We start from the raw sequence: 111,009 nt of genomic DNA on the forward strand, positions 1-111,009 counted from the left end.
GAGATATTTCAGCAGGGCTTGTGAGGTTTGGCGTAAATCCTCACTTGGCGGGCCGAATTTCAGGAACCAGATCAACGCCAGCACCAGCCCGATCACGGGGCCAGGCACGGGCAGCCCGGTGCCTTGTTGCAGGATGGTGCCAATCAACTGATACAGAATCAGGATGGTGAGCGCTCTGACCAAACCAAATCTCCCGGAAGTCTTGCGCAACGCGGCGGCGGTGCCATGTTGCAATGCAGTACAGACGCTTCCGTAGACCTTACAGGAGCTTGATAGCTATGCCGAGCTGGCAGTCCTACATTGTGCACCCGCTTTTATGTGTCTTCGTGAAGCGCAAATTGGCCAGATCCTTCACGCCGCGGGAGGCGCGCGCGGCGCTGGGGACGCATCCGCCGCAAAAGATGCGAGGAGTGGATGTCTCCAGCGCGGAGCTGGGAGGGGTGAGGGGGGAATGGACGCGCGCGGCGGAAAAAGAGGCCGGCGCGATGCTGTATCTGCATGGCGGGGGGTATTTTGCCTGCTCGCCGCAAACACACCGACCGATCACGGGTGGGTTCGCCAGGCAGGGGTTGGGCGTTTTCGCGCCCGATTACCGGCTGGCGCCCGAGCATCCATTTCCCGCCGCCGTGGAGGATGCGCTGGCGGTTTATCGCGCATTGACTGCCATGCATGGGCCGTCGCGCGTCGTGGTGGCGGGTGATTCCGCCGGGGGCGGGCTGGCGCTAAGCACCATGCTGGCGGCGCGTGAGGCTGGGCTGGCCATGCCCGCCGGGCTGGTGCTGTTTTCCCCCTGGACGGATCTGGCGGGCACGGGGGCTTCCATCCAGGCCAATGCGCGGCGTGACAGCATGCTGATCGGCCATCGTATCCAGGAGGTGGCGGCTTTGTATCTGAACGGCGCGCCGCCAGAGACCCCCTTGGCCTCGCCGCTTTATGGAGATCTGGCCGGTTTGCCGCCGGTCTTGATCCAGGTGTCCGAGCGGGAGATCCTGCTGGATGATTCGGTGCGTCTAGCGGAAAAGATCCAATCCTGCGGCGGGAGGGTGGAGCTTTCCATCTGGAGGAACCTGCCGCATGTCTGGCAGATCAGCCAATCCTTTCTGCCGGAGGCGCGTCAGGCGCTGGCCCAGGCGGCGGATTTCGCCAAGTCCGCCCTTGCATCCGCGGGCGCGGCATCGTAAAGCCGAGGCTTCCTCGCTGCCGGTCGGGATCGGCGGCTTTTTCTGCATGGAGTTTACACGGTGAAAGCCAACATTCATCCGGACTATCACGAGATCAACATCATCATGACGGATGGGACGGAGTTCAAGACCAAGTCCTGCATGGGCAGCGCGGGCGAGACGCTCCGCCTGGACATCGATCCGAAGTCCCATCCCGCCTGGACCGGTCAGCAGCGCATCGTGGATACTGGCGGTCAGGTCGCCAAGTTCAACAAGAAATTCGCCGGCATCGGCCTGCGCAAGAAGTAAGCTGCGGCTCCGCGAGGAGAGGCTACGGCAAAGGCCGCCCCTGGGGCGGCCTTTTTCATGCCTGGCTTGCGGAAACTTGTTCCAGGATCCGATGTTTTTTACGGTCTGATGGCAGAGGCGGTTTCAGGGTCAGGCTTCGGCGATGAGCCGCCCAGCCTCCTGCACGCCGAGCGCTTGCAGGCTGCGCAACGCCGCGTTGAGCCCGCGATTGAGCTGCTGAGCCCGGCGGCTGGCATTGACCGAGCGTTTGGCAAAGCGGGTGAGGGCACCGCGCAAGGCCTCCGCCAAGCGGGCGGCGTCTTCCTGTTCGATATGGCGCAGCTGTGCCGCCGCCGCGGCGAGGTTGGAGACGCCGAGTTGCCCCACGGCTTCCGCGATTTCGGCGAAGGAGGGGGCGGCATCGTTCAAGGCAGCCTCGACATTGGCGGCGGCTTCGGAAATCTCGGTCGGCCGGCCCGTGAGCATCAAGGCGTCCAGCTTTTGCAGCTTCAGGCTTAGCCCTTCCACCAGTTCCAGCCCCTGGCGCAGAAGCGGGCCGACGGGCGGTGTTTCGCCGGGCGGGGGCGGTGTGTCCACGGGCCGGAATTGACCATGGATATTCATGGCTGGGCCTCGTTCAGCACGGTGGAGATGGCCTGCGCCAGATCTTCCGGCGACACGTTATAGGTGCCGTTCGCCAGGGCGGCCTTGATGCTGGCGACGCTGGATTGGTCCACGCCATTCGAGGCGGTGGCGGCGGCTAGCAAGGCCGTGCTGGTTTGCGCCGCGCTGCTCAGCGTCACGGAATCGGTTTGGGTGGTGCCGGTTTGCGCGGTTTCGGCGCGCGCGGCGAAGCCGGGCTTCGCGGTGGTGGCGCCGCTGGCGGTGTCCGCCGTCTGAATCGGCGTGAAGGGTTGGATTATATTGGTCATGCGGCCACCGCGCTTTCAGAGGTTTTTCTCAGATCGGTATCGAGGAGGGACAAGGCGGCGTCGAAATCCCGCAATGCCTCCAGGCTGTTTTCAATATTGGCGCGCAGCAGCGTGAAGCGCAAAGCGGCGTAGATGGTCATCAGGGCCGGGCCGAGTGTCGTGTCTCGCGAAGTGTCGAGCACGCCGGACATGAGGTTCAGAAGTTCATCGGCCCGGGCGATCATTTGTGCCTTGGTGGCTTGGTCGTCCTGCTCGATGGCCAGGCGGGCGCGTTTGCCGTATTGGCGCAGCCCGCGCCAGCCTTGTTGCAGCCAGCGCAGGCTGGGCTCGCCATCGAACATGGTGGCGCGATAGGTGCTGCTGATGGCGTCCATGGTGATTTCGTTCATCGTTTAGCTCGAACTGGAGGAGGAACCGAGGAAGATGCTGAGATAGGCTCTGGTGATGCTGGCGGAACTGGCCTTGCTTTCGGCAACGGTATAGGCGCTGGCCAGGGCTTTCAGCGTGGCGGAGCTTTGCTTGGTGAGCAGGGTGATCTGCTGCTGGATCGCATTGATGGAATTATTCAGCGAATCTGTCTGCGCGGAGATGAAACCGGTCACGGACCCGCTGGTGGTCAGGGTGTTGCTGGAAGAGCCGATCGCGTTGGCGGAGATTTGGTTCAAGCTGGTATAGAGTTTTGAAACCAGGGCCTGCACGGCGGTCGGATTTTTGGTGAAGGCCGAGGCGAAGGCGGTGCTGTTGAACTTGATGGCGCCGGAGCTGGTGATGGACAGGCCCGCGGCATTCGCGCTGATGCCGCTGGCCTGCAAGGAGCTGACGGCGCTCATCAACTGGTTTTTGAGGTTGGAAGCCGAGAAATTGCCGAGCAGCGGTCCCGATTGGGCCGACGCGGAAGAAGAGGATGCGCTTGAGGAAGAGCTTGAGCCCACGAATTTTGTTTCGGTGGCGATGGCGGCGATGGCGGCGTTCAGGCTGGTCGCCACGGCGGAGACGTTGTTGGACAAAGCGGTGGGGGACGAGCTGACCGAAACGGTGGCGGTGCCCGAACCGGCGAGCGAGATGGTGACGCCCGCGATGGCGCTGTCCAAGGTGTTGTTGGTGCTGGTGAGGGGAATGCCGTTGAGGGTGAGCGTGGCGTCGGTGGCTTTCTGGGCCAGAACCTCGCTGCCGGCGGAGGCGCTGCTATAGGAAAACTGCGCCAGCGCGCCGGTGCCGGAGACGGAGAAGGAATTGCCGCTGCCGGTGCCGCTGCTGGTCAGAACCAAGCGCGCGCCGGTGGTTGTGCTGACGATGGAGGCCTTGACGCCGCCCGCTTGCTGGTTGATCGCGGCGGCGACGTTGTTCAGGGTCAGGCTGCCGGAGCCTAATGAGATCGTCTCGCTCTGGCCGTTGCCCATCGTGATCGCCATGGTCCCGGCACCGCCGGAGAGGGTGGAGGAGGCGGACCCGAGCAGGCTGGAATAGATTTCCTGGCTTTTGGCGAGGCTGATGTTGGTGAGGTTGTAGGTGCCTGTGGAGGCCTGGTTGCTGGCCACGATATTGGCGGCGCTGGTATTGCTGCTGGTGGCCGCGCGGCTGTTGATCGTGGAGATATTCTTGATGTTCGTCAGGCTGTCCGACAGGGTCGAGATGGCGCCGCTGATGCTGCCCCAGGCGGAGATCAGGGCTTTATCCGTCGTGATTTGGGTTTGCAGGTTGGTGATGGGGGCCTCGAGCCGTTTTTCGACAGTCGCGATCTGGGTGTTGATCGCGGAGGAGCTGAGCGAGGAGACGGTCGACATGGCACACCTGCTGCGCGTTGGGGGAAGAGAGAGAGGCCGGGGCTAGATTGCCCCGGCCAGGTTAACCAATCGATTACGGCAGCAGGGACAGATAGCTCTGCTGTAGCTGGGTGGAAGCCTTCAGCGCCGCCACGCCGGACTGCGCCTGGATCTGAGCTTCCGTCAATTGGTTGGAGACGGAGGGAATGTTGGCGTCCTGCACCACGCCCAGGGCGGTGGTGAGATTTTGGGTGGTGGTGTTCATGTTGTTGATGTTCGCGGTTAGCGCCTGCTGCACGGCGCCGAGCTGCCCACCCTGATTGTTCAGCCCCGCCAAGGCATATTTGATGACATTGATGGCGGTCGCCGCACCGGAGGTGGTGGAGACGTCGATGGAGGAGAGAGAGCTGAGGGTGGATTTGCTGCTCTGGCCGATATTGGCGGCGTTGCCGATCGTGAAGGCGCCGGAGGATTGCATCTGCACCTGGCCCTGGATGACGCCGGATGCCGTGCCGGAGCCGGCCTTGATGGTTGTCGCCGTTGCGCCGGTGGTTGTCAGGGAGCCGGAGCTGGTGCCGGTGATGTTGATATTGTAGCCGGAGGTCTGGGTGAGAACCAGATTGCCGCTCTTGTCGAGAGAGGCGATGATGCCGCTGTTGGAGGACTGGCCGTTGATCTGGCTGACCACCTGCGCGGCGGAGGAGGCGTTGATCGTCTGCACCTTGCCGATGCCCGAGCCGGAGCTGCCCGCACCCGTCGCGGATTGGATGTTGAAGGAGAAGCCGCCCGCGGAACCGGCGGTGAGCTTGAGCGTGACGGTGTTGGTGGCCTGCGCCTGCACGCCGGTGGAGCCGGAGACGTTGTTGATGGCGTCGGCGAGGGAGGCGGCGGATTCCTGCGCCTTGCTCACGGCCACCTTGGCGGTGCCGCCATTCGAGCCGGTGATGTTCAGATCCGTGGCCGAGGAGGTGGAGGCGGTGAAGGCGCCGGCGGTGCCGCTGCCGATGGTGGCGGCGGTGCCCAGGGTCACCACGGCCGAAGTGGCGTTGGCGCCGGTCTTGTACAGGGTGTTGGAGGCTTTCGTCGCGTTCATGCCCAACGCGGAGGCGGTGAGATTGCCGATGGAGAGTGTCATGGTCTGGCCGTTATTGGCGCCGACCTGGAACTGAACGCCGGAGAAGCTGCCATCAAGCAGGTTGATGTTGTTGAACTGGGTCTGCTTGGCGATCGTGGTGACCTGGCTGGTGAGCTGGCTGACCAGGTTTTGCAGGGATTGCGATTCCGCCGAGGTCTGCGTGCCGTTGGCGGCCTGCACGGCGATGGAATTGAGCTGCTGGGTGATGCCGATCTGCTGGGTGATCGCGCCCGTGGCGGTTTGCAGCAGGGACACGGCCTGATTGGCGTTGGAGGTCGCCTGGGCGAGGCCGTTCAACTGCGAGGTGAAGCCCTGCGCGGTGATGTAGCCAGCCGGGTTGTCAGCGGGGGAGTTGATCGACAAACCGCTGGAGAGCTGCGCTTCCAGATTGTTGTTGGTGCTGGTTGTGGTCGCCAGGGAGTTGAGCGCCTGCAGCGCCCCGGTATTGGTGAGAATGGAACCTACGGCTGACATGAAAGTGAGCTCCTTACGTTGGGGTTGCCGTACCCATTCATTCGCTCTGGCGTTGGAAAGTTTTCTTTCGGGACAAGGAAAAAACGCCGCGTGGCCAAATTTCAGTTCAGCCGCAATTCCACCCCGTGCGCGGTGACCTGCGCGGAAAAGCGGCGGCCGCTGCCGGGGTTGGTCAGCAGGATCGTGTCGCCGAGGCGCCCGGGCTGGTCCGCCGTGGCATCCACCGACAGCATGACCCCGCCGCTATAGACATGCACGGTGACCAATTGCCCGGCCTTGACCAGCAATGGCGCCTGCACGGTGTTTTGCGTGATGACCATGCCCGCTGCCATGGACATCACGACATTGGCGCCCTCGATCTGCGCGGGTTGGGTGAAGATCTGGCGGCCCGCGAAATTCTGCACGGGCAGGCGTTTGAGCATCAGATCCTGGCGGGTGATGGTCTGCCCCGCCGTCAAGGGCCGCGCGGCGACCACCACCTCCTCGCTCTGTGTGACCGTGACATTGACATAGAGGGTCCAACCGGGGGCGGAGCAGTGCACGGCGGCCTGCTCGTAAGGCGCCGTGCCGCTGAGTGTCACCGCGAGCGGCGCCGTGCAGGCCGGCATGGCGTGCGCGCCATTGACCGGGCCGAGGGTGACGCTGGCATCCGGTGGTGCCAGATTTTGCGCGGCTTGCCGCACGGCGCTGGCGACCGCCGCCTCGTTCTGTGCCGTGGCCGCATGGCCGGAGGCGGGCCAGATGGCGGCAAGCAGCAGGGCGGTGCGGGGCGGCAGCCAGGGTCTCATGTCATTCCGCCGCGCTGGCCAGGCAGGCCGGCGCTGTCATTTGCGCCCAGGCGGGAGGAGCCGCCTCCAATGTTGGCAGGGCGAGGGCGGCCGCGCGTGTCCGCGCCCCCTGGCGCAGGGTGGCGGGCAGGTCGCTGACGGTGTTTTGCAGGGCGGTTGCCCAGTCCTGCTTGCGGTTGGGCAGGCAGAGCGCCTCCAGGCTGGCGGGCAGGTCCAGCCGGTTATCGACCAGCAGCCGACACCCCGCCGCCGCCGCCAGCAAGGCCGGGTAATGATCGGCATGGGTTTGCGAGGCGGCTGGCCGGACCATGATCTGCGGCCCAAGCTGCGCCAGGGCCTGGGCCCAGGCCTGTTCGGAATCCTGCGGGGCGATGCGCGCCACCGCGCCGGCATATTGGCCACCCTGCCTTTCCACGGCGATCCAGGACACAGTTTCCAGCGTTTCGTTCACAAGTTCCAGGAACCAGGACGGCGCGATGCCCTCATCCATCCACAGGACCCGTGGCTTGGTGTTCAACCCCTTGCCGGCCTCGAAATCCCGCCAGTAGCGGTTGGATAGAGCTGGCCGCCACAGCGCCGTGGGCACATGCTCCGGAGCCAGTTTGCGCAGGCTGGCGAGCAGGTCTGGCGAGGTGGCGAAGATCCGCGCCGCCGCGGCCAAGGCGGGTTGGATGTCGGGTTCGGGCATGGTGGTAAACAAGGCGGTGTAAGGCGGGCTGACGGCGCTGGGTGCGTGCAGCGGGTTGACCCTGACCCAGCGATCCGGCGCGCGTCGTCCCAGATCTCCCGCGCCGGGCAGATCCTGTACCCAGTCGGCCTCGATGAAACCGGAGCGCCGTAAGGCCCGCGCGGCGTTCAGCGCAACGCCTGCCTGGGCCGCCTCGCCGCTCATCAACAGGCTCATCGGATCGGCGGGCGCGGCGCGCACCAGCCCGGTCCGTGTTTCCGCCGCTAGAAGGTCGCCATGCAGGGACAAGGCGGGGTGATGATAGGGATCGGCCCAGGGCAAAGCGCGCGCCGCCGGGGAGCCGGCGCGGAAGAGATTGGCGCCGTCCGTTGGGGAGGCGGCGCCGGGCGGTATCACGAAGCTGACATCGGGTGTCCAGACCAGCCGCGCGCCCTGGGCGCGTATCTGTGCGCAAAGATCGATCCAGAGCGCATCGCCGTTCAGATGCGCGGGCATCTCGCAGGCGGCCAGGGCGGTCCGGCGCGCCAGCAGCCCCGGCGGGGTGATGGCGCTGGCCTCCTGATCCACCAGCAGCCAGCCGCCCGGTCCCGGGTCCATTGGCCCATGTCCGGTGCCCAGCCTGGTGTCCGCGCCGATGACCACGGGGCCCAGAACCTGCCCCTGCCGCCCATCCATGCCCGCCGGGGTGAGGGTGCGCGCGGCCACGGCGGCGACGCCCTGGTCCGCCAGCCGGGCGCGCAGCCCCTCCAGCCAGTGCGGCGTGACCTCCTGCATGCGCGCGTCCAGAATGGCCACCAATGGGGTGTCGGTCAGGGCCAGGGCCTGTGCCAGGGCCGCGCCTTGGCTCGGGGCGATCAAGGCGCGCACCAGCCCCTGCAATGCCTCGCTCTGCTGCGCCACGGCGGTGAGGTAGTTCGTCATTTGCGGGGAAAGATCCGTGGCGCCGGCCAGGATCACCGGTCCGGTCAGGGGCCGGCCGGACAGCAGGGCCGTCAGCCATTTATCGAGCACGCCCAGATCGGCTCCGTCGCACAGCATGAGAATGGCGGTGCCGGGGTCCTCCATTGTGCGGACATGGTGGAAAAGACCGGGGTGCTGACGGTTCTGCACCTCCGCCTTCATGCCGCTGGATTCCAGATGCCGCGTGAGGGCGGCGGCGGCGCGCGCGCAGAATTGCTGCGGGGCGATGTCGTCGCGCCGGCTTTGCGGACTGCGGGTGAACAGGGCCTCGGGCAGACGTTCCACTTTCGCATCGCGCGCGGCGAGGCGCAATTGCATGTCATATTCCTCGGCCCCGGCATAATCGGGATTGAACCCACCCGCCGCGCGCACGGCCTGGGCGCCATACCAGACCCAGTCGCCGATATAGGCGGCCTGGCGTAGGCGGGTGACGTCCCAGCCTGGTTTGCGCCGGATCCAGGCGCCGCCTTGATGGGGCACGATTTCGTCGGAATAGAGCAGGTCCGGCTGGGTCCGCGCGGCCAGTAGCGCGAAACGCAGGCAGCCATCCGGGGCGATGCTGTCGCCGGCGTTCAGGATGGCGACGTAATCGGCCTCGCCGGCGCAGAGATTCAGTTCGGCACAGAGGCGGCGCGTCATCGCCTCCGGTTCGGCCGTCACCGCAAGGGTGGCGATTCCCTCGATATGCAGGGAATCCACCGACAGGACCTTGATGATGTCCGGCGGTGCCCATTGGCCGCGCAGGCTTTCCAGCGTTTCGTTCACCGCGTGGGCGCGCCCGGCCGGGGCCGCGACCAGCACCGCCAGACGGGGCAGGGGCCCGGCTTCGGCGCGCAACGCCGCCAGCCGCGCCTGAGCGCCGTCATCCGTGCGCTCGGGCGGGCGCAGCGCCGTGGGAAGGGCTGCGAATGTGAGTGTTTGCGCCGCGGCGCTGCCAAAGGCGGGCAGTGCTCGGCCACGGCTATTGCCGATTTCGTTCAGGAACCCGACGAGATCCGCGGTGTCGGCGGTCAGTTCGTCCCACAGGGCCGGCGTGAAGTTTCGGTCCTGGACGGCTTCCCAGGTGCGGGTGACGAGTTGGCGCAGCGTTTGGCTGAGCCCCTCGGACGGCAAGGGTTCGGAACGGTTGAGTTGGGCGGTGAGATATGCGCCGGCCTGCGCCAGCGCGTTGTTGCCGCGTCCGGACAAGGACAGGCCAAGCTCCGTTTCGATCCGGCGCAGTTGCGCGACGGGCTGGGCGAGCAGGTCGTGATAGGTCAGCCAGCTCCGCGGCAGATGCCGGGCCTGGCGTTCCGCGTCGGTGGCGTAGCTCATCCAGAGCAGAAGCGCATGGGCGCGGCTTAGGCCGTTCTTGCGGCATTGGCTGGCGGCGGTGGTCCAGGGATCGCGGAAAATATGGACGATATGCGGCCGGTGCCCGGCCTGCCGCGCGGCGCGTTCATAAAGCGGCAGGGTCCGGCACAGATGCGGGTGTTTGAGGCCCCAGAGCCGGTCGCGCGGGGTGAAACGGCGCCGCAATATTTCCTCAAGCCGTGACAGCAGGGGGGCGATGTCCGCGCGTTCCTGCCAGCCCTGGGGCAAGCCGCGCACATCCGTCCAATCCACGGCGAGGCGGTTGAAAATATCCACGTCAAGTTCGATCAGCTCGGGAATTTCGTAGAAGCCGAGCGGGTTATGCTCGTTAGGATCGGCATCGTTATAGAATTTCACACCCGCCCGCTGCAACGCGCCCGAGAGGGCCGAGGTGCCGCTGCGGTAATAGCCGACAATAAAGATCGCATCCGGCATGGCGCTATTCCTTAAAGGTAGTTGAACAGGCTGAGGCTTTGCGCCGTGCTGAAGGTTTTCATCGCCGCTTGCAGGGCGGTCGTGGTCTGGTCCAGCGCGGTGATGGCGGCGGGCATGTCAACGGCGGTGGCGTTGTTGACGGTGGTTTGCGCCGCCGTCGCCTGGGACGTGTTGCCGGCGGAGGCGGTGGAAAGGGCTTGCAGGGTCACGCCGTTGCGCGCTTGCGCGGTGGTGACGGCTTGCTGATATTGCGCCAGCCCCGCCAAGCCCTGGTTGAGGACCTGGTTGGTCTGCGCCATTTGCGCGGGCGTGGACCCAGCATTGGCCAGCGCATTGGAAATCTGGCTGAGCAGAGCGAAGGCCGATTGCGGACGCGAGGGGGAAATGGTGAAGCTGTCGCCATTGGCCGGGCTGCCGGTGATTTCATAATCGACGCCGGCCAGTTGCAGGCTTGTCTGGCTGGTGCCGTCGCTGTTCAACGTGCCGGTGGCGATGGTGGCGCCGTTCTGGGTCGCGGTATAGCCCATGGCGCCGCTGGAACCGCTGAAGCTGACGGTGATTGGCGTATTGCCGCGCTGAAAGGCCGTGGCCGTGCCGGCGTTCACCAGCCCTTGCTGGAGAATCTGTCCCGAGCCCGTATTGCTGGTGGCGGCGGCGACGGTGGAAATACCGTCCCCCGCCAGCGCGGAGGTGAAGACATCGCCGGTCACCAGCGTGTTGGCCGTCTGACCTTGGGCGATGGTGGCCTGCCCCTGCCCGGAATCGCCGAAATAGGAGATGTTGCCGCTGGCATCCTGCTGGAATGGCGCCAGCGTGCCGTGAGACCCGCTGAACAGATAGCTGCCATTGGGCGAAATGGCGTTGCCGATGGAAAGCAATTGTTGCGAGGCGCTTTGCACCTGCGTGGCCAGCGCGTTGAGGTTTTGCGAGTTGGATGTGCCGTTGAGGGCCTGCAGGACGATGGATTGCACATTGTCCAGCAGCGAGGCCATGGAATTATAAGAGTTGTTGGCGGCGCCAAGCTGGGTTTGAATCGCCGCCTGGGTCGTGTTGTCGTTGTTGAGCTGGCTGATCTGGTCGTTGGCCAGCGCCGCCGTTTCGTAGGCGGCGGGGTTCTGGTCTGGCGTTTGCACCGTGACGCCGGAGGAAACCTGCTGCTGTAGCCGGTTGATCTGCGCTTCCTGCGCGGCGAGGGTGTTGGTGAAATTGCTGTAGAATGAAAGGTCCATTTTGTTTCCCTTTGCCTTCAGGCCGGTATTTCGCGTTCGGTGGGGGGCTGGCGCCTTGGCGCCGGACGGTTTTGCGCGGCGCGTTCCAAGGCCGTGTTTTCAGCAAGGCGCAAGGCCGTGGCCAGCTTGTCTTGCAGCGCGCGCCGGCGGATGCGCAGCTTCGCCAGGGCCATGGCGCTGTCTTGCAGCAAGGCCTGTTCGGCCTGGATCGCCTGGTCGAGCTGCGCCATGGCGGTTTCCGCCTGGGTGCTGAACAGGCCGGCCAGTTGCGCCTGCCCGGCCTGGACCACCGTGCCGCCGCGCCAGCCCGCGGCCAGGCGGGTATGGTAGGCGGCCATGACCTCACGCTGCGCCGTGTAGCGCCGCAGCGTGAATTGATGCCGGTTGACGGCGGCCAGCAGGGAGGTTTCCTCGGCGGTGGCCAGTAAATCCAGCTTCGCCAGGGCTTGCGGGGTCATGGCTCGTCTCCCACCACGCCGCGCAGCTTGGCCAGGGCCTCTTCCAGCCCCACGCGCTCATGGGTGTCCTGACGCAGGAAGGCCTCCATGGCGGGGGCGTGGCGCAAGGCCTCGTCCAGCAGCGCGTCGCGTCCGGGCGCGTAGGCGCCGAGATCGATGATATCCTGCTTGTCGCGTTTTCGGGACCAGAGCGCGCGGAACCGTCCCGCGAGCCGCGCATGCTCGGCGGAAACCAGGCTCGGCATGGGCCGCGAGAGTGAGGCGGCAATATCGATGGGTGGGTAGATCGCGGCTTCCACCATGGCGCGCGAGAGCACGATATGCCCGTCCAGTATGGCGCGGGCGGTGTCGGCCACGGGGTCGCCCACATGGTCGTCCCCTTCCACCAGCACGGTATGGATGGCGGTGATGGAGCCTTGCCCAGGCCCGCCATTGCCCGCCCGCTCCGCATAGGCTGACAGCGCGCCGAACACGGAGGGCGGGTAGCCCTTGGTGGCGGGCGGCTCCCCCGCCGCCAGCCCGATCTCGCGCAGCGCCATGGCCAGGCGGGTCAGGCTGTCCACCAGCAGCAGCACATGCCGCCCCTGAGCACGGAAAGATTCCGCGATGGCGGCGGCGCGGTAGGCCCCATGGATCCGGGCCAGGGCGGTGTCGTCCGCCGGGGAGGCGACGACCACCGAACGCGCCCGTGCCGGGCCCAGATGATCCTCGATGAATTCACGGATTTCGCGTCCACGCTCGCCGATCATCGCCAGCACCACCACATCCGCCTGGGCGTGGCGGGCCACCATGCCCAGCAGCGTGGTTTTGCCGACGCCGGACCCCGCGAACAGTCCCACCCTCATGCCGCGCCCCAGCGTGGCGAGCGCATTGATCGCGGTTATGCCGGTATCGAAGGGGGTTTCGATCCTGGCGCGCCGCATCGGGTTGATGGGCACGCCCCGCATCGGCCAGGGTGTGTCGGCATCCGGTGGGGGGGCGCCATCCAGCATGGTGCCGCGCCCATCCATGATCCGCCCGCGCAGGGCCGGGCCGGTCATCACCGCCATCTGCGTCGTTTCCACCCGCACCCGCGCGCCGCGCATGATGCCGTGCGGGCCCTGTTCGGGCATCATCAGCAGCGCGCCTTCCTCGAAACCGATGATCTCGGCGGAGGTTTCACCATGCTCCTGCTCGATCGCGCAGCGCGCGCCGATGGGGGCGCGCAGGCCGCTGACGCGTAGCACCTCCCCATTTGCCCGCAGCACATGGCCGTAGCGGCGCACCATGTCCGCCGTCATCGCGGTATGCAGCCTTTGATCGGCGTGGCGCCGGATACCTTCCAGCGAGATCATGCCGCCTCCTTGCCGGGCAGGGCGAGGGCGGCGCGCAACGCCGCGAGCCGGTTGGACAGCGTGGCATCCCATAAGGTTCTGTCCAGCGGGTCGCCATTTTGGGTCAGGAGCTCGATCATGGCCCCGCCGGGGGCGATGGTGTCATCGGCCGTCAGCAGGATATTTTCCAGATTCAGCCGGCTTTCCAGCGCGGGCACGTCGGAGGGGTGCAAGCGCAGCTTGATGCTTTGGCGCGCTCCCCGTTCGGTGGCGGCTTCCTGGAGCAGGGGGGTGATCAGCGCCGCCAGCTCCTGCCGGGCATCGCCGCTTTCCCCGCCGGCGATATGCCGCGCGAGCAGAAACGCCATTTCCAGCACCAGCCCGGCCAGGTCCTGTTCCTTCTGGGCCAGTGGCGCGGCCAATTGCGCACTGGCCTGCTCCAGCGCGGCCACTGTCTGCGCCAGCCTGGTTTCCTTCGGGAGCATGGCCGCCAGCGCGACGGCTTCGCCGGCTTTCTGGGCTTCGGCCATGGTGGTCTCGCGCAGTTTTGAGATCTCCTGCTTCACGCGGCGCTGGATTTCGGCTTCCCGCTCGGCGATTTCCGCGGTGTCTGGCGTCAGCACCGTTTGCACGAAGCTCTTCTGGCGTGAAACCGTGACGAAGCTCATGGGTCGGTGCTTTCTTGATTCGGGGCGCTGCTATTCATGAGAAGGAGGCGCACACTCTCCACGCAGAGCCCCACCAGAGGCATCAGCAGCGCCAGGGTCGCACGGACGATTAGCCCCGCCGCCAGCGCCGCCAGCAGCCATGCGCCCGTCACCGCCGGATTGGTGAAGGTCGCGGGTTCATGAAGGGACGCCCAGCCGGCCGAAGCCGCCGAGCTGACCAGGAACGGGCTGAATAATTTGCGGGGTTTGCCGGGTTTTACCTTGGCCATGCTGAGATTATCCTTTGGGGTGCTCTAAGGCGGCATTGTCGCCAGGATGGGGCGGTGAAACATGTCCGGGCTGTTCTGGCGGGGCGGTGGGTTCCGGAGCGCTTGGGGGGGAAGCGCCTTCCTGATGTCCCAGTGTGGCGGCACCTTGCTGGAGGGTCGGGGAGGGGCTGCTGGGGGGAGCTGGAGGGGCGTTGTCGTCCGATTCCGGGTCGGGCGCGTGCACCACCACCACCACGCGGCGGTTTTGGGCGCGCCCGGCCGGTGTGCTGTTATCAGCGACCGGCGAGAATTCGCCGAACCCTTCCGCCGCCAATTCGTGACCATCGACCCCATTGGCGATGAAAAGCTGCACCACCGCCACCGCACGCTCCGCCGACAGGGACCAGTTGGATGGGAAGCGCGCCGTCGAGATGGGTTGATTATCCGTGAAGCCCTGCACGGTGACCCGGTATTGCGGCGGCAGCTGTGTCAGCCCCGCCCCGACTTGCGCGAGCAGGCTGGCGGCATCCGGTTTCAGGGTGGCTTCGCCGGAATCGAACAGCACCGAGGCGTCGAGCTGAATGGTCAATGTCATCGGCGCGTTGGTGATCGTGACCTCATGCTTGTCGATCATCGGCTGGAACAATGAGTTCAGTTTCATGTTCAATTGCCGAAGGGTTTCCATGTCCTTCGATAATTGCCGGGCCATGCTCTGGGAGAGTTTGGTCTTGGCGGTTGGAGGTTGCTTGGGCGGTGTCGGAACCGGTGAAAGCTGATGCTTGAGCACCCCGCGCGAGCCCGATGGCTGCGGCGCCATGACGGATGGCGGCGTGCCGTGAAACGCCTCGATGAAGGCGCGTGTGAGTTCGTCTTCTTTCTGTTTGTTGCGTGTCGAGGAGGCATACAGGACCACGAAGGTGGCCAGAAGCAGGGTGAGAAGATCGGCGTAGGAAATCACCCAGCGCTCGTGATTGGGGGGTTTTTCCTCTTTTTTGCGCGGGGAGGAAGGAGTCTGGCTCATGGCTTACGCCGCCTGGGAGGCGCTTTGCGGCGCTTCCTGTTCGGCCGCCGGCTCGGCCTTGGCGGCGGGCGAGTCGGCCAGATAGCTTTTCAATGTCTGGCGGATCATGATGCCAGGCTTGCCTTCCGCCAGCAGCACGAAGCCATGGATGACCACATGGCGCTCACGTTCCAGGTCCGCGGCGATGGATTTGAGCCGCGCGCCCAGGGGCAAGGCGATGAGATTGGCAAACCCCACGCCGTAAATGGTGGCGATGAAGGCGGTCGCGATGCCCTCGCCAAGTTCTTCGGGATGGTCGAGCCGCATCATCACATGCACGAGCCCCAGCACCGCGCCCAGCACGCCGATGGTGGGGGAGTAGCCGCCGATGGCTTCCCAGACATGGCCGGGCTGTTCCTGCTTGCGGGTCGTATTGTCGGCGGCGCTGCCGAGCATGGCGGCGAAATCCTCCGGCGGTGTATTGTCCACGATCATTTGCAGGCCCTGGCGTTCGAAATCGTCTTCCACGCCGGGAATTTCCTGCTCCAGCACCAATGTGCCGAGGCCGCGCGCCTTGGCGGACCAGTCCGCGATGCGGTCGATAAAGCTGTGCATGTCCGTTCTGGGGGGCTTGGCCAGCCACATCACGGCCTTGAGGCCGGTCATGAACGGGCCGAAGCCGAATTGCAGCAGGCAGGCCGAAACGGAACCGCAGATGACGATGATGAAGGCCGTCAAATTCAACAGGGAGGTGAGCGGCACGTGGTCCGCCATCGCGCCGCCGATGATGACGAGAATCCCGAGCAATAGCGTGGCCAGATTTATCAAGACACGAATTCTCCTCGTTGCGCGGCATTGATCTGCAAGGCGAGCGTCTCCAGCGCCCGCTTGCGCAGCCGTGAGGCATAGCCTTCGCTGATATCCAACACGCTCGCGATTTCCCGATTGTTAAGTTCGTCATAAAAATGTAGCGCCAGCACCCGGTATTCGAGCTGGGGCAGGGCACGCAGCGCTTCCACCAGCAAGGCGCGGTTATCCGTGCGGGTGAGCGAGGCCAAGGGGTCTTCTGGTCCGTCGCCACCCTGCTGCGCGGCGTTTTCCACCGTCTCGGTGTCGAAAACAATTTCCCCGCGCCGGCGCGTGCCTTCGCGCCGTAATCCGTCGATCATCGCCCCCTTGATGCGGCGCGCCGCGAAAACCTGGAAGCTGACGCCGTGGCCGGGGTCAAAGCGCTGGGAGGCCTCCATCATGCCGATGGCGCCCCATTGCAGCATCTCCTCCAGATCCGCCCAGGGCATGCGCGCTTTCAGCAACAGCGCCATGCGCTTGATCCAATCGCCGTAAAGCGCCGTCAGCGCCTTGCCATCCGGGGCGGGCTGCTCAGCCATTGGCGGGCTCCGCCGTGTGGATGACCTGCAATGCCGCGGTTTCGGGAATTTCTTCCAGGGCGATTACCGGGATCGTCCCATGTACGCATTTGGCCACCGCGCGGCGCATCGCGGCTTGGACCACCAGCACGGGCTTGGCGCCGCGCGCGCGCATGGCCTTGGCCGCCTGCCCAGCGGCCTGACGCAGATGCGCCGCGGTTTCGGCCTCTATCTCGCCGTTGGCGCCATCGCGCGCGGCGCGCAGGGATTTGGTGATCAGCTCTTCGAGCTTCGGTTGCAGCACGGCCACGCGCAAGACCGGATCCGTGCCGGTGAACTGGCTGACGATGAAGCGCCCCAGCCGCAACCGCACGGCGGCCAGTAATTTTTCAGGGTCCTTGGCCCCGCCATCGGCGGCTTCCACCAATGCCTCGGCGATGCGCTCAAAATCCCGTACCGGCACTTCCTCGGCCAGGAGGCCCTGCAGAACCTGCCGCACGATTCCGACGGAGACCATGGCACGCAGATCCTCGGCCAGGCGGGGCGTGGTTTCCGCCAGCCGCGTCATCAGCCCTTCCACCTGCGGGCGGCCCAGCAACTCGGCGCCGTAGCGTTTCAGAACCTCGGCGAAATGGGTGGCGATGGCGGAGGCCGCGTCCACCACCGTATAGCCAAGCTCTTCCGCCGCTGGAATGGCGCCTTGCGGAATCCAGGCCGCGTCCTGGCCAAAGGCGGGGTCTTTCACCGGGCGGCCAATGCTGAGCTTTTCCACGACCATCGGTCCCTCGATGGCGAGCCATTGGCCTGGCCAGGCCTCACCGCCGCCGATCGGCGCGCCGCGCAGGGTGAAGCGGTAGCCATGGGCGGGCAATTCCGAGGAATCGCGTATATGCACGGCGGGCACCAGAAACCCCATGGCGCGGCCGTAACGTTGGCGCACGGCGGTCATGCGCCCGAGCAGCCGGCCTTCCCCCTGCCCCACCATCGGCGCCAGGGCGAAGCCGATATTCATGCCCAGCGGATCCACGCCGGAGACATCCGTCAGGCTGTCCGGCTTGACCTCCGGCTTCGCGTCGGCTGCCTCGCCCGGTTTTTGGGCTGCTCCTTGCCGCGTGGCCTCGGGACTCACGCGCGACAGCCGCCAGGCGCTCACGCCCAGTGCGCCGCCCAGAAGCAGGAAGGGGATATGCGCCATTTCCGGCACCAGCCCGATGGCGATGGTGATGGCCGCGGCGATGGCCAGCGCCTGCGGGTATTTGGAAAGCTGGGATTTGATCTGCGCGCCAATATCCTCTCCGGTGGCGACGCGGGTGACGACCAGCCCCGCCGCGACGGAAATGGTGAGGGAGGGGATTTGCGCGGCCAGCCCGTCCCCCACGGTCAGCAGCGTGTAGGTGCGCGCCGCGTCTGCCAGGGGCAGGCCGTATTGCAGCGTGCCGATGACCAGCCCGCCCACCATGTTGACGACGAGAATGACCATCGCCGCGACCACGTCGCCGCGCACGAATTTGCTGGCACCGTCCATGGCGCCGAAAAAATCCGCCTCGCGCCGCAAGGCCTCGCGCCGCCGCTCCGCCGCTTGGGGAGAGAGGATGCCCGCGTTGATTTCGGCATCGATCGCCATCTGCCGGCCGGGGAGGCTGTCCAGCATGAAGCGCGCGGAAACTTCCGCCACGCGCGAGGCGCCCTTGGTGACGACGACGAAATTGATGATGATGAGAATGATGAAGATGATGCCGCCGACAACATAATTGCCGCCAACCGCGAACTGGCCGAAGGATTCGATCACATGCCCGGCCGCGCCCGGCCCGGTATAGCCGTTGAGCAGAATGGCCCGCGCGGTGGCCACGTTCAACGCCAGGCGCATCAGCGTGGTGGCCAGCAGCACCGAGGGGAAGGATGAGAATTCCGCCGGAGACGGAATGTAGAGAGACGCCCCAAGAATCACCAGACCCGCTGAAATATTCAAGGCGAACAGAAAAGAGATGGCTGGCGGCGGTAGCGGCACCGCCAGCATCACCAGCACCAGCAGAATGACCAGCGGGCCGGAAAGCTGGGTCAGGCTGAAGGCGCGCGGGCGCGTGAGGGAGAGGGCGTCAGCCATGCAGCAAGCCCGGAATCGCGTTGAACAAGCGGGTGGCGTAATGCTCCACCCCGCCGATCATGAAAGGCCCGGCGATGGTGGTGAGGGCCGCCACGCCCCCCAGCTTGAGCACGAAGGGAATGGAGGCTTCGCGCACTTGCGTCGCGGTTTGCAGGATGCCCGTGGCAAGACCGATCAGCAGCATCGTCAGCAGGACCGGCCCGGCGAGTTCGGCAAAGGCGATCCAGGCGCCCATGTTCACGCCATTATCGCTCATGGCGTGGCGTCTTCCTCATTATTGACGGCATCTTCGGTCAGGGCGGTGACGCGCACGCCGTAACGGTCGTTGGTGACGGCCACGACCTCGCCATAGGCCAGCTTCTGGCCATTGGCGAAAATGGCCAGGGGTTCGCCGATCGTCTGGTCGAGTTGCAGGATTTGTCCGTGGCGCAGGCTGCGAAGATCCTTCACGCTGATTTGAGTCCGGCCCAGCTCCACCGTCACGGCGACCTGAACCCGGTCCAGTACGTTCTTGGCGGTGACGGCGGCGGCGCCGCGCGGTTGCGCCTGCAGGCGCTCCAACTCCACGCGCTCAGGTTCGACGAGCCTTTCCGCGCCGGTGAGACGTTCTTTTTGTTCGGTCATTCCGCTGTCTCCTTCCTGTTCGACAACATTCACCCGGCAGCACACATGGCCGTCTTGCTGGCCATAATCGGCGATGAACAAATCCACCCCGCCGCCCATGCCCACCGCGTGCGGCCATAGCGTGACGGGCAGCAAATCCCCCGGCCGCAAGGCTTGAAACATGGCCAGGGGAATCTCCGCCCGGGCCAGTTCGAAGCGCAGCTCCACCGGTGTCATGTCGGTCAGCATGTCGACGCCCGCGGCCCAGCCCGTATCGGTGCCGCGCCCGCCCAGCAGGCCGGATTGGTGGGCGATCTTTGTTTCCAGCGTTTCGAAGGCGGCATAGGGTACGATGACCCGGATGGTGCCCGAGCCAAGCTCCGTCTCGAAAATGCCGGTGACGGCAATCATCCAGTCCTGGCCTTCGGCGATGGCGAGCATGCCGGTGGCGTTCTCGTAGGCGATGGCTTCGAGATTCAGAGGCACGATGGGCGTGAAGGTCTCGGCGATGGTGGTGAAGGCGAGATCGACGATCTGCCGCCCGACCCGTGTTTCCAGGGCTGAAAGCTCGTAACGTTCGAACGGGTGCGCGGCGGTGGCGCCGCACATCGCATCCACCATCGCGCCGATCAGGTCGCCGTCGATCGCCAGCAGCATGCGCCCGCGCAAGGGGGTGAGTTCCGAGATGCCGGCCAGCATCACTTCCGGTAATGCCGACATGGCGGATTCATGGCTGATGACATTCTGGATGCAGGAGAGAAGCTGCACGGAATGGCGCATGCGCTGAAACAGCACGAAGGCGACCTGTCGCATGAACCGGTCCGCCAGCGTCTCCATGAGGATGGAGCGCAGCAACGGCGCGCGCATCGGGTCGAGAAGGTCGAGGGTCTCGGCATTTGGGTCTTCGTCAAGCATAGGCGCTTAACCCCGCCGGGGTGGCCTGGGACTCGGCGATGGTCAGGCTGGCGGCGGGTTGGCGGGACGGTGTGTAGCCGCCCTGGCCGTTTTGGCCGCTTTGCTGGGAGAACTGGCCGCCCACCTGCGCTTGGCCCAGGCTCAGGCCGGATTGCGCCAGGGCGCCTCCCAGGTTGGACAGGGAGGATTGCAGGAGTTGCGCGGCATCCGCCGTGCTGGGCACGAACAGCACGTTCACCTGCCCTTGGCCATTGAGCCCGACCTGCACGGAGAGATGCCCCAGCCCAGGCGGGTCGAGCCGCAGCACGGTGCCTGTTTGTCCGGATTGGTGCAGAGCCGAGACCGTGGCCGCGAGCGCCGCGGGGCCGATATTCGTGCTGTCCATGCTGACGGTGCTGTTTGCCGTGATGGGGCCCGCCGTGGCGGTGGCGGTGCTCGTCAGGGCGGGGGCGGCCAGAGCGGCCTGGCTGGCGGTGGCGCCGGACAGGGACGGGTCGGCTGGATTGCCGGTTTTGGATTTTGTTTCCGCGCTGCCTGCTGCCGGCATGGTGGACGCGCTGAGCTGCCGCAGGGCGGCGCGCGTGGCCAGCGCGTCGGCGGTGCTGAGGGAGGATGAGGTGCTGGTGGGCTGAGTTGTGGCGGAAAGGGACGTGACCGATCGGCTCGCCGCCATGCGCGGTGTGGTTTGCGTATCCGCCGCCGTGCCGCCGGACGGGCTGACGGTGGTGGGGGTGAGCATGTTCGCGCTATTGGCGGTGGCGCTGCCGGCCGTGGAGGGTGCGATGGATTGGCTGGCGCCCGCAACCGTGTTGGCGGGGGTTTGAGAGGTGCTTGCGGGGTGTGTGCTGGATCCATCGCCGGATGCGGGCGCGGATTTTTTCGCCTCGTTGCCGGGGCTGGCGGTGGAGCCGGGTGCATCCATGGTGTGCGCGGTTTGCGTGATGTTCACGGCTTTGGCGCTGGTTTCGGCGCTGTCCACGCCTGCCGGGGGGGTGGTCGTGTCCGCTGTCTGTTTCCGTTGCGCGGCGGGCGGCTCCATGGTGCCGGCTGGCGCGCTTGCCGGCATGGCGGCGGGGTTGATCTGGTCGGTCTTGCTTTTTTTGTCGTCTTTCTTGTCCTTCTTGTCCGTGCCGTTTGGGCCGTTCAGCTCGTTTGCGGCGGTGGACAGGTTGGTGGTGGTTTGCGTTGATTGAGCCTGTGTTGTCGCGGTCTGTTTGGCGTTGGCGGGCTTGGCGGTGCCGTCCGTGTTTTTGGCAGCCTGTGCGGCGGCGATATTATGAGTCGCACCCTGATCTGATTGCGCCTGGTCTGCTTGCCCTTGGTCTGCTTGGTCTGCGCTGGCCGTGCTGTTCCGCGCCGCGCTGCTTTGCGCGCCGTCGAGGGAGGCTTGCCAAGCGGAATGATCCACTGGCGTGGCGGTTTTGGCCGTTGGCGCGCTGCTTTGCGTGACGGAGAGGGTTTGCGGGATGGGCATCAGACCATCTCCTCTGTGGTATTGATGGTGATGCGTCCTTCCGCCCCCAGCTTGAGCGCGATGTCGACGATCTCGCTTTGCGCCGCGAGCGCGTCCGAACGCCTGATCGGCGGGCCGCTGGTCAGTTCCTCCTTCAGGACTTCCACCTGCCGGGAGGACAGATTTTCGAAGAAGCGCTCGCGCAGCGCTTCGTCCACGAGCCGCAATGCCGGGGCCAGCTTGTCCTGCGGGACTTCCCGCAGAAGAAGTTGCATGGAACGGTCTGGAAGCTTGCCAAGATCGATGAAGGTGAACAGATTCTCCCGGATTTTTTCCGCCGTCTTGGCGTCGCGCTGGTCGATCGCGCCGAGAACATTGTCCGACATGGCGGATGGAAAATGATTGAGAATATCCGCCGTTTGTTTTGCACCGCCCAGATTGGCCACGCGCCGCCCGCCGGCGCCGGTTTGCATCGCCAGCTCGTCGAGCATGTCGCGCAACTCCTTTACCACGCTTGGCGAAACGACATCGAGATTTGAAAACCGGTACAAAGCGTCCGCCGCCAGTGATTCCGGCAGAAAGGTCAACAGATTGGCGCCCATCTCGTGCGGAATATGGGCCAGCAGCAGCGCGATGGTTTGCGGGCGTTCATGGGCCATCTGCATCGCCAGGGTGCGCGCATCGGTATTGGGGGGAAGATAGAAGGTCGAGCGGCGCTCATGGCGGCGCAGCCGGTCGAGAATCTCCTTTGCCTGGTGCTCGCCCAGCGCGTTTGTCAGCACCCGGCCGAGAAACTTCATGCCGTCTCCGCCGATCGCGGTAATGCCGAGATCCGCCGCAAAGGACAGCATGATGTCTTCGCGCAGTTGGGGCGTGACGCCCTTGAGGGTCGACATCGCCATTGAGATGCGGCTGACCGCCATCTCGTCCATTTCCCGCAGCACGGCGGCGGCGGTTTCCTCGCCAAGTTCACGCAGAACCATGGCGGCGCGCTCGGGGCCGGTAAGGGCGCCGGCGGGAGCAGGGAGTTGCTTTGGTTCCTCAGTCATTTTCCTCGGTCCAGCTTTGCAGAAGCCGTGCGACGCCCGGCACGTTCTCGGAGGCTTGTTCACGCAGTCCGGAGAAATCCCTGGGCGGCGGTATGGTTGGCAAAGGTCGCTGCGCGGGCGGCGGCGGGGGCACCAGATTCTTGAGGTCTATGTTGGCAAGCCGCCGCCCGGCGGGCAAAGCGAGGCCAAACAGCAAGGCCAGTGCGGCCAGAAGTTCGAGCGCGGCATGGGTCAACGGGCTGGCCGCCGCGATCATTGGGCTGCTGCCCAACGCCTCCGCCGGTTTTTGGAATGGGGTGGCGAGTACGTTCACCTTGACGTCGGGATAGGCGAAGGCGGCGGTGATCGCGGCCTTGATCTGGTCCACTGTCAGGTCTTTTGGCAGGGCGCTCTGGTTCAGCACCACGGAAACAGCGATGGATTTCACCGCCCAGTCCGGTTTGGTGATGTCGCTGTCGGTTTGGTCGGTGACGAATGTCTGGTCGAGATCCTTCGAGGTCCGGCTGGGCAACGGCGTGCTGTTGTTCTTCTGTTCCTGGCCAGGGGGTTGGCCCTGTGTCTGGCCCTGTGTCTGGCCTTGAGGCTGGCCCTGGGTTTGGGTGGCGGCGGGTTGCGCCGCCGGCGCGGTGCCGGCCGTCGTTTTGCCGGGTGGCTCGTTGGACAGGGCGCCGGGAATGCCGATGGCGCTGTTGCTGGGGCCTGTTTGCGTCGATTGATTGTCGCGCGAGCGCGCCACCATCTGTGATGGCCCATAAGTGACCTGATGAATGCGGGCCTGGGTGAAATCCATGTCGGCGGAAATATCCGTGCGGAAATTCCCCGCCCCCAGGAGCGGGATCAGTAGCCCGGCGACCCGCGCGGCGGACATCGCCTCGATCTGGGCCTGGGTCGCGAATTGCGAGCCGGTGTTCATCGTACCGCTGGCCGGATAGACCGTGCTGCCGGAGGTCGTTACCACCGTCACATCCTTTGCGGCCAGTCCCGGCACCGCGCCCGCCACCAGCTTGGCGATGGTTTCGCCTTGAGCGGCGGCCTGCGTCTGGTCGGCGTCCACCACCACGGAGGCGGCGGGTTTGGGCTGGCTTGCCAGAAAGGGTGTTTCCGGCGGCAGGGCCAGAAAGACCTGCGCGCTGCGGATGCCGTTCATCGCCTCGATGGATTGCTGCAAGGTGAGTTGCAGCGCTTGCGTCGCCATGGTCGATTGCGCGAGGTCCGATGCCGTCATGGGCGCGTTCTCAAGCTGATTCCAGGCGTTTTGCGTGCTGGAACCAGGGATGTCCGCGGCGCCGAGCTGCAAGCGCGCCTGAGCCAGCTGCGGTGCTGGAACCATGATGACATTCCCCGCCGCCTGCAACTGATAAGGAATGCCGAGTTTTTGCAGATGCGCGATGACCTTGCCGCCGTCGGCGGGAGACAAGCCCTCGCTCAGAACCGCGTAAGGCGGGCCGGATAATTCAAGCCATAGCGCCACGCCCAGCGAGGCCAGGACCGCGCCGCCCGCCACCCAGAACAGTTTTGGCATTTTGCCGGCCCGATCTCGTATCCATGCCGGAATGTCCCGCCAGTTGCGCATGGATCAGAACTGCATGTTCATGACCGCCTGATAGGCGGAGACCACCTCGTTCCGGACGGCCACGGTCGCGTTCCAGGAGACTTCCGCCCGGTCGCTGGCGACCAGGGCCTTGCCGAGCGTGGCCCCCGGGACGCCAGCGGCGTAGCCCGCCTCAGCGCTGGTGGCGCTGGCCTGCTGGGCGCTCACGCCCTGCAGCGCATCGTTCACCAGACTCAGGAAATCGCCTGGCTGGGCGACGTTTTTGGTCTCGCTGGCGCCACCGATGGTGGGCAGGGCGCCAATGGCCGCTATGCTTGAAATCATTCACGGTTCCTTTTGGTGTGAATGCGGGCGGATGATCCGCGCGGCATGTACCGGCCTTGAATTCCGCCGTGCTCCGAGACCGGAACGGATCCGGAAATTTTTTTGCACGGAAGAGGAAAACTTGGCCCATGCCGCACGATTAAACGTGCAATCCTAAGCAATTCTTAAAAACACAAATTGCCACGGAGAGATGCGCCGCTGCTCCGTTCTTAACCCGGTTTCAATACTTCCGGTGCAAGCTTTGGAGGTCTTGCGTAAATTGGGTTGAGTAAATTTAGTTGAATGGAGCGCCGTTCCCATGCCGACCATCCTCGTCCTCGACGATTCCGCCACAATGGTGATGAGTTTGTCTCATATTCTCAAAGGCGCCGGTTACGACGTCGAGACAGGCATGAACGGTCGGGAGGGTATCACCAAGCTGGCGGACGGCGTGAAGCCTTCTGTCATTCTGACCGACTTGAACATGCCCGAGCTGGATGGAATCGGTTTCATCAAGGAAGCCCGCAAGATCGCCTCGGCGCGTTATACGCCGATCATTGTTCTCACAACGGAGTCGGGCGGGCGTAAGCGCGACGAGGCGCGGGCCGCCGGGGCTTCCGGCTGGCTGACGAAGCCGGCGGAACCCAATCAGCTCCTCTCCGTCGTCAAACAGCTTTGCCCACTGAAATAACAGGTATATCCGATGAGCGGCGCCACGGACGAGACGGAAGCGAATGAGAAGCTGGTTTGCGCCATTCTGGCCGAGCAGGTGGCCCATCTACGGGACAGGATGGACGCGAGCGAGGCGTTCGACCTGCTTTGGCGGACATCGGCTTTATTATCCTGGCTGTCGGGGCTTTTAGGGCATGCCGATCTTCATACCGGGCATGTCAACCCGATTTTGGAACGGGAACGGACGGAGGCCGTTGCCGAAATCGCCGAAATCCGCCGTCAGCTCGATAATCTCGCCTTCGTGCAGGCTCAGCGCCAGGATTTCGCGCGGCAGATCGCCAATTGCGTGATCGTCGCGTTGGAGCGGCTGTCCGAGGCGCGTATGCCGGAAGGCACGCATTTCGCTTCGTCGGATCTCGCCGCGCTTTATGTCAGTGACGATCAACGCAAGTTGCACGAGGATGTGTTGCGGCGCCTGCGCGGATGATTGTCAGGTTGTTTTCTGGTTGATGCCCGCATCCTCAGGATGCGGGTTTTTTGTGAATTGGTCCTGTCCGGGAAAGAAACCTGATTTATTTTCGAATATAGAAAACCGGGCATGTGGCATGGCCAAGGGATGCCATGCGTTTTTTACCAGTTCTTAAGTTTGTCTCTGTAGATCTTGCTTAGGCGCTTTTGACCGGCGCGAAGACGGGCCTCGCCCGAAGCGGAAAAGGCAGCGGACATGCAGGTTGGGTTTTTGGATTTTTATGGCGGTGTATTGAACGTCCGGCAGGACCGCGCGGATCTCATCGCCAATAATATCGCCAATGCCGACACGCCGAATTACAAGGCCGTGGACGTATCCTTCAACAGCGCGCTGGCCAATGAGATGGGTGTGGATACGGGGGGGGATGCCGGGCCGCAATATCGTCAGGATGATGTTGTCGGCTTGAACGGAAACGATGTGTCCCTGGATGGCGAGCGCGTGGAAGCCGCGCAGAACGGGCAGCAGATGCAGGCCGCCGCGGTGTTTCTGCGGCAATCGACGACGGATCTCATCACCGCGCTACGCCCCAATCCGAGCGGGAGCTGACAGGAGGTTTCACGAAATGAGCGGTATTTTTTCAATCATCGGCAGTGCCCTCAACGCGCAGGATCTACGATTGGGCGCGATTTCATCCAACCTCGCCAATGCCTCGTCCGTGGCGGCGCCTGGAGAACAGCCTTATCGCGCCCATGAGCTGGTTTTTCAGGCCCAGCCCGTGGCCGATGGCGAAGGGGGTAATGGCGGGACGGACGATCTGTCCGGCGATTCTCAGCTCGGTGTGCAGGTTGTCGCCACCGTGCAGAGCAATGCGCCGCCTACCCGAAAATATGACCCTGGCAGCCCTTATGCGGACCAAGCCGGTTATGTCACCTCGTCCAATGTCTCGCCGGTGGATGAGATGGTGAACATGATCGACAGCTCCAACTCCTATTCGGCTTCGGTGGCCATGTTGCAGCAGGCGAGTCGGATTGATCAGCAAATGATTAGCAGCTTTCAGGTGACATGATGACAAGCCTCGCAACCAGCACGGCCAGCAGCGCCAATGCCACTTCCGTCGCGGCGTCCACCACGGCCAGCACCGCCTCGTCCAGCAGCGCGGCCAGCCTGACCCAGGATGATTTTCTTCAGCTTTTGACCGCACAATTGAAATATCAGTCGCCGACATCTCCCGCCGATCCAACTCAGATGACAGAGGAGTTCGCCTCAATCTCCACGGTGGATGGCATCAACCAGCTCAATACGCAGCTTAGCTCCATCGCCACCTCGAACGGTGCCTCGCAGATTGCACAGGCATCGTCCCTGGTTGGACGTCAGGTCGCCGTGAGCGGAAACAGCCTCATCGCGGATTCAAGCGGCAAGGCCGAAGGGGCGTTCAGCCTGCCCGATGCCACTTCCAGCACCAATGTCACCATTCTCAACCCCAATGGCAGCATCGCCACCACGCTCAAACTTGGCGCCCTGGGCGCGGGCCAGCAGAGTTTTAGCTGGAGCGGCGGCACCCCCGGAACGGATTACAGTTACGAGATCTCCGCCGCGGATGAAACGGGCAATGCTGTCTCCGCCACGCCCTACACGGTTTACAATGTGCAGGGCGTGAATCTGTCGAGCGGATCTCCGACCCTCAATGTCGCTGGGTCGGCAACCGCGCTACCTGTTTCTTCCGTCCAAACCGTTCTTGGAGCATCCTCATGACATTGCAAACGGCCCTTTCCGGCTTGCTGGGCGCGCAAACCGGCCTCAACACGGTTTCCAACGATCTGGCCAACGCCAATACCACGGCCTTCAAAAGCCAGACGGCCTTGTTTCAGGATGTATTTCCGGCGAATGCCACCGATACGCCAGGTATTGGCACGGCCCTGGAAGGAATTTCCACGGACATGACCCAGGGCAATCTGACCTCCACCGGCAATTCGCTGGATGCGGCGATTCAAGGCAATGGTTATTTCATCGTTTCCAATAACGGGTCGCAGCAATATACGCGCGACGGTGCCTTTCAGCTCAGCTCCACCGGGCAAATGGAAACCCTCAATGGCCAGTCTCTGCTTGGTTATACCAGCACCAATGGTGTGCTGGGTTCCACTCTGGGGCCCATAACCATCAATACAGGCGCCGTGGCCGCCAATGCCACCACGCAGATCGGCGCGACGCTGGATCTCAATTCCGGCGACACGACCATTCCATCGACCACGACTTTCGACCCGACGGATTCTTCCACTTACAGTGAAAGCACCTCGGTGGTGACGTATGATTCCCTGGGCAACGCCAATCGCGTGCAGCTTTATCTGGTCCAGAACCAGCCCGCGACTTCCGGTGCCACACCGAGCTGGACGGTTTATGCCCAGCCGCAATTGGCGGACGGTAGCGCTGTCGGTTCGCCGCAGAATTTGACGACCTTGGATTTTTCCTCCTCTGGCGCGCTGACTTCCGGCAGCCCGGCCACTCTGAACGTGAATTGGGGCAATGGCGCGGCGGCTTCCAGCGTGGCGTTCAATTTTTCCGGCACAACCTTGTCCGCGCAGGATTTCGCCGTGGCGGGCATTACCAATGACGGGTTCGCGCCGGGCAGCTATACGGGAAGTTCGATCAGCGCGGATGGATCCATCGACGCCACCTATTCCAATGGCCAAACCGTCAGCGCGGGTAAAATCGCGCTGGCGAATTTCATCAACCCTCAAGGTTTGACATCGATTACCGGAAATCTTTACTCGGCCAGCAGCAGTTCTGGAGAGGCGCTGGTGAACACACCAGGCAGCGGTCTCGCGGGCAGCTTGTCCGGTGGAGAGCTGGAATCGTCCAACGCGTCCACCTCCTCGCTGCTGGTGTCGTTAATTCAATATCAGCAAGCCTATCAGGCCAATACATCGGTCATCCAGACCGAGCAGCAAGATAGCCAGCGTTTGGTGCAGATCTAACCGATGTACGCGGACTCCCTCTATACAGGCATGGCGGGATTACAGGCCATCACCGCGCGAATGCAAGCGGTGGCCAGCAATCTCGCCAATTCGCAAACTCCTGGATACGAAGCTGTCCAGGCTGTTACCGAGGCGCAGCTTTACCAGGGCACCAACGCCCCCACTGGCGGCGATGCGACCGTGGTGACGCTGGGGCCGGATACCAAGCCTGGCCCGTTGCGGCAGACGGGCGATCCTATGAATGTCGGGATCGGTGGCGATGCCTGGCTGCAAGTACAAACCGCCAATGGCACGGCGTTGACGCGCGACGGCTCGCTCAGCATTTCCGCTGCCGGCATTCTGACCGATTCCGCCGGCGACCCCGTGCTGGGCACCAATGGCACGCCGATTAGCTTGCCGTCGCTCGCCAAGCTGCAAATCGGAACGGATGGCACCCTTTCCGGCGTTCCATCGTCCGACACGAGCGGCAACGCCAGAAAGTTCGGCCAGATCGCGCTGGTGGAAACACCTTCCGGGACGCTCTCATCGCTGGGTGGGTCATTATATCAGGCGCCCGACGGAACAAGTTTCACCCCGGCGCGGGATGCCTCCTTGCATCAGGGTTATCTGAATGACAGCAATGTCGATCAGACCACCGCGATGATGCAGATGCTGGATAGCAGCCGGTCCTATCAGATGCAGACGGACCTCATGAAATCTCAAAGCAGTGCCTCGCAGGATCTCAACAATCTGCTCGCGCAAGGATGATGGCCTCATGTTGAACAGAGGAGCGGCAAGATGAACCACGCCTTGGACACCATCGCCACGGGTCTGGCGGCGAGCCAGACGATGATGGATACGATCGCGGATAATCTTTCGAACGTGAACACGACCGGTTTCAAATCGGAAACACCAGAATTTCAAACCCTGTTATATCAGGACGGCATTCAACCCGGAGCCAACTCCACGGGGCAGACGGTCTATCCTTCCGGGCTGGAGCTTGGCACGGGCGTCAAAGTGGCTTCCATCAAGGACACGCTCACCCAAGGCACGTTGACCAGCACCGGCAATCCGCTCGATCTCGCCATCAACGGTTCGGGTTATTTTCAGGTTCTGATGCCCAACGGGCAAACCGCCTATACGCGCGACGGTGCGTTTCAGCTCAACTCCACGGGGCAACTCGTCACCTCCTCAGGCTATCAGGTCTTGCCCAACATCACCATTCCCAGCAACGCCACCTCTGTTACCATCGGCACGGATGGCACGGTCTCCGTCACCTTGCCGGGCTCTTCCACGGCTTCGCAAGTGGGACAGATCCAGCTTGCGAGTTTCGTCAATCCCCAAGGGCTTCAGCCCTTGGGCGGTAATCTTTATGCGTCCACCACCTCTTCCGGCACCGCCGTCAATGGTGCGCCGCAGAGCAATGGGCTTGGTTCGGTGAATCAATCCTATCTCGAAGCCTCGAATGTCGATGTCGTGCAATCGATGGTCAATATGATCTCGGCGGAGAGGGCCTATCAGCTCGGCACGCAGGTCGCGAGCGCGATCGACAACCAGCTTAATTACCTGGCCCAGGCCGCCGCCGGCGCATGAGGCGGGCGGCACCCTTCATGTTGCCGGCCGGCTTGCTGGTGGCCGGGTGCCAGACGGTGGCGGCCCCACCGCCAACCCTCGTGAAGCCAGCCGCTTTTCCGGTGGCGGTCGAGGCGCCAGCCACCGCGCAGGACGGGTCCATTTTTCCATCTTCCACCTCGGGTTCCCTGTATGCGCCGCGGCGGGATTGGCGGATCGGCGATCTTGTCACCATCGACATCGTCACCAGTAGCACCGCCAGCAACACAGACGATGCCGCGCTCAAGCGCACCGGGACGATCAACGACGCCATGACCAGTTTCATGGGTGTGCCGATGAGCTTCGGCCATATCAATGGCGGCAGCCTGGCACCGGAAATCGGCGCCAGCTCGGATCAGGAATATACCGGCACCGGCTCGGCCACGGCGGCCAATAATATCACCGGCCAGGTCGAGGCGGTCGTCACCAATGTCGATGCCAATGGCATCCTGGCGCTGGAAGGGCGCACCAATGTGAATGTCAACGGCAATGTCACGTCCATCGTCGTCACTGGCTACGCGAGTCCGGACGACATCGCCGCCAACACAACCATCAGTTCCAATCAGGTGGCAGACATGAATGTCCAATATGTCGGTGTCGGGCCGATCAATGGCGCGCACCAATTGCCCTGGCTGCAACGCGTGCTCAACAAGGTGGCGCCTTTCTGATGCGCCGGCGTGGCTTCATGACTGTTTGCGCGTTTTTCACGCTGGGCATATCCGGCACCGCGCGGGCGGATCGCACCACTATCGGGCAACTGGTCTCCGTCGCCGGCGCGCCGACCAACCAGCTTTACGGTTACGGGCTTGTTGTTGGGTTGCCCGGCACGGGGGACCAGACGACCCAGGTGCCTTACACGCAGCAATCCATTCTGAACATGCTGCGAAACATGGGGATCTCTTTGCCCAACGTCTCCACGATGCAGCCCAACGATGTCGCATCCGTCATGGTCACGGCGGAGGTTCCCGCCTTTGCTCATGCGGGGCAGCATGTGGATGTCACGGTTTCCGCCGTTGGCAACGCCACGGCGCTGACGGGCGGTGTCCTGCTGCCAACACCATTGCGTGGCGGTAATGGAATTGTTTATGCGCAGGCGCAGGGGCCGTTGCTGGTCAGTGGCTTTGCCGCCAGCGCGGGCGGGACATCCTCCACGGTGAACGTGCCGACGGTGGGTTCGCTGCCGGGAGGCGCGATTCTCGCCAACACCATACCGGCTAGCTATACTGTCAATGGCAGCTCGGCCTTGCTGCTCAATCAACCAAGCTACGAGACCGCGCAGCAAATCTGCGATGTCATCAACGAGGCTTATGGTGGCGGTGTCGCCAATGCCGTGTCGCCTGGCGAGGTCGATGTCAATGCGCAAGGGCGCGACCCGATGCGCTTCATGTCCAATATTCTCGCCTTGGCGATTACCCCGAAGGGGCAAGCGCCCACCATCATCGTGGATGCGCAGAGTGGCACCATCGTGATGAACGCGGGCGTGACGCTTGGCCCCGCCGTGGTCAGCCACGGGGATTTGACCGTGAACATCCAGACACAAAATGCCGTGAGCCAGCCAGGACCATTTTCAAACGGTACGACGGTGGGCGTACAGAACACGCTGGTCAGCGCCAAGCAGGGCAAGGCGCAGGTCATTGATTTGCCGCGTGCCGCCACCTTGCAGGATGTCGCGGCGGCGCTCAACGCGGTGGGTGCCACGCCGCAGGATCTCATCGCCATCATCGAGGCGCTGAAGCAGGCCGGTGCCATCAATGGCACGATCAAGGTGATCTGATGACCGCCAGCATGCCCGTTTCCCAAACAACCGCGCAAGGCGCGGCCGCGCGTTCCGGTGTCCGGCAGGAGATGCAGCATCTCACCGGTGTCTTGTGGTATGAGATGTTGTCCGGCCTGAGTGGCACGGGGATGGATGACAGCGCGCTGGGCGTGGGTGGCGGCAATTTCCAGAGCATGTTTCTATGGAATTTGTCGCAGAACGATTTCGGCAAATACGATTCCGGCTTGATCGAGGCGGCCTTGCATCAGGTCGGCGGGCAGGCCGCCGCCGCGCCATCGGTCAAGCCTGTCGCCACCATGGCGGCGCTGGCCGCCAAAGGCGTTGATGCTAGCACGCTGGATGCCGCCACGGCACCGGAGGCTCCGGGCGCGCTCGCGCGGGACAGCGCCTCGGCATCCGGCCTGTTGGCTCAGGCCACTAATTTCACCAAGGCCATCTGGCCGCAGATCACGGCCGCCGCCCAGGCTCTGGGTGTGCCGCCGGTGGCGGTGCTGGCGCAAACCGCCCTGGAAACAGGGTGGGGCGCTTCCACCCCAGGCCATAATCTGTTCGGTATCAAGGCGGGAGATGGCGAGGCGGGCTCCGTGCGCGCCACGCATGAAATGGTGGATGGCGTGCTGACGCCGCAACAGGCCAGCTTTCGTGATTATACCAGCCTGTCGGGAAGTGTGTCTGATTATGTCGGGTTGATCCAGTCGGCCTATCAGGATGCCACGGGCCAGGGCACGGTCGCGGGGTTCGCCCAGGCCCTGCAGGCGGGTGGTTACGCGACGGATGAAAATTATGCCGTGAAAATCGAACAAATCGCGCGCTCGCCCATCATGGCCAAGGTGCTTCAGGCCGTTGGCGGCACGATGTCTTCCTCAAGCGACGGAGCAACGCCATGAGCGGAATTACCAACGCGATCAGTACCGCCCTCTCCGGGCTTGAATTGTTCGAGGCCGGAATCTCCACTGTTTCCAACAACCTCGCCAATACCAGCACGGATGGGTATGCGGTGGAAAGCGTGAACTCCCAAACCCAGGCGGGCTCGCCAGGTCAGCCGGGCGCTGGCGTGCAGCCCGCGCAGGTCACCCGTGCCGCCTCGGGCTTCGCCGCAAGCCAGCTGCGCAATGCCAACACGGCCAGTGCGGCGGCCTCCGCGCAATCCACCTCGCTCACCGCCATTTCCAATGCCCTCACCAATAATGGCGATGTGCAGAGCACCATCAATCAGTTTTTCCAGGATGTCAGCACTCTGGCCTCCAACCCGACCAGTACGGCCCAGCGTCAGACCGTGCTGTCCGACGCACAGACCGTCACCGGCTCGTTTCAAAGTGCTTCGTCCAGCATTACCAACACCATCGCTGGCGCGCAGGAAAGTCTCAGCACCGGCCTCACCTCGGTCAATAATATTCTGGGCCAGCTCAACACCATCAATAAAGGACTGATGCAGTCGCCCAACCAGCCGAGCCTGCTTGACCAGCAGCAATCGGCGCTGAATTCGCTTTCGCAATATCTGCCGGTCAATGTCATCACCCAGAGCAGCGGCGGCGTCATCGTCACCACGGGGGGCACCGTGCTGCTGGATCAGAGCGGCGCGCAGGCTCTGGCCGTGGCCACGGCCGCCGATGGCACGCAACGCGTCACCGCCGGCAGCAACGCCACCCCCGTTACCCTCACGGAGGCGGACGGGTCGCTTGGCGGGGCGCTGGCCACCGTCGCGGCGGGCAATCAGGCCTTGCAATCGCTGGGCGCGCTGGCGGCGATTCTCTCGGGCCAGGTCAACACCGCTCAGGCCGAGGGGCTGGACACGACCGGCAATAGCGGCAAGGCGCTGTTTTCCGTGCCCGCGCCGAGTGTTTCCGCCAATGCCGCCAATAGCGGCAGCGCCGTCATAACCGCCAGCCTTGTCACACCATCCGCCTTGCCGACCGATGGCGGGCCCTTCACCCTCAGCTATAGCAGCACCAATGGCTGGAGCGCGGTGGATCAGGCCAGTGGCCAGAGCTACAGCGTGACGGGCACACCGCCCAGTTTCGCGGGGCTGGCACTTTCCATTTCCGGCACGGTCAATAACGGAGACAGCTTCACGGTCAATCCGGCTCCGAAGGGGGCTTCGGGCATCAGCGTCACGACCATTTCCACCAGCGACATCGCCGCCGCCGACCCTTATGTCGCCACGGCCGGCACGTTGCAAAGCGACGGGTCGGTGTTGAACGGCAATGCCGGCACGATCAATACGGGAACGGATAGCGTCACGGATTCGCCCGCCAGCGGCGCCGCCATTATTCCGGCCAGCTATTATGGGCAGGATCTGCAAATCAATTTCACCTCTGCCTCGGACTATACGGTGAGCACGACGGCAGATCCCGGCACGGCCATCGCCAGTGGCACGCTGAGCGGCAATGGTGGTGACATCGCCATTGCCTATCCTTCCGGTTTGGCGTCCGGCCAATATTGGCAATTACCGATTTCCGGCTCACCCACGGCGGGAGACACGCTGACCCTCACACCGGGCGGCAGTTCCAGCGGCAGCAACGCGCAACGCATGGCCACCTTATGGACCACGCCGGGCACCACCAGCGCCGGAACGCTCGAACAAGGCTTTGTCGGTCTGACCACGGGGCTTGGCGCCAACGCCTCGGCGGCGCAGCAATTGGCCACTTCCACGGCCGCGCAGGTCACCACCGCCACCAGCAACTTGTCGGATGTAGCGGGGGTGGATAGCGATCAGCAGGCTGTCATTCTCACCAATTACGAGCAGGCCTATCAGGCGGCCGCCCAGGCGATCAGCGCGGCGCACACCATGTTCGAATCCCTGTTGAACTCGATTTGAGGTTTTGAATGAAGAAGATTATTCTCGCGGCGGTCGGGGCGGTCGTCATTCTTGGGGGAGGCGCTGGTGGCACCTTTGCCTATTTCAAGCTGACCCATCATGAGGGGCCGCCCAAACCGCCGCCGCCCAAGCCGATTTATTTCGCCCAGCTCGATAATCTCGTCGTCACCGTGCCGGTGGACTCCACGGAAGGCGCCAATCAGTCCTATGTGCAATTTTCCGTGCAATTTGCAAGCACGGATGAAAAAGCCGTGGAAACCTTCGCCGCCTTGCAGCCGATTGTCAGAGCCGAGACCATCAATCTCTTGATGACCCAGACGGCGAAGCAATTGATGGATCCGGCCGCCCATGCCGCCCTGGCGAAAAACTGCCTGGGCATCGCCAACCATGTGCTTGAGAAAAACGCCGAGTATCACGAGGGTGGTCCCTTCACCGCCGCTTACATCACCAATATCGTCGAACAGGATTAAGCGTTTTGGACACGGAAACAATTTCCGCCGCTGCTTCCACCATCGCCTCACTACTCATGATTCTCGGTTTGCTGGCCGGTCTCGCCTTTGTGGCGCGGCGTTGGCGGGCAAGGATGCCGGGCAGCCAAGCGGGCGGCAATATGCCGGTCTCCATTCTTTCCTCGCGTCCGCTTGGCGGGCAACACAGCCTCGTCGTCGCGGAAGCTGGCGGGCGCCGCTTCCTGCTGGGCGTCAGCCGTGGCGGCGTGTCGTTGATCGACCGGCTCGACGCGCATGAATAGGCTCTTGCGCCTGGCGTTGTTCGCCCTGCCCGTGCTGGCTCCGGCCATGGCCTGGGGAGCCGATTCCGCGGGGCTTACCATTGTCAAGACGCTCGCGGATAATGGCGGGGAAGCCTATTCGCTGAATGTGCAGAGCCTGCTGGTCATCACGGCGCTCGCCTTTCTGCCCGGGCTGATCCTGTTGATGACCTCCTTCACCCGCATCATCATCGTGCTGTCCATCATGCGGCAGGCGATGGGGTTGCAGACCACGCCGCCCAACATGGTGCTGGCGGCGCTGGCGCTGGCGCTTTCGGTGTTCGTCATGCGCGGTGTCATCCAGCAGGAGCAGAGTCAGGCCATTCAGCCTTATCTATCCGGCCAGTTGAGTTTCTCTCAAGCCATCGCGGCGGCCGAACCGCCGGAGCGCGACTTCATGCTGTCGCAAACCCGCAAGGACGCTCTGCATCTTTTCGTCGATCTCTCCGGCAAGAGCTATGCCGACCCGAAGCATATCCCCTTTCCGGTGCTGGTGCCCGCCTTCGCCACGTCGGAGCTGGAAACCGCCTTTCAGATCGGATTTCTCATCTATATCCCGTTTGTGTTGATCGATCTCGCGGTAGCATCCATTCTCATGTCGCTCGGTATGATCATGGTCTCGCCCACGCTCATTTCCCTACCGCTGAAATTGCTGATGTTCGTATCCATCCATGGCTGGGTGCTGGTGCTGGGTACGCTGGCGAATAGTTTCAGATAATGCCGCTCTACCTGGAATTGTTCCAGCATGCTTTCGGTGTGGCGTTGGCCGCCATTTGGCCCTGCGTGGCCGTGCTGCTCGCGGTGGGGCTGGTGACCTCCATCCTGCAGGCGGTTCTGCAGATCGAGGATGCAACCTTCGCCCTGCTGCCTAAAACCATGGCGATGATCCTGCTGGCGTTGGGCGGTGGTTTTGGCGCGCTGAGCATGTTCGAAGCCTTGGCCAGGGATTTTATCATGCGGGCGCCGATGCTGGTGCATCAGACATGGTATTAGACGAGCATACCGTGATGCTCTGGTTCGGCCGTTTTCTGTGGCCTTTCCTGCGTATCACCGGCTTGTTTCTGACCGCGCCCTTTTACGGTTCCGCGCTGATTCCGGGCATGGTGAAGGCGCTGCTCGCGGCGGCCCTGGCCTTGTCGCTGGCCATGTGGTTGCCGGGTTTGCCGCCTTACCCGGCCGACCCGTTCAGGGCTATCCTCACGGGGTTCGTGCAGATCTCCTATGGCGCGTTGCTCGGCATGGCGATGCAGATCGTTCTGGCGGCGTTTTCCAGCGCCGGAGAGATCATGGGTCAGGCCATGGGGCTTGCCTTCGCCGAACTGCAATTTCGCGACGCGGCTGGGGCGAGCCCGGTCCTGTCGGATTTGATGTTCTGGGCCGGGTTGCTCGGTTTCATGGCGGCGGGCGGGCCGGCCTGGCTGTTCGCGGCGCTGGCGCATTCCTTCGCGCATGGGGCGGGGGTGGCGCCCATCGCCTCTTGGGCCAGCCTGGCTGGGCTGGGTGCTACGTTGTTCAGCGCCGCTGTCGGGCTCGCTTTGCCCGTGCTCGCGGTCACGCTCTGCGTGAATCTCACGGTTGGCCTCACCACGGTGTTCGCGCCCAGCATGAACCTCCTGTCCATCGGTTTTCCATTGTTGATCCTGGCGGGGCTTTGGGCCTTGGCCGCCTCGATTCCAGCCTTTGGCGCGGCGGCGCATCACCTGGTCTTGGCCTGCATGCTGGCGCTGGGCGATATGCTGCCCCATGGCTGAGGAAAATGCGGGTGAAAAGAAACACGCCCCGACAGAGCGGAGGCTGCGCCAGGCGGCTGAACGCGGGGATATACGCCGCTCGCAGGAACTGCCCAAGGCGGCCGCCATCGCCATCTTTACCTTGCTGGCCCTGGGCATGGCGGCGGGGGTGGGTAGCCGGTTGCTTGGCTTGTTCGCCGCCTGTCTGGATCAGGCGGGCACGGCGCCGGTCGCCGCCGCCTCGAACTGGGCCGGCGCGGTTTTCTGGGCCTTGTTTCCCTTGCTTGCCTTCATCGCTTGTGTCGCCATCCTGGGCAGTGTTGTCTCCGGCGGGTGGGTTTTCGCGTTGCGGTCATTGCAGCCGGATTTTTCCAAGCTCATGCCGCAATCCGGGCTTGGTCAGATCTTTTCCGGCAGCGGTTTTGCCGAGCATGGGAAATCCATTCTGAAATTTCTGACCATTGGCGGGGCGGGAGGGCTGACCATATTGGCGCGGCGGGAGGGGTTCGCCGCGCTGGCGGCGCTGCCCTCGCCCTGGCCAGGGGCGGTGCTGGGCTTCGCGCTGCAAGTGCTCATCGTCATCTGCCTGGTTCTGGCCGTGTTGGCGGGGGGCGATTTCATGCTGCAAATCTGGTTGCACCGGCGTAAGCACCGCATGTCGGACGCTGAAATGCGGGAAGAGATGAAGGAGGCGGCGGGCAATCCGCATGTCAAATCACGCCAGCGCGCCCTGGCGCGCAAGCTGGCCCGCGCCCGGCAGATGCAGCGCATCCCCGAAGCATCTGTCATCGTCACCAACCCTACCCATTACGCGTGTGCCATACGTTACCGGCGTGGAGCGGACAGGGCGCCCGTGCTGCTGGCCAAGGGGGTTGGGATGCTGGCGGAAGAGATCATCTCCCGTGGCCGGGGGCACGGCATTCCAGTGGTGGAGTCTCCTCCCCTGGCCCGCGCCATCTACCGCCATGTGGAGCCAGAGGAGCATGTGCCAGCGGCGCTGTACCGGGCCTGCGCCGAGGTTCTCGCGTATGTATGGCGCCTGCAGCGCTGGCGCGCGCAAGGCGGGGCGCGGCCCCGCCCGCCCACACCTCAGGAGGGTGAGATCGAGGTGCGGCGCTGGCTGCCCGGCGGTATCTGAGCCCTCGGCCAGCCCGTGCCCCGCGGGTGCATGTTTTGATAGGGTGTCTATTATTTAAATCGTTCTGCGTAATTTGGTTGACGCATTTCTGGTTTTGTCACAATGAAACTTGGCCAGTCACTGGCGGAAGAACACAGAAACCTATCAGGGATCATAAAATAATGAGCACAATCTCGCGCGGCGGGGAACGCCTCCAGCGTGATAGTCTGGGGCTTTCGCAGATTATCGCCTCCACCCTGGCCAATATTGCCCCGGCGATGAGCTTCTTCTTCGGTTTCGGTCTCATTGCGTCCGGTGCCGGTGTCGGGGCGCCGCTGACCATTCTCACCGCCATGGTGGTGATTCTGTTTTTGACCAACACGTTGGCTCAATTCTCCAAATATCGTCCGAGCGCGGGTTCTTTCGTCACCTTCATCGGGATGTCCTTCGGCCCGTGGGCTGGGGCCGCGGCCTCCATCTTCGTGGTGGTGGGTTATTGCATTGCCGCTTCCTCGGTGGTGGTGATCTCCGGTGGCTGGGCGGCGCAGACCCTGCATACATTCCTGGGCATCGATGTCCCCTGGCAGGCGCTTAGCGTGATCGCCACCGCCATTGTCGGGCTGCTGGTTTCACGCGGCATTTCGCTGTCCACCACCTGGGCGGCGATCTTTTTTTATTTCGAGCTGGTATTGCTGCTCATTGGCGCGGTGATCATGCTGGTGGTGAACCGGCATTTTATTTCCACAGCTCCCTTCAGCCTCTCTTCCGTGACCGGTGGCTGGAAAGGCATCGGGCTCGGCTTTCCGCTGGCCATCTATCTGTTCATCGGCTGGGAAAATTCCGCCATGCTGGCCGAGGAAACCACCAATCCCCGCCGCAACGTGCCGCGCGCGCTGATTATCGGCACGCTCTCCATAGGCATTCTGTACATGTTCCTGTCCTTCGCGACGGAAACCGCCTTCCATAACAATCTCAAGGCCATCACCGGCTCGGACCTGCCCTTTGTGGATGCTTTCAAGGCGTCCGCCGCCGGGTTGCTGATCGTCGCTTATCTGGCGGGTGTGACCTCCATCTTCTCCTCGTTGATCGGCCTTACCAACGCCCAGGCGCGCATTCTCTTCTCTTCGGCGCGCGAGGGGCTGCTGCCGCAATTTTTCGGCAAGATCCATCCGCAGCACCGCACCCCTCATGCCGCGATGTGGACCTATATCGTCGTGGCGCTGGCCATCGTTCTGGGGTTTGGCACGGTCTATGATATCGACCCGGTGACCCTGTTCGGCGACACCGGCACGCTCGGCACGATCCCGGTGATCGTGACCTATCTGCTCACCAATCTGGCGCTGCCGGTCTATATGCTGCGTTATCACCGGGAGGATTTCAACATCCTCACCCATCTGATCATCCCGCTGCTGGGCACGGCCTTCATGTTGATGCCGCTTTGGGGGCTGGTGGAGCCGGGGCAGCCTTACCCATTCAGCCTCTACCCGAAACTGGCCCTGGGCCTGTTCGTTCTGGCGGGGGTCTATGGCGTGTTGCTGGCCAAATCGAAGCCCGATCTGGTGCAGCGCATCGGGTCCTATGTCGCGGACGAGGACTATTGAAAAATCAAAAAGGCGGTCCTTCGGGGCCGCCTTTTTCGTTCAGGGCAGCATCAGCTCCTCGGCGCGGCCATGGCGTTGGAGATGCTGTTCGATCACCTTGTCCACCGCCTCGAAACTATCCAGCCGGTACCAGATGCCCTCCGGGTAGAACACGGCACAGGGGCCCAGCTCGCAACGGTCCAGACAGCCGGCCTGATTGACGCGGATATTCTGGAGCCCCAGCTCCTTCACGCGCACTTTCATGTAATCGCGGATTTTCTCGCTGCCCTTGCTGGCGCAATCCCCGCGCGGATGCCCTTCCGGTCTGCGATTGCCGCAGAAAAAAATATGCGTTTCGAAATACAAAGCCGGATCGCCGGCCAGACGTTCGCCCAAAGCTGTTACTCCTGATCGTTCACCCCTATCTAGGGTCTATGAAGAACCGTTTGAAGGACGCGTCCTCGCCATATCTGCTGCAACATCAGGACAATCCGGTGCATTGGCATATGTGGGGAGAGGAAGCCTTTGCCGAGGCGCGGGCGCGCAACGTGCCGGTGCTGCTCTCGATTGGCTACGCGGCCTGCCATTGGTGCCATGTGATGGCGCATGAAAGTTTCGAGAACCCGGATGTGGCGGCGCTGATGAATGAGCGTTTCGTCTCCATCAAGGTGGATCGCGAGGAGCGGCCGGACATCGACCAGACCTATATGAGCGCCTTGCATGCCATGGGCGAGCAGGGCGGTTGGCCGTTGACCATGGCGCTGACGCCGGATGGCGCGCCCTTTTGGGGCGGCACCTATTTTCCGCCCGCGCCGCGCTTTGGGCGCCCCGGTTTTCCACAGGTGCTGGTGGCTCTCTCGGAAGCCTGGAAGACCGATCGGGCGCGGATCGGCCGCGCGGTGGATGGCCTCAAGACCGCGCTGGCCCAGGCGGCGGCGGCCAGACCCGGAGATCCGCCAGGGCCGGACCTGCTGGAGGCCGTGCGCGCCGTCTTTCTGCGGAGCATGGATTGGGATCTGGGCGGGCTCTCCGGCGCGCCGAAATTCCCGAACATCCCCGTTTTCCAGTTTCTCTGGCATGAATATTTCCGTGGCGGGGATCAGGCCTGCGCCAAGGCGGCGCACCTCTTGCTGGAGCGGATGAGCCAGGGTGGGATCTACGACCATCTGGGCGGTGGCTATGCGCGCTATGCCACGGACGAGGCCTGGCTGGTGCCGCATTTCGAGAAGATGCTCTACGACAATGCGCTGCTCCTGGAGATGCTGGCCTTTGCCCAGGCGGACAGGCCTTCCCCCCTATACGAGGCGCGGGCGCGGGAAACCGTGGAGTGGCTGGTGCGGGACATGAGCGCGGAAGGTGCCTTCGCCGCCTCGGAGGATGCGGATTCCGAAGGTGAGGAGGGCCGGTTCTATGTCTGGTCCCGTTCGGAAATCCTGGACGTTCTGGGGCTGCGGGCAGAGTTTTTCGAGCATTTTTATCCGTTGCCGGCACAGGGCAACTGGGAAGGCAAGATCATTCTGGAACGTCATGCGCCGTTCGGGGTGGATGAAACGCGGCTGGGAGCGTGCCGGGATAAATTACTGGCGGCGCGAAGCCAGCGCGTGCGCCCGGGGAGGGATGACAAGATCCTGGCGGATTGGAATGCATTGACCATCGCCGCGCTGGTGAAGGCGGGGTGCGTGTTCGGCGAGCCGGGCTGGGTCGCGCGGGCGGCGGACATCTTCAAGGCCCTGCTGGCACATATGGGCGGTGAGGATGGGCGTGTCGCTCATGCGATGCGCGGCGGCAAAATCTCCGCCGCCGGGCTGCTGGAGGATCAGGCCGGGATGATCCACGCCGCGTTGGCATTGTACCAGGCCACCGGCGATCGGGATTATCTGGACCGGGCGGAGATTATTCTGGCCGCCACGCAAGCGCGGTTTGGCGATGGCGGCGGTGCTTTTTTCATGTCCGCCGACGATGCCGGGGATGTGTATGCCCCCCGCGCGCGCGGCGTGCAGGATGGGCCGGCCCCGTCAGGTATCGGCATGATGGCGCGGAATTATGCGGTCTTGTTCCATCTCACGGGCCAGGATGCGTATCGCGCCAAGGCTGAGGCGGTGCTGGCGGCGTTTGGCGGGCGCGCGCGGGCGCTGACAAGCTCGCCGGTTTTGCTGGCCGCGGCCGATCTGCTGGCGAATGCCGCCTGCGTGGTTGTCACCGGCGGGGCGGAGGATCTGGCGCGCGTGGCGCTGGCGGCGGCGGACCCGGCGGTGCTGGTGTTGCGCGGTGGCGCCGGGGGGGATCCGGCTCACCCCGCCCATGGCAAGCCGGACGATGCGCGCGCGGCCTATATATGCCGTGGGAATGTTTGCGGCTTGCCGGTTGGCGATGCGGAGAGCCTGCGGCGGGCCCTGAAACGTTAGGCGTGGACCAATGCCGAACGCGCGGGCGCGCTGGTTTCTGACTCGCGCCCCAGGGCTTGCCCGGGTGCCATGGCGGGCGCCGTGATTTATTGCTTCTCCAGATGGTATTTGAAGGAGGCGTTGATCATGTCCAGTAGGTGCTGGCCCGCCGTGGTGGGCTGATATTTGGGTGTTTCACCCGGTTTCAGGCAGGTGGGCAGGCATTCCACCGGGGCGTGGAAATCCGGGTCGAAGAAAAAGGGCAAGGAATAACGCTCATGCCCGGATATATTGATCACGCGGTGCGGGGTGGAGCGGAATACCCCGTTGGTCCAGCGTTCCATCATGTCTCCGATATTCACCACGAAAGTGCCGGGGATGGGTGGCGCGTCGATCCAGCGCCCATCCAGCCCCTGGACTTGCAGCCCGCCGGAACTGTCCTGGTGCAGTAGCGTCAGGCAGCCATAATCCGTGTGTTTGCCCGCTCCTAGCTGGGCTTCGGTGATGCGCCCGGTCTGGGGCGGGTAGTGCAGGGGCCCCAATGTGGTCATGGTGATACCGAGCCAGGGGGAGAAATAATCCCGGGGTAGATCCAGTGAGACGGCAAAGGCGCCGAGCATGGTTTTGCCCAGCTCCACCAGCCGGTCGTAATAATCCTGCATCACCTCGCGCCAGCCCGGCAGGTCCGGCCATATATCCGGCCCGTGCAGGGGCAGCCCGGCGCGCACACGCTCATGGTCCGGCGGCAGGTCGCGGCCGATCTTGAAGCCCTCCTTCAAATCGCCGGCCGTCTTTTGCTTCTCGGGGTCGAGATTTTCGCCGCCCATCCGGAACCAGCCGCGATGGCAGGCGGACTGCTCGATCGCGTATTTTTCCTTCTCCTCCGGCGCAAGGGCGAAGAAGCGCTTGGCCTGCGCGTAGACGCGGTCGATGAGATCCTGGGGAATGCCGTGATTCTCGATATAGAAGAAGCCGATCTCCCGGCAGGCGCGGCCGATGGCCTTGGCGGGGGCCATGTCGCCAGCCAGGAGCGGGCCAATATCGATGAGGGGGATGGCGTCCAGGTGGGCGGGGGCAAGGCCGGGAGCAAGCTCTATGGTGTCGGGCATGGGCCGGATGCTAGACCCGACACGTCCTCGATTCCAGGAGGTTTTGCTTTGCCGGAAACATATTTGCTCGGTATCGACCTGGGGGCCGGAAGCCTGAAGGCCACGCTGATTACCCCCGAGGGAGAGGTAAAGGCGCAAGCGAGCGCGCCGGTCTCCACCAATATGCGCCATTTCGGCTGGGCGGAGCAGGATCCGGCGGAATGGTTCGCGGCGCTTTGCAAGGCGGTGCAAGCGGTGTTGGCGGCGGGAGCGTTGGAGCCGGGGCGGATCGCCGGCATCGGCGTGTCCGCCGGGGCGCATATCCCCGTGCTGACGGATGGGCGGAACACGGTTCTGCGCCCCGCCATCATGTGGAGCGACCAGCGTGCCGCCGCCGAGGCCGCCGCCCTGCACGCGAAAGCGGGGGAACGGATCATTTCCGCCTCGCTGAACAAGGTCAACCCGACCTGGACCTTGGCCATGCTGGCTTGGCTGAAAGCCGCCGAGCCCGAGGTGATGGCCAAGACGAAGCGGCTCTACCTGGCCAAGGATTTTCTGCGCCACTGCCTCACGGGCACTTGGGAGACGGATTATTCCGACGCGGTGGGCGCGCTGATGGCCGACGACGCCACCAAGGGCTGGTCCGCCGAGCTGGCCGGTTTGATCGGGCTGGATATGTCCATATTGCCGCCGATCGTGGCCCCTCATCATGTGGTGGGTGGCGTGACGGCGCAGGCCGCCGCCCTTACGGGGCTGAAGGAGGGCACGCCCGTGGTGTGTGGTTCCAACGACACCACGGTGGAGTTTTTCGGTGTGGGCGGCAATGCGCCCGGCATTGGCGGGGTGAAGCTGGCCACGGCGGGGGTGCTGTTTCTGGCCACTCAGGGGCCGGAGGTGCATCCGCCCATCTCTTGTTACCCGCATATCATTCCGGGCATGTATTACACCGCCACGGGCACCAATAGCTGTGCCTCGGCGCATCGCTGGGTGCGGGATCTGATGTTCAGCGAGGGCGGGTTCGATGCCATGGACGCGCTGGCCAGCGCCGCCCCGCGTGGGGCGGGAGGCTTGCTGTTCCACCCTTATCTGCAAGGTGAGCGCGCCCCTTACTGGGACCCGCTGCTGCGCGCGGATTTCATCGGCATGACCATGGCCCACGGCAAGATGCATTTTGCCCGCGCGGTCTATGAGGGCATCGCCTTCTCCATCCGCGACCTGTTGGGCGCGGCGCGGGAATTGGGGCTGGAATTCAGCACCATCAGGCTGATGGGCGGCGGCGCGAAGAGCGCCACGTGGCGGCAGATCATCGCGGATGTGACGGGGCTGGTGATCGAGCGCACCGAGTCCGGCGATGCCTCCTTCGGTGCCGCCCTGGTGGCGGGCATGGGGGTGGGGTTGTTCAACGGGCCGGACGACGCGGTTTCGCGCTGTGTGCGGTTGCGCGATGTCACGCGGCCGCAAGCGGATTCAGCGGCCTTTTACGACGATCTGTTCAGGATTTACAAAGAGGCGCAGGAAGCGCTGGCGGGGTTGAACCACAGGCTGCATGCGCTGATGGGGGGAGGATAGGGCGCCTTGGCGAGGGCGTTCCAGCCATTCGCGGCGAGCGGTCTTTACCCAAACGCATAGGCATCCATCCGCATGAAGCCATATTCCACCGAGCTGTGCAGCTTTTCCGGCCGCATGCCCGGCCCCGCCGCGCCCATGGCCACATGCAGGGGCAGCAGATGCTCTTCCGTCGGGTGTTCCTCAACCGCATAAGGGGCGAGGCGGCGGTACTCGGCCAGGGTATTCACGTCCCCCGCCATGATCGCCTCGTCCATCCATGTGGAAAACGCGGTCACGTCCGGTGTTTCCGGCGCGTCGATCGCCGCGCGGCCGAAGCGGAAGCGGCGTAGATCGTGGGTGAAGGTGCCCGAACCGAAGACCAGCACATCCTCCTCGCGCAGTTTTTTCAGGGCGGCTCCCAGATTCACATGGTGGCGCGCCCCGAGCTGGGACTGGACGGACAACTGGATCACCGGAATATCCGCGTCCGGATAGGCGAGTTTCAGCGGCACCCAGGTGCCATGGTCCAGCCCGCGCGCCTTGTCCGTGCCGCAAGGCAGGTCGGCGGCGGCCAGCAGGCCGCGCACCCGTTCGGCCAAGCCGTGCGCCACCGGCGCTGGGTAGGTGAGATGGTACATTTCCTGTGGAAACCCGTAAAAATCGTAAATCGTCTCGTTCGCGGGCGGGTCGTTGACCGCTGGCGCCTCCGTCTCCCAATGGGCGGAGATGGACAAAATCGCCCGTGGACGGGGGAACAAACCGCCCAGGCTTTCCAGAAAACGCCGGGCCGGTGTGTCTTCGAGAATGGTCATGGGCGAGCCATGGCTGATGAACAATGTGGGTAGCATGGCGCGAATGTGGGCGGAGACGAACATCTGGGCAAGTGGTTTTGCATGGCGGTTGCGCCGGCCTGGCCTTGCCAGAACGCGCAAAAAGGACAATCTACGAAATCAGTATCAGGACAAAACCGGTCCGCTTTGCGGATGGAGGATTGAGACATGTTCATCGAGACCGAAGGCACGCCCAACCCGGCGACGCTGAAATTTCTGCCCGGCCAAGCCATTCTGGGCGATAAGACGGCGGATTTCCCGGATGCGGACGCGGCATTGGTCTCGCCGTTGGCGGAGGCCTTGTTCGGGCTTGAGGGGGTGTCCCGCGTGTTTCTGGGCGGGGATTTCGTGGCCGTCACCAAGACCGGCGCAATCGAATGGCAGGCCTTGAAGCCGCGGGTGCTGGGGCTGTTGATGGAGCATCTGGTGGCGGGCAAGCCGATCCTGCGTGAGGGGATCGCCCTTGAGGAAGAGGACGTCGATCCGGCGGACCAAGAGATCGTCGACCAGATCAAGGATCTTCTGGAAACGCGCATCCGCCCCGCCGTGGCGGGCGATGGCGGGGATATCATCTTCCGCGGCTACCGAGACGGCGTGGTGAGCCTGAAGATGCAAGGCGCCTGCGCGGGCTGCCCCTCTTCCACCGCCACGCTGAAGCATGGCATCGAGACCATGCTGAAGCACTATATTCCGGAGGTCACCTCGGTTACACAAGCGGCGTAACCTGCAGGAGGCACGATGGCTCTGGATGATACGGCGCTGGATGCGCTGTTCCGCAACGCGCGCACCCATTCCGCGTTCAGCGACGCGCCAGTTTCCGACGATGAGCTGACGGCGCTCTACGAGCTGGTCAAATGGGGCCCGACCTCGGCCAATTGCTCGCCCGCGCGCTTTTTGTTCATCCGCGCGCCGGAGGGCAAGGAGATGCTGCGTCCCTGCCTCTCGGGCGGGAATATCGAGCCGGTGATGGCGGCGCCCGTCACCGTGGTGGTGGCCTTCGATCCACATTTCTATCTCAAGCTGCCGGAGCTTTATCCTGGGCAGGATGTGAAACCCTGGTTTTCCGGCAATCCCGACCTTGCCGAGGAGACGGCGATGCGCAACTCCTCCCTGCAGGGCGCGTATTTTCTGCTGGCGGCGCGGGCCATGGGCTATGCCACCGGGGCGATGTCGGGCTTCGACCGGACCAAGCTGGACCGGGCTTTTTTCAACCAGAAGGGTTGGAAATCCAATTTTCTCATCAATCTCGGCCATCCGAAACCGGATGAAGACCTGCCGCCGCGTCTGCCGCGCCTGCCGGTTGAAGAGGCGGTTGAGTTCGCGTGAGCCTGATCGCGCTCGATGCCTCCGGTTCACGGGCCGGTCTGGCGTTGCTGGATGGGGATGGCGCGGTACGGGGCCGCTGGAGCGCGCCGCTCAAGCCGGGGTTGATCGAAACTCTGCCGCTCTTGCTGCAAGAGGCCACGCGGGGCCGGACAATCGCCATGGTCGCGGTCTGCACCGGGCCTGGCAGTTTCACGGGCCTGCGTACATCCATCGCGCTGGCGCAGGGATTTGCCGCCGGGCTGGGGGCCATGCTGTGGGGAGTTCCGGCGGCGGCGGCCTACGAACGGGGATTGCCGGGGTTGTCCCGCCCGCTTTGGGTGGGAATCCGCGCCCGGCGCGGGCGGTTGTTTCTCCTGCGGGAAGGCCGGGCCGAGGCTTTCGCCGACATGGAGGTGCCGCCGCCGCGCGGCCCCGTGGCCATTGCCGGGGAGGAAGCGCCGTTTCTGGCGGCCATGCTGGCGGCCAAGGGGGCCGATGTGATGCTGACCGCCGCCAGGTCGATCGATGCGGGCTGGGTGGGGCGTGCCGCCTTGGCGCAACAACAGGCCGGGCAGGCCCCCGGCGCGGCCTTGCCGCTTTATGTGGATCCACCCGAGGCCAAGCTGCCCGCCGCCGGGCTGCGCCCCGCGCCGTTATGAGTGCGCCGCGCGAGGCGGGGCTTGCCCATGCCGCTGTTCTGGCGGCCATGCATGGCGCGGTGTTTCCGCATGACCCTTGGGACGAGGCGGCCTTTCGCGCCTTGCTTGGCCAACCTGGCGCGCTGGCGCTGATCCATGAGGCGGGCGGGTTTTTGCTGTTGCGTTCGGTGTTGGACGAGGCGGAGATTCTCACCCTCGGCGCCGTGGAAAAACGCCGGGGCATCGCCGGCGCGCTGCTGGAGGAGGCCTTGCGCAGGCTGCGCCGGATAGGGGTGCGCACGCTATATCTGGAGGTGGCGGCGGATAACGTCCCCGCCCGGGCATTGTACGAAAAATACGGTTTCACGGCGGCGGGGCTGCGAAAAGCCTATTATCAGGATGGCGGCGATGCGCTGAATATGCGTCTTGACCTCGCCGCGGCGCTTGCGCATCGGCCATGAAATTTTATCTTGGGTCCGCCACGGCTTCGGGAGAGAGTGACTTATGGATCAGATGACCCTTTCCGGCCAGCAATCCCCCCCTGTTTTCCGGCGCGCGGTGGTTGATCTCGGGTCCAATTCCGTGCGGCTCGTGATTTATGAGGGCGAGCTGCGCAACCCGATGCAGATTTTTAACGAGAAGGCGGTGCTCAGACTGGCCAAGGGCATGACCAGCACGGGCCGGTTGGACGATGAGACACTGACCCGCGCCGGAACGGTGCTGCATCGCTATGCCGCCATCGCCCGCGCCATGGGAGCCAGCCCGTTCGAGGTGCTGGCCACCTCCGCCGTGCGGGATGCCGAAAATGGCAGTGCTTTTGTCGAGGCGATGATGCGCCGCCTGCCCGATATGCGGATCTCCGTGCTCTCGGGTGAGCAGGAGGCCAGCCTCTCCGCGGAAGGGGTGCTGTGCGGCATTCCCGGCGCGGATGGGCTGCTCGCGGATCTTGGCGGTGGGTCGCTGGAGCTGGTGCGGTTGAATGCGGGCCAGATCGGCCCGGCGGCCACGCTGCCGGTGGGGGTGATCCGCCTGGCCGAGCGCGCGGGACACGATATCGCCAAGGCGCGGGCGGTGATGATCGAGGCGCTGGCGGGTGTGCCGTTCGCGGCGGAGGCGGCGGGGAAGGATCTTTACCTCTCCGGTGGCGCCTTCCGGGCGCTGGCGCGCATCCATATCGCGCAAACCGGCTATCCGTTGAACATCGTGCATCATTACACGATCAACCGCGATGAAGCGCGCGATCTCGCGGGGGTGGTGAGCGAGGGGGGGCGCAAGCTGATCGAACGCATGCCCGGTGTGCCCCGCCGCCGCATCGAGGATCTGCCCTATGCGGCGGTGATCTTGCGGCGTCTGCTGCGTGCGACCGGGGCCGCGCGGGTGGTGTTTTCCGCCAACGGGCTGCGTGAGGGCTGGTTTTCCCGGCTGCTGCCGCCGGAGATCCGGGCGGAGGATCCGCTTTTGGCCGCCTCGCGCGATCTGGTGCGCGGCATGGTGCGCGACGTCAATCTGCCCCGCGCCCTGGTGGCCTGGACCGCGCCCTTGTTCCCGGGTGAGACACCGGCCCAGAAACGCCTGCGCGAGGCCGCGTGCTGGCTGTCGGATATTGGCGCGCATGAGCATCCGGAATATCGCCCGGAACAGGCATTCATGCGCGTGCTGCGTCAGGCGGGTATGAGCCTGGACCATCACGCCCGTGCCTTTCTGGCGCTGACCATGGCGGTGCGTTACGAGGCGCCGCCGGAAGCGGGGTTTCTCGCGCCCGCTCGCACGCTGCTGGACATACAGGCCGCACGGCGCGCCGAAACATTGGGCACGGCGCTGCGTCTGGCCTACACGCTTTCCGCCGGTACGCCGCATTTGCTGGCGGGCACGGCGCTGACGCTGGCATCCGGCAAGCTGGTGTTGAGCTTGGCGGCGGCTAACGGTGTGTTCGCGGGCGATACCGTGCTGCGCCGGCTGGAGCGCCTGGCCTTGATGCTGGGGTGCGAGGCGGAAACCGTCATTCAATGAATGGCTGTTTCAGGGTGGTTTGGACATCGTCTCCAGGGCCCGCATGAAAAACCGGAATCGCAGGAGCGATTCCGGTTGTCTGGGACGGTTTGTCTGGGACGGTCCAGGCTGGGCTCAGGCTTCCGGCAGCGGCGCCGGGGCATGGCCGGCATCGTTCAGCATCTCGATCCGGCCGGTGATCTGCCCGCCATCCTCGACTTGCAGGCGCCGGCAACGGGCGGTGCCCAGCACGCGGCCGGTATTGCGCACGATCAGCGTGGCGCGGGCCACCAGCGTGCCGTCGATGGTGCCGGCCACCTCGGCGTCGTCCACCTCGACCTCGCCCTTGAACACGCCGCCAGGGGCGATGGAAAGCTCGGTCAGGCCGTTGATCATCGTGGCTTCCACGGTGCCTTCCACCACCAGCCGTTCAGCATCCTGCACGGTGCCCTGCACGGAAATGCCGCGCCCCACCACCAGGGTGCGGCGTTCGGCGGCGTCCCGCGCGGGGGTGCTGGGCATCAGCGGGCGCGGCGCGGCGGGCGTGGGCGGCGTGGCGGGAATCGGCGGTGGCGCGAAGGGGGAGCGGGCCATGGAGGTCTCCTTGAAGCTGGGGGAAATGAATGTGGTGGCCGGGGACTGATCCTCCGGCGATGAGGGCGGGGCGGGCTTGGCCTCGTCCGCGGGGAGCGCGGTGGGGAGCGGTTTCGGTTCTTCCGTCTTGCGCTTGCTAAACACAAATCCTCCGTGGTGGCTCGGTCGCGAGTGATTTCGCGGCCTAGCATGTGGGGTGGGGGTAAACAACCTGTTGAGGCATTTGCCCCGATTGGTATGCGATGCTAACCCAACGCCGCTGTAATCCGTGGAGAATTGCCGAATATGGCCGTGTCACAATTCGATATTACCGGCATCGGGAATGCCATTGTCGATTTTTTACTGCAAACGGATGACGAATTTTTAAGCCGCCACGACATGCCGAAAGGGACGATGTCGTTGATCGACGCGGACAGCGCCACGCGCCTGACCGCCGCGATGCAGGGTGGGCTCACCGCTTCCGGCGGTTCGGTCGCCAATAGCTGCGCGGTGGCGGCGGCGCTGGGGGCCAAGGTGGCGTTCCTGGGCAAGGTGGCCAAGGATGAGATGGGGGAGGTCTTCCGCCGTGAGATCGCCGCCGTCGGCGTGCATTACGCCACCGCGCCGCTGGCGGCGCCGATTCCCACCGCGCGCTGCCTGATTCTGGTGACGCCGGACGGTCAGCGCACGATGAACACCTATCTGGGGGCGGGGGGCGAGTTCGCGCTGCACGACCTGGATGAAACCGTCATCGCCGCTTCCAAGGTGACATATCTGGAAGGGTATCTGTTCGACCCGCCCCCCGCCCAGGCCGCCTTTATCGAGGCGGCGCGCATGGCGCGCGCGGCGGGACGGCAGACCGCGCTCTCGCTTTCCGATGCGTTCTGCGTGGACCGGCACCGGGAAGGGTTCCGCCGCTTGATCGCCGAGGGTACCGATATTCTCTTTGCCAACGAGGCCGAGATTTGCAGCCTGTACGAGGTGAACAGCTTCGAGGAGGCGGCGGCCCAGGCCGCGCAGGACGTGAAGCTGGCCGTGCTGACGCGCAGCGAGGCGGGCAGCCTCATCCTGCATGCGGGCCAAAGGTTGAGCATTCCCGCCGAACCGGTGCGGGTGCTGGACACGACCGGCGCCGGTGACGCCTATGCCGCTGGATTCCTGACCGCCTATACGCGCGGCGAAGGGCTGGAAGCCGCCGGGCGCCTTGGCGCCAAGGCCGCGTCCCTGGCCATCGCGCGGATCGGCGCGCGTCCGCCCATGGCCGAGCTGGCGGCCCTGACCGCATGATCTTTTCCTGCGTTGTGCTGGCCTTGGCCGGGTTTGCCGCCGGGGCGCAGAACGCAGTGGCGGGAGGGGGCTCCTTCCTGACGTTTCCGGCGTTGCTCTTCGTGGGGCTGGACCCGCGCGCGGCCAATATCACCTCCACCATCGCGCTGTTTCCCGGTCAGGCCACCACGGGCTGGACGGGGCGGCGCATGGCGGGTGGCGCGGCGGGGCTCTCGCTGCGCACGCTGTTCGTCGTCTCCGTCATTGGCGGGGCCATTGGCGCGGTGCTGCTGCTGGCAACGCCGGTTTCCATCTTCACCCATCTGGTGCCCTGGCTGATTCTGTTCGCCACGCTGGTGTTCGTCTGGGGCAGCTTTTTCCGCAAGCAGCGCCAGGAGGAGAATGAACCGGCTCCCCTGCCGCCGCGCGTGGCGGTGGGGTTGCAATTCCTCATCGCCGTTTATGGCGGCTATTTCGGCGGCGGCATCGGGATTCTGATGATGGCGGCCCTCACTGCCGTGGGGCTTTCCGTGCGTCATGCCGGGGCCACCAAGAATGTGCTGGCCGGCGTGGTGAATGTCGCCGCCGTGGCGATTTTCCTGGCGCGCAGCCCGCAGAACTGGACTCTGGTGCTGGTGCTGGGCATCGCCGCCATTATTGGCGGGCAGGTGGGGGTGTTGATCCTGCGCTATGTGCCGGAGACAGTTTTGCGCGTGGTGGTGAGCCTCATCGGCGCGGTTTTGACCGTCGGCATGTTCCTGAAGGCCTGACCCATGACCTATTCCATCCGTCCCTTCCAGCCCGCCGACACGCAAGGCGTGGTCGATCTCATCATCCCCATTCAGCAGGACGAGTTCGGTGTGCCGGTGACGCTGCAAGACCAGCCGGACCTGCTGAAGATACCGGCTTTTTATCAAACCGGCCGCGGTGGATTCTGGGTGGCGCAGGCGCAGGGGCGGGTGATCGGCAGCATCGCGTTGAAGGCTTTCGGCACCTCCAGCGCGGGGTTGCGTAAGATGTTCGTGGCCGCGCCCTGGCGGGGCAAGGAGAGCGGGGTGGCGCAGGCGCTGCTCGATCATGCGCTGGCCCATGCCCGCGCCACCGGGACGGACGACATCATTCTGGGCACGGTGGCGTATCTCCGCGCCGCCCGCCGGTTTTATGAGAAGAACGGGTTCCTGCCGGTGGCGCCCGAGGCGCTGCCGGCGGATTATCCGCGCATGGCGGTGGATACGCTGTTCTACCGGCTCAGGCTGGGTGGTTGAGCCGGGGCTCCAGCGCGAAGGGGGCCAGTAATTCCGCCGCCACCGGCGCGCCGGTGAAGCGCGCGGCGCGTTCCGCCGGGGTCAGATGCAGCGGCGCGATGATTTTCAGCGTCTGGCGTGCCACGGGCAAGGCGGGGTCGTGCCAGGAGATGTCCGGCCGCAGGGTCAGGAATTCCGGCAGCAGGAAGGTGTAATGGGTACAGCCGAGGGCGATGGAGTCGATGCGCCTCCCGCCTTCCTGCCTGAAAAGCGGTGCCACCGCCGCTGACACGTCCACATCCGCGCCCCGGAATTTTTGCTCCGCCAGTTCCGCCAGCGCGGGCGTTCCCAGCGAGAGCACCTGGCAATCCGGCGCGAAACGTTCGATCAGCCCGTTCAGATAAGGCCGGCGCACGGTGGCCTTGGTGGCCAACACGCCGATGGTGCGGCTCGCGCTTGAGGCGGCGGCGGGCTTGATGGGAGGCACGCAGCCGATGAAGGGCAAGGCGAAGGTGGCGCGTAGGGCGGTGAGCGCGATGGTGCTGGCGGTGTTGCAGGCGATCACCACCGCCTCTGGCCGTTCCCGCGCGATGGCCGCGCCGATCACCTCGGTGATATGCCTCAGCAGCAATTCGTCCGGCTTCTCACCATAGGGAAAAAACCCGTTATCCGCGAGATAGGTAAGCGGAAGGCCTGGGGCGAGGCGGTTCAGCGCGGCGACGACGCCCAGCCCCCCAATGCCGGAATCGAACACCAGAATGGCCATGCCGGCTCAGAGATCTCCGGTTTCGGGAAATTCCACATCCCGGTGGACATGGATCGACATCAGCACGCCAAACCCCAGCATCACGGCGGTGAGCGCCGAACCGCCATAGGAAATCAGCGGCAGGGGGACACCGCCCACGGGAATGAGGCCCATCACCATCGAGAGATTGACGAAGCAATACAGGAAGAAATTGGTGGCGATACCCAGCGCCACCAGCCGCCCGTAAACATGCGAGCAGGACAAGGCGGTGTAATAAGCCAGCGCCACGATGCCCATCAACAGTCCCAGCACCGCGATGGACCCGAAGAACCCGAACTCCTCGGCGATGATGGTGAAGACGAAATCCGTCTGTTTCTCGGGTAGGAAATTGAGCTGATTCTGGGTGCCGTGCAGGTAGCCCTGGCCGAAAAATCCGCCTGAGCCCAAGGCGATCTTGCTCTGGATGATGTTGTAACCCGCTCCCAGCGGATCCGAGCCGGGATTGAGGAAGATGTCGATGCGCGCTTTCTGGTAGGCGTGCAGATGTTCATAAATCACCGGTGCGCAGACGGCGACGATGACGGCGAGGATGGCGAACCACCACCAGCGCACCCCCGCCCCCAGCATCACCGTGGCGCCGACGGCGCCAGTGATGACGGCGGTGCCGAGATTGGGCTCCTTCAGGATCAGCACCATCGGGATCAGAATGGCGATGACGGCGGGAAACACGAAAACCGGGCTGCCGGTCTGTTCCGGCGTGGCGCGCTTGAAGTAGCTGCCCATGGCCATGGCCAGGAACAGTTTCATCAACTCCGAGGGTTGGACCTCCACGCCGGCGATGGTCATCCAGCGTTTGGCGCCCAGCCCGACATGGCCGAACTTCATCACCGCGAGCAGCAGCAGCACCCCCAGCAGCCAGGCCGGCCAGGAGAGTTTTTCGATGAAGCGTATATCCACCATGGCGATGCAGAGCATCAGCACCAGCGCGCCGCAGAAACGGATGAGCTGGCTTTGCGCATAAGGCTGGGGGGACCCTCCGGCGGCGGAATAGAGCGCGGCATAGCCCACCCCCGCCAGTAGGCAGACGCAGAGCACAAACAGCCAGTTCACGCGCATCAGCTTGCGCGCGAGGCCGAAGGAGCGTTCCCGGAATGGCCGGTGCAGGCTCAGTCCGCCGGCGCCGATCATGCGCTCTTGTCTCCCGGTGCCGTGGGGGGCGGCTCCGGCGGTGGGTTGGCCAGTGGCTTGTCTCGTCCAGCGGGGTCGTGCAGCAGGGCGTAGGTCATCATGTCATGCGCGATCGGCGCGGCGGATTGCGCGCCGTAATTGCCGTGTTCCACCACCACGGCGATGGCGTAGCGCGGATTGTCGATCGGCGCATAGGCCACGAACAGCGCGTTGGGGCGCTTTTCCCAGGCCATGGTCATGTCGTTGAATCCCGCGACTTTTTCAGCGGCGGTGTTGTCATGGACCTGCGCGGTGCCGGTCTTGCCCGCCATCTGCACGTTGGGAATGGTCAGGCGCGAGGCGTAGGCGGTGCCCTTGGGGGTGTTCACCACCTCGAACAACCCTTGGCGGACGACGGCGAGATGCCTGTCATCCACGTCCAGTTCCGGGGCCGTGCCGGGGACGGAATCGGGTTGCAGCACCCCGCCGACGCGGCGCGTGATATGCGGGGTCACGGACAGGCCCGTGCCGACTCGCGCGATCATGGTGGCCAGGGCCATCGGGGTGAGCTGGGTGTAGCCCTGGCCGATGCCCTGTACCACCGTGTTGCCCGGCATCCAGTGGATGCCGTGTTTCCGGGCCCAGTCATGGGTCGGCACCAGCCCGTCCTGGGTGTGCGGCATGTCGGAGTTGAGATCGACGCCCAGGCCCATCTTGGTGGCCATTTCGGCGATCTTGTCGATGCCGGTATCCAGGGCCGTCTTGTAGAAGAACACGTCGCAGCTGACCTGCAACGCCGTGGTGACGGTGATCCTGCCATGGGCGATATGGTCGTCGCACCAGAAGATATGGTCGCCGAGCTTGAGATAGCCGGGGCAGTCATGGATGGTGTCGGGCGTCAGCGCGCCGCATTTCAACGCCGCCAGCGCCACGGTGGGCTTGAAGGTGGAGCCGGGCGCGAACAGCCCGGCGGTGGCCTTGTTGAGCAGCGGATGCCGGGGATCCTTCATCCAGCCATTCCAGATATTGGTGGGCACGCCCTTGTCGAACAGGGTCGGATCGAAGGAGGGGGTGCTGGCCATGGCGAGAATTTCGCCATTCGTCGCATCGAGCATCACCACGGCGCCGGTATCGCTGCCGAGCCCCTGCACGGCGAGCTGCTGCAACCCGGCATCCAGCCCCAGCGCCACGGTCTGCCCGGGTGTGCCCGCATCGTGCGCCACCAGCCGCACAACCTCGCCATGCACGTTGGTTTCAGTCTGCACGAAGCCGGGCTCGCCCCGCAGGGCCAGATCGTCAGCGTCCTCGGCGCCGGTGCGGCCAATGCGCATGCCCGGCAGCGCCAGCACGGCATCCTGTTTCGCTTCTTTCTGGTTGGGGCGTCCGACATAACCGACCGGATGCGCCGCCAGCGGCCCTAGCGGGTAGGTGCGGCTGGCGCCTTCCTCCACGATCACGCCGGGCAGATTGGGCATGTTTACTTCGATGGCCGCCATTTCCGGCCAGTTCAGCCAATCCTTCAGCAGCACGGGAATATAGCCGGGGCGGTCGGAAAGATCCTGCTGGATGCGGGCTTTCTCATCGTCGGAGAGCGGCAGGAGGCGGTAGAAATTATCCAGCACCAGATCCGGCTCGGGCGCCATCGATTTCAGGAACAAGGCGCGCCAATGCTGCTGGTTGCCGGCCAGAACGGTGGAAAACCGGTCGGTGATCACGCCGCGTTCGGGGGCGACCAGCCGCTCGGAGATCGAGTTTTGCTTGGCCATCAGCTCGTATTTGCCGTGCTCGGAAACCTGCAAATGATAGAGCCGCGCGGTGATGGCCGCGAAAATCGCCGCCTGACCGGTGCCGATGAGCAAGGCGCGGCGGGAGAAGGAGGTACGGTTTTTCGCCTGCCGTCTCATGCCTGCTCCACCGCCGCCGGGCCGCGGTGAGCGCGAATGAGCAACGCCGCCAAGGCCGGATACAGCCCGGCCGCCAGCAGGATTTCGATTCCCACCGGCGTGGCCGGCAGCCAGGTGACCGTGAGGCTGGATTCAGCCGCCCAGGCCAGCCCGGCGCAGCCAGCCGCCAGCAGGACAAAGCAGCCCCAGACCAGCAGGAAGCGGGCGGGCACCAGCGTGCGGCGCAGCAGCAGCGTTACCCATTGCAGCAGCAGCAGCAGCACGGCCCAGATGCCGAAGGGAGAAAAGCCCAATAGGTCGAGCAGCAGCCCGCTGAAGGCGACGAGCGGCGCGGGCATGGAGGCGGGGCGGTAGAGCGACCAGAAATAGACGCACCCCATGCTGAATACCGGGCGCAGGGCCGCCTGGCAGGGGATGCCGAAGGGCATGCCGATGACGAACAGGCCGAAGACCAGCGTGGCGCAGGGAAAAATCCAGCGCGACGCGGCATCGAGCTGGCGCCAGGGCCGGGTCGGCCTGCGCAGGGCGGGGCCACGCGCCACGGCTCAGCGTTTCCGGTGGTGTTTGGAGGCGCGCGAAGCGTCTGGTTTGGCGTGAGGAATGGGGGTGAGCGCCGGGAGATTGTCGGGGTAGCTGAACAGGCGCAGCACCCGCAACGCGCCAAGACTGGCCAGCGGCAGCACCACCGGTTCGTTCTGGGCGTTATAATGCACCACGCCCACGGGCAGGCCGGGCGGAAAGGCGCCGCCCTCGGCGCTGGTGAGCACCATCGCGCCTTCCGCGGGCGGTTGATCCGGCGCCCAATAAAGCAGGGACGGGTCGGGACCGTTATTGCCAGCCATCAGCGCGGGCGCGCCACTGGCGCCGATCGCCACCGGAATGCGGCTATTGAGGTCGGTGATCAGCAGCACGCGGGCGGAGCGTCCGCCCGCATCCACCACCCGGCCGGCAACGCCGCGCCCATCCATCGCCACCGCGCCGACCAGGTTTTGCGGGTCGCCATGGGCGGGGGGCACCAGCACCAGTACCGAGCGCGCATAGACCCCGCCGAGATCGGCCACCACCTCGCCGGTGGAGAACTGCGGCGCGGGCGAGGGCACGAAATGCAGAGACGCCTTCAGCGCGTCGTTCTGCGCCTGCAGCGCCATGGCCACTTCCTGCCATTGCAGCAATTCGGCGTTCTGGGCCCGCAACTGGGCGTTTTCCTCGCTCAGCTCGAACAGATGCCCGATGGCGCCGGTGCCGTGTTCAGCCGCGCGGATGGGGCCGGCGACCAGCATATAGGCCGGAGCCAGAATATCATCCAGAACAGCCCGCAGCCGGTTGGAAAAATGCTGGTCGGCGCGGCCGATCAGCACGCAGCCGAGCGAAAACATCAGCATCACGGGCAGGGTCAGACGCGACAAGGCCTGGCGGAACGGGATCGATAATCTGATCACCGGGGACCAATCTCCGAAGGACGAGAATTTGACGGTTTGCAGATACAGCCAAAAATCATCGCCGCACAGGGCGGCGATGCATGAATCGCCATGGGGATGACGATTTAAATCATTAAAAATGTGTCGTTGCGTAACCCTGTGGCAGAATCGTGACGGTTCAGGCCGGTTTATCCCGATGGCCGAAAATGGCGGTGCCGATGCGGATATGCGTCGCACCGGCGGCGATGGCGGCGGGATAATCGCCGGACATGCCCATGGAGCGCACGGCCAGCCCGTGCGTATCCGCCATGGCGGCGAGCTTGTGGAAATAGGGCAGTGGGTCGAGTTGCGCGGGGGGAATGCACATCAGCCCGGTCAGCGCCGCGCCGAAACGGGCGCGCATGGCGCGAATGAACCCATCCGCTTCCGCTGTCGGGATGCCGGATTTCTGTGGCTCGTCGCCAATATTCACCTGCACCAGCAGGTCGGGCAGCCGGCCCGTTGCCTGCGCGGCGCGGGCGATGGCATCGGCCAGGCGCGGGCGGTCCAGGCTGTCGATGGACTCGGCCAGCCTTACCGCCTGTTCGGCCTTGTTGGTCTGCAACCCGCCGATGATATGCAGCCTGGCGCCAAGGAGCGGGAATTTCTCCTCGGCCTCTTGCACGCGGTTTTCACCGAAGATCGTGGCGCCCGCCGCCATGGCTTCCAGCACCGCTGCTTTCGGATGGGTCTTGCTGACGGCGATCAAGGTGATGTCCGCGGGCGCGCGGCCAGCGGCGCGGGCGGCCTCGGCGATCCTGGCGCGGACGGTTTCAAGGTTGCGGGCAATCGGGCTAAGGTTTGGCATGGATGCACGGTTAATCGCCTGGGCGCGCGGGGTAAAGCGCCGCCGCCCACGCGCCGGGGGGCGGGCGAGCCTGCCGCCCCTTTGGTTTTTTACCGATGAAACCCGTCTAGCGGACCCGTTGCCTGTTATCAGGCGGCTGCCGGCCGGGCTGTGTGGCGTGCTGTTCCGTCATGATTCCCATCCGGCGCGCGAGCGGCTGGCCCAGGCGGTGGCGCGCTTGTGCCGGACCCGGCGGCTGCCGCTCATCATCGCCGGCGACGCGCGGCTGGCGGCCGCGCTGGGGGCGGGGTTGCATTTGCGCGGCGGCGCCGCTCCCGCGCATCGCGTTGCATGGCGCGGGCCGCTCAGCGCTTCGGCGCATGATCATGGCCAGCTCGCCAGGGCGCGCCGGGCGGGGGTGGCGCTTGTGTTCATTTCCCCGGTTTTTCCCACGGCCAGCCATCCTGGCGCACCGTCTCTCGGCGCGCGGGGGTGGCGGTGTCTGGCGGCGCGCGGCGGGAGGATAAAGCCTTACGCCTTGGGGGGAATTACCGGGCGGCGGGTTAGCGCCTTGGGCAAGGCGTGTGCGGGAATTGGGGCAATAGACGCTTTTCTTTAAGGCATTGAGCGCAGAAAAGCGGCGTGTTCGTATGGTGGCGGATGTGGGAGTCGTTGTTTTTATAAAAATACAAAATAAATAGACATATAGATGGGTTGTTGTCATTGAAATGACATATACCATGTGTTTTTCAGCAAAAGAACGGAAGTTTATTTAACATTAATGCCATATACATGTGGCGTTCGCGCCACAGTCGGCTGAATAAGCGGGGGTGCGAGAAGTCTGAGATTGCATCCGGTTAAGGATGGAGATTTAAGAGCGTCGAGCGTAGTGGTTACCTTACGTTACCAATGCGGCTGCCTAGGCCTTGAAGAATGGGCCAGATCAATGACGCCGTCCCCGGCGAATGAGGAGATGAATAGATGCGCAAGTTACTTCTGGCCTCCGCGGCCACCCTGCTCGCTGCGGGCACCGCGTTCGCCCAGCCGGCGAAGCAGGTCGCCGCTCCGGGCTCTATCGTTGTCCACCTGAATGGCTATTTCCAATATGGTTTTGGTGCTTATGGCGCCTCCAACATGGGCAGCGACGCGGCTGGCTATAAGCTGAACAGCACCGGCACCTTTGGTGATTTCCGTCTGTATCCCGGCTTCGACGGCCAGACCGCCAGCGGCATCTGGTACGGTTTCCAGGGTGAACTGCGGACCCTGGTTTCCAACGCTGGTCAGGGCAAGAACAACAACTCCACCAACGGTAACGGCTTTGCCGGCCTGTACGTGCAGCGCGCTTACGGCTATATCGGCATGCCCGAGTATGGCTTTGTGCGCTTCGGTCAGACCGATTCCGCCTTCACCCTGTCCCAGACCGGTGTGATCGAGAGCTTCGGTGACGGCGCGCAGTTCAACGCCGACGGCGGCGCCGTTATGCTGCTGCCTTCCGCGCCGGGTAACTTCATCTACGCCGATTACAGCCACCTCTACACCACGGACAAGATCGTGTATGAGACTCCGGCTGTTGAGACCCTGGGCGGGAAACTCTCCGGCATCATCGGCTTCGAGCCGAACTCCAACGGAATCAAGGAAGGCTATGCCTCCGCTGGCAGCGCCAACGGTGCCAACGCCGCTTCCATCGCCAATGGCAGCAACAGCCGTCGCCGCAACACGCTGGACGTGTCCGCGACGTATGCCAACCAGATGTCCGGTTTCGCCAACAAGGTGTCCATTTCTTACCTGCATGGTTCGCCACTGGGCAGCACCAATGGCCTTTATCTTGATAGCAAGGGCAATACCATAGCGCCGTATGGCTACGACGAGCTGAGCGTGTTCCAGGCTGGCGCGCAGACCACCTATGCCGGTCTGACCGTGGGCGGCAACCTCAAGTGGGGCCAGGTTGAAGACGGTTACGACTTCAAGCCGAAGGGTGCCCGCAACGCGCTGGGTTACATCGTGGGCGCGTCCTACAATATTGGCCCCTATACGGTTGGCGCGTCTTACTTCAACGAGCAGTCTTCCGGTAAGTACGTTCCTGGCACCACCACCACCGCACGCACGCTGAGCGAGTATGGTGTGGCCGCTGGCGCCAACTACCAGTTGGCTAAGCCGATCGGCCTGTTCGTGCAGTATTTGTATGGTCACCAGCATCAGCCGACCACCGTCTCCGGTGACCGTTCGAACACTCAGGAGCAGGTTATCGCTGCCGGCGCCACCCTCAAGTGGTAACCAATTAGAGCAACTCCCTAACGGGGCTGTTCAGGAAAGGGTGGCGGGTAACCGCCACCCTTTTTGTTTGAGGACGTGCTTTGTATCTCGTATGGTCGCGGCCCTTGGCGGAACCGGGGTTGAAGGCTAAACAGCATGCAGTTTCGGGCTTGGAGAGCAGAATTGAGGATTATTCAACGTATCGCCGTTCCCGCCAGCTTGGCGCTAAGCGTCCTGTCTCTCAGTGCCTGTAGTGGTGTTAAAACCTCAGCCCCGACCGTGGATAATTATGAGATGGGCGGCATGGGATCGCCAGCCGAAGGGTCTGGCTCGCTGTTCACGCTGGGCAAGGGGACCAGTGGCAATAACGGCGCCAACACCAATATCCAGGTGAATGCCTATCTTTGGCGCGCGACGCTGGACACGCTGTCCTTCATGCCGCTGGCCTCGGCCGATCCGTTCGGCGGCGTGATCATCACCGATTGGTACAGCCCACCGTCCGAGCCCGGCACGCGCTTCAAGGCCAATGCCTATATCCTCAGCAAGACCCTGACCGCCGATGCGATTCAGGTGAGCGTGTTCGAGCAGCTCCAGCAAGGTGGGGCGTGGGTCGACACCCCGGCGGATCCTTCCCTCGCCAGCGGGTTGGAAAACCGCATCCTGGCTCGCGCCGCGGATCTCCAGGCCGCGGCCAAGAACACCAAATAGTCTCGCTTCAAGGTCTCAGACGGCGCTGGCACCCGCGCGAAGCGGGCCCGCCGCCGTCTGCCGACCTGATCGATCCACCCGCTAAGCCATAAGCGGGTGTCGTCTTCACCGGTCGGTCCGCCCGGAAAATGCCGGGTCTGAATATCTAGCCCTTGGGCTGGCGCGGGGAGGTGAAATATTCCGCCACGGCGCCCGCGATCAGCGCGGCCAGCATCGCCTTGCGTGGATCCCGCCGCACGACCAGCGAGGCCAGGCGGATGGCCAGGCTCAAACTGCCCATTGCCTCCGTGGTCATGCTCGGTTGGCGGGCCTTCATGCGCCGCAGAACAAGTGTGAACCCCCCCGCGATGGCGCAGGCGGCCAGCAGCAAAATAACCCCCGCGATGGCGGCGGCGGCGGCGGGGCCAAGATAATCGCTGACCCAGATCAGAAACGCGGCGGTGAAAAACCCCAGCGCGGCGAGCGCCGTGCAGAGCACGGCGAGCGCCATGACCGCCCATAGCGCCGCACTCTTGCCGACAAAGACGGCGCGGCGGGACAGATCCATCGAAGCGGGCGCTCAGGACCGGCGGACGAAGGACGAGGCCAGCAGACCCACGCCGAACGCGATGGCGATGGCGGCCAGCGGCCGGGCACTGACTTCCGTCTCCAGCTTGGTGACGGCGTCCTTGCCGGTCCCCTTCAGTTTCGCGCCCAGTTCGCCAAGTTCTTCTTCCAGGGAGGCCACGCGCGAGGAGAGGTTGCCGCCGTTCAGATAGTCGGTGATCTGGTCCAACGCGGCATGCGCGTTATCGCCCAGCTTGTCCGCGGCATCGCCCAGCCCGGCGCGGAATTTTTCGAATTCCTGCTTCAGGTAGTCAATGTCGATGGAAGATGGATCGATGCGTTTGGAGCACATTCTGCTACCCTCCTTGTGGATGCCAGGCACGCTGCCTTTCTGGCACATCGTGAAGCGCTGCGGCGCTTTCAATGCCGCATGGCCATGGCCCATATAGGACTATAATTGCGCGCCAGGCGCAACTATGCGCGCTGGGCGGCTTGCGCCCATGGCGGGGGACTGGCATGGCGGCAATGCCGTTGCGGAAGAAGTGTGGAGCAGGCGATGAGGTGGCGGTTTCTGGCGCTGGGATTATGGTTGGCATGCCCGGCGCTGGCGTCGGCCCAGCTAGGTGGTTTTCCCGGCGCGCCGCATTCACTCTCCCCGCTCGTGAAGGCCGTGGCCCCCAGCGTCGTCGGTATCACGGTCACCGAGGCTTCGGGCGATCCAGGCGGCAAGCGCGCCCCCGTGCGCGGCGGCAAGGCCACCCCGCCGCTGACGGAAGCGGCGGGCTCGGGCTTCATCGTCAGCACGGACGGCATGATCGTCACCAACGACCATGTCATCGCCGGCGCGGCGAAAATCATGGTGACGCTGGATGATGGCGAAAAATTCACGGCGAAGTTAATCGGCGCGGACGACCTGACGGATATCGCCGTGGTTAAAATCTCGCCATCTCATCCCTTGCGACCGGCGCATTGGGCGGATTCGAGCAAGGTGCAGATCGGCGACTGGGTGCTGGCCGCCGGCAACCCGTTCGCGCTGGGCAATTCCTTCACGCTGGGCATCGTCTCCGCCGAGGGGCGTGACATCGGCGAAGGCCCCTTCAATCATTTTTTGCAGCTCGACGCCCCGATCAATCCGGGTAATTCCGGTGGCCCGGCTTTCAACATGGAAGGGGGGGTGATCGGCATTAATTCAGCCATTGTCTCGCCTTCCGGTGGATCGGTGGGAATCGGCTTCGCCATTCCCAGCAACAGCGCGGCGCCGATCGTGGCGGAGTTGATCGCCCATGGCGCGGTGGCGCGGGGGTGGCTCGGCGTGTCCGTCGCGGACCCGCAGGATGGCTCCCAGGGAGCCGTGATCACGGGGCTGGAAGCCGGCGGGCCCGCTGATCGGGCGGGGTTGATGCAATCCGAAGTGATCATGACCGTGAATGGCGAGGCGATCGCCGGGGCCGAAGCCTTGACCCGGGCCATCGCCTCCATGCCACCTGGGCGAAAGGTGGTCCTTGGGGTAAGACGGAATGCACATATATTCCACTTGCCGGTCATCGTTGGGCGGCGCCCGGTTCAGATAGGGGAGTAGAGATGCGTATACTCGTCGTTGAGGACGACAAGGATGTGGCGGGCTTCGTTTTGAAGGGCCTGCGCGAAGCCGGGCATACGGTGGAGCATGCGGATAATGGGCGGGATGGCCTGTTTCTCGCCGCTTCGGAGAATTTCGACGCGATCATTCTGGATCGCATGCTGCCGGGCGGTATTGACGGTCTCCGGCTGTTGGAGACCCTGCGCGGCCAGGACAACACCACCCCGGTCCTGTTCCTTTCCGCCTTGGGACAGGTGGACGACCGGGTGAAGGGGCTGAAGGCCGGTGGGGACGATTATCTCTCCAAGCCGTTTGCCTTCGCCGAATTGCTGGCCCGGGTGGAGGCTTTGACCCGCCGTGGCAAGAGCGACGGCCCCGCGACTCGCCTGCAGGTGGGCGATCTGGAGATGGATCTCCTGTCGCGCTCGGTGCGCCGGGGAACGCAAAAGATCGATCTGCAGCCGCGCGAGTTCCGGCTGCTCGAATATCTGATGCGCCATGCCGGGCAGGTGGTCACCCGTACCATGCTACTGGAGGGCGTGTGGGACTATCATTTCGATCCGCAGACAAACGTGATCGACGTGCATATTTCCCGCCTGCGCCAGAAGATCGACAAGCCTTTCGATCTGGCGTTGCTGCATACGGTCCGCAACGCGGGGTACATGCTGCGCGCGGAAGACGCGTGAAGGCGGCCTGGGGAAGGCGGTGAGACGCCGCAACCCCGGACGGGCGGAAACCAGCACACCGCCGGCGGAACGGCCCCGCCGGCGCGCGCTGTTCCGTTCCGCTGGCGTACGCTTCGCGCTGGTTTATGCGGCGGTGTTCGGCCTGTCCGCCTTCGTGCTGGCGGTGGCGCTTTGGTATTCCACCCTCAGCCTGCTGCAAAACCAGGTGGAAAACGCCATCCATAACGATTCCCAGGCCTTGATGGAGCATGAGAGGCTTGGCGGTCTGGCCTCGCTCGAAACGGCGATCAATGACCGTCTGGCCAGTTCCTCCGATCCGGATGGCATTTATCTGCTGGTGGATGCCTCCGGCGCGAAGCTGATGGGTAATCTCGACCAATGGCCGGCGGGGCTGGACCAGAACAATGTCTGGTACGAGTTGCCGGTGGCCCGCCGGGGGGTTGATTCCGTGGCGCTGCTGAAGGTCAAGGCGCTGCCCGATGGCATGAGGCTGCTGGTCGGCCGGGATATGCGCGCCAGGCTGGAACTGCGCAACGTGCTGCGCGCCGGGTTGATCTGGGCGGTGAGCCTGATGATCGCGCTCGGCATCGGCGGGGCCTTGCTCATACGTTCATTGTTCAGGCGGACGATCAGAAAGATCTCCATCACCACCAGCGCGGTTGCGCGCGGGGACATCACCCGCCGTGTCGCGGTCAGCGGCATCGGCGACGAGTTCGACGATCTGGCGGGCGCCATCAACGAGATGCTGGACCGTATCGCCAGGCTGATGGACGGGGTGAAGCAGGTTTCCAACGCCATCGCGCATGATTTGCGCACGCCGGTCACCCGTGCCCGCACCAGGCTTGAGGACGCGGCGCTGCACGCCACCACCAAGGAGGAAATGCAGGCCGCGATCGACCGCGCGACCCAGGATCTGGACGGGATCGTCGCGGTGTTCGAGGCGCTGCTGCGCATTTCCGAAATTGAGGCGGGGTCGCGCCGGGCGGCTTTCGCGCCGCTTGACCTGGCGCCGGTGCTGATGGATCTGGACGAGCTTTACAGCGCCGTCGCCGAGGAAAAACAGATCGTGCTGCGCACGGAGGTGGCGGGGCCGTTGCCGGTGCTGGGCGACCGCGAACTGATCCAGCAGGCGGTGGTTAACCTGCTGGACAATGCCCTGAAATTTTCCGCGCCGCAGACGCTTGTGGTGTTTTCAGCCAAGTTGGCGGACGGGGTGGTGCAGATCGTGGTGGCGGACCGGGGGCCGGGCATCGCCGAGAAGGATCTGGCCCGCGCGACGGAACGCTTTTTCCGTGCCGAGAGCGCGCGCAGCACGGCGGGGTCCGGGCTGGGGCTGGCTCTGGTCATGGCCGTGGCGCAACTGCATAACGGCACATTGCACCTGCACGACAATCACCCTGGCCTGCGCGCGGTGATCTCGATTCCCGCCAACAGGAGATAGGCTGGCTCAGGCGACCTTGTCTTCCGCCGCGCCGATGCCCAATTGCTTGAGCTTGCGGTGCAAGGCGCTGCGCTCCATGCCCACGAAATTCGCGGTGCGCGAGATATTGCCGCCGAAACGCAGAAGCTGCGCCTGCAGATATTGAGTCTCGAACACGTCGCGCGCCTCGCGCAGCGGCAGCGCCATCACATCCGCCGCCGGGTCGATGGCCAAGGCGCGCGGCGCGTGCGCGGCCAGCTCCGTGGGCAGATGCTCGGCATGGAACAGCTCGCCCGGCTCGTTCGAGCGCATGATCATCAGCCAGTCCATCACATTGCGTAGCTGGCGCACATTGCCCGGCCAGTCATGCGCCTGCAGCGCCGCCACCGCGTCGGACGCCAGGCTGCGCGGCGGCAGGCCGGAAATATCAGCCGCATGCTTCAGAAAATGATTGGCCAGGGCTGGAATATCCTCACGTCGCTCTTTCAGCGGGGGGACCCGCAGCGGCACCACCGCAAGGCGGTAATAAAGATCTTCCCGGAACCGCCCCTCCGCGATTTCCGCCGTCAGATCCTTCACCGTCGTCGCCAGCACGCGAATATCCACCTTCACCCGGGTCGTGCCGCCCACGCGCTCAAACCCCTGGTCCTGTAGCACGCGGGCAATCTTGCTTTGCATTTCCAGCGGCAGTTCGGAGACCTCGTCCAGCAGCAAGGTGCCGCCATGGGCGCGTTCCAGCACGCCCGGCTTGCGCGGGCTGTCCGGTCCGGCCTCGATGCCGAACAGCTCGGCCTCGAACTTCTCCGGGGCCAATATGGCGCAATTCATCACCACGAAAGGCCCTTCCGCGCGGCGGGACTTGGCGTGGATCATTCGCGCCACGATCTCCTTGCCCGCGCCCGGCGGGCCGGAAATCAGCACGCGCGAGCCGGTTGGCGCCACTTTTTCCACGGTGTTGCGCAGGGTGGCGATGCCATGGCCCTCGCCGGTCAGCTTGGTGTCGTTGCCCACGCGCAGGCGCAGCTCGGCATTCTCGCGTTCCAGCTTCGCCGCCTCCAGGGCGCGTTTGACCACCAGCAGCAGCCGGTCGGAATTGAAGGGCTTCTCGATGAAATCATAGGCGCCGCGCTGGATCGCGGCGACGGCGGTCTCGATGGTGCCATGCCCGGAGATCATCACCACCGGCACGCGGGGCACCTCCTGGTGCAGCACGTCGAGAATCCCGATTCCGTCCAGCTTCGAGCCTTGCAGCCAGACATCGAGAATCACCAGGGACGGGCGGCGCGCGCGATAGGCGGCCAGCGCCTCGTCCGAGGTGCCGGCGCAGCGGGCCTCATATCCCTCATCCTTGAGAATCGCTTCGACCAGCATGCGGATATCCGGCTCGTCATCCACGATCAGAATCTCGGTCATCGAGCAGGCAACTCCTTCGCTTCCTCCAGCATCGCACCCTCCGGCAGCGCCGGCAAAATCAGAGACACTTCGGCGCCGGTTCCCCCCGGCGCGGTTTTCAGTTCAAGCCGCCCGCCATGGTCCTCCATGATCTTGGCGACAATGGCAAGACCAAGCCCCGTACCTTTCGGCTTATGCGTCACATAAGGTTCGGTCAGCCGGTCGCGTCCGGTCTCCGGCAGGCCGATGCCGTCATCGGTCACGTTCAGCACCGCCATGCCGTTTTCCTCATAAAGCCTGAGTGTCACATGGCTGGCGCCGTCGCGCATCTCCACCGCATCGGCGGCGTTCTGCAACAGGTTGGTGAGGGCCTGGCCGATCAGCCGCCGGTCGCATTTGGCGCGCAGCGGTGCTTCGATCAGCACTTGCCAGTCGATGTTCCGGTTGGCCACGCGTTGCAGCACCATGGCCTCGCGGGCCAGCCTCTCCAGCGATTCCGGGCGCATCACCGGCTGGGGCATGCGCGCGAAGGCGGAGAACTCATCCACCATGCGGCCAATATCGCCGACATGGCGCACGATGGTCTCGGCGCATTGGGTGAAGCTTTCCGGGTCGGAGGTGATTTCCTTGGCGAAGCGCCGCTTCAGCCGTTCGGCGGAAAGCTGGATGGGAGTCAGCGGGTTCTTGATCTCATGCGCGATGCGCCGCGCCACATCCGCCCAGGCGGCCTTGCGCTGGGCCGACATCAATTCGGTCACGTCGTCGAAGGTCACGATGAACCCATCCGCTACCCCTTCCTTCATTTCCGCGCCAATCCGCACCAGCAGCACGCGCTTGGCGGCGCTCTTGCCGTGCTCGACCTGCGCCGTGGCGGGCCGTTCGGGGTTGGCCATCACCGCCGCGATGAGAGGGGCGAATTCCGGCACGATTTCGGCCAGATTCTGGCCCGTTTGGGGCAACAGGTCGAGCCGCAGCAGCTCCGAGGCGGCGCGGTTGGGCAATTCGATCCGCCCCTTGGCATCCAGCCCGATCACGCCGGCGGAGACGCCCGCCAGCACCGTTTCGGTGAAGCGGCGCCGCTCGTCGAGCTGGTTGTTCACGTCCAGCAATTCCTTATGCTGGGTCGCGATCTGCGCGGTCATGCGGTTGAAGGCGCGCGACAGTCCCTCCACCTCGTCTCCGGTGCCGCGCTCGGGCACTTGCGCCTCCAGGTCGCCCTGGCCGACCCGTTCGGCGGCCCGGATCAGATGTCCCAGCGGCTTGGCGATCTGGTTGGCGATGACGAGGCCGAACCCGATCAGCGCGGAGAGCACCAGTAGCGTCAGCACGGCGATGATCAGCGCGAAGGAGACTTCAAGCTGTGAGCGGTTCTTGGCGAGGCGCTGATATTCCGCCACGGCCTCCTGCGTCTTGTTCACGTGGTCCAGAATCGCCGGGTCGATCGGCTTTTCCACCATCAGCATTAGGGGCGGGGTGATGTCGAGCTTGATCACCGCCTGCTCCACCGTGCTGCCGGGCGGGCTGATCACCGGCACCTGCCCGTTATTGGCCTGGGTGATGGCGTGTGCGTCCGGCACGCTGGCGGCGATGCCCGCGAACAGCCCGGCCGAGGCGATCACCTGCCCGGTGCGCGGGTCGAAAATCACCGCCTGGGTCAGGCCGCGCACCGAGGTTTGGCTGACGAGATAGGAGGCGAATTCGTTCGGATCGCCGAAAAACACGGAGCCTGACTGCGACAGATCGTTGGCCATGGCCAGCGCGTCGAGCCGGATGTCGTTATCATGCTCGGCCAGATAGCCCTGCGCCACCTGGGCGCTTTCCGCCAGGGCCGTCTGCACCCGGTTGTTGAACCAGGCCTGCACGCCGAAATTGAAGAAGACGATGGCGAAGACCGCCACCAATATGGCGGGCACGGCGGCCACGGCGCCGAACAGAAACACCAGCCGCACATGCAGCCGCGCGCCGGCGGCACCGCGCCGGTGCTCCAGCAGCACACGGGTCACGCGCCCGGCAACCACCAGGATCAGGAACAGCAGCGCGGCGAAATCCGCGAAGATCAGCCCGACCGTGCCGCCCGAATGCATGGACATCCGAACTCGCCCGGCCAGCAGCGCGAAGGTGAGGATGCCCAGCACCAGCGCCACGGAGGCGACCAGCAAGGTCGCCACCCGGCCCAGCATCAGATCCACCGCCCAGGCGAGCTTGGAGCGCGTGGGCCGGCTGGCGGGCGCGGGCTCGCTCATCCCACCCGGCGCTGCACGCCGATTCCGTGCTCGCGGATCTTCTTGCGCAGCGTGTTGCGGTTGAGGCCGAGCAATGCCGCGGCGCGGATCTGGTTGCCCCTGGTCTCGGCAAGCGTCATGCGGATCAGCGGGCGTTCCAGCTCCGCCAGGGCACGCTCATAGAGCACCCCTTCCTCGCCGGATTCGCGCAAGGAGGCGAGCAGCCGGGCGATATGGCGTTCCACCACCGTGGTCACGTTGTCGCTCTCTTCGCCCTGCGTGTCGGCCGCGGGCTCTTCCGTCGGGGTATATTCGGTCAGCTCCTGGGTGATGATCTCCTCGGTGATCACCGGTTGCGGGACCAGGGCGGCCAGACGGCGGATCAGATTTTCCAGCTCGCGGACATTGCCCGGCCAGCGATAGGCCGAAAGCAGAGCCATGGCGGCGGGGTCGATGGTCTTGGCGGGCAGCCCCTCGGCCTGCGCCTTGTTGAGAAAGTGCTGGGCCAGCACGGGAATATCGTCCGGGCGCTCACGCAAGGGCGGCAGGCGGATGGGCACGACATTGAGCCGGTAGAACAGATCCTCGCGGAACTGGCCTGAGCGGATGAGCGCGCGCAGGTCCCGGTGGGTGGCGGCGACGATGCGGGCATTGGCGCGAATCGGCTGGCGCCCGCCCACGGTGGTGAATTCGCCTTCCTGCAATACGCGCAGCAGGCGGGTCTGGGCCTCTGGCGGCATGTCGCCGATCTCGTCCAGAAACAGCGTGCCGCCCGCCGCCTGTTCGAAACGCCCGATATGCCGGTTGGTGGCGCCGGTGAAGGCGCCGCGCTCATGGCCGAACAGCTCGCTTTCGATCAGCTCGCGCGGGATGGCGGCCATGTTGATGGCCACGAACGGCCCGGTGCGCCGGCGGCCGTAATCGTGCAGGGCGCGGGCCACCAATTCCTTGCCAGCCCCGGATTCGCCATTGATCATCACGGTCAGGTCCGTGGTGGTGAGCCGCGCGATGATCCGGTAGATCTCCTGCATGGCCGGGCTGCGCCCGATCAGCGGCAAGGGCTCCTCGCCCGCGGCCTTCGGCGTTTCCGCCTGCGGGGCCAGGGGCACGGGCTGTTTCAGCGCCCGGTCCACCACGGCGAGCAGATCCGTGAGGTCGAAGGGCTTGGGCAGATATTCGAAGGCGCCGCGCTGGGTGGCCTGCACGGCGGTGGTCAGCGTGCTTTGCGCGCTCATCACGATCACCGGCAATTCCGGGCGGATGCGCCGGATGCGCGGGATCAGGTCCAGCCCGTTCTCATCGGGCATGATCACGTCGGTGATGACCACGTCTCCCTCGCCATCCTCGACCCAGCGCCAGAGCGTGGCGGCGGAAGAGGTGGCGCGCACTTGATAGCCAGCGCGGCCCAGCGCCTGGGTGAGCACGGTACGGATCGAGCGGTCGTCGTCGGCGACGAGGATGGTGGGGAGCGTCATCGTTTTAATTCACGCCTTCTTGGGGGTCTTCATAGACGGGTAAATGGATGCGGAATTCGGTGCGGCCGGGGCGACTATCGACATCGATCAGCCCGCCATGGTCGGCGACGATCTTCGCCACCAGCGCCAGCCCCAGCCCCGATCCCGCCGCCTTGGTGGAGACAAAGGGCTCGAACAGATGCCGGCGTATATCCTCGGGGATGCCGGGGCCGTTATCGCGCACCGAGACGAAGATCGGCAGGTTCGGGCGCGCCCGCCCGAACGAGGCGGAAAGCCGCACGCCATGCTGGAAGCCGGTGGAAAGATGGATCTCCCCATCCTGCCTGTCGCTGCCCGAGATCGCCTCGGCGGCGTTCTTCACCAGGTTCAGCAGCACCTGGATCAGCTGGTCGCGGTCGCCCAGCACATGCGGCAGGGACGGGTCGTAGGTCTCGACGAATTTCACCCGCGCGGCGAAGCCCGAACCGGAGAGCTTGCGCACATGCTCAAGCACGCGGTGGATATTCACCGCCTGCCGCTCCAGCTTCTTTTCGCCGAAGGTTTCCATGCGCTCCACCATGGCGCGGATGCGGTCGGCCTCGTCGCGGATCAGCACGGCCAGTTCCTTGTCCTGGGGCGGGGCGTTCAGCTCCAGCAGCTGCGCCGCGCCGCGAATCCCCGAGAGCGGGTTCTTCACCTCATGCGCCAGAATCGCGGCCATGCCAGTGATGGAGCGCGCCGCGTTGCGCGCGGACATTTGCTGGCCGAGCGCCTTGGCGGCGGATTCATCCTGGAAGGTGAGCATCACATAGCCGGGATTGTCCAGCATCGGCGCGGCCAGCACCGCGCAGCCGCGCCGGGCCATGCGCGGGCCCTCCATGATGAGGTCATGCTCGGCGATGGTCACGCCGGCGCTGCGCGCGCGTTCCATCATCAGGAAAATCGGATGATCCACCGGCAGCAATTCGCCAAGATTGGAATGCTGCAGAAGACTCTTGGAGGCGCCGAAAAACTCCTCCGCCGCGTAATTCACGTCGCAGATCACATCCTGTTCGTCCACCACCACCATGGCGATGGGCAAGGCTTCGAGCATCTGCGCCGGGTCGAGCTTGATCTGCTTGTCACGTGGCGCGCGGCGGACGAGTTTGAACGCCTTTCTGAACCCGCTCATTTCACATTGTTCCCTTGGCGCGCCGTGAGATGTTCCTGGCCTGGGCGCGGGGCCTTGTCCGCCTGCCTCATGCCGCCAGCGCCACTTCATCCTGGCGCACGAACCCCTGCGCGATCAGCGGGTCGTAGAATTGGTGGATCAAGCCTTCCACGGCTTCTCCCGTGTCCAGCCGGTTCACCTGGGCGCGGAACCCGGCGGAGCTGTGCAGCCCCTGGCTGTACCAGGCCACGTGCTTGCGCCCCAGCCGCACGCCTGGCTGGTCCCCGAAATGGGCGCGGATGGCGCGGTAATGATGCAGCAATATGTCCTTCTGCTCGGCCAGGGAGGGGGCGGGCAGGCAGCTTCCAGTGGTGAGATAATGCATCACCTGCCGCAGAAACCAGGGGCGGCCATAGGAACCGCGCCCGATCATCACCCCGTCCGCGCCGGAGCGGCGCAGTGCCTCGGCGGCCTTGAGCTCGGTGGTGATGTCGCCATTCACAATCACCGGCAGGCTGGTCGCGGCCTTCACCTCGGCGATGAAGTCCCAGTTGGCCGTGCCCTCGTAGAATTGCTGGCGGGTGCGCCCATGCACGGTGAGCATCTGGATGCCGGCCGCTTCGGCGATTCGCGCCAGATTCGGGGCGTTGAGGTTGTTATGGTCCCAGCCCATGCGCATTTTCAGTGTCACCGGCACATCCACGGCGCGCGCGGTGGCTTCCAATATGCGCCCGGCCAGGGCCTCGTCGCGCATCAGGGAGGAGCCGGCCATCTGGCCGATCGCCACTTTCTTCACCGGGCAGCCGAAATTAATGTCGATCAGGTCCGCGCCCAGCCCCACGGCGATCCTCGCGGCCTCGGCCATCGCCTCGGGTTCGCAGCCCGCGAGCTGCACGGAGGAGGGGCCGCCCCCCGCCGCGACCTTGGCCATGCGCAGCGTGGCGCGGTTTTCACGCACCATCGCCCAGGAGGCGATCATCTCCGAAACCACCATTCCGGCGCCATGCTCCTTCACCAATGTGCGGAAGGGCAGGTCGGTCACGCCGGAGAGCGGCGCGAGAATGACCGGGTGCTCAAGCCGGACCTGGCGCGGGCCTTGGCCGATCGTCAGCGGTTTGATCAGAGGGAAAACGTCATTGCTCATGATTTGGGCAAATTAGTTGCCAATGCCGCGCGGCGCAATGAGGGTTATTGACGATAATGCCGCGCCCCGTGCATTCCCGCCCGGCAATCTCAGGAGAAAGACATCATGATCCCGCGCATCGGCACAGGTTTTGACGTTCACGCCATGGCGGAAAACCGCGACATGATCATTTGCGGGGTGAAAATTCCGCATGACAAAGGTCTGGCGGGCCATTCGGATGCCGATGTCGGCATCCATGCGTTGTGCGACGCCATTTATGGCGCGCTGGCGGAGGGCGATATCGGCCGGCATTTCCCGCCCAGCGAAAACACATGGAAAGATGCCGACAGCGCCCGGTTTCTGCGGCATGCGGCGGAACGCATCGCCCTGCGCGGAGGCCGGCTTGCCAACGCGGATATAACGATTATCTGCGAACGCCCGAAAATCGGCCCGCACGCCCAGGCCATGCGCGAAAGGCTGGCGGCGTTGATGGGGGTTTCGGTTGATCTGGTGTCGGTCAAGGCCACTACCACGGAGAAATTGGGGTTTCCCGGGCGGGGCGAGGGCATCGCCGCCCAGGCGGCGGTGATCGTGCTGGTGCCGGAGGCCTGAAGCCTCCCCCAAATCCCCCTGAATCATTCTGCATATCGGGGGCAATGGGTGCTAAAAGCCATGACACGCCAATGTAGGAAAATTCATTACGCCAGCTTTTTGGCATTGCTGCGCTGCGAAAAACCATATTTCGCGGATCAAGCGGCTGGCTTATATAATTTTCCCATAGGATGAGTTCTCTCTCCTATTTCTTGGACGTTTCCTCCCTAAACTTGGCGGTGCAATTTGCACCGCCTTTTTTTTGTCTCCCGCCCTGGCGGCCTTTGGGACGCCAGGGCGGCTGGATGGCGTGTTTCAGACGATCTGGCTGGCTGGAATGATGACGGGGGCCGCTCCCAGGAGCGGGCTGGCGGCGGCCAGGGCGCCCTGTAGATGCGCGCTCGCCATGTGTGCTTCCACTGCGGCCTTGTCCCGATAGGCTTCATAGACCAGGAATGTGCCCGGCGCCTGGGTGCCCTCATGGAGATGATAGAGCAGATTGCCCGGCTCCTGGCGGGTGGCGTTCACCAGATCGGTGAGGATCTGGCGCAGCGCGGCTTCCTTGCCTGCGGCGGCGGTGAGGGTGGCAAAGACATAGATGGCGTTTTGGTCCGGCATGGGGACGCTCCTCCTCTGATGAATTCCTGCCGGCGCGGCATGCTCATCTCGCCGCCGCCAGCCAAGGCACCATAGTGTAGGCACGGGTTCGCGCAACCAATGCATCGGCGCGGCCAAGGTGGGGGGCTTCTGTTGCCCGGCGCCCCCCGAGCCGCGCTTTAGCTACTGATTAGGCAGCCTGAGCGAATGCAACGTTGTTATCGTTCGCATTTAAAAATTAGCCCGATAACGGCGGTACAATGCCGGGCAAAAGGTGGGTCTTTACCACGCGTGTCGAGTCTGTTTCGCCCCCGCAAATCCCCGTTTGATCGCGTCCTGAGGACGAGGCGGCATTGCCGCGCCGTCTGAATCAGGCCGCCGGGAAATATGGAGGCGCCGGGTACCGCCCCCGGGTCCACAACGCTTATTCCACGCACCGTTTATCGCCATAGTCAGCAAGCTGACGCGGTTAATATAGTTCCGAATCGCAGAATGTGAAAGAGAGAGGGGCATGACCCTTTCACCCGAACAGCAGACCGAGATCGAGGCCGCGCGCGCCGCCTCCCACACCACCCGCCGACCGACCGTGGCGGCGCTGGAGGAGCGGCTTTTCACCGCCATTCCGGTGCTGGACCATGGCTTCGTGCGGGTGGTGGACTATATGGGCGACGATGCCGCCGTGGTGCAGGCCGCGCGTGTTTCTTACGGGCGGGGCACCCGCCGGGCGCTGGAGGATGAGGGGCTGATCCGCTATCTCATGCGCCATCATCACTCGACACCCTTCGAGATGTGCGAGATCAAGTTTCATGTGAAGCTGCCGATCTTCGTGGCGCGGCAATGGATTCGCCACCGCACCGCCAATGTGAACGAATATTCGGCGCGCTATTCCATTCTCGACAAGGATTATTACCTGCCGGTGCCCGGACAGATGGCCCGGCAAAGCACCGTCAACCGCCAGGGCCGGGGCGAGGTGCTGGATGCCGAAACCACCGCCCGCGTGCTCGGCCTGCTCCGCCAGGACGCGGAACAGACCTATGGCCATTACGAGGAAATGCTGGGCGAGGAGGTGGGGCTGGCGCGTGAACTGGCGCGGATGAATCTCACGCTCAACACCTATACCCAATGGTACTGGAAGACAGACCTGCATAACCTCTTCCATTTCCTGCGCCTGCGCGCGGACAGCCACGCCCAGCATGAAATCCGTGTCTATGCCGAGGCGATGCTGAAGCTTACCGAGGCTTGGGTGCCGCTCTCCTACAAGGCGTTTTGCGACTACCGGCTGGGGGCCGTGAGCTTCTCCGCGAAGATGCTCGATTGTGTGAAGAGAATGTTGGCGGGGGAGGCGGTGACGCAGGAAGGCGCGGGCCTTTCCAAGCGTGAATGGGCGGAATTCCAGGCGGCCCTGGGCCGGGAATCCTGATCTGGAAGCCCGGTTTCGGTTTTAAAACATATTGAAATGATTGTACGTTTTGCCTCTGCGCTCAGTCTTGCGCGCAGAGGCGGCAGGTTTTGGCGCCCACTGCCCGGCAGGCCGCGTCCGGGGCGAGAAGCAGGATCAGCCCGCGCCGCCCGCCATTGATCGCCACCTTGCCGAAGCCGAGCGCGGATTCCTCGAACAGAACCGGCACGCGCTTGCGCTGGCCGAATGGGCTGATGCCGCCCGTATGATAACCGGTGAGGCGTTCGGCCTTTTCCGGTGGCATCATCGCCGCCGATTTGCCCGCCGCCGCCGCCGCGGCGAACTTCATGGAGAGGCTGCGCTCCCCCGGCAACACCGCGCAGACCGGGGCGCGGTCCACTTCCAGCATCAGGGTTTTCAGCAATTGCCCCGGCGGCAGACCCAAGGCCGCCGCCGCTTGCAGGGCGACGCGGTCATGCCCCGGTTCGTAATCATATTCCAGGATTTCGAAGGGAATCTTCGCGGCACGCAGGAATTGCGTGGCCGGGGTGCCTGTGCTCATGGGGGCGTCTCATGGTCGGGGTTGCGCATTTCACGGTCCAGCCAGCGCATCAGCACGCCGAGGATATAGTCCCGCGCGGGCGTATCCAGCGCCTGACCGCGTGGAAAACCATGCCATTTCGCCAGGCAAGAGCGGCAGCAGCAGGCCGTGGCATGCTGGGCGATAAAGACCGGGTGGCCACGCCAGGGGGTTTGCCGTCCGTCATTGGCCGGCGCGGCGGGGGCGAGGCGCATGGCGATGAACTGGCGGGCATGCCCGGCGATCTCCTCGCGCCCCTTGGCGGCGGCATAGTCCCGTTCGCGCGGGCCGAGATGAAACCGGCGGCGGAAAGCGGAACGGGCGAGACGGGCAAGAATATCCTGTTCTGGCGGCACGATGAGGGTAGCATAAGCCTGTGTCGGCGGTGGTGGAAGGCTTGCGCGCCTTGCCGGGCCGGGCTTATGGTCCGCGCCATGCAAACCCGCTATCTTGCCCCGCTGCCTTGGTGGCGCCCTGCCTGACAGAGCGGCACGGGATATACCGATCATTTCAGTGCCGCCGCGGGTTGACGGGCCGGTGCTGTGTTTTGCTCCCATTGTCTGTTTCCCGTTTGGCGGCTAACCCCACACGCGTAACGGAGACAGACGAAAATGGCCCGCATCTTCTCAGGCATCCAGCCCACCGGCATCGCCACGCTCGGCAATTATCTGGGCGCGCTGCGCAACTGGGTGGCGCTGCAGCAAGGGGAGGATGACTGTATCTATTGCCTCGTGGATCTGCACGCCATCACCACCTTCCAGGAGCCCGCCGCCCTGCGCGAGCAGACCTACACCATGGCCGCCTTGCTGCTGGCCTGCGGGATCGACCCCGAGCGCAGCATTCTCTTCCACCAATCCGCCGTTTCCGCCCATGCGCGCCTGGCCTGGATCTTCAATTGCGTGGCCCGCATGGGCTGGCTGAAGCGCATGACCCAGTTCAAGGACAAGGCGGGCAAGAACCAGGAGGAGGTCTCCACCGGGCTGTTCGTATACCCGAACCTGATGGCGGCCGACATCCACGCCTACCACGCCACGAAAGTGCCGGTGGGGGACGATCAACTCCAGCATATCGAACTGGCGAACGACATCGCGGAGAAATTCAACCATGATTTCGGGGTGAATTTTTTCCCGCGTATCGAGCCCTTCGTGTTGAAGGAGACCGCGCGGGTGATGTCCTTGCGCGACGGTACCAAGAAAATGTCTAAATCCGACCCGTCCGATCAGTCCCGTATCAACATGACCGACGATGCGGACGCTATCGCCCAGAAGATCCGTAAGGCCAAGACCGACCCGGAGCCGCTGCCGGACAATCTGGCCGCCCTGGCGGACAGGCCGGAGGCACGCAATTTGCTGGGCATCTTCGCGGCGGTTTCGGGTGAAAGTCAGGAGACGATCCTGGAACGTTTCGCGGGCTCGGGCTTTGGGCCTTTCAAGGCCGCGCTGGCCGAGGCGCTGGTGGCGCATGTGGAGCCGATCGGCAAGCGCACGCGCGATTACCTGGCGGATAAGGCCGAGCTGGACCGGATTTTACAGGCGGGCGCACACCGGGCCGCCGCCATCGCCGGGCCGATCGCCGATGCGGCGGAGCGGATCGTCGGTTTCCTGCCACGATAGCTCTTTCGCGGCACGGGGTGCCGGGATTATGGTGGCGCCATGGTTTGGAAAACCGTCGCCCGGCATCTGCTCTCCCGCGCCGCCCCGGCCAGCGCTCCGGATGAGGAACTGGTCAAGACCCTGCGCGCCCGACTGGCGGCGGCGGGGCAAGGGCGGCTGGGGCGGGCGCTGACCATCCGCCATGTGGCCGCCGGAAGCTGCAATGGCTGCGAGCTGGAACTGCGCGCCACCCAGAACCTCATCTACGATCTCACTCAATACGGGCTGAGTTTCACGCCGAGCCCGCGCCATGCGGATATTCTGCTGATCACCGGCGTGGCCGGGGTGAATATGCGCGAGGCGGTGGCCCAGCTCCGCGCCGCCATGCCCGATCCGGTTTTCGTGGTGGCGCTGGGCGATTGTGCGGTGGATGGCGGTGTTTTCAAGGGCTCTCCCGCCGTGGCCGGCGGGGCGGATGCATTTTTGCCGGTCGATCTGGTGATTGCCGGCTGTGCCCCCACGCCGACGCAGATCATCCAGGGGCTGCTGGCCCTGGTGGAGGCGCATGGTGAAAATGAGCGGGCGGTTGTAGGATAATCGCCCGCCGCCGGAAACGGCTCCGCCCGGGTCGATGCAGCCCTGGGCCGGCGGGCCTTGAGCGTGTCAGCCCGGCAGTTCCACCATCACCCTCAGCCCTCCGCCCGGGCGGTCCAGCAGCAGGATCGTTCCACCATGGGCGACGACAATGTCCCGGGCGATGGAGAGGCCGAGCCCGGTGCCGCCGGGATGGTCGCTTTCGAATGGTTTTAGCAGCGTTTCGCGCTTCTGTTCCGGGATGCCGGGGCCGTTATCCTCGATGAGGATCCGCACGCTGGCACCTGAGCGCGCCGCGCTGACCCAGATCTGGCTGGCATGACGGCGGGCATTGTCGATCAGGTTGGTCAGGGCCCGGCGCATCGCCTCGGGGCGCAGCGTCACGATCATCTCTCCCGTGGTGGACAGGTCGATGGACGCGCCCGTGCGCTTGGCGGTGCCGCACAGCTCCTCCAGCAGCAAGGGCAGATCTATGGGCACGGCCTGCTCGCTGCCCTCGCCACGAGCGAAATCGAGATAGATATTGATCAGCCGCTCCATGTCCGCGATGTCGTTTTCCATGTCCTGCAAATCCTCGGCGGTGATGCTGGGCTGCATGGCCATCGCCAGGCGCAGGCGGGTGAGGGGGGTGCGCAGATCGTGACTCACCCCCGCCAGCATGGTGGTGCGCTGGGAGAGAAAGCGGCGCAGCCGGTCCTGCATGCGGTTGAAGGCGCTGGCGGCGCGGCGTACCTCTATGGCGCCTTCCGGGCGGATCGGCCCGTTATCCCGCCCCATGCCGAAATCCTCCGCCGCTTCCGCCAGGCGGCGTATGCCGCGTACCTGGGTGCGCAGGAACAAGGCGGCGAGGCTGACCATCAGCAGGGCCGAGCCGATGAGCCAGACCAGAAAGATATAGAAAGTGCCGACGAATAGCCGTTTGCGCGGCACGTTGATGCTGATGACGCCGTCCGCCATCTGAATATCCACGCGCAAAATGCCGGGTTTGGCATGCCAGGCGACATTGAAGGGGCGGTGAATATCCTGCGCCAGGGCATTGGCGAGATCGTTATCCACCGGGCCTGGGGCATCCGGCGGGGGCAAATGGCGCAGCGTCTCTCCCCGCATGAAGGTGCTCTGGAAGGTGAAATGAATATCGCCCTCCTGCAAGACCAGCGTGCGATGGGCGGGGTCGCGCTCGATCTGGTCGATCATGAAGCCGATTTCACCCGCCACGGCCCCGGCGAGGCGGCGGGACAGCTCATCGAGATGCGACCCATAGAAGATCTGCAACGCCACGGCCTGTAGCACGAGCATCGGAATCAGCACGATAAGAAGAGAGCGCCCGAACAGCCCGCGCGGCAGTATCTTACGGAGCAGCCGTTCCGGTTGCAGTGGCCCCAGTCGCACTTTCACGGGCGTGGCCTCATGCGCCGGGTTTCAGCACATAGCCCTTGCCGCGTACGGTTTGCAGAAAGCGCGGCTCACGCGGGTCCGGCTCGATCTTGCGGCGCAGGCGCGTCACCTGCACGTCGATGGCGCGCTCATTCACATCGTCCAGCCCCAGCATGGCGGCCAGCGCCTCGCGGGAGAAGATTTCATGCGGCCGGGCGGCGAGGCTGGTCAGCAGGGCCAGCTCCGCGCCGGTCAGCCGGACCCGGCTATGCGGGGTGATCAATTCGCCGCGTCCGGCGTCGAAGCTGGCCTCGCCGAGCTGCAAGGGGCCGGCGGCGGCGGGCGGTTGAGCGCGGCGCAGCATGGCGCGCAACCGCGCGACCAGAACGCGCGGATCGAACGGCTTGCCGAGATAATCGTCCGCGCCGGCCTCGAAACCGGCCAGCACATCCTCCGGTGTGTCCCGCGCGGTGAGCAGCAGGATGGGCGTGGACGGCGCGCGCTCGCCGCGCAGGCTGACGGTGAGGTCCAGCCCGTTTTCGCCGGGCATCATCACATCCAGCACCATCAGGTCGAATTCCATGGCGCGTAGCCGCTCGCGCGCCTCCGCGGCGGAGGTGGCGCGGGTGACGCGAAACCCCTGCTCGGAGAGATAGCGTCCAGCCAGGGCGGCCAGGCGCGCATCGTCGTCGACGAGCAGGATATGGGGCGCGTCCTCGTTCAAGGTTGGCTGGACCATGGCGCGGCGGTCAGGCCTTGCGGGCGGGCTTCGGCGCGCGGGCCGCCTCGGGGCTTCCCATATAGGCGCGGCCTTCGGGGCTGATCAGCCCGCGCATGACACGCTTGAACCCATCCACCGCCGGTCCGCCGGCCTCACGATAGGCGGTCAGCAGCCGCTTCCGCTGCGCCTCGAACAATTTGCGTTCCAGCGTGGCGCCCTTGTCCGTCAAGGTCAGCAGGCGCTGGCGCCGGTCCTTCGAGCCAGGAACCTGGGACACATAGCCCTCGCGGATCAATGGTCCGAGCACGCGGGTGAGGCTCTGCTTGGTGATGTCGAGGATAGACAGAAGCTCCCCCACTTTCAGGCCGGGCCGGCGGCTGATCCAGTGCAGGCAGCGATGATGCGCGCGCCCGAAATCCAGCTCCGCGAGGATCGCATCGGGCGGGCCGTTCAGATCCCGCAGGGCGAAGAACAGCATGTCCTGGGCCAGGCGCAATTCGTCCTCGCGCAGAAAGAGCAGGCCCGCGCCGGGGGCCGCGTGCGGTGTGCTGGTCAGGTAGGTTTGAGTCGGTGCGTCGGGCATGGCAATTCAATAACCGGTGGTTGGCCGCAATTAAGTGGTAAAACGGCTGACTAATACGCAAGAAATGACTGTCATCCGACAGTAACCCAAACAGAGAATTTTGACCATGGTACTCGTGCCCTCGACGCGCCCGGTGGTTTCGTCGGATGAGGTGGCCCATCCCTGGCGCGGGGCCGCGCCGCCTGCCGTTTCCGCCCAATAGGCTAGGTTCCATCCGGCCGCCGGCGGGGCGTGGCCAAACCAGACTTTAAAAAAACGCCATCCGCCGGAAAGCTGAATTTTTCCCTTCGCGCGCCACTTAACCCCATATGGCGGATAGCGGCCGGAAATTGATTCCCCTGGAAGGGTTGCGCGGGATCGCCGCCGCGATCGTGGTGCTCTACCATCTGGTGCTGGCCTTCACGCCCAAGGGTGTGGGGGCGGTGCCGCACGGGTATGGGGCGCTGGATGTTTTCACGCAGTTCCTGCTCGGTATGTTGAATGGCGGTGCCGCCGTGGCGGTGTTTTTCGTGCTGTCCGGTTTCATTCTCAGCTTGCCCTTCGCGCGGGACAGGCGCTTCTCCCGCGTGCTGGTGGCGCTGCTCAAGCGTTGGCCGCGTCTGGCCTGCCTCACCGTGATCGCCTGCCTGTTCGCCTTTGTGCTGATCACATGGTCGGGTCATGATTATAAGGCGGCGGCGCATGTGATCGGCGCGGGCTGGCTGGCCAGCCATGGCAATTCACCCATCAAGCCCGAGCATCTCACCTGGGAAGGCGCGTTGCGGGAAGGGTTGATCAACGTCTTCACCCGGGGCGAGGTGAAATTCGACTCACCGCTCTGGACCATGAGGATCGAATTATTCGGCTCTTTCGCCATTTTTCTCGCGGCGCCGGTTTTGTTCGCCATAGGCAGCTGGACGGTGCGGCTGGGGCTGGTGGCGCTGGCGGTTTACGTGTCCGGCACGGGCTATCCCTTTACCTTCTTCGCCGATTTTCTGACCGGCACGGTGCTGGCCATGTTGTACGCCGAGGGCAGATTGCCCCGGCTGGGCAATAAAGCGGCCTTGGTTCTGGGCGGGCTGGGGCTGTATCTGTTCAGTTTTACCTATGAGCAGGCTTTGCTGATCCATGCCCCGCTGAAGCTGTTTCTGCCGGCCGCGTACAGCCATTATGTCTGGGATACCGGAGCGGCGGCGATCATCATGGTGCTGCTCGGCAATCCGGCGGCCAGCCGGGCGTTTTCCGGCCATTGGTCGGTCTGGCTGGGGGTGCTGTCTTTTCCCGTTTATTTGCTGCACGGGCCGATTTTGCTGTCCGCCGGGTCCGCGGCCTTCATGGAAGGGGTCGGCACGCTGGGCATGGCGGGGGCGGCGGTGCTGGCGGCGCTTTGCTCTATTTTCCTCACTCTTCTTTGCGCAGTGCCGCTGGCCTGGGTGGACAGGCTCTGGACCGGGCTGCTTTCGCGCCTGACCAGGCCATTGACGCGCCGCCGCCCCCCGCCGGCCATGGAACATGCCTGAGGACAGGCCGCCTGGTTTCACAAATCGCTATTGCCGCCGGAGAGCACCACGCCGACGACCAGGCCTTGTGCCCGCAGTTTGCCGGAGAGCAGGGCGGCCAGCGCCACCGCGCCACCGGGCTCGACCACCAGCTTCAAGGCGCGCGCGGCGAATAACCGCGCGGCCTGAACCTCCTCGTCGCTCACCGCGAAACCGGATTCGACGAGGCGTTGATTGATGGAAAAGGTCAACGCGCCCGGCATGGGAGAGAGCAGGGCGTCGCAAAGGGGCGAGCCCTTCATGTCGTTGCGCAGGCGTTCGCCCGCCGCCAGGGAGCGGGCGGTATCGTCCCAGCCTGCCGGTTCGGCGGTGTGGATCTTGGTGTGGGCTGAAACATCGGACAATGCCAGGGCGCACCCCGCCGCCAACCCGCCGCCGCCCGCCGGCGTGACGAAGCGGTCGAGCGTCAGCCCCGCCGCCAGGGCGTCTTCCGCCAGTTCCAGCGCCAGCGTGCCCTGGCCCGCGATGACATCTGGATGATCGTAAGGCGGGATCAGGCTGGCGCCGGTTTCGGTGGCGATGGCGGCGGCGATTTCCTCCCGATTCTCCGTGTGCCGGTCATAGGGGACGATCCTGGCGCCCCAGAAAGCGGTGGCCTCGCGTTTGATGGCGGGGGCGTCGGCGGGCATGACGATGGTGGCGGGCACGCCAAGGCTGGCCGCCGCGCAGGCGACGCCTTGCGCGTGATTGCCCGAGGAAAACGCCACCACGCCGCGCGCGCGGGTCTGCTCGGGCAGGCGGAGCAAGGCATTGGTGGCGCCACGCAGCTTGAAACTACCCGTGCGTTGCAGCACCTCCGGTTTGATCAGCACCGCCGCGCCGGTTGCTTTGTCCAGCATGGCGTTGCGCAGCATCGGCGTGTGGATGACGCGCCCCCGCAAACGCGCGGCGGCGGCATGGACATCTTGCGGGGTGGGGCTGGGCTGGGTTCTTGGCTGGCTCATGGGCGCGGGAATTCCTTGGCATCGCTGGCGGCGGTGATACGGCAGACCTTATAGCGCATGACGGGCTCATTGCCGCGTTTTCGGGTGATGGTGCCCAGCAGGACAGGGCAGGGCGTATCCTGCCGGCGGGTGATGAGCAGGCCGGTTTCGCCCCGCGTGGCGAGCACCGGCCAATTGAAATAGCGCCAACGCGGGGTCAGCCCCAGCACAGGCACGGCAGGGGGCGCGTAGAACGCCAGCTCGGAAGCAATGGCGTAATCGTCCGAGGTGAGAAACGCCGGGTGCGAGGCGGCGGCCTCGGTGGCGAGTTGCCGCCATCCCGCCATCTGCAGGGCGGAGGTGTCGCGCTTGGCCGGGATCGGGATAACCCCCGTGAGGGCTTGCAGATAGACGAGGCCGGTCATGGCGAGGCCGAGCCCCAGTGCCGGGCGCGCCCAGCGCTGCGGCGCCAGGGCCGCGGCCAGGCAGGCGGATGGATAGAGAATGGCGGGCCAGTTGCTTTCCACCCGGTTGGTGAGCACATGCTCCAGGAAGATCGCGGCGGGCAGCAGGGTCAGCCAAAGCAGCAGCCGCGCGCCGGGGCTGGTGTCCGCGCGCAGGCGCCACAGGCCGCGCACGGCCAGAATGGCGATGAGCGGCGTGAGGAGCAAGGCTTGCCCGCCGATCAGCTCACCGAGGAATTGCAGGGTGCGGGCGGGATCGAATCCGTCCATCCGGCCGCCCTGCTTGAGATAGCTGGCCCAGCCATGGGTCGCGTTCCAGTATATGTCCGGCGCGAAGAGCAGGAAAGCCAGGAGAATGCCCAGCCATGGCCAGGGTGTGCGCAGATGCGCGCGGATGGGCTTGCAGGTCAGTGCCCATAATCCGGCTCCGGCCAGGAACAGTGCGGCCGTGTATTTCGAGGTCAGCATCAGCCCGGCAATGGTCCCCGCCGCCAGCCACCAGCGTGGATTGTCCGACGCGATCAGCCGGGCCAGGGCCCAAAGGCCGAGGGTCCAGAAAAACAGGAGGGGGGTGTCGGGCGTCATGAGGAGACAGCCCGCGCCGAGCATCAGGGTGGCATTGAGGAAGGCCGCCGCGTAAAGGCCGCCGCGCCGTCCCGCCAGCAAGCGGTTGCCGGCATCGTACAGCGCCAGGGAGCCAAGACAGACGCTCAGCGGTCCCAGCAGGCGGATACCGAGAGGGGTGTCGCCCAGCAAGGCCGTCCCGAGTCTGATCCAGAGCGCCACCATCGGCGGATGGTCGAGATAGCCTGCTTGCAGGTGCTGGGCCCAGGTGAAGTAATAGGCTTCATCCGGTGTCAACGGCAGGATGGCGGTCAGCGCCAGGCGCAGCGCGGTCAGCGCCAGCAATGCCGCGAGCGGCCAGCCCATGGCTAGCGGATACGCCAGACCAGCGTGGAGGAGACCGCGTAATTCCACACCACGCCGACAGCCGCCCCCGCCGCGCCGGAGAACAGGCTGAGGCCATTTTCAGCGTATAGCGCCTTGGCAATGCCGATATTGGCGATGGCGCCCAGCCCGCACACGATCATGAACAGGGCGAGGCCGCGCCATGCCTTGGCGCCTTTCAGACGCTGCGCCCGGTAGGTGAGCTGGTTGTTGAGCTGAAAATTCACCATCATGGCGATGATGGTGCCGATGGTTTGCGCCTGACCGAAATCGTCGCCCAGCCTGGTGGCGACCAGCATCACCAGGATATTCACCAGCACTCCCACCACGCCGACCAGGGCGAAGGAGATAAAACGCAGCGGCACGGTGCCGCGCAGGGCCTTGTCGAGCAGCAGCCCGGCGAATTGCGCCAGAACCAGCACGTCCAGCTTGCTCTCGCCTGCCGTGCGGGGGCGGAATTTATAAGGAATTTCAGAGATTTTAAGCGAGCGTGGCGCGGCCAGGATCAGATCCAGCAAAATCTTGAATCCCTGGCCGGTGAGCCGGCCGGCCAGAACCTCGAACAAATCCCGCCGCAGCAGGAAAAACCCGCTCATCGGGTCGGAAAGATGGGTGTGGGTCACCGCCTGGGCCACGCGGATGCCGGTTTGGGACAATTTCACGCGCAACGGCGAGGATAATCCGGCGGAATCCCCGCCTTCCACATGACGGCTGCCCACGGCCATGTCCGCGCCGCCGCGCACGGCCTGAAGCATCAGGGGCAGGCGGGTTTCGTCGTGCTGCATGTCCCCATCGATGACCGCGATATGTTCGGCGGCGGAGGACAACGCGCCCTCGATCACCGCCGAGGACAGGCCGCGCCGCCCGATCCGGCGGATGCAGCGCACACGCGGGTCGTCCTGGGCGATGCATTTGGCCTCGACGCTGGTGCCGTCCGGGCTGTCGTCGTCGACAAACACAACTTCCCAGCTCAGGCCGGTCAGCGCCTTGTCCAGCGCCGCGACCATCGGGGCGATGTTCGCGCGTTCGTTATAGCACGGCACGACGACCGTGAGGGCGAGAGTCACGGGATCAGAGGGATTCGAGAATGGCTTCGGCCCGGCTGACCTCGAAGCCGCCTGGCTCCTCCACGGCCAGTTTGGTGAGGATGCCGTCCTCGATCACCAGCGCGAAACGCTGGCTGCGTACCCCCATGCCGCGCGCGGTCAAGTCCAGCTCCAGCCCCAGCGCCTTGGTGAAAAGGCCAGACCCATCCGCCAGGAATTGCACGGTCTCGCCCGCTTTTTGCTCCTTGGCCCAGGCGCCGAGCACGAAGGCGTCGTTCACCGCCAGGCAGACGATCTTGTCCACGCCCTTTTCCTTCAGCTCCGGCGCCAGCTTGATGAAGCCGGGCACATGCTTGGCGCTGCAAGTGGGGGTAAAGGCGCCGGGAACGGCGAACAGCACGATCTTGCCGGTGCCGAGCAATTCCGCCGTGTCCACCTCGCGCGGGCCGTCCGCGGTGGCCAGCATGAGCTTCAGGGCTGGAATCTTGTCACCAATTTTGATCATTGTCTGCCTATTGTCCGTGAAACCGATATGCCTTTCTAGGCGAACTGGCCATGAACGTGAAGCCGCCGGGTAAGTGGCCAGGGCTGGCCGAGCGGTGGCGGGGCGAATATACTAAAATGATGACGGAGTGTGAAAACCCAGCACCCGGCCGGCCGGGTTGGCTGACCGGCCAGATTCTCCTGGCGATGCCCGCCTTGCGCGACCCGCGTTTCGCGCAGAGCGCGATTTTCATCTGTGCCCATAATGCCGAGGGCGCCATGGGGTTGGTGTTGAACCGCATGCTGCGGACGCCGAAATTCGACTCGCTGCTGCGCCAGCTCGGGATCGAACCCAGCCCGCCGCAGCGCGAGTTGCCGTTGGGGCAAGGCGGGCCGGTGGAGGATCATCGCGGCTTTGTGCTGCATTCATCCGATTGGAAGGGCGAAGGCAGCCTGGATGTGGATGGCGACCACGTGCTGAGCGCCAGCATGGAGGTCTTGCAGGCCGTCGCCGAAGGCGGTGGACCGGAACGGGCACGGCTGCTGCTGGGATATGCGGGCTGGGGGGCCGGGCAGCTTGAGGAGGAGATCCTGCAAAATAGCTGGCTGACCGTGGCGGCGGACGATGAAATCATCTTCGACACCGCCTATCAGACCAAATGGCAACGCGCCTTGGCGAAACTGAAGATTGACCCGGGAATGCTTTCGGGCGATGCCGGGCGCGCATGAAGAAACTCGTCATCGCCACCCATAATCCCGGCAAGCTCGATGAATTCCGCACGCTCCTGGCCCCTTTGGGGTGCGAGGTGACATCGGCGGGGGAGCTGGGCCTGCCGGAACCGCCTGAAACGGCACCGGATTTCGCGGGCAATGCCCGAATCAAGGCCCTGGCGGCGGCCAAGGCCTCGGGCTTGCCGGCCCTGGCCGATGATTCCGGCCTGTGCGTGGCGGCGCTGAACGGGCAGCCGGGCATTTATTCCGCGCGCTATGCGGGGGACGATTACGCCGGCGCCTTCGCCAAGATCATCGCCGCGGCCAAGGCCAAGAATAGTTGGGCCGCGTGGTTCACCTGCGCCCTGTGTCTGGTGCGATCCGACGGCTCGACCGCCACCTATATCGGCGAGGCGAATGGACGGATCGCTCCCGAGCCGCGCGGGGTGGCGGGATTCGGTTATGACCCGATCTTTATCCCCAATGGCCATGAGCAAAGCTATGCCGAGCTGGGCAAATTGAAGGAGGCGATCAGCCACCGCGCCCGGGCCTTCGAGCAGATCAAGGCCGTGCTACTGGCCGAAGTTAAGGCGGAATAGCGCAAGAGGGGATGGACCGGCCGGGTCCAGAGCCCGAAACCCACCGGATTTCGCGGTCCAAGTGGATGTTTGCGATCTCAATTATTGAGTGGCTTGCCGGTCCCTGAAATGCCCCCCTGAATGTCAGGGGCAGGGGCTTAGCCGGTGGTTTTGGGCGGATCCATCATTTCGACGTTCACTTCCAGCGTCGAAACCTGGTCGCCCTGTTCCAGCTTCACATTCACCTTGTCCCGGTCGATGGGAATATGCTTGGCGATGACGGCCAGGATCTCTTCCCGGAGAATGGCCGCCAGATCCGTCTGGCTGGAGAGCGTGCGCTCATGCGCCAGCAGGATCTGCAGCCGGTCGCGGGCAACTGGCGCGGAACGGGAGCGGGTGAAAAAGCTGAAAATACTCATGCGCTGGCCGCCTTCCGCCCGAACAGGCGGCTGATGAAACCCTTGCGTTCGGCGGGTTCCACGATGTCCAGCTTTTCACCGCACAGGCGGCGGGCGGCCTCGGCATAGGCGCGCGCGGCGGCGGAATCGGGGGTGTTGAGCGTCACCGGGCAGCCGACATTGGAGGCGGTGAGCACATCCTCGCTCTCCGGCACGATGCCGAGCAGCGGAATGGCGAGAATCTCCAGCACATCCTTCACGTTCAACATTTCGCCGCGGGCCGCGCGGGCGGCGTTGTAGCGGGTCAGCAGCAGGTGTTTCTCGAAGGTTTCACCATTTTCGGCGCGCAGGGTCTTGGAATCCAGCATGCCGATGATACGGTCCGAATCCCGCACCGAGGAGACCTCGGGGTTGGTGACGATCACCGCCATATCCGCGAAGCGCATGGCGAGCTGGGCGCCCTTTTCGATGCCGGCGGGGCTGTCGCAGATGATCCAGTCGAACTTGTCCTTCAGCTCCTCGATGATATTTTTCACGCCTTCTTCCGTCAGCGCGTCCTTGTCGCGTGTCTGCGAGGCGGGAAGCAGGCTCAGCGTTTCGATGCGCTTGTCGCGGATCAGCGCCTGCGGCAGCTTGGCGTCGCCCTGCACCACATTCACGAGGTCGAAGACCACGCGCCGCTCAGCCCCCATCACGAGGTCGAGGTTGCGCAAGCCGACATCGAAATCGATGAGCACGACATTCTGGCCGCTCTGGGCAAGGGCGGCGCCGAGGGAGGCGCTGCTCGTGGTCTTGCCCACGCCGCCCTTGCCGGAGGTAACCACCATGACTTTTGGCATTATTTCAAACTCCTTGCCGGTTCGGCGGTAGGTTTCTTCAGTCCAGCGCGGCGATTTTCAACGCGCCATGGTCGAGCCATATCTGCACGGCGCGGTTGTTCAAGGCCTGGTCCCAATCGTCGGCGGTGCTGTACACGCCGTCGATTGCCACCAGCTCCGCGTTCAGTTTACGGCAGAAAATCCTTGCTTGGGCGCCGGATTTCACCCCCGCGATGACCCGCCCGCGCAGGGGGCCGTAAACATGCAGCGATCCGCCCGCGACAACCTCCGCGCCGGAGGACAGCGCGCCGAGAATCGTCACATCGCCATGCTCGAAAATGATGGATTGCCCGGACCGGACCGGCCGGTCGATGAGCAGGGAGGTGACGGCGGGCAGGGGGGCTTGCGGCGGCGCGTCGTCCGGCAGGGCAAGCTCACGGCCAGGCGGTTCCTCATGGTCTGGGGTCTGGCGCAAATGCGGCAGGGATTCAAAGCGTGTGCCGGAGAGACGGGCGCGCTCGATTCCCTCCACGCTGATGATGGAAAGGCCGCGCATGTCCAGCGCATAAAGCAGGGCAACGGGGTCGCTCTGGTCGTTCTGAAGGGCGGAAAAATTCACCACGACCGGTTTTTGGGCAAAATACCCGGCGGCGCGGCTCATTTGCTCGTCCAAGGCTTCCAGCCAGGCGGCGATCGGCGCCTCGGGCACGAGGATCAGAGCCATGAAACTGCGGCCACGTACGCGTAGTTTTGGCAGGGACGTGGCGGCGCTAGCCATGCGCGGTCATGAAAATTTTAGGAAAATGCTGCATGAGGCCAGGAGAGTGTTCGTATCGATGGGCTTGGTTCAAGCCCGCGTTATGCATGGGGGGCGCGTGGCCGGTCAAGCAGCCTTGGATTAAGTGATGGTAGGGTAAGTGGCCGCGATTGCCTACATATCCGCTCAGGGCGATATATTCCAAGACTGTCATGAGATGTGGTCAAAAGGCAAAAACACCGCTTGATAGGAAGGGCGCTATAGGAAAAGCGCTCCAGGAGACACAGGAAAAATGCGGCTCGTGGCATTCAAAAAGGCGGTCATGATCGGTACCTTATATCTTGGGTCCGGCAAGGGCCTGGCAACGCCACCGCCCGAGGAAACCGGTTAAATTCCCATGCTCGCCCATCTGAAAGACAATGGCCAAAAGGCCGACGCAGAACATGTTCGCCGCCGCCTTCTCCCGATGAGCGGGCGTGTCCACGCTCCAGCCCCGATCGGGTTGTCGCCTGGCGATGCGGGGCTGCCTTATCGTACCCCAGACCGGGCAAGCCGTTAACGGCCCATGTCCCCGCCAGGTCTCCTTTCTCCACAAGGCAGCCATGACGTCCCCGTGACTTCACGGGAAGAGGGCTATGTTACAAATGTTCTTATAACCAGTAGATGACGAAAGATTTTATCGTGACACCCGAAATCAAATTCGCACATATTCCAAACACAGCAGTCCTGCCGGCCGCGCAGCGAGATTCCGTGCTGGAAAATCCTGGTTTTGGGACATCGTTCACCGACCATATGGCGGTTATCGAGTACACCCAAGGTGTCGGCTGGCACGATGCCAGAATCCAGCCCCGCGAGACGATCAACCTGCATCCCGCGGCGGCCGTGCTGCATTATGCTCAGGAAATTTTCGAGGGGTTGAAAGCTTACCGTCTCCCATCCGGTGAGATCGCGATGTTCCGCCCCATGGCCAATGCCAAGCGCTTTCAGGAATCAGCCGACCGCCTGGCTATGCCGCCGCTGCCTCCGGAGCTTTTTGTGCAATCCTTGGAAGAGCTCATCCGCGCGGATCGGGAATGGGTGCCGGCCGACCCGAACAAAAGCCTGTATCTGCGTCCGTTCATGTTCGCCAATGAGGCGTTTCTGGGGGTGCGGCCGGCGAAGACCTTTCTATATGCCGTCATTGCCTGCCCGGTCGGCGGGTATTTCAAGGGGGGGGCTGAGGCGGTTTCCGTCTGGGTGAGTGAGCGTTACAGCCGTGCCGCCAGCGGTGGCACCGGGGCGGCGAAATGCGGTGGCAATTACGCCGCGAGCCTGCTGGCTCAGAGCGAGGCTTCCGCGCATGGATGCGACCAGGTTGCCTTCCTGGACTCGGCCGAGCATCGCTGGCTTGAGGAAATGGGCGGCATGAACATGGTCTTCGTGTTCAATGATGGCTCGCTTCTGACCCCGCCGCTCGGCGGAACAATCTTGCCCGGCATCACCCGTGATTCCCTCATCACCCTCGCCCGCGCCGCCGGCATGACCGTGCGTGAAGAGCGTTATTCGTTCGAGCAATTGCGTGAGGATGCCGCTCAGGGCCGTCTATGCGAGGCGTTTGCCTGTGGCACTGCGGCCGTGGTCACGCCGATCGGCAAAATCAAATTCACCGGAGGCGAGGTGCTCATCGGTGACGGCGCGCATGCGGGGAACGCCACGAAAACGCTTAAAGATTCCCTGGTGAAAATCCAGCGCGGCCAGAGCAACGACCCCTATGGCTGGGTGCATCGCGTGGTTTGAGACTCATAACATCCTGAAAAGAGGATCGGCCTTCCGTTCGCTGATGTTCGGATGCCGGTGGCGGCCGGGATTTCAGATGGCTGGCGTCCCGTCTAGCTGCCTCCATGACAGGCCGATATACCCGCGCCGGATGGCCTCTGCCCTCCGCGCGCAAGGGCGGGTGCGGCCAAAACCATAAAAACCGCCAGCCGCAATAAAACGCTATTACCCTTGCCGTGCCTGGATCTCCTATAAATGGATGAGGAGGTAATGCATGGCCAAATTCATTCACACCATGATCAGGGTCTATGACCTTGAAAAATCAATAAAATTCTACAGGGATGTGTTTGCCCTCGACATTTCCTACCGCTTGGATTTTCCAGATTTCTCGCTCGTTTATTTGCGTGACCAGGAAAGCGGTCAGGAGCTTGAATTAACCCTGAATCGCGGCCGCACGATACCCTACACGCATGGCGATGGTTATGGTCATATTGCCTTTTGTGTCGAAGATGTCGCGCTTGAACATGAACGTTTTAAAAAACTGGGTATAAATCCAGGAGAGATCAAGGCGTTTCATGCCGATGACGGTGCGTTGATCGCGCGGTATTTTTTTGTCCAGGACCCTGACGGATATAAAATCGAAGTCTTGGAGCGTCATGGCCATTATCAATAACGTCTAAATAAGAGGCATAGGGAAGGAAAAGCATATATGAAAAACTCAAACATAACCGGCACGACTTTCGCCTCGGAAGGCATGGCGCCATCAAGGCGGGCTCTGCTGAAAAGCGCTGGCATGTTGTCGGGTGTGCTGGCGCTGTCCTCAACCTTGGCGGCGCTGGCCCCGTCTCGGGCTTGGGCCCTGGCATTGAAAACCTTGTCATCTGACCAGGGGCGCGTCATTCTGACATTTACCCGTCATCTCTATCCACATCCCAACCTTGACGATGCGGTCTACGCGCTCGTGGTGAAAGATCTAGACGACAAGGCAAGTGCCGACGCAGCGACCAAGGCGGTCTTGGCGCAAGGCGTAACGCAGCTCGACCAGATCAACGGGGGCGATTGGTTGAAGCGTGCACATGACTTGCAGGAAATCGATGTCGCGGCGATGGAGTCAACGAGCTTTTTCAAACTCGTTCGCGGTACGGCGGTCGTCACTTTGTATAGTAACGAGATGGCATATACGCATTTTGGTTATGGCGGTGCCGCCGGCAATACCGGGTATCTATATAAAGGATTTAACGACCTGACTTGGTTGCCAGAGCCTCCCGCTTCAGCAAGCGGCCCGATTCCCAAGAGTTAGGCCGGCAGTTAACGCGCTCGCTCAGAAATATAAATAACCAGGAGGACGTCGTGGATAACCATGGCAATGTAAAAAATTTCTCGCTCGATGACGATAATGTGGTCGTCGTAATCGGTTCTGGCGCTGGCGGTGGCACGCTCGCGGCGGAGTTGGCCAAGAAAAAGATCGACGTTGTCGTTTTGGAAGCCGGAAAACTCAACAAAAGAACAAGCTTTATTCCCGATGAATGGCCTTCCTTTCATCAACTGGCCTGGCTCGACGAGCGAACCACATCGGGAAGCTGGCGCATTGCCCGCGATTTTCCAAATCTTCCCGCGTGGATTTGCAAAACTGTCGGCGGCACCTCGGTTCATTGGGCGGGCGCCGCGCTACGCATTCAACCGCATGAGTTCAAGGCGCGCACCACCTATGGCGATCTTCCCGGCGCCACATTGCTGGACTGGCCCGTCACGCGTGAGGAGCTTGACCCTTATTATACGCGTGCCGAAGACAAAATGGGTGTAACGCGCACGCATGACATACCCGGTCTGCCCGGAAACAATAATTTCAAGGTTATGTACGATGGAGCCATGAAGGTCGGCTACAAGAAATGCAGCACCGGCCGGATGGCGATCAATAGCGAAACCCGCGATGGGCGCAGCCATTGTTATCAACGCGGCTTCTGTTTTCAGGGGTGTATTTTTGGCGCGAAATGGTCAACCTTATATGTTGAAATCCCGCAAGGTCAGGCCACGGGACATATGGAGTTGCGCCCCGAATGCCACGCGGCGCGGATCGAGCATGACCAAACCGGCAAGGTGACAGCCGTTGTATATTTTGACGCTTCAGGAAAATTGCAGCGTCAAAAGGCGCGCGCGGTCGCGGTGGCGGGTAACTCGATAGAGACGCCGCGCCTGTTGCTGCTGTCGGAGTCCGCGAAATATCCAGCCGGCCTGGCCAATTCCTCCGATCAGGTAGGGCGTAATTACATGCGCCATCTGACCGCATCGGTCTATGGGGCCTTTCCAAAGCAGGTGGATATGTTCAAAGGCACGACAATGGCGGGGATTATCGCCGATGAGGATGCGTTCAATCCATCTCGTGGTTTTGTCGGCGGTTATCATATGGAGACAATTTCCCTTGGCCTTTCATTCTATGCGGCATTCTTGAATCCTGGCGCTTGGGGCAAGGCTTTCGCCGAGGCTATGGATGCATACAACCATACCGCCGGAATGTGGATCGTGGGCGAGGATATGCCGCAGGCGACCAACCGCGTTACCCTCAACCATGATGTGAAGGATCAATTCGGTCTCGCCGCGCCCAATGTGAATGTCGACGACCATCCAAACGACATCGCCATGCGTGAATATGCCTTCCAGCATGGTGAAGCCGTTTACATGGCCGCCGGTGCCGACAAGACTTATCGTGTTCCTCCTTATCCTTCCACCCATAATCTGGGAACATGCAGAATGAGCGAGAAGCCGGAAGACGGCGTCTGCAACCGTTACGGGCAGACGCATGATATTCCAAACCTGTTCATCTCCGATGGCAGTCAGTTCACCACGGGGGCTTCTGAAAATCCGACCCTGACCATCGTCACGCTTGCGTTGCGCCAAGCGGATTACATCTCCCAGCAGATGCAGGCTCATGTGATCTGATGGGCGCTGCCTGACCGGCTCCAAGAACCGGTCAGGCTTATTTTGTTGAATATGTATAAAGCATGTCTTTATGGTGTGACGGTCTCACGGCCGGCATGGAGATATTCAAATGTGCAACATATATACCAGCACGGATCCGATTTTGTATGAGTCAAGAACCCGGTCTGTACGGATATTGGGGGTTGTGACCACGATCAGAATGGAAAATGCATTCTGGGACGTGTTGCAGGAAATGGCTGAGAGCGAAAAAACAACGACAAACCATCTGATCTCAAATCTTTATGAAGAACTCGTGGGATGCCGGGAGGGGGGCGGCAATTTCGCTTCATTTCTGCGTGTCTGTTGCCTGCGCTATCTTGCCGCGAAAGAGCGCGGTGAAACATTGTCGCAGCCCTCGATGTTCCTGCGGATTGTCAAACAATAACAATCAGGCGATGGCTTCTTGCCGTCATGTCCGCCGCTCTTATCGAAACCAGGACGGTAATTTAAAAGAGGTGATGTCATAAGGGTGTGGGGCGATTGCGCTATGACGCAGATAGGGCCCTTGTATCTGGTAAAAAAGATGCGGTAACCCGAGCGATGGGTCGTTCGTGGCGTTGGGGTAGGAGGTGGCGGCTTGGTTTCGATCGTAATTCACGCTGCCGATAACACTGCGATAGATGGTGCTGCGTAGCCTTGCCGCCACCAAGCGGTTCTGCGCTTGCCCGCCAGGTGGCGCCGTGCCGCCCGCCAGGGCGGCCGCGATGGCGTAATGATGGACCGCGGCATGAACCTGTCCGGCTATACGGGCGGTTGAATCATCGCCAAAACGCGCATGGTAGCGTTGTTCAAAGGCTTGCCCGATGGCATCGGGGAGCAATCCGACAACGGTGCCTACAATCACGCCTTCGGCCGCCGTGCTGGCCAGGCGCACAAAGGAATCGTGCATGGCGCCATACTGAAGATAGACGAGCGCGTTAATCGGGCTTTCAGAGAATTGGAGCTGAAAATGCGCCAGGTCGCCGGCATAGAAATGAGTGTTTGCGATGGCCGCGGGGTCGGCCGCGCGGACCTCCTCGATCACGTCGCGCCAGGATGTGGTGGGGGTTTGAACAATGCGTGGCCCATAGGCGACCTGCCAGCCAAACAGATGCGCGATTTTCTCCATGGCCTTGGCTATGACGATGCTGTATGGTTTTGAACCCGATATAATGGCCAGCCGGTTGTTGCGCGGCGTCCATTGTTTGGTGTCTCTCAACCAAGACAGAAATTTGATAAAGCCTTGTCCATACCAATAATCCGCGGGATCGCCCATGAAGCAGCCGAAATAGCGGTCCCGATCGCTGTTGATGGTATCGTGATGCTGCAACAGCGTGTTCTGATGGATATAGATGATGCCGGCATCGGCGATGGGTTCATATTCGGCGTTTTGCGGGCCGATATTATAGCCATTGATGATGGCATGAACCTTATGGCGGTGGATCAGCGTATTGGCCGCGGCAATCACGCTGGCGGCGGTTTGCGGGCCTGTATCGACGAAATAAGGATAGAGCTTGCGGCCCAGAATACCGCCCGTGGCATTGATTTCCTCAATGGCCATGATGGCGCCGTTGCGGAAGGCGATGCCATCATCTGCGACAGCGCCTGTTAGTGGCACCATGCTTCCAATGGGAATGTCTGCGCTTTGGTTTGTCATAGCCCTTCAGCTTTAATTTAGGCCGTCATCTGCGTTGCTGTTGTGGAAGGTGACGGCATGTGGCTCAATTAAGCAAAAACCGCGCCAGTAAAGGGTCACACCGCGTCGTGCATATCCGGTTCATAGAGCAGATGATGCATCAGCACGCGCAATTGCGGCGGGTTGACGGGTTTGATGAGATAGGGAAGGCCAGCGGCGCTGATCTCTCCCAATGGGTGTGCATCTGTATCGCCGGTGACGACAACGCAAGGCAGGCTGGAATGGTAATGCGCCCGCGCCAGCTTGCACATTTCCGTGCCTCGCCGCCCGCCCGGCAAGCGGTAATCGGTGATCAGCAGGTCTGGCTGCGTTCCCCGTGCCTCATAAGCCGCCATGGCTTGCTCCAGTTCAAGTGCCGCGGTTACCTTGATGCCCCAGCGTTCCAGCAACTGGCTTAACGCTTCGCGCAGCAGCACGTCGTCCTCGATGAGCATCACCTCCAGCCCCGCGAATTGCCCGGCCAGGAATTCCGATACGTCGGTTTCCGCCACGGTGGCCCGCCAAACCTCGCCAACGGGCACCCGCACGGTAAAGCAACTGCCCTTGTCCGGCACCGAACGCAGGACGATCTTGGCGCCGATGAGCTCAGCGAAGCGTTTGGAAATATTCAGCCCCAGCCCCAGCCCTTTTTGCCCGGTCTCCGTGCGCTCGCCAATCCGGTAGAATTCCTCGAATATCTGTTCCCGATGCTCCGCCGCAATGCCGCGCCCGGTATCGTAGACTGAGATGTCCAGATAATCTCCCGCCCTGCGGCACCCCACCAAAATACGCCCCATATCAGTATAACGGATGGCGTTGCTGACGAAATTGGACAGAATCCGTTCCAGCAGCACTCTATCGGACGATGCGACGAGACGTGACGGCACAACCGTGAGTCGCAGGCCTTTCTGTTGTGCCTGGTGGCTGAACTGTACCGCCAGCCGGTCCAGAATCGCGGAGACAGGCACGCTGTCGATTTGCGGCACAATGCCGCCGCCATCGAGTTGGCCGATATTGAGTAGCGCGCCGAGCAAATCTTCGATGACACCGGCGGAGACATCCATGGCGCGGAGCATCTCCTGGCGGGTTTCCTCATCCAGGCTGCTCTGGCAAGTGTAGATCAGGATTTTCAGCGTCGCCAAGGGCTGACGCAAATCATGGCTGGCGGCCCGCAGGAAGCGGGATTTGGATTGGCTGGCCTTTTCCGCCAGGTCCCGTGCCTCGCGCAAGGCCGCTTCGCCGCGCTTCAACAGGGTCACGTCTTGTACGGTCAGCGCAAAGCCCGCCGATACCATGTGCGGGGAAATTTCATAGCTGCGCCCGTTCAGCACATCGTGGCGCAGCGGCAGCATGCCGCGCAGCGAGGTCAGGCTGGCGTCCACCCAACCGCGCCGTGTCTCACTGGCGGGCAGCGCGATAGCCCGGCGCACCAGCAAGGTTTCCAACAGATCCGCCAGTGTGATTCCAGGTTTCAGCGCATCCTGCACTCCGGGGTAGAGCGCATGGAAGCCGGCATTGCAGTCAATCAGCCGTTCCTCAGTGTCGAACAGAGCCAGGCCAAGCCCAATATCGCGTAGAATGTCCCAATGCTCAGGCCGGCTCATCCCGCTAGCCGCCAGCTTGCAGGTTAAGGGCGTAGCGCACCAGGTCGGCGCGATCCGTGCAGCCAAGCCGGCGCATCATGTTGGAAATATGCACCCGCACCGTGTGCGGGCTCAGCTCCAGCCTGGCGGCAATCTGTGCCACGGCCTCCCCCTTGCTGAGCAAGGCGAGCACATCGCCCTCACGTTCCGTCAGTTTCGGTGGCCCCGCTTGGGGCGACGGCGCCATGCCATGGCCTGGCTGCTGTAGAATATGGCGGGGAAAGGCGACATGCCCATCCAGCACCAGTTGCAGCGCCTCCAGCATTTCCTGCGGCGGCGCGGTTTTTGGAATATAGCCCACCACCCCATGCTGGATGGCTTGCAGCACATGCTCCCGATTTTCATGCACGGAGATCACGACCAGCGGCACATTGGGCACACGCGCGCGCAGCGCCTTCAGTCCTGCAAAGGCTTCTAGGTCCGGCATGATCAGATCGACCAGAATGAGTCCGATATCGGGCTGCGTCTCAATGGCGTTGATCACTTCACCGAAGGTCGAGGCTTCCAGAATCTCGTCCGTCCGTCCGAGCTGCTTGATGACTTGACGGAGAGCTTCGCGAACGATCCAGTGGTCGTCGGCGATGATAATTTTCATCGAGCAGGTTGCACTTTCAGGTTGTGATCCTTGGGACCGTATCACGGTTCCGGCTCGGCGGCTAGCAAGGGAAAATGGGTCATCAGTAAATGAGTGTTTAGGATGTTTAGAGTGTGGGGCAACCTGTTTATGTTCGACCGAGAGGCTGGACGGAACGAATCCGTCTATTTTTTCGGCAGACATTCAAAATAACACCAAAACGCGATTACTTTCTGTTCAAGAAAAACTTTGTCTTAAGAGTAAAATTTATATTGACGCCAGCTTGAGCGTTGATTAGCGTCATGACTATAAATCGTTTAGTAAACGCGTTTAGACAAAATCGGTGCGGGGGCTCGAATGATGGACTGCCTGCTAAAATACCTATCTGGCTGCCGCCTCAGGCTGTGCCAGCCATAATGTCGGAATTCATGCCGCACCCGCGCGGCGCGTGACCGCCAGCTCGCCGCGCTAAACGCGCAAGCCGGCTTGGGGCTGGTTTGTTGCTCAACTGATAATTTATTGGGGATACTCTCATGAAGACAACTCGTCGGGCCCTCGGGCTAGGCGCGGCTTCGCTCACAGCGACCGCTGGCTTTCCGTATATTTGGAACAAGAAAAGCGGCGAGGCATGGGGCGCCACGCTGAAAAAGGGAGCCCCCATCAAGGTGGGGGTGTTGTTCTCCCTCACCGGCGAACTGGCGGTGCCGGAAGCCGATTCCACCTATGTGCTGCAATATGCCTTCGACAATATCAACAAGGCGGGCGGCATCAACGGCCAGATGGTGGAGCCGGTGATCGTCGATGCGAAGTCGGATTTCAATATCTATTCGCAGCGCATGAAAGAGTTGATCCTGCGCGATAAGGTTCTCGCCGTGTTTGGCTGCTACACTTCCGCCAGCCGCAAGGCGGTGCTGCCCACCGTTATCCAGTTCGACAGCCTGCTTTATTATCCAACATGCTATGAAGGCGCGGAATGCGTGCAGAACGACATCTGCACGGGCCCGCTGCCCAACCAGCATTCGCGCGATCTGATTCCCTTCATGGTGAAGAATTTCGGCAAGAAGGTCTTCTTCGTTGGCTCCAACTATGTTTGGCCGAAGGAATCGAACAAGGATGCCAAGGTTTGGCTGAAGAATTGCGACGGTGAGCTGGTGGGCGAGGAATATGTGCCTCTCGGAGGGTCCGAATTCACGCCTGTTCTAAACAAAATCAGACAAGCCAAGCCGGATTTCATCTTTTCAACCATTGTCGGCTCTTCCACCATTGCCTTCTATAAGCAGTATAAGCAGGCGGGTTTTTCAGCGGAGAAAATGCCGATCGCCTCGCTCACGACGGGTGAAATCGAAACCCGTGCGATGGGGGCTGAGTTCGGTGCCGGGCATTTTCTTTCGGCCCCGTACTTCATGGCGCTGGACAACCCAACCAACCACAAATTCGTCGATGGGTTCCTCTCCAGTAAATACAACCATAGCGGTGTCACGCATTACAATATGGAGGAAACCTACAACTCCGCCTATGTGTTCAAGGCGGGCTTGGAAAAAGCCATCGCGCAATATGGCGTGGATGGGGTGACGTCCCAAAAACTGCGTAATGTTAGTGGGGGCGTGACGCTTGACGCGGACATCTCTCCGGAAGGCAAAATCTGGATCGACGATCAAAATTTCAACACCTGGCTCACGCCGAAGATCGGCCAGTGCCAGGCGGATGGCAGCTTCAAGATCGTGTCGCAATCTCCTTCGCAGATCCATCCGGATCCGTATTTCATCTATCCGGATCTAGGCGTCTGTACAGCCTCCGGCCTGAAAGCGCCTGACGGCACCATTCGTAAAAACGTTCTGTAACGGAGAGGGCGCATGGAGACGATCCTGTCCCCCGGTTTCGCCGATGCCTTGCTGCTTGGCTTGAGTGTCGGCAGTGTCTGGCTGATGGCGGCGCTTGGACTCACCATCATCTATGGCACCATCGGCGTCATCAATATGGCGCACGGCGAGTTCATCATGCTGGGGGCTTATTCAGCCTATGTGCTGGAGAGCAAGCTCCACGTGCCCTTTCTGCTTTGCCTGCCATTGAGCTTCGTCATCGTCGCCATCATCGGTGTTGCGATTGAACGTTTGCTCATCTGCCATCTTTACGATCGTAAGCTAGACACATTGCTGGCGAGCTGGGGTGTGTCCTTGGTGCTCATCCAGATCGTTCGTCTTATCTTCGGAAGCAACCCGCTTTATTTATCCATCCCCAGCTTCCTCAATCACGATCTGCGCATGGGGTTCTTTGGCATCTCCGCTTTCCGTTTGATGGTACTGCTGGTCACGCTGAGTGTCTCGGCCGCGGTCTGGGTGTTCATGCAACGCACGCGCTTTGGCATGCAAATTCGCGCGGTCACGCAAAATCGTGAAATGGCGGCCTCTTTCGGTATCAATCCTCGCAAGGTCTATACCGGCGCCTTCGCGTTGGGCAGTGGCCTGGCGGGGTTGGCGGGGTGCCTGTTCGGGGTGCTCAACATCGTGCTGCCGAACATGGGCACGCAATATGTGGTGCAGGCCTTTCTCGTGGTCGTCTCCGGTGGAGGGACACTGTTAGGCTCGGTGCTCTCGGGCGCGATGGTGGGCGAGGCGCAATCCATCTTCTCCTTTTTCTCCGACGATACCCTGGCTCTATGCCTGATCTTCGTTCTCATCGTGATCTTCCTGCGAATCCGTCCGCAAGGGCTGATCGCGCCCACGGCCACGCGGCGCTGAGGTTATTCATGACATATTCCAGCCTTTACCAAGATCCGAAAGCACAATGGGCGGTCTATATCGGCTTCTTCGTCATTGTCCTTGCCGTGCCATTGGTTGTGCACGATAGCTTCACGATCAATCTTCTGGGCACCTATGGTGTGTTCGCGTTGCTGGCGCTGTCAGTATCCCTGGCATGGGGAGCGGGTGGAATCCTGACCCTTGGCCAGGGAGTTCCATTCGGGCTCGCGGCGTATTGCATGGCGATGACGATGCAGATGCAGAGTCAGGATCCCTCCAATCCCATGCCGCCTTTCATGCTCAATAACAGCCTGACCCATCTGCCTCTGTTCTGGGAACCCTTCAAGAGCACCACGGCGGGCATCTTGATCGCCCTGCTTTTCCCGACCCTGGTCTGGATGCTTTTTGGGGGCATGATGTTCGCGGCACGGGTCGCGGGTGGGTTTGTGGCGGTGATGACGCTGGCCATGTTGAGCGCCATCAATCTGCTGGTGCTGGATATACAGCCATACACGAATGGCGCTAACGGCATTACCCCCTCCAACGGGCTGCAACTGTTCGGGGCGACCATCGATCCTTACGGTCCCGGGGCGTATGTGATCATGGCGATATGCCTTGTGATACTGACGGCGGGATCAAAGCTGCTGCTGCAAAGCAAGTTCGGGCTGGTGACGCATGCCATCCGCACGGATCCCGAACGCACGCGCTTTCTCGGTTACAACGTATTTCTTTATCAAAGCGTTCTGTTCGGTGTTTCGGGTTTCATCGCTTCCGTCGCCGGCTGCTTGTTCGTGATGCTCGTGCAATATGTCTCCCCCGCGCAACTCGATGTTTCCTTCAGCGTCAGCATGGTGGTCTGGGCCGGTATTGGCGGACGCGCTTCCCTGCTGTGGGCCATGCTGGGCGCGCTGCTGGTGAATGCCGGACAAACCGTGGTGGGCGATACGTTGTTGAATACCTGGCTTCTGGTTCTTGGGTTGTTTTTCATTCTGGTGGTGCGGTTTCTGCCCGCGGGGCTGGCTGGCATTACCGCCTGGTTGCTTGCCCTTCCAGGCCGTAAGCGCCAAGCCCATGGCCAGGTGAGCTTGGCCAGTGAGGGGGGCTGATCATGGGCGTTCTCGAAATTCGCGGCCTGACCAAGAGCTATGGCGCCGTCAAGGTATTGAATGGACTGGAGCTGGATGTTACCGAATGCACGCTACGCTGTCTGCTGGGCCCCAACGGTGCCGGTAAAACCACGGCGATGGATATGATCACCGGCCGTCAGCGTGCGGATGAAGGCTCCATTGTCTTCGATGGAAATGAGATACGCGGGTTGCGCGAGGATGAAATCGCCCGGCGCGGTGTCGGCCGCAAGTTTCAAATTCCCTCCGTGGTCAAGGATCTTTCGGTTCTAGAGAATTTTCTTCTTGCCGCGGCGGATGATGTAAACCCGATCCGCAATATGTTCCGGTTCGGTTTCAAAAAAGTCAAAACACGGATCGATGACACAGCGGAGCGCGTGGGTTTGCGCCATCGTCTGCATTTGCAGGCAGGCTATCTCTCTCATGGCGAAACACAATGGCTGGAGATCGGCATGGTGCTGATGCAGAACCCAAAATTGCTGCTGATGGATGAACCCGCCGCGGGGATGACCGAACATGAAGCGGAAAAGACCGTGGAAATTTTCAATGACTTGAAGAAAACTCATACATTGCTGGTCGTTGAGCATGACATGGCCTTCGTGCGCAGCATCGCGGATTCCGTGACCGTCATGCATATGGGGCGCGTGCTCGCGGAAGGCACCATGGCGCAGATCGAGACGGACCCGGAAGTCAGGCGCGTTTATCTCGGAACGGAGGAGCTAGAAGATGCTGCTCACGCTTGAGAATGTCGCGTCCTATTACGGGCGCACGCGGGTTTTGCAGAACATCTCTCTAGAACTCGCGCAAGGGGAGTGCTTGTGCGTGCTGGGCCGCAACGGTGTCGGCAAAACCACTCTGGTGCGGACCCTGATGGGCCTGACCGACAGCACACAAGGGCGCATCATGCTGAATGGGCAGGACATCACGGCTCTGCCCACCCATCGGCGCGCCATGGCGGGGTTCGGTTATGTGCCGCAGGGCAGGCAGATCTTGGGGGCCTTCAGCGTCCGGGAGAATATTCTGGTGGGCACGTTTGCCGGTCGTGGCAAGAGAGGCGAGATTCCAGCGGAATGTCTCGATCTGTTCCCCTATCTTCGGGAAAATTTTGATCGTCGCGGCGGGCTTCTCTCTGGTGGGCAGCAGCAGCAACTGGCCATCGCCAGGGCACTGGCCTTAAAACCCGAAGTGCTGTTGCTCGATGAACCGACAGACGGCATCCAACCCAATATCGTGCGTGAAATTGGCCAGATGCTGCTGCATCTCAACCGTGAGCGCGGTTTGACGATGATTCTCACCGAACAGCACATCAAGGTGGCGCGGCAGATCGGTCATGCCTTCATCATGATGGATAACGGAAAAATCGCCGCTGCCGGGCGCATCGATGAAATGACCGACGAACTCATCGCCCGCCATATGGCGATTTAGGCGGGTCTCATTCCATAAAGAAAGGACGTCATATGATTTCGATACCCAAGAAAGGCACGCCAGAGCGTGACCGGCTGATAGAGGTTTTTACCGCCTGCATGATGTCGATGAAAGGTGTTGCCGGTAACGCCACCTTGCTTTGCCCCACGCCTGGCGACGTGACCGATGCCGCGGGGGGCATTCATTCCGATTTTCTGCTCAACCGCGTGCTCATCCGCATGCGTTCCCAGCCTGTCAAGGGCAAGCTTGTGGTGATCTGCACCAAGGTCGAGAAGGAGTGGCGCATCGGCCGGCTCAGCGGCATCAGAGGCGTGCCGCCTGAATTTGTCACCGACAAGGTCTATGACGATGAGCAGGAAATTCAGATCGACATCTTCAAGATGCGGCTGGATGAACTATCCGAGCATGATGGCTTCCCCGAGCATTACAATGAAGGCTGGAAGCGTCATGACGATAATTGGGCCGTGACCTAAGGCACGCCTCCCCTCTCAAACAAACAGGCCGGCTTTGCCGGGGCCGTTGGAGACAGGTAACATGACCACCACGATGAGACTGACCGGGTATGCGGATAAGTTCAGTGTCCACCCGGGAGAAAAAATCAAATTCTATGTGAATTGCAACGGGCCGAGGGAATATTCGGCGCAGATCGTGCACATGATCAATGGCGATACCAACCCGCGCGGGCCAGGTGTGATCGAGCCGATTGTGCAAGCGGATGTGAATAAGACCTATCCCGGCCGCAAACAGATTATCCATGGCGGCTCCTATGGCTATGTGCCCGATCATAAGCAGCTCTTCAGTGAGAGCTTCACCATCCAGGGCTGGATCTGGCCCACCACCCCGAAAACCGACAAGCGCTACTGGAAGCATGGCGCGCAAGGGCTGATCACGCGCTGGGCCGCGGGCAAGGGCTACGGGTTGTTTCTTGACGAGGACGGCAAGCTGCAATTGCGCATCGATGAGCAGATCATCAGCACGGAGCTGAAACTGCGCGATCATGCCTGGCATTTCATCGCCGCCAGCTACGACGCCGCCACCGGCAAGGCCGTGCTCTATCACGAACCGCAGATTGTCTATGCGCTGGACCCAGAGATCGACCCGGTGGAAGCCAAGCTCAACCCGCCGAGCGACCCGCACGTGCCGCTGTTCTTTGGCGCTTATGCGGATGGCGAGAATGGCGCGCCGCGTAAAACCGCGCAGACCGAGCATGGGTTCTGGACCGTTGGCCATTATAACGGTAAGATCGACAGCCCGCGCCTGTGCAAGGGCGCGCTCTCCCGCCTCGAAATCGAGATGATGAAGGGCGGCGCGCAGCCGGCTCTGTCCGAGCGGCGCCATTCCGGTCCCACCGGACCTCTTTCAGATGTCATCGTCGGCGCCTGGGATTTTTCAGATGGGATCGACACGCTGGAAGCCCGCGACCAAGGCCCTTGGCGTTTGCATGGTCGCTTCGTCAATTGTCCCACCCGCGCGATGACCGGTTATAATTGGACCGGCCATAATTTCGACTGGAAGCATGCCGCCGGTGAATATGGCGCTGTGCATTGCCATGACGACGATTTGGACGATGCGCGTTGGGAGGTCGATTTCGAATGGACCGTGCCCGAGGATACGAAGAGCCGCTTCTACGCCGCCAAGCTCACCACCGCCGAGGGCGATGAGGATTACATCCCCTTCTGGGTGGTGCCGAAACTGGGTGAGGCACAGTCGAAGATTGCCGTGATGGTGCCGACGATCAGCTATATGGCCTATGCCAACGAGCATCTGGCCTCCAATGCCGGCGCGGCTGAAATCTTCGTCTACCGCACGCCGATCATGCAGCATCAAAACATGTACCTGCAGGAGCATCGTGAGTATGCCGGTTCCATATACGACACGCATACCGATGGCAGCGGCATCTGCCTCTCCTCGCGCCTTCGGCCGATCCTGAGCATCCGCCCGAAATACGACCATTTCCTGGCTCAGGCCCCTTGGCAATATCCGGCGGACCTGCACTTGGTCTACTGGCTTGAGCATATGGGCTATGAGTATGACGTGTTCACGGATGAAGACGTGACCTATGAAGGCCTGGCCCGCCTGGCGCCCTATAACGTCGTCATCACGGGCTCGCATCCGGAGCATAATTCCGGCCCGCAGCTCGATGCGCTGCATAACTACACCCAGCAGGGCGGCCGGCTGATGTATATGGGAGCCGATGGCTGGTACTGGGTGCATTCCTACCATCCGGCCTATGATGAGCGTGGGCGCGGCATCGTGACGGAGATGCGCCGCTGCGAATCCGGCATTCGTCCCTGGCGCGCCAACCCCGGTGAATATTACCACCAGGGCACGGGCGAGCTAGGCGGCATGTGGCGCTATCGCGGGCGCTATCTGCACACCGTCGCGGGCACCGGCATGTCCTCCGAAGGTTTCGATGTCTCGACCTATTATTCGCGCACGCCGGAAAGCATGGACCCCCGTGTCTCCTGGGCGTTCGATGGCATCGAGTATGACGAGAAGCTCGGCAATTTCGGCCTGGTCGGCGGCGGTGCCGCGGGGTTGGAGCTGGATATTGTCGACACCATGCTGGGCTCTCCGCCGCATGTGCTCACCGTTGCCAGCTCGGCCGGGCGGCATACGGAATCCTACCTGCTGGTGATGGAGGATTACGGCTTCAGCCAGCAAGGCATCGACGGCACACAGCATCCGCGCGTGCGCTCGGACATCGCCTATCACGAAACGCCAAATGGCGGTGCCTGCTTCGCCTTCAGCTCGATCGCATTCTGCGGCTCTCTGCCTTGGAATAACTGCGACAACAACATCTCGAAGCTGGTGAAGAACGTGCTGGACCGCTTCTCGGTGGATGGCCCGCTGCCGCCCCCGCCGGCGGATGCGGTGAAGCCGCGTGGCCGTGCGGATTGGGAATCTCCCTCCGTGCAACTCGCCACTTAAGCGGGGTGGGCCTGGCACGGCCTGACATGCCAGGCCCGTCCGCCAATCCGTGAAGCTGAAGGAGGGCAAGATGCTGAAGAGCCAAATTCTGCCCGGCACCGCGCCGCCGGTGCCGCGGATGGCATGCACCGCCACCGGGCTGGCGCACGCGGCGATCGAATCGCCACGTTTCGCCCAGCGCGAGGACCGGGAGATCTGGTCGGCGGGCTGGGTCTGCGTCGGCACCACGGTGGAGCTGGTCAAGACCGGCGATATTCTGCCCTACACGGTGGGCGATCAAGGCATCCATGTCGCGCGGGGCGAGGGTGGCAAGCTTCTGGGTCGCTTCAACATGGCGCCGCATGGCGGGTGCCGTTTCGTGCCGCTGCAATGTCAGACCGGCGCCAAGACAAAATGCACCGTCACCTCCTGCGGTTATAGCCGGGACAGAGGCGTGATGAACGCGGCGGATGAGCTCGCCACCCATCAATATCTCGGCCTGCGGCCAGAGCGCCTGGTGCCTGTGCCCGTTTACACGCAAGATCGGCTGATCTTCGTCAATCTCGGTGAGCAGACATCCTTGCCCGCCCCCTTCCTGGCCCAGCATGCGCTGCTTGAGCATGGCGCCACGCATCGGGAGGTTTGGTGTGAATACGGGTTGAACTGGAAAGAGCTGCCCGCCCGTCTGTTCGGCGGCGCGGATGCCCAGCCACATGGAGACTGGCTGCGCGCAGAAATCCGATGTCTTGATGAAACCATTGAAATACGCTGGATGTTTCCAAATCTTGTGCTGCTCCTGGCTCAGGACAGCGCCTGCGCCCTGGTGGTGCAGCCCACGGCCTTGCGCCTCACCATGGCGCGTGTCACGGGCTTTGGCGCGCAGAAAGACTGGCACGCCATGCTGCGCCATCTGCTTTGCAACGACATCACGCCGGATGCCCCCGCCGCCCGTTTTCTGCGCACGGCCCTGGCGCGGCGCATGGGCCCGGACGCCCCGCAAGGAGGACGAACCTGATGAACAAAACCCCCGCGACTGAATTGCTGGATCTCGCGGCCCGCGCGGCCTTGCTGGCCCAGGCCGAGGCCGGAGACGCCCAGGCTCAGCTTTGGCTGGGTGCCACCTTCGCCGAGCCGGGAGAGCGGGAAGACCGCGCGGCCGCCTTCGCCTGGTGTGCCCGCGCGGCCGAGCAGGGGCTTGCCCTGGCCCAGGCCAATCTTGCCGCCATGTATCTGCGCGGTTATGGCGTGGAGAAAAACCCAGCCCAGGCCGTGCTGTGGCTGCAAAAAGCCGCCGCGCAGGAGGACGGCCCCGCCCAGTTCGAGCTGGGCAATCTGCTCTCCAATGGGCATGGCCTGCCGCGCGATGAAACCCTTGCCGCCAGCTGGTACCGCCGTGCCGCCAGCAATGGCCATTACCCGGCCCAGGCCCGGCTGGGGTATCTTTTTGCCCATGGCGTTGGGGTGGAAAAAGACAGGGTGGAGGCGTTCCTGTGGCTGTCCCTGGCGGCGCGTCACGGCGTTGGCGCCGCGCTGAAATTGCTGGAGGAGGTTGGCGCTCAGATGTCGCGTGAGGAAAAAGCCGCTGGCGGCGCGCGCCTCGCGGCATTGAGCCGCCGTCCCGCCCAGGCGCATGTCGCGCTGCTTCCGGTGCTGGCATGAGCGAGGCGGCGGAGATAGGCTACAGCGCGGCCGGCATTCAAGAGATCAAATATGATTGCCTGGCCTATCTGAAGGAGTTTGGCGCCATGCCGGGTGGCTGGGTGATCGCGCTTACGGATCGGCCGGACATCGAAATCGGCAAGGCGGGTTTACGGCATGGCAGCCGGCCGTGGATGAGCCGTGGCGCGATTTCCGCCCGTGCGGCGCGCAGCGTGGCGGATTTTCTGTGCGCCCGCTTCACGGACAGCGTGCAACTGGCGGGGGAGGCGCAATCCGGCCGTTTCATCGTCCTGTTCCAGGGGCGGGCGGAACAGCATGGTGGCTGAAGACGCGTCAGGGTGCGGCGGAGAATTTTCTCTCCATGCATTGACAGGCGAAAACCCGCCGCGCGACACTCCGCCGTCTGAGAGGCGTTATATGCGCGCTGGATAACATCGCGGTTGATCGAACGCCGCGATGGGTATTCTGCCGCGCCGCACGGAAGGGGCCGCAGCATGTATCTGACACCGACCGAACTTGAGAGGCTGATGATTTTCTCAGCCGCCGAGCTGGCTCGTAAACGCCGCGCGCGCGGGCTGAAACTGAACTATCCCGAAGCCGTGGCGCTGATCAGCGATGAATTGCTGGAAGCCGCGCGCGATGGCCGCGGTGTGGCGGAGCTGATGGGGTGGGGCTCGCAAATTCTCACCGCCGGGGATGTTCTGCCCGGTGTGCCCGCCATGCTCACCATCCTGCAAATCGAATGTTTCTTCCCGGATGGCACCAAGTTAGTAACGGTGCACGATCCGATCCGCCCTGGCCCGGAGGATATGCCAGACCCCGAGCCGCCCGGTGAGATCATTCCAGCCGAAGGCATGATCGAACTTGGCGCGGGCCGTCCGCGCACGGAACTTGAGGTGGTGAATACGGGCGACCGACCTGTGCAGATCGGCTCGCATTATCATTTTTTCGAGGTAAATCCAGCATTGGATTTCGACCGACAGGCAGCTTTTGGCAAAAGGCTGGATATTCCGGCGGGCACGGCGGTGAGGTTTGAGCCAGGGCAGGGCCGGGTGGTCACCCTCGTGCCGTTCGGCGGCACCCAGGTGATGAGTGGGCTGAATAACCTGACCGATGGTCCAGCCGACGACGCGACCAAGCGGCAGGCGCTGGCGCGCGCCCGTGCCCGTGGTTTTAAGGGAGCCTGATGGATGGTGCAGATCACGCGTGCTGAATATGCCGCCCTTTATGGTCCCACCACGGGCGATGGCATTCGCCTGGGCGATACCGGGCTGATCGCGGTCATCGAGCATGACCATGCGGTTTATGGCGATGAATGCCTGCATGGCGGCGGCAAGACGCTGCGGGATGGCATCGCGCTGGTTCCGGGCATAACCAGCGCGCAAGGCGCGCTGGACATGCTGCTTTGCAATGTCGTCGTCATCGATCCCGTGATCGGGATCGTCAAGGGCGATATCGGCATCCGCGATGGTCGCGTCGTCGGCATCGGCAAGGCGGGCAACCCAGCGATCATGGATGGGGTGGATCCGCGTCTCATCCCATCCGCTGGCACCACGGTGCGCGACTGCGAGGGCCTCATCGCCACCGCCGGTGGAATCGACGTGCATGTGCATTTCGATAGCGCGGCCCTGCCGGATCACGCCATTGCGTCGGGCATCACCACGCTCTTCGGCGGTTCGCTGGGGCCGATCACGGTGGGCATCGATTCCGGAGGCCCCTTCAACACCGCGCGCATGTTGCAAGCCGCCGAGGCCTGGCCGGTGAATTTCGGTTTTCTCGGGCGCGGGAACACGCACAAACCGGCGGCGCTGCGCGAGCAGTTGATGACCGGCTGCGTCGGCTTGAAAATCCATGAGGATTGGGGGGCGATGCCCGCCGCCATCGATGCCTGTCTGGGGTTCGCCGACGAGCATGATTTTCAGGTGCAACTGCATACCGATACATTGAATGAAAGCGGCTTTGTGGAGAACACGCTGGCCGCCATTGGCGGGCGCACCATCCATATGTACCACACGGAAGGGGCGGGCGGCGGCCACGCGCCAGATATCATCCGTGTCGCCTCCCTCGCGAATTGTCTGCCCAGCTCGACGAACCCGACCAACCCCTACACCGTCAATACGTTCGACGAGCATCTCGACATGACGATGACCTGCCATCATCTCAATCCGCGCGTGCCGGAGGATGTGGCCTTCGCGGAGAGCCGCATTCGCGCCCAGACCATCGCCGCGGAAGATGTCTTGCACGATCTCGGCGCCATCTCGATGCTCGGCTCGGACAGCCAGGGCATGGGGCGCATCCATGAGGTCATCTGCCGGACTTGGCAGCTGGCCTCGAAAATGAAGGCGCAGCGCGGCAAATTACCGGAGGAGCGGCCGAGCCTCGGTGATAATGCGCGTATCAAACGCTATCTCGCCAAATATACCATCAATGCCGCGCGCAGTTTTGGCGTGGCTGATCATGTCGGGTCGCTGGAGGATGGAAAACTCGCGGACATCGTCATCTGGAAACCGGCTTTTTTCGGTATCAAACCCGAGCTGGTGGTAAAAGGCGGTTTCATCGCGTGGGGCGTGATGGGCGACAGCGCGGCGTCCTTGATGAGTTGTGAACCCATGCTGCTGCGCCCGCAATGGGGGGCCTTCGGCCGCGCGGCCTCGGCGCTGTCGGCT

At 63.4% G+C, this 111,009-nt stretch carries 116 protein-coding genes, 1 other RNA gene and 1 pseudogene (1 of these 118 only partly in view); 61 read left to right on the forward strand and 57 right to left on the reverse strand.

Translation table 11 applies throughout. The annotated features are described in order from the left end of the window. A partial coding sequence (locus tag AB7D48_RS04530; RefSeq protein ID WP_427976136.1) for a CidA/LrgA family protein occupies window positions 1-183 on the reverse strand: 183 nt, incomplete at its 3' end. Between the two features lie 95 nt (window positions 184-278). On the opposite strand from AB7D48_RS04530, the gene AB7D48_RS04535 reads away from it, so the two are divergent. Further along, window positions 279-1,181, forward strand: coding sequence for an alpha/beta hydrolase (locus AB7D48_RS04535; RefSeq protein WP_427976137.1), 903 nt, complete (start codon window positions 279-281; stop codon window positions 1,179-1,181). A 60-nt stretch (window positions 1,182-1,241) separates the two neighbouring features. Continuing rightward, window positions 1,242-1,469 (forward strand): 50S ribosomal protein L31, encoded by a 228-nt coding sequence (gene rpmE / locus AB7D48_RS04540; protein ID WP_427976138.1) that lies wholly within the window; start codon window positions 1,242-1,244, stop codon window positions 1,467-1,469. Window positions 1,470-1,598: 129 nt separating this feature from the next. On the opposite strand, the gene AB7D48_RS04545 is transcribed toward rpmE, so the two are convergent. From AB7D48_RS04545 to AB7D48_RS04650, 22 genes are all read right to left on the reverse strand, one after another. Beyond that, the gene (locus AB7D48_RS04545; protein WP_427976139.1) at window positions 1,599-2,072 is read right to left on the reverse strand and encodes a hypothetical protein; all 474 of its coding nucleotides are present in this window, start codon (window positions 2,070-2,072) and stop codon (window positions 1,599-1,601) included. After that, window positions 2,069-2,380 carry a flagellar biosynthesis anti-sigma factor FlgM gene (gene flgM / locus AB7D48_RS04550; protein WP_427976140.1) on the reverse strand — a complete coding sequence of 104 codons (312 nt, stop codon included), beginning with the start codon at window positions 2,378-2,380 and terminating at the stop codon, window positions 2,069-2,071. The genes AB7D48_RS04545 and flgM overlap by 4 nt, the downstream gene beginning before the upstream one ends. Then, a complete protein-coding gene (locus AB7D48_RS04555) occupies window positions 2,377-2,769 on the reverse strand; it encodes a flagellar protein FliS (protein ID WP_427976141.1) in 393 nt (130 codons plus the stop codon). Before AB7D48_RS04555 ends, flgM begins: the two co-directional genes overlap by 4 nt. A 3-nt stretch (window positions 2,770-2,772) precedes the next feature. Next, complete coding sequence (gene fliD, locus AB7D48_RS04560) at window positions 2,773-4,164, reverse strand: flagellar filament capping protein FliD (RefSeq protein ID WP_427976142.1); 1,392 nt, start codon at window positions 4,162-4,164, stop codon at window positions 2,773-2,775. Window positions 4,165-4,237: 73 nt separating this feature from the next. Then, window positions 4,238-5,752, reverse strand: coding sequence for a flagellin (locus AB7D48_RS04565; protein ID WP_427976143.1), 1,515 nt, complete (start codon window positions 5,750-5,752; stop codon window positions 4,238-4,240). A gap of 101 nt (window positions 5,753-5,853) precedes the next feature. Beyond that, window positions 5,854-6,540: a flagellar basal body P-ring formation chaperone FlgA gene (gene flgA / locus AB7D48_RS04570; RefSeq protein ID WP_427976144.1), complete on the reverse strand. Its 687-nt coding sequence runs from the start codon at window positions 6,538-6,540 to the stop codon at window positions 5,854-5,856. 1 nt (window position 6,541) lies between these two features. Then, on the reverse strand, window positions 6,542-9,976 hold the full coding sequence (locus tag AB7D48_RS04575) for a sulfotransferase (RefSeq protein ID WP_427976145.1): 3,435 nt from the start codon (window positions 9,974-9,976) through the stop codon (window positions 6,542-6,544). A gap of 11 nt (window positions 9,977-9,987) precedes the next feature. Beyond that, entirely contained in the window at window positions 9,988-11,205 is a 1,218-nt protein-coding gene (gene flgL / locus AB7D48_RS04580; protein ID WP_427976146.1) for a flagellar hook-associated protein FlgL, read from the reverse strand. Between the two features lie 17 nt (window positions 11,206-11,222). Beyond that, complete coding sequence (locus tag AB7D48_RS04585) at window positions 11,223-11,663, reverse strand: hypothetical protein (protein WP_427976147.1); 441 nt, start codon at window positions 11,661-11,663, stop codon at window positions 11,223-11,225. Further along, on the reverse strand, window positions 11,660-12,997 hold the full coding sequence (locus AB7D48_RS04590) for a FliI/YscN family ATPase (RefSeq protein WP_427976148.1): 1,338 nt from the start codon (window positions 12,995-12,997) through the stop codon (window positions 11,660-11,662). Before AB7D48_RS04590 ends, AB7D48_RS04585 begins: the two co-directional genes overlap by 4 nt. Continuing rightward, window positions 12,994-13,644: a FliH/SctL family protein gene (locus AB7D48_RS04595; RefSeq protein WP_427976149.1), complete on the reverse strand. Its 651-nt coding sequence runs from the start codon at window positions 13,642-13,644 to the stop codon at window positions 12,994-12,996. Before AB7D48_RS04595 ends, AB7D48_RS04590 begins: the two co-directional genes overlap by 4 nt. Next, on the reverse strand, window positions 13,641-13,913 hold the full coding sequence (locus AB7D48_RS04600; protein WP_427976150.1) for a hypothetical protein: 273 nt from the start codon (window positions 13,911-13,913) through the stop codon (window positions 13,641-13,643). Before AB7D48_RS04600 ends, AB7D48_RS04595 begins: the two co-directional genes overlap by 4 nt. A gap of 7 nt (window positions 13,914-13,920) precedes the next feature. Next, a complete protein-coding gene (locus AB7D48_RS04605; protein WP_427976151.1) occupies window positions 13,921-14,913 on the reverse strand; it encodes an OmpA family protein in 993 nt (330 codons plus the stop codon). A gap of 3 nt (window positions 14,914-14,916) precedes the next feature. Beyond that, window positions 14,917-15,720 carry a flagellar motor protein gene (locus AB7D48_RS04610; protein WP_427976152.1) on the reverse strand — a complete coding sequence of 268 codons (804 nt, stop codon included), beginning with the start codon at window positions 15,718-15,720 and terminating at the stop codon, window positions 14,917-14,919. Then, a complete protein-coding gene (locus AB7D48_RS04615) occupies window positions 15,717-16,280 on the reverse strand; it encodes a sigma-70 family RNA polymerase sigma factor (protein ID WP_427976153.1) in 564 nt (187 codons plus the stop codon). Before AB7D48_RS04615 ends, AB7D48_RS04610 begins: the two co-directional genes overlap by 4 nt. Then, a complete protein-coding gene (locus AB7D48_RS04620; RefSeq protein WP_427976154.1) occupies window positions 16,273-18,363 on the reverse strand; it encodes a flagellar biosynthesis protein FlhA in 2,091 nt (696 codons plus the stop codon). Before AB7D48_RS04620 ends, AB7D48_RS04615 begins: the two co-directional genes overlap by 8 nt. Continuing rightward, window positions 18,356-18,619, reverse strand: a complete 264-nt coding sequence (locus AB7D48_RS04625; RefSeq protein ID WP_427976155.1) for a flagellar biosynthetic protein FliQ — start codon at window positions 18,617-18,619, stop codon at window positions 18,356-18,358. Before AB7D48_RS04625 ends, AB7D48_RS04620 begins: the two co-directional genes overlap by 8 nt. Continuing rightward, the gene (locus AB7D48_RS04630) at window positions 18,616-19,881 is read right to left on the reverse strand and encodes a FliM/FliN family flagellar motor switch protein (RefSeq protein ID WP_427976156.1); all 1,266 of its coding nucleotides are present in this window, start codon (window positions 19,879-19,881) and stop codon (window positions 18,616-18,618) included. The genes AB7D48_RS04625 and AB7D48_RS04630 overlap by 4 nt, the downstream gene beginning before the upstream one ends. After that, window positions 19,874-21,355, reverse strand: a complete 1,482-nt coding sequence (locus tag AB7D48_RS04635) for a flagellar hook-length control protein FliK (RefSeq protein ID WP_427976157.1) — start codon at window positions 21,353-21,355, stop codon at window positions 19,874-19,876. The genes AB7D48_RS04630 and AB7D48_RS04635 overlap by 8 nt, the downstream gene beginning before the upstream one ends. Continuing rightward, the gene (locus AB7D48_RS04640) at window positions 21,355-22,383 is read right to left on the reverse strand and encodes a flagellar motor switch protein FliG (RefSeq protein WP_427976158.1); all 1,029 of its coding nucleotides are present in this window, start codon (window positions 22,381-22,383) and stop codon (window positions 21,355-21,357) included. Before AB7D48_RS04640 ends, AB7D48_RS04635 begins: the two co-directional genes overlap by 1 nt. After that, complete coding sequence (gene fliF, locus AB7D48_RS04645) at window positions 22,376-23,905, reverse strand: flagellar basal-body MS-ring/collar protein FliF (RefSeq protein WP_427976159.1); 1,530 nt, start codon at window positions 23,903-23,905, stop codon at window positions 22,376-22,378. Before fliF ends, AB7D48_RS04640 begins: the two co-directional genes overlap by 8 nt. Before the next feature lie 54 nt (window positions 23,906-23,959). Then, window positions 23,960-24,259, reverse strand: coding sequence for a flagellar hook-basal body complex protein FliE (locus AB7D48_RS04650; protein ID WP_427976160.1), 300 nt, complete (start codon window positions 24,257-24,259; stop codon window positions 23,960-23,962). Between the two features lie 298 nt (window positions 24,260-24,557). Between AB7D48_RS04650 and AB7D48_RS04655 the strand changes: the two genes are divergently transcribed. From AB7D48_RS04655 to AB7D48_RS04745, 19 genes are all read left to right on the forward strand, one after another. After that, the gene (locus AB7D48_RS04655) at window positions 24,558-24,929 is read left to right on the forward strand and encodes a response regulator (protein ID WP_427976161.1); all 372 of its coding nucleotides are present in this window, start codon (window positions 24,558-24,560) and stop codon (window positions 24,927-24,929) included. A gap of 12 nt (window positions 24,930-24,941) precedes the next feature. Next, complete coding sequence (locus tag AB7D48_RS04660; RefSeq protein ID WP_427976162.1) at window positions 24,942-25,397, forward strand: hypothetical protein; 456 nt, start codon at window positions 24,942-24,944, stop codon at window positions 25,395-25,397. A gap of 237 nt (window positions 25,398-25,634) precedes the next feature. Beyond that, complete coding sequence (locus AB7D48_RS04665) at window positions 25,635-25,985, forward strand: flagellar basal body rod protein FlgB (protein ID WP_427976163.1); 351 nt, start codon at window positions 25,635-25,637, stop codon at window positions 25,983-25,985. Between the two features lie 16 nt (window positions 25,986-26,001). Further along, window positions 26,002-26,445: a flagellar basal body rod protein FlgC gene (gene flgC / locus AB7D48_RS04670; protein WP_427976164.1), complete on the forward strand. Its 444-nt coding sequence runs from the start codon at window positions 26,002-26,004 to the stop codon at window positions 26,443-26,445. Next, window positions 26,445-27,131: a flagellar hook assembly protein FlgD gene (locus tag AB7D48_RS04675; RefSeq protein ID WP_427976165.1), complete on the forward strand. Its 687-nt coding sequence runs from the start codon at window positions 26,445-26,447 to the stop codon at window positions 27,129-27,131. Before flgC ends, AB7D48_RS04675 begins: the two co-directional genes overlap by 1 nt. Beyond that, on the forward strand, window positions 27,128-28,351 hold the full coding sequence (locus tag AB7D48_RS04680; RefSeq protein WP_427976166.1) for a flagellar hook protein FlgE: 1,224 nt from the start codon (window positions 27,128-27,130) through the stop codon (window positions 28,349-28,351). The genes AB7D48_RS04675 and AB7D48_RS04680 overlap by 4 nt, the downstream gene beginning before the upstream one ends. 3 nt (window positions 28,352-28,354) lie before the next feature. After that, a complete protein-coding gene (locus AB7D48_RS04685) occupies window positions 28,355-29,098 on the forward strand; it encodes a flagellar hook-basal body complex protein (RefSeq protein ID WP_427976167.1) in 744 nt (247 codons plus the stop codon). Between the two features lie 30 nt (window positions 29,099-29,128). Next, complete coding sequence (gene flgG, locus AB7D48_RS04690; RefSeq protein WP_427976168.1) at window positions 29,129-29,923, forward strand: flagellar basal-body rod protein FlgG; 795 nt, start codon at window positions 29,129-29,131, stop codon at window positions 29,921-29,923. After that, a complete protein-coding gene (locus AB7D48_RS04695) occupies window positions 29,920-30,609 on the forward strand; it encodes a flagellar basal body L-ring protein FlgH (protein ID WP_427976169.1) in 690 nt (229 codons plus the stop codon). The genes flgG and AB7D48_RS04695 overlap by 4 nt, the downstream gene beginning before the upstream one ends. 17 nt (window positions 30,610-30,626) lie before the next feature. Next, entirely contained in the window at window positions 30,627-31,715 is a 1,089-nt protein-coding gene (locus AB7D48_RS04700) for a flagellar basal body P-ring protein FlgI (protein ID WP_427976170.1), read from the forward strand. Next, entirely contained in the window at window positions 31,715-32,605 is an 891-nt protein-coding gene (locus AB7D48_RS04705) for a glycoside hydrolase family 73 protein (RefSeq protein WP_427976171.1), read from the forward strand. The genes AB7D48_RS04700 and AB7D48_RS04705 overlap by 1 nt, the downstream gene beginning before the upstream one ends. Further along, the gene (locus AB7D48_RS04710; RefSeq protein ID WP_427976172.1) at window positions 32,602-34,536 is read left to right on the forward strand and encodes a FlgK family flagellar hook-associated protein; all 1,935 of its coding nucleotides are present in this window, start codon (window positions 32,602-32,604) and stop codon (window positions 34,534-34,536) included. Before AB7D48_RS04705 ends, AB7D48_RS04710 begins: the two co-directional genes overlap by 4 nt. Before the next feature lie 8 nt (window positions 34,537-34,544). Further along, the gene (locus AB7D48_RS04715) at window positions 34,545-35,006 is read left to right on the forward strand and encodes a flagellar basal body-associated FliL family protein (protein ID WP_427976173.1); all 462 of its coding nucleotides are present in this window, start codon (window positions 34,545-34,547) and stop codon (window positions 35,004-35,006) included. Between the two features lie 5 nt (window positions 35,007-35,011). Continuing rightward, the gene (locus AB7D48_RS04720; protein WP_427976174.1) at window positions 35,012-35,287 is read left to right on the forward strand and encodes a FliO/MopB family protein; all 276 of its coding nucleotides are present in this window, start codon (window positions 35,012-35,014) and stop codon (window positions 35,285-35,287) included. Continuing rightward, window positions 35,280-36,023 carry a flagellar type III secretion system pore protein FliP gene (fliP, locus tag AB7D48_RS04725; RefSeq protein ID WP_427976175.1) on the forward strand — a complete coding sequence of 248 codons (744 nt, stop codon included), beginning with the start codon at window positions 35,280-35,282 and terminating at the stop codon, window positions 36,021-36,023. The genes AB7D48_RS04720 and fliP overlap by 8 nt, the downstream gene beginning before the upstream one ends. After that, a complete protein-coding gene (locus AB7D48_RS04730) occupies window positions 36,023-36,298 on the forward strand; it encodes a flagellar biosynthetic protein FliQ (RefSeq protein ID WP_427976176.1) in 276 nt (91 codons plus the stop codon). Before fliP ends, AB7D48_RS04730 begins: the two co-directional genes overlap by 1 nt. After that, window positions 36,289-37,056, forward strand: a complete 768-nt coding sequence (locus tag AB7D48_RS04735) for a flagellar biosynthetic protein FliR (protein ID WP_427976177.1) — start codon at window positions 36,289-36,291, stop codon at window positions 37,054-37,056. Before AB7D48_RS04730 ends, AB7D48_RS04735 begins: the two co-directional genes overlap by 10 nt. Next, window positions 37,049-38,173 carry an EscU/YscU/HrcU family type III secretion system export apparatus switch protein gene (locus AB7D48_RS04740; protein WP_427976178.1) on the forward strand — a complete coding sequence of 375 codons (1,125 nt, stop codon included), beginning with the start codon at window positions 37,049-37,051 and terminating at the stop codon, window positions 38,171-38,173. The genes AB7D48_RS04735 and AB7D48_RS04740 overlap by 8 nt, the downstream gene beginning before the upstream one ends. Before the next feature lie 161 nt (window positions 38,174-38,334). Further along, entirely contained in the window at window positions 38,335-39,753 is a 1,419-nt protein-coding gene (locus tag AB7D48_RS04745) for an APC family permease (RefSeq protein ID WP_427976179.1), read from the forward strand. A gap of 39 nt (window positions 39,754-39,792) precedes the next feature. Here the strand turns inward: AB7D48_RS04745 and AB7D48_RS04750 are convergent, their stop codons facing one another. After that, window positions 39,793-40,128 carry a (2Fe-2S) ferredoxin domain-containing protein gene (locus tag AB7D48_RS04750; protein ID WP_427976180.1) on the reverse strand — a complete coding sequence of 112 codons (336 nt, stop codon included), beginning with the start codon at window positions 40,126-40,128 and terminating at the stop codon, window positions 39,793-39,795. A gap of 38 nt (window positions 40,129-40,166) precedes the next feature. On the opposite strand from AB7D48_RS04750, the gene AB7D48_RS04755 reads away from it, so the two are divergent. Further along, entirely contained in the window at window positions 40,167-42,137 is a 1,971-nt protein-coding gene (locus AB7D48_RS04755; RefSeq protein ID WP_427976181.1) for a thioredoxin domain-containing protein, read from the forward strand. 86 nt (window positions 42,138-42,223) lie between these two features. On the opposite strand, the gene AB7D48_RS04760 is transcribed toward AB7D48_RS04755, so the two are convergent. Next, window positions 42,224-43,225 (reverse strand): isopenicillin N synthase family dioxygenase, encoded by a 1,002-nt coding sequence (locus AB7D48_RS04760; RefSeq protein WP_427976182.1) that lies wholly within the window; start codon window positions 43,223-43,225, stop codon window positions 42,224-42,226. A gap of 48 nt (window positions 43,226-43,273) precedes the next feature. Between AB7D48_RS04760 and AB7D48_RS04765 the strand changes: the two genes are divergently transcribed. Further along, window positions 43,274-44,773 carry a xylulokinase gene (locus AB7D48_RS04765; protein WP_427976183.1) on the forward strand — a complete coding sequence of 500 codons (1,500 nt, stop codon included), beginning with the start codon at window positions 43,274-43,276 and terminating at the stop codon, window positions 44,771-44,773. Between the two features lie 44 nt (window positions 44,774-44,817). Here the strand turns inward: AB7D48_RS04765 and AB7D48_RS04770 are convergent, their stop codons facing one another. Then, window positions 44,818-45,600: a DODA-type extradiol aromatic ring-opening family dioxygenase gene (locus AB7D48_RS04770; protein ID WP_427976184.1), complete on the reverse strand. Its 783-nt coding sequence runs from the start codon at window positions 45,598-45,600 to the stop codon at window positions 44,818-44,820. A 150-nt stretch (window positions 45,601-45,750) separates the two neighbouring features. On the opposite strand from AB7D48_RS04770, the gene AB7D48_RS04775 reads away from it, so the two are divergent. From AB7D48_RS04775 to AB7D48_RS04795, 5 genes are read left to right on the forward strand one after another with little or no spacing between them, the layout of a single operon-like run. Further along, window positions 45,751-46,305, forward strand: coding sequence for a NifU family protein (locus AB7D48_RS04775; RefSeq protein WP_427976185.1), 555 nt, complete (start codon window positions 45,751-45,753; stop codon window positions 46,303-46,305). Between the two features lie 15 nt (window positions 46,306-46,320). Beyond that, entirely contained in the window at window positions 46,321-46,908 is a 588-nt protein-coding gene (locus tag AB7D48_RS04780) for a malonic semialdehyde reductase (RefSeq protein ID WP_427976186.1), read from the forward strand. Continuing rightward, the gene (tsaB, locus tag AB7D48_RS04785) at window positions 46,905-47,546 is read left to right on the forward strand and encodes a tRNA (adenosine(37)-N6)-threonylcarbamoyltransferase complex dimerization subunit type 1 TsaB (RefSeq protein WP_427976187.1); all 642 of its coding nucleotides are present in this window, start codon (window positions 46,905-46,907) and stop codon (window positions 47,544-47,546) included. The genes AB7D48_RS04780 and tsaB overlap by 4 nt, the downstream gene beginning before the upstream one ends. Further along, window positions 47,543-47,986, forward strand: coding sequence for a GNAT family N-acetyltransferase (locus tag AB7D48_RS04790; RefSeq protein ID WP_427976188.1), 444 nt, complete (start codon window positions 47,543-47,545; stop codon window positions 47,984-47,986). Before tsaB ends, AB7D48_RS04790 begins: the two co-directional genes overlap by 4 nt. Window positions 47,987-48,029: 43 nt before the next feature. Then, window positions 48,030-49,535 carry a Ppx/GppA family phosphatase gene (locus AB7D48_RS04795; protein WP_427976189.1) on the forward strand — a complete coding sequence of 502 codons (1,506 nt, stop codon included), beginning with the start codon at window positions 48,030-48,032 and terminating at the stop codon, window positions 49,533-49,535. Window positions 49,536-49,649: 114 nt separating this feature from the next. On the opposite strand, the gene AB7D48_RS04800 is transcribed toward AB7D48_RS04795, so the two are convergent. After that, on the reverse strand, window positions 49,650-50,252 hold the full coding sequence (locus tag AB7D48_RS04800) for a bactofilin family protein (protein ID WP_427976190.1): 603 nt from the start codon (window positions 50,250-50,252) through the stop codon (window positions 49,650-49,652). A gap of 141 nt (window positions 50,253-50,393) precedes the next feature. On the opposite strand from AB7D48_RS04800, the gene AB7D48_RS04805 reads away from it, so the two are divergent. From AB7D48_RS04805 to AB7D48_RS04815, 3 genes are read left to right on the forward strand one after another with little or no spacing between them, the layout of a single operon-like run. After that, window positions 50,394-51,374, forward strand: a complete 981-nt coding sequence (locus tag AB7D48_RS04805) for an adenosine kinase (RefSeq protein WP_427976191.1) — start codon at window positions 50,394-50,396, stop codon at window positions 51,372-51,374. Further along, window positions 51,371-52,123, forward strand: a complete 753-nt coding sequence (locus AB7D48_RS04810; RefSeq protein WP_427976192.1) for a sulfite exporter TauE/SafE family protein — start codon at window positions 51,371-51,373, stop codon at window positions 52,121-52,123. The genes AB7D48_RS04805 and AB7D48_RS04810 overlap by 4 nt, the downstream gene beginning before the upstream one ends. A gap of 3 nt (window positions 52,124-52,126) precedes the next feature. Further along, on the forward strand, window positions 52,127-52,618 hold the full coding sequence (locus tag AB7D48_RS04815; RefSeq protein WP_427976193.1) for a GNAT family N-acetyltransferase: 492 nt from the start codon (window positions 52,127-52,129) through the stop codon (window positions 52,616-52,618). Here the strand turns inward: AB7D48_RS04815 and murI are convergent. The 6 genes from murI to AB7D48_RS04845 all read right to left on the reverse strand — a co-directional run bounded on the left by murI (window position 52,602) and on the right by AB7D48_RS04845 (window position 58,678). Further along, entirely contained in the window at window positions 52,602-53,363 is a 762-nt protein-coding gene (gene murI / locus AB7D48_RS04820; RefSeq protein ID WP_427976194.1) for a glutamate racemase, read from the reverse strand. The genes AB7D48_RS04815 and murI overlap by 17 nt on opposite strands. Before the next feature lie 6 nt (window positions 53,364-53,369). Beyond that, entirely contained in the window at window positions 53,370-54,530 is a 1,161-nt protein-coding gene (gene rodA, locus AB7D48_RS04825) for a rod shape-determining protein RodA (protein ID WP_427976195.1), read from the reverse strand. After that, window positions 54,527-56,413, reverse strand: a complete 1,887-nt coding sequence (gene mrdA, locus AB7D48_RS04830; RefSeq protein WP_427976196.1) for a penicillin-binding protein 2 — start codon at window positions 56,411-56,413, stop codon at window positions 54,527-54,529. The genes rodA and mrdA overlap by 4 nt, the downstream gene beginning before the upstream one ends. After that, window positions 56,410-56,955 carry a rod shape-determining protein MreD gene (locus AB7D48_RS04835; protein WP_427976197.1) on the reverse strand — a complete coding sequence of 182 codons (546 nt, stop codon included), beginning with the start codon at window positions 56,953-56,955 and terminating at the stop codon, window positions 56,410-56,412. Before AB7D48_RS04835 ends, mrdA begins: the two co-directional genes overlap by 4 nt. A gap of 3 nt (window positions 56,956-56,958) precedes the next feature. Further along, a complete protein-coding gene (gene mreC, locus AB7D48_RS04840; protein ID WP_427976198.1) occupies window positions 56,959-57,852 on the reverse strand; it encodes a rod shape-determining protein MreC in 894 nt (297 codons plus the stop codon). 157 nt (window positions 57,853-58,009) lie between these two features. Continuing rightward, a complete protein-coding gene (locus tag AB7D48_RS04845) occupies window positions 58,010-58,678 on the reverse strand; it encodes a YggS family pyridoxal phosphate-dependent enzyme (protein ID WP_427976199.1) in 669 nt (222 codons plus the stop codon). Here AB7D48_RS04845 and AB7D48_RS04850 point away from each other — a divergent pair. The 3 genes from AB7D48_RS04850 to AB7D48_RS04860 all read left to right on the forward strand — a co-directional run bounded on the left by AB7D48_RS04850 (window position 58,677) and on the right by AB7D48_RS04860 (window position 61,618). Then, window positions 58,677-59,276 (forward strand): thiamine phosphate synthase, encoded by a 600-nt coding sequence (locus AB7D48_RS04850; protein WP_427976200.1) that lies wholly within the window; start codon window positions 58,677-58,679, stop codon window positions 59,274-59,276. The two genes, AB7D48_RS04845 and AB7D48_RS04850, sit on opposite strands and share 2 nt — an antisense overlap. A 362-nt stretch (window positions 59,277-59,638) precedes the next feature. Continuing rightward, window positions 59,639-60,931, forward strand: a complete 1,293-nt coding sequence (locus AB7D48_RS04855; RefSeq protein ID WP_427976201.1) for a porin — start codon at window positions 59,639-59,641, stop codon at window positions 60,929-60,931. Window positions 60,932-61,093: 162 nt separating this feature from the next. Then, complete coding sequence (locus AB7D48_RS04860) at window positions 61,094-61,618, forward strand: DUF3576 domain-containing protein (RefSeq protein WP_427976202.1); 525 nt, start codon at window positions 61,094-61,096, stop codon at window positions 61,616-61,618. Window positions 61,619-61,763: 145 nt separating this feature from the next. Here AB7D48_RS04860 and AB7D48_RS04865 read toward each other — a convergent pair whose 3' ends face one another. Continuing rightward, on the reverse strand, window positions 61,764-62,165 hold the full coding sequence (locus AB7D48_RS04865) for a hypothetical protein (protein WP_427976203.1): 402 nt from the start codon (window positions 62,163-62,165) through the stop codon (window positions 61,764-61,766). 12 nt (window positions 62,166-62,177) lie between these two features. Next, the gene (locus AB7D48_RS04870) at window positions 62,178-62,516 is read right to left on the reverse strand and encodes a hypothetical protein (RefSeq protein WP_427976204.1); all 339 of its coding nucleotides are present in this window, start codon (window positions 62,514-62,516) and stop codon (window positions 62,178-62,180) included. A gap of 204 nt (window positions 62,517-62,720) precedes the next feature. Between AB7D48_RS04870 and AB7D48_RS04875 the strand changes: the two genes are divergently transcribed. Genes AB7D48_RS04875 through AB7D48_RS04885 form a run of 3 tightly spaced genes read left to right on the forward strand, consistent with a single transcriptional unit; the run spans window position 62,721 to window position 65,870 of the window. Further along, a complete protein-coding gene (locus AB7D48_RS04875; RefSeq protein ID WP_427976205.1) occupies window positions 62,721-63,743 on the forward strand; it encodes a S1C family serine protease in 1,023 nt (340 codons plus the stop codon). Between the two features lie 2 nt (window positions 63,744-63,745). Then, complete coding sequence (locus AB7D48_RS04880) at window positions 63,746-64,429, forward strand: winged helix-turn-helix domain-containing protein (protein ID WP_427976206.1); 684 nt, start codon at window positions 63,746-63,748, stop codon at window positions 64,427-64,429. A 19-nt stretch (window positions 64,430-64,448) separates the two neighbouring features. Then, entirely contained in the window at window positions 64,449-65,870 is a 1,422-nt protein-coding gene (locus tag AB7D48_RS04885) for a sensor histidine kinase (protein ID WP_427976207.1), read from the forward strand. A gap of 6 nt (window positions 65,871-65,876) precedes the next feature. On the opposite strand, the gene AB7D48_RS04890 is transcribed toward AB7D48_RS04885, so the two are convergent. The 5 genes from AB7D48_RS04890 to dusB form a co-directional block, all read right to left on the reverse strand. Continuing rightward, a complete protein-coding gene (locus tag AB7D48_RS04890; RefSeq protein ID WP_427976208.1) occupies window positions 65,877-67,262 on the reverse strand; it encodes a sigma-54-dependent transcriptional regulator in 1,386 nt (461 codons plus the stop codon). Beyond that, window positions 67,259-69,484, reverse strand: a complete 2,226-nt coding sequence (locus AB7D48_RS04895; RefSeq protein WP_427976209.1) for an ATP-binding protein — start codon at window positions 69,482-69,484, stop codon at window positions 67,259-67,261. The genes AB7D48_RS04890 and AB7D48_RS04895 overlap by 4 nt, the downstream gene beginning before the upstream one ends. Then, the gene (gene ntrC, locus AB7D48_RS04900; protein ID WP_427976210.1) at window positions 69,481-70,938 is read right to left on the reverse strand and encodes a nitrogen regulation protein NR(I); all 1,458 of its coding nucleotides are present in this window, start codon (window positions 70,936-70,938) and stop codon (window positions 69,481-69,483) included. Before ntrC ends, AB7D48_RS04895 begins: the two co-directional genes overlap by 4 nt. A gap of 4 nt (window positions 70,939-70,942) precedes the next feature. Then, entirely contained in the window at window positions 70,943-72,088 is a 1,146-nt protein-coding gene (locus AB7D48_RS04905; RefSeq protein WP_427976211.1) for a two-component system sensor histidine kinase NtrB, read from the reverse strand. A 67-nt stretch (window positions 72,089-72,155) separates the two neighbouring features. Beyond that, on the reverse strand, window positions 72,156-73,211 hold the full coding sequence (gene dusB, locus AB7D48_RS04910) for a tRNA dihydrouridine synthase DusB (RefSeq protein WP_427976212.1): 1,056 nt from the start codon (window positions 73,209-73,211) through the stop codon (window positions 72,156-72,158). 105 nt (window positions 73,212-73,316) lie between these two features. On the opposite strand from dusB, the pseudogene ispF reads away from it, so the two are divergent. Beyond that, a pseudogene (gene ispF, locus AB7D48_RS04915) lies at window positions 73,317-73,802 on the forward strand (2-C-methyl-D-erythritol 2,4-cyclodiphosphate synthase); the annotation flags it as partial. 294 nt (window positions 73,803-74,096) lie between these two features. Here the strand turns inward: ispF and AB7D48_RS04920 are convergent. Continuing rightward, the gene (locus AB7D48_RS04920; RefSeq protein ID WP_427976213.1) at window positions 74,097-74,399 is read right to left on the reverse strand and encodes a putative quinol monooxygenase; all 303 of its coding nucleotides are present in this window, start codon (window positions 74,397-74,399) and stop codon (window positions 74,097-74,099) included. 117 nt (window positions 74,400-74,516) lie between these two features. Then, window positions 74,517-74,882, reverse strand: a transfer-messenger RNA (tmRNA) gene (gene ssrA / locus AB7D48_RS04925). Window positions 74,883-74,889: 7 nt separating this feature from the next. Between ssrA and thyX the strand changes: the two genes are divergently transcribed. Further along, entirely contained in the window at window positions 74,890-75,798 is a 909-nt protein-coding gene (thyX, locus tag AB7D48_RS04930; protein ID WP_427976214.1) for an FAD-dependent thymidylate synthase, read from the forward strand. A 61-nt stretch (window positions 75,799-75,859) separates the two neighbouring features. Here the strand turns inward: thyX and ybaK are convergent, their stop codons facing one another. Continuing rightward, on the reverse strand, window positions 75,860-76,339 hold the full coding sequence (gene ybaK / locus AB7D48_RS04935; protein ID WP_427976215.1) for a Cys-tRNA(Pro) deacylase: 480 nt from the start codon (window positions 76,337-76,339) through the stop codon (window positions 75,860-75,862). Continuing rightward, window positions 76,336-76,713: a DUF4186 domain-containing protein gene (locus AB7D48_RS04940; protein WP_427976216.1), complete on the reverse strand. Its 378-nt coding sequence runs from the start codon at window positions 76,711-76,713 to the stop codon at window positions 76,336-76,338. The genes ybaK and AB7D48_RS04940 overlap by 4 nt, the downstream gene beginning before the upstream one ends. Before the next feature lie 255 nt (window positions 76,714-76,968). Between AB7D48_RS04940 and trpS the strand changes: the two genes are divergently transcribed. Then, window positions 76,969-77,970 (forward strand): tryptophan--tRNA ligase, encoded by a 1,002-nt coding sequence (gene trpS / locus AB7D48_RS04945; protein WP_427976217.1) that lies wholly within the window; start codon window positions 76,969-76,971, stop codon window positions 77,968-77,970. Between the two features lie 39 nt (window positions 77,971-78,009). After that, window positions 78,010-78,546, forward strand: coding sequence for an NADH-quinone oxidoreductase subunit B family protein (locus AB7D48_RS04950; protein WP_427976218.1), 537 nt, complete (start codon window positions 78,010-78,012; stop codon window positions 78,544-78,546). Between the two features lie 66 nt (window positions 78,547-78,612). Here the strand turns inward: AB7D48_RS04950 and AB7D48_RS04955 are convergent, their stop codons facing one another. Genes AB7D48_RS04955 through AB7D48_RS04965 form a run of 3 tightly spaced genes read right to left on the reverse strand, consistent with a single transcriptional unit; the run spans window position 78,613 to window position 81,221 of the window. Further along, on the reverse strand, window positions 78,613-79,938 hold the full coding sequence (locus AB7D48_RS04955) for an ATP-binding protein (RefSeq protein ID WP_427976219.1): 1,326 nt from the start codon (window positions 79,936-79,938) through the stop codon (window positions 78,613-78,615). Between the two features lie 10 nt (window positions 79,939-79,948). Further along, window positions 79,949-80,656, reverse strand: coding sequence for a response regulator (locus tag AB7D48_RS04960; RefSeq protein WP_427976220.1), 708 nt, complete (start codon window positions 80,654-80,656; stop codon window positions 79,949-79,951). 10 nt (window positions 80,657-80,666) lie between these two features. After that, window positions 80,667-81,221, reverse strand: coding sequence for a MarR family winged helix-turn-helix transcriptional regulator (locus tag AB7D48_RS04965; RefSeq protein ID WP_427976221.1), 555 nt, complete (start codon window positions 81,219-81,221; stop codon window positions 80,667-80,669). Between the two features lie 308 nt (window positions 81,222-81,529). On the opposite strand from AB7D48_RS04965, the gene AB7D48_RS04970 reads away from it, so the two are divergent. After that, a complete protein-coding gene (locus tag AB7D48_RS04970; RefSeq protein WP_427976222.1) occupies window positions 81,530-82,720 on the forward strand; it encodes an acyltransferase family protein in 1,191 nt (396 codons plus the stop codon). Window positions 82,721-82,737: 17 nt separating this feature from the next. On the opposite strand, the gene AB7D48_RS04975 is transcribed toward AB7D48_RS04970, so the two are convergent. The 4 genes from AB7D48_RS04975 to AB7D48_RS04990 are packed head-to-tail and all read right to left on the reverse strand — an operon-like array spanning window position 82,738 to window position 86,645. Further along, window positions 82,738-83,703 (reverse strand): threonine ammonia-lyase, encoded by a 966-nt coding sequence (locus AB7D48_RS04975; RefSeq protein ID WP_427976223.1) that lies wholly within the window; start codon window positions 83,701-83,703, stop codon window positions 82,738-82,740. Continuing rightward, window positions 83,700-85,076 carry a glycosyltransferase family 39 protein gene (locus AB7D48_RS04980; RefSeq protein ID WP_427976224.1) on the reverse strand — a complete coding sequence of 459 codons (1,377 nt, stop codon included), beginning with the start codon at window positions 85,074-85,076 and terminating at the stop codon, window positions 83,700-83,702. The genes AB7D48_RS04975 and AB7D48_RS04980 overlap by 4 nt, the downstream gene beginning before the upstream one ends. Before the next feature lie 2 nt (window positions 85,077-85,078). Next, window positions 85,079-86,161 carry a glycosyltransferase gene (locus AB7D48_RS04985; protein ID WP_427976225.1) on the reverse strand — a complete coding sequence of 361 codons (1,083 nt, stop codon included), beginning with the start codon at window positions 86,159-86,161 and terminating at the stop codon, window positions 85,079-85,081. A gap of 4 nt (window positions 86,162-86,165) precedes the next feature. Beyond that, window positions 86,166-86,645: a peroxiredoxin gene (locus AB7D48_RS04990; protein WP_427976226.1), complete on the reverse strand. Its 480-nt coding sequence runs from the start codon at window positions 86,643-86,645 to the stop codon at window positions 86,166-86,168. A 50-nt stretch (window positions 86,646-86,695) separates the two neighbouring features. Here AB7D48_RS04990 and AB7D48_RS04995 point away from each other — a divergent pair, with 50 nt between their 5' ends. Continuing rightward, window positions 86,696-87,352 carry a YqgE/AlgH family protein gene (locus AB7D48_RS04995; protein ID WP_427976227.1) on the forward strand — a complete coding sequence of 219 codons (657 nt, stop codon included), beginning with the start codon at window positions 86,696-86,698 and terminating at the stop codon, window positions 87,350-87,352. Further along, window positions 87,349-87,933, forward strand: a complete 585-nt coding sequence (gene rdgB / locus AB7D48_RS05000) for an RdgB/HAM1 family non-canonical purine NTP pyrophosphatase (protein WP_427976228.1) — start codon at window positions 87,349-87,351, stop codon at window positions 87,931-87,933. Before AB7D48_RS04995 ends, rdgB begins: the two co-directional genes overlap by 4 nt. A gap of 137 nt (window positions 87,934-88,070) precedes the next feature. On the opposite strand, the gene minE is transcribed toward rdgB, so the two are convergent. From minE to minC, 3 genes are read right to left on the reverse strand one after another with little or no spacing between them, the layout of a single operon-like run. Beyond that, window positions 88,071-88,331, reverse strand: coding sequence for a cell division topological specificity factor MinE (minE, locus tag AB7D48_RS05005; RefSeq protein WP_427976229.1), 261 nt, complete (start codon window positions 88,329-88,331; stop codon window positions 88,071-88,073). Next, entirely contained in the window at window positions 88,328-89,149 is an 822-nt protein-coding gene (gene minD / locus AB7D48_RS05010) for a septum site-determining protein MinD (RefSeq protein ID WP_427976230.1), read from the reverse strand. The genes minE and minD overlap by 4 nt, the downstream gene beginning before the upstream one ends. 37 nt (window positions 89,150-89,186) lie before the next feature. Beyond that, complete coding sequence (gene minC, locus AB7D48_RS05015) at window positions 89,187-89,906, reverse strand: septum site-determining protein MinC (protein WP_427976231.1); 720 nt, start codon at window positions 89,904-89,906, stop codon at window positions 89,187-89,189. 642 nt (window positions 89,907-90,548) lie between these two features. Here minC and AB7D48_RS05020 point away from each other — a divergent pair. From AB7D48_RS05020 to AB7D48_RS05040, 5 genes are all read left to right on the forward strand, one after another. Then, a complete protein-coding gene (locus AB7D48_RS05020) occupies window positions 90,549-91,661 on the forward strand; it encodes a branched-chain amino acid aminotransferase (protein WP_427976232.1) in 1,113 nt (370 codons plus the stop codon). Window positions 91,662-91,914: 253 nt separating this feature from the next. Beyond that, the gene (locus AB7D48_RS05025; protein ID WP_427976233.1) at window positions 91,915-92,313 is read left to right on the forward strand and encodes a VOC family protein; all 399 of its coding nucleotides are present in this window, start codon (window positions 91,915-91,917) and stop codon (window positions 92,311-92,313) included. Between the two features lie 36 nt (window positions 92,314-92,349). Continuing rightward, complete coding sequence (locus AB7D48_RS05030; RefSeq protein ID WP_427976234.1) at window positions 92,350-92,940, forward strand: hypothetical protein; 591 nt, start codon at window positions 92,350-92,352, stop codon at window positions 92,938-92,940. Window positions 92,941-92,990: 50 nt separating this feature from the next. Continuing rightward, window positions 92,991-94,577: a GMC family oxidoreductase gene (locus AB7D48_RS05035; protein ID WP_427976235.1), complete on the forward strand. Its 1,587-nt coding sequence runs from the start codon at window positions 92,991-92,993 to the stop codon at window positions 94,575-94,577. Between the two features lie 109 nt (window positions 94,578-94,686). Next, window positions 94,687-95,001: a ribbon-helix-helix domain-containing protein gene (locus tag AB7D48_RS05040; protein ID WP_427976236.1), complete on the forward strand. Its 315-nt coding sequence runs from the start codon at window positions 94,687-94,689 to the stop codon at window positions 94,999-95,001. 39 nt (window positions 95,002-95,040) lie between these two features. Here AB7D48_RS05040 and AB7D48_RS05045 read toward each other — a convergent pair whose 3' ends face one another. From AB7D48_RS05045 to AB7D48_RS05055, 3 genes are all read right to left on the reverse strand, one after another. Continuing rightward, window positions 95,041-96,252, reverse strand: a complete 1,212-nt coding sequence (locus AB7D48_RS05045) for an ABC transporter substrate-binding protein (RefSeq protein WP_427976237.1) — start codon at window positions 96,250-96,252, stop codon at window positions 95,041-95,043. Between the two features lie 95 nt (window positions 96,253-96,347). After that, a complete protein-coding gene (locus tag AB7D48_RS05050) occupies window positions 96,348-97,874 on the reverse strand; it encodes an ATP-binding response regulator (protein WP_427976238.1) in 1,527 nt (508 codons plus the stop codon). Between the two features lie 4 nt (window positions 97,875-97,878). After that, entirely contained in the window at window positions 97,879-98,508 is a 630-nt protein-coding gene (locus AB7D48_RS05055; RefSeq protein WP_427976239.1) for a response regulator transcription factor, read from the reverse strand. A gap of 512 nt (window positions 98,509-99,020) precedes the next feature. Between AB7D48_RS05055 and AB7D48_RS05060 the strand changes: the two genes are divergently transcribed. The 12 genes from AB7D48_RS05060 to ureC form a co-directional block, all read left to right on the forward strand. Next, window positions 99,021-100,328, forward strand: coding sequence for a transporter substrate-binding domain-containing protein (locus tag AB7D48_RS05060; protein WP_427976240.1), 1,308 nt, complete (start codon window positions 99,021-99,023; stop codon window positions 100,326-100,328). A gap of 12 nt (window positions 100,329-100,340) precedes the next feature. After that, window positions 100,341-101,225, forward strand: a complete 885-nt coding sequence (gene urtB, locus AB7D48_RS05065) for an urea ABC transporter permease subunit UrtB (RefSeq protein ID WP_427976241.1) — start codon at window positions 100,341-100,343, stop codon at window positions 101,223-101,225. 8 nt (window positions 101,226-101,233) lie between these two features. Further along, window positions 101,234-102,331, forward strand: a complete 1,098-nt coding sequence (locus AB7D48_RS05070) for an ABC transporter permease subunit (RefSeq protein WP_427976242.1) — start codon at window positions 101,234-101,236, stop codon at window positions 102,329-102,331. A 2-nt stretch (window positions 102,332-102,333) separates the two neighbouring features. Then, window positions 102,334-103,092: an urea ABC transporter ATP-binding protein UrtD gene (gene urtD / locus AB7D48_RS05075; protein ID WP_427976243.1), complete on the forward strand. Its 759-nt coding sequence runs from the start codon at window positions 102,334-102,336 to the stop codon at window positions 103,090-103,092. Next, window positions 103,076-103,774 (forward strand): urea ABC transporter ATP-binding subunit UrtE, encoded by a 699-nt coding sequence (gene urtE, locus AB7D48_RS05080; protein ID WP_427976244.1) that lies wholly within the window; start codon window positions 103,076-103,078, stop codon window positions 103,772-103,774. Before urtD ends, urtE begins: the two co-directional genes overlap by 17 nt. 32 nt (window positions 103,775-103,806) lie before the next feature. Beyond that, window positions 103,807-104,247 carry a hypothetical protein gene (locus AB7D48_RS05085; RefSeq protein ID WP_427976245.1) on the forward strand — a complete coding sequence of 147 codons (441 nt, stop codon included), beginning with the start codon at window positions 103,807-103,809 and terminating at the stop codon, window positions 104,245-104,247. A gap of 61 nt (window positions 104,248-104,308) precedes the next feature. After that, on the forward strand, window positions 104,309-106,705 hold the full coding sequence (locus AB7D48_RS05090) for a N,N-dimethylformamidase beta subunit family domain-containing protein (protein WP_427976246.1): 2,397 nt from the start codon (window positions 104,309-104,311) through the stop codon (window positions 106,703-106,705). 70 nt (window positions 106,706-106,775) lie between these two features. Then, window positions 106,776-107,699: a hypothetical protein gene (locus tag AB7D48_RS05095; RefSeq protein ID WP_427976247.1), complete on the forward strand. Its 924-nt coding sequence runs from the start codon at window positions 106,776-106,778 to the stop codon at window positions 107,697-107,699. Next, window positions 107,699-108,343, forward strand: coding sequence for a tetratricopeptide repeat protein (locus tag AB7D48_RS05100; RefSeq protein ID WP_427976248.1), 645 nt, complete (start codon window positions 107,699-107,701; stop codon window positions 108,341-108,343). Before AB7D48_RS05095 ends, AB7D48_RS05100 begins: the two co-directional genes overlap by 1 nt. Further along, window positions 108,340-108,669: a hypothetical protein gene (locus AB7D48_RS05105; protein ID WP_427976249.1), complete on the forward strand. Its 330-nt coding sequence runs from the start codon at window positions 108,340-108,342 to the stop codon at window positions 108,667-108,669. The genes AB7D48_RS05100 and AB7D48_RS05105 overlap by 4 nt, the downstream gene beginning before the upstream one ends. 168 nt (window positions 108,670-108,837) lie before the next feature. Continuing rightward, window positions 108,838-109,530, forward strand: coding sequence for an urease subunit gamma (locus AB7D48_RS05110; protein WP_427976250.1), 693 nt, complete (start codon window positions 108,838-108,840; stop codon window positions 109,528-109,530). 3 nt (window positions 109,531-109,533) lie between these two features. Next, a protein-coding gene (ureC, locus tag AB7D48_RS05115; protein WP_427976251.1) for an urease subunit alpha crosses the window boundary here: on the forward strand, window positions 109,534-111,009 show its 5' portion. 237 nt of this gene lie beyond the right edge of the window; only the first 1,476 of its 1,713 coding nucleotides appear in the window; the start codon lies at window positions 109,534-109,536; its stop codon lies beyond the right edge, outside the window.

Origin of the sequence: Acidocella sp. (assembly GCF_050253495.1) — a bacterium.
Taxonomy (GTDB): Bacteria; Pseudomonadota; Alphaproteobacteria; order Acetobacterales; family Acetobacteraceae; genus Acidocella.

Bases quoted from the DNA above. Each gene is read 5' to 3' on its own strand.
- AB7D48_RS04605 (WP_427976151.1), bottom strand. From the start codon at position 14,913: ATGAGCCAGACTCCTTCCTCCCCGCGCAAAAAAGAGGAAAAACCCCCC.
- AB7D48_RS04905 (WP_427976211.1), bottom strand. From the start codon at position 72,088: ATGAGCGGGTTCAGAAAGGCGTTCAAACTCGTCCGCCGCGCGCCACGT.
- flgC (WP_427976164.1), top strand. From the start codon at position 26,002: ATGAGCGGTATTTTTTCAATCATCGGCAGTGCCCTCAACGCGCAGGAT.
- AB7D48_RS05070 (WP_427976242.1), top strand. From the start codon at position 101,234: ATGACATATTCCAGCCTTTACCAAGATCCGAAAGCACAATGGGCGGTC.
- AB7D48_RS04980 (WP_427976224.1), bottom strand. From the start codon at position 85,076: ATGGGCTGGCCGCTCGCGGCATTGCTGGCGCTGACCGCGCTGCGCCTG.
- AB7D48_RS04680 (WP_427976166.1), top strand. From the start codon at position 27,128: ATGACATTGCAAACGGCCCTTTCCGGCTTGCTGGGCGCGCAAACCGGC.
- AB7D48_RS04770 (WP_427976184.1), bottom strand. From the start codon at position 45,600: ATGCTACCCACATTGTTCATCAGCCATGGCTCGCCCATGACCATTCTC.
- AB7D48_RS04890 (WP_427976208.1), bottom strand. From the start codon at position 67,262: ATGACCGAGATTCTGATCGTGGATGACGAGCCGGATATCCGCATGCTG.
- flgL (WP_427976146.1), bottom strand. From the start codon at position 11,205: ATGGACCTTTCATTCTACAGCAATTTCACCAACACCCTCGCCGCGCAG.
- AB7D48_RS04920 (WP_427976213.1), bottom strand. From the start codon at position 74,399: ATGCCGGACCAAAACGCCATCTATGTCTTTGCCACCCTCACCGCCGCC.
- AB7D48_RS04735 (WP_427976177.1), top strand. From the start codon at position 36,289: ATGGTATTAGACGAGCATACCGTGATGCTCTGGTTCGGCCGTTTTCTG.
- AB7D48_RS04695 (WP_427976169.1), top strand. From the start codon at position 29,920: ATGAGGCGGGCGGCACCCTTCATGTTGCCGGCCGGCTTGCTGGTGGCC.
- AB7D48_RS04715 (WP_427976173.1), top strand. From the start codon at position 34,545: ATGAAGAAGATTATTCTCGCGGCGGTCGGGGCGGTCGTCATTCTTGGG.
- AB7D48_RS05020 (WP_427976232.1), top strand. From the start codon at position 90,549: ATGACGAAAGATTTTATCGTGACACCCGAAATCAAATTCGCACATATT.
- AB7D48_RS04535 (WP_427976137.1), top strand. From the start codon at position 279: ATGCCGAGCTGGCAGTCCTACATTGTGCACCCGCTTTTATGTGTCTTC.
- AB7D48_RS04590 (WP_427976148.1), bottom strand. From the start codon at position 12,997: ATGATCTCGCTGGAAGGTATCCGGCGCCACGCCGATCAAAGGCTGCAT.
- AB7D48_RS04950 (WP_427976218.1), top strand. From the start codon at position 78,010: ATGGTTTGGAAAACCGTCGCCCGGCATCTGCTCTCCCGCGCCGCCCCG.
- flgG (WP_427976168.1), top strand. From the start codon at position 29,129: ATGAACCACGCCTTGGACACCATCGCCACGGGTCTGGCGGCGAGCCAG.
- AB7D48_RS04775 (WP_427976185.1), top strand. From the start codon at position 45,751: ATGTTCATCGAGACCGAAGGCACGCCCAACCCGGCGACGCTGAAATTT.
- AB7D48_RS04585 (WP_427976147.1), bottom strand. From the start codon at position 11,663: ATGACCCCGCAAGCCCTGGCGAAGCTGGATTTACTGGCCACCGCCGAG.
- AB7D48_RS04865 (WP_427976203.1), bottom strand. From the start codon at position 62,165: ATGGATCTGTCCCGCCGCGCCGTCTTTGTCGGCAAGAGTGCGGCGCTA.
- thyX (WP_427976214.1), top strand. From the start codon at position 74,890: ATGACCCTTTCACCCGAACAGCAGACCGAGATCGAGGCCGCGCGCGCC.
- AB7D48_RS04855 (WP_427976201.1), top strand. From the start codon at position 59,639: ATGCGCAAGTTACTTCTGGCCTCCGCGGCCACCCTGCTCGCTGCGGGC.
- AB7D48_RS04815 (WP_427976193.1), top strand. From the start codon at position 52,127: ATGACCTATTCCATCCGTCCCTTCCAGCCCGCCGACACGCAAGGCGTG.
- AB7D48_RS04790 (WP_427976188.1), top strand. From the start codon at position 47,543: ATGAGTGCGCCGCGCGAGGCGGGGCTTGCCCATGCCGCTGTTCTGGCG.
- AB7D48_RS04625 (WP_427976155.1), bottom strand. From the start codon at position 18,619: ATGAGCGATAATGGCGTGAACATGGGCGCCTGGATCGCCTTTGCCGAA.
- AB7D48_RS04975 (WP_427976223.1), bottom strand. From the start codon at position 83,703: ATGAGCCAGCCAAGAACCCAGCCCAGCCCCACCCCGCAAGATGTCCAT.
- AB7D48_RS05090 (WP_427976246.1), top strand. From the start codon at position 104,309: ATGACCACCACGATGAGACTGACCGGGTATGCGGATAAGTTCAGTGTC.
- ybaK (WP_427976215.1), bottom strand. From the start codon at position 76,339: ATGAGCACAGGCACCCCGGCCACGCAATTCCTGCGTGCCGCGAAGATT.
- AB7D48_RS04660 (WP_427976162.1), top strand. From the start codon at position 24,942: ATGAGCGGCGCCACGGACGAGACGGAAGCGAATGAGAAGCTGGTTTGC.
- AB7D48_RS04810 (WP_427976192.1), top strand. From the start codon at position 51,371: ATGATCTTTTCCTGCGTTGTGCTGGCCTTGGCCGGGTTTGCCGCCGGG.
- AB7D48_RS04555 (WP_427976141.1), bottom strand. From the start codon at position 2,769: ATGAACGAAATCACCATGGACGCCATCAGCAGCACCTATCGCGCCACC.
- AB7D48_RS04740 (WP_427976178.1), top strand. From the start codon at position 37,049: ATGGCTGAGGAAAATGCGGGTGAAAAGAAACACGCCCCGACAGAGCGG.
- AB7D48_RS05105 (WP_427976249.1), top strand. From the start codon at position 108,340: ATGAGCGAGGCGGCGGAGATAGGCTACAGCGCGGCCGGCATTCAAGAG.
- AB7D48_RS04620 (WP_427976154.1), bottom strand. From the start codon at position 18,363: ATGGCTGACGCCCTCTCCCTCACGCGCCCGCGCGCCTTCAGCCTGACC.
- AB7D48_RS04595 (WP_427976149.1), bottom strand. From the start codon at position 13,644: ATGAGCTTCGTCACGGTTTCACGCCAGAAGAGCTTCGTGCAAACGGTG.
- AB7D48_RS04780 (WP_427976186.1), top strand. From the start codon at position 46,321: ATGGCTCTGGATGATACGGCGCTGGATGCGCTGTTCCGCAACGCGCGC.
- AB7D48_RS04675 (WP_427976165.1), top strand. From the start codon at position 26,445: ATGACAAGCCTCGCAACCAGCACGGCCAGCAGCGCCAATGCCACTTCC.
- AB7D48_RS04970 (WP_427976222.1), top strand. From the start codon at position 81,530: ATGGCGGATAGCGGCCGGAAATTGATTCCCCTGGAAGGGTTGCGCGGG.
- AB7D48_RS04575 (WP_427976145.1), bottom strand. From the start codon at position 9,976: ATGCCGGATGCGATCTTTATTGTCGGCTATTACCGCAGCGGCACCTCG.
- AB7D48_RS05060 (WP_427976240.1), top strand. From the start codon at position 99,021: ATGAAGACAACTCGTCGGGCCCTCGGGCTAGGCGCGGCTTCGCTCACA.
- urtB (WP_427976241.1), top strand. From the start codon at position 100,341: ATGGAGACGATCCTGTCCCCCGGTTTCGCCGATGCCTTGCTGCTTGGC.
- AB7D48_RS04685 (WP_427976167.1), top strand. From the start codon at position 28,355: ATGTACGCGGACTCCCTCTATACAGGCATGGCGGGATTACAGGCCATC.
- AB7D48_RS05040 (WP_427976236.1), top strand. From the start codon at position 94,687: ATGTGCAACATATATACCAGCACGGATCCGATTTTGTATGAGTCAAGA.
- AB7D48_RS04960 (WP_427976220.1), bottom strand. From the start codon at position 80,656: ATGGTCCAGCCAACCTTGAACGAGGACGCGCCCCATATCCTGCTCGTC.
- AB7D48_RS04995 (WP_427976227.1), top strand. From the start codon at position 86,696: ATGAACGTGAAGCCGCCGGGTAAGTGGCCAGGGCTGGCCGAGCGGTGG.
- AB7D48_RS05055 (WP_427976239.1), bottom strand. From the start codon at position 98,508: ATGAAAATTATCATCGCCGACGACCACTGGATCGTTCGCGAAGCTCTC.
- AB7D48_RS04600 (WP_427976150.1), bottom strand. From the start codon at position 13,913: ATGGCCAAGGTAAAACCCGGCAAACCCCGCAAATTATTCAGCCCGTTC.
- urtE (WP_427976244.1), top strand. From the start codon at position 103,076: ATGCTGCTCACGCTTGAGAATGTCGCGTCCTATTACGGGCGCACGCGG.
- AB7D48_RS04990 (WP_427976226.1), bottom strand. From the start codon at position 86,645: ATGATCAAAATTGGTGACAAGATTCCAGCCCTGAAGCTCATGCTGGCC.
- AB7D48_RS04640 (WP_427976158.1), bottom strand. From the start codon at position 22,383: ATGACTGAGGAACCAAAGCAACTCCCTGCTCCCGCCGGCGCCCTTACC.
- minD (WP_427976230.1), bottom strand. From the start codon at position 89,149: ATGCCAAAAGTCATGGTGGTTACCTCCGGCAAGGGCGGCGTGGGCAAG.
- AB7D48_RS04615 (WP_427976153.1), bottom strand. From the start codon at position 16,280: ATGGCTGAGCAGCCCGCCCCGGATGGCAAGGCGCTGACGGCGCTTTAC.
- AB7D48_RS05110 (WP_427976250.1), top strand. From the start codon at position 108,838: ATGTATCTGACACCGACCGAACTTGAGAGGCTGATGATTTTCTCAGCC.
- AB7D48_RS05025 (WP_427976233.1), top strand. From the start codon at position 91,915: ATGGCCAAATTCATTCACACCATGATCAGGGTCTATGACCTTGAAAAA.
- flgM (WP_427976140.1), bottom strand. From the start codon at position 2,380: ATGACCAATATAATCCAACCCTTCACGCCGATTCAGACGGCGGACACC.
- mrdA (WP_427976196.1), bottom strand. From the start codon at position 56,413: ATGAGACGGCAGGCGAAAAACCGTACCTCCTTCTCCCGCCGCGCCTTG.
- fliD (WP_427976142.1), bottom strand. From the start codon at position 4,164: ATGTCGACCGTCTCCTCGCTCAGCTCCTCCGCGATCAACACCCAGATC.
- AB7D48_RS04730 (WP_427976176.1), top strand. From the start codon at position 36,023: ATGCCGCTCTACCTGGAATTGTTCCAGCATGCTTTCGGTGTGGCGTTG.
- rdgB (WP_427976228.1), top strand. From the start codon at position 87,349: ATGAAGAAACTCGTCATCGCCACCCATAATCCCGGCAAGCTCGATGAA.
- AB7D48_RS05045 (WP_427976237.1), bottom strand. From the start codon at position 96,252: ATGACAAACCAAAGCGCAGACATTCCCATTGGAAGCATGGTGCCACTA.
- AB7D48_RS05095 (WP_427976247.1), top strand. From the start codon at position 106,776: ATGCTGAAGAGCCAAATTCTGCCCGGCACCGCGCCGCCGGTGCCGCGG.
- rodA (WP_427976195.1), bottom strand. From the start codon at position 54,530: ATGATCGGCGCCGGCGGACTGAGCCTGCACCGGCCATTCCGGGAACGC.
- AB7D48_RS04565 (WP_427976143.1), bottom strand. From the start codon at position 5,752: ATGTCAGCCGTAGGTTCCATTCTCACCAATACCGGGGCGCTGCAGGCG.
- AB7D48_RS04545 (WP_427976139.1), bottom strand. From the start codon at position 2,072: ATGAATATCCATGGTCAATTCCGGCCCGTGGACACACCGCCCCCGCCC.
- urtD (WP_427976243.1), top strand. From the start codon at position 102,334: ATGGGCGTTCTCGAAATTCGCGGCCTGACCAAGAGCTATGGCGCCGTC.
- AB7D48_RS04650 (WP_427976160.1), bottom strand. From the start codon at position 24,259: ATGATTTCAAGCATAGCGGCCATTGGCGCCCTGCCCACCATCGGTGGC.
- AB7D48_RS04745 (WP_427976179.1), top strand. From the start codon at position 38,335: ATGAGCACAATCTCGCGCGGCGGGGAACGCCTCCAGCGTGATAGTCTG.
- AB7D48_RS05085 (WP_427976245.1), top strand. From the start codon at position 103,807: ATGATTTCGATACCCAAGAAAGGCACGCCAGAGCGTGACCGGCTGATA.
- AB7D48_RS04760 (WP_427976182.1), bottom strand. From the start codon at position 43,225: ATGCCCGACACCATAGAGCTTGCTCCCGGCCTTGCCCCCGCCCACCTG.
- murI (WP_427976194.1), bottom strand. From the start codon at position 53,363: ATGGCCATTCTGGTGTTCGATTCCGGCATTGGGGGGCTGGGCGTCGTC.
- AB7D48_RS04795 (WP_427976189.1), top strand. From the start codon at position 48,030: ATGGATCAGATGACCCTTTCCGGCCAGCAATCCCCCCCTGTTTTCCGG.
- AB7D48_RS04965 (WP_427976221.1), bottom strand. From the start codon at position 81,221: ATGCCCGACGCACCGACTCAAACCTACCTGACCAGCACACCGCACGCG.
- fliP (WP_427976175.1), top strand. From the start codon at position 35,280: ATGAATAGGCTCTTGCGCCTGGCGTTGTTCGCCCTGCCCGTGCTGGCT.
- dusB (WP_427976212.1), bottom strand. From the start codon at position 73,211: ATGAGCAATGACGTTTTCCCTCTGATCAAACCGCTGACGATCGGCCAA.
- AB7D48_RS04630 (WP_427976156.1), bottom strand. From the start codon at position 19,881: ATGCTTGACGAAGACCCAAATGCCGAGACCCTCGACCTTCTCGACCCG.
- AB7D48_RS04665 (WP_427976163.1), top strand. From the start codon at position 25,635: ATGCAGGTTGGGTTTTTGGATTTTTATGGCGGTGTATTGAACGTCCGG.
- AB7D48_RS04880 (WP_427976206.1), top strand. From the start codon at position 63,746: ATGCGTATACTCGTCGTTGAGGACGACAAGGATGTGGCGGGCTTCGTT.
- AB7D48_RS04845 (WP_427976199.1), bottom strand. From the start codon at position 58,678: ATGCCAAACCTTAGCCCGATTGCCCGCAACCTTGAAACCGTCCGCGCC.
- AB7D48_RS04635 (WP_427976157.1), bottom strand. From the start codon at position 21,355: ATGCCCATCCCGCAAACCCTCTCCGTCACGCAAAGCAGCGCGCCAACG.
- AB7D48_RS04870 (WP_427976204.1), bottom strand. From the start codon at position 62,516: ATGTGCTCCAAACGCATCGATCCATCTTCCATCGACATTGACTACCTG.
- AB7D48_RS04895 (WP_427976209.1), bottom strand. From the start codon at position 69,484: ATGAGCGAGCCCGCGCCCGCCAGCCGGCCCACGCGCTCCAAGCTCGCC.
- AB7D48_RS04705 (WP_427976171.1), top strand. From the start codon at position 31,715: ATGACCGCCAGCATGCCCGTTTCCCAAACAACCGCGCAAGGCGCGGCC.
- AB7D48_RS04655 (WP_427976161.1), top strand. From the start codon at position 24,558: ATGCCGACCATCCTCGTCCTCGACGATTCCGCCACAATGGTGATGAGT.
- minC (WP_427976231.1), bottom strand. From the start codon at position 89,906: ATGGCTAGCGCCGCCACGTCCCTGCCAAAACTACGCGTACGTGGCCGC.
- flgA (WP_427976144.1), bottom strand. From the start codon at position 6,540: ATGAGACCCTGGCTGCCGCCCCGCACCGCCCTGCTGCTTGCCGCCATC.
- AB7D48_RS04875 (WP_427976205.1), top strand. From the start codon at position 62,721: ATGAGGTGGCGGTTTCTGGCGCTGGGATTATGGTTGGCATGCCCGGCG.
- trpS (WP_427976217.1), top strand. From the start codon at position 76,969: ATGGCCCGCATCTTCTCAGGCATCCAGCCCACCGGCATCGCCACGCTC.
- ntrC (WP_427976210.1), bottom strand. From the start codon at position 70,938: ATGACGCTCCCCACCATCCTCGTCGCCGACGACGACCGCTCGATCCGT.
- AB7D48_RS04805 (WP_427976191.1), top strand. From the start codon at position 50,394: ATGGCCGTGTCACAATTCGATATTACCGGCATCGGGAATGCCATTGTC.
- fliF (WP_427976159.1), bottom strand. From the start codon at position 23,905: ATGCCAAAACTGTTCTGGGTGGCGGGCGGCGCGGTCCTGGCCTCGCTG.
- AB7D48_RS04850 (WP_427976200.1), top strand. From the start codon at position 58,677: ATGGATGCACGGTTAATCGCCTGGGCGCGCGGGGTAAAGCGCCGCCGC.
- AB7D48_RS04710 (WP_427976172.1), top strand. From the start codon at position 32,602: ATGAGCGGAATTACCAACGCGATCAGTACCGCCCTCTCCGGGCTTGAA.
- AB7D48_RS04755 (WP_427976181.1), top strand. From the start codon at position 40,167: ATGAAGAACCGTTTGAAGGACGCGTCCTCGCCATATCTGCTGCAACAT.
- AB7D48_RS05100 (WP_427976248.1), top strand. From the start codon at position 107,699: ATGAACAAAACCCCCGCGACTGAATTGCTGGATCTCGCGGCCCGCGCG.
- minE (WP_427976229.1), bottom strand. From the start codon at position 88,331: ATGAGTATTTTCAGCTTTTTCACCCGCTCCCGTTCCGCGCCAGTTGCC.
- AB7D48_RS05050 (WP_427976238.1), bottom strand. From the start codon at position 97,874: ATGAGCCGGCCTGAGCATTGGGACATTCTACGCGATATTGGGCTTGGC.
- AB7D48_RS04700 (WP_427976170.1), top strand. From the start codon at position 30,627: ATGACTGTTTGCGCGTTTTTCACGCTGGGCATATCCGGCACCGCGCGG.
- AB7D48_RS05030 (WP_427976234.1), top strand. From the start codon at position 92,350: ATGAAAAACTCAAACATAACCGGCACGACTTTCGCCTCGGAAGGCATG.